The sequence below is a fragment of the Paenibacillus sp. SC116 genome, from assembly GCF_024733555.1.
In the GTDB taxonomy this organism is placed as follows: Bacteria; Bacillota; Bacilli; order Paenibacillales; family Paenibacillaceae; genus Paenibacillus_B.
The window spans coordinates 1433542-1548884 of record NZ_JANIOF010000001.1; the positions used below are offsets into that span (position 1 = coordinate 1433542).

The following is a 115343-nucleotide window of genomic DNA, read 5'->3' on the forward strand; positions in this document are numbered from 1 at the left end:
TTTTAGATTCTGTCTGTGGATTGACTTTAAGTTGACCGACATTCTCCATCCTTGCAGCACCTCCTAGTTGTTGATTACGCATTTATCATATTCGAAATGTAAACGCATTCATAGAATATGAAAGTTAAGGATTTGTTTTGTAATTAAAGTAAGTGGATTTCACTTGAGACTTATATAAATAGCAAAAAAGCAGCCTTTTCGGCTGCCAGATGCGCTATTACTTATAAGATTCTAAATAAACAAATCGTAATCGCTTATTATATTACTCCGTTAAAGGTATCGATGAATACGGCTTGCTTTGTCGGGGAGATAACGATACGTGTACGAAGGCCTGCCAACAAACCCATAGCAAATTTCAACATCAAGAACACCTATCTCATTAAGGAATTGCAAATATTTTCGCATCGAAACTCGTGAAATGCCCACTTCAGCAGCTAACTCCTCTGTCGTAAATGACTTTCCTTTCATTCCATCGACACAGTTGTACACCAATTGCAGCGTATTCTTCGTTAAACCTTTCGGTAGATCAATGCTCTCGGTGTGACCTTTTACATCAGCTGCATGAAACAAGAGTTTGTCCAATTCTTCTTGGCTCATCTGGTTCTGACTTTGCATCAAATTAACTTCTTCACGATACGTATGAAGTGCTGCCTGAAATCTACTAAATTCAAATGGCTTAATTAAGTAATCAACTGCGCCTAATCGCAAAGCCTTCTTCACACTAACGATATCACTTGCTGCCGTAATGACAATGACATCTACCGATTGATCACGCAGTCGGATCGTCTCCAGCAGCTGTAAACCGTTCATTCCTGGCATATAAATATCGAGCAATATCAAATCAATCGGTTCGTTTTGTAGAACATCAAGCGCTTCATCCCCATTTGATACGGAAGTGATATGTTGAAAACCACTCATCTGCTGCAAATAATGTTTATTGAATTCCCTAACCATCGGATCATCTTCCACGATCATTACTTTGATCAACTTTTGTCAACTCTCTCTCTTGCTGGGATAAGGAATCGTAATCGCTATCGAAGTACCTATATTGGAAGTAGACTCTACTTCCAAAGTTCCGCATGCTTGCGCTACACATTGCTGAACAAGATGAAGACCATAACCTCGATCCTCGCCTTTTGTGGAGAAGCAAAGCTCAAATATGTGCGGTCTTATATGCTCAGGAATGCCTAGACCATTATCGATAACTTTCAGGGATAACATCCCCTCATCTTCATAAAAGCTAATACGGACGATTCCACCTTTTCCATTCGATAGCGCTTCCATAGCATTGTCTACCAAATTACCCATGATCGTAATTAATTGATGGGCTGTAGTCGAATGTTCGGATTCTGGAAGGAAACTTGTCTCACTCAGTTGAAGGGTGATGCCAAGTTCACGTGCACGGCTCATCTTGCCTAACAAAAAGCCCGCTATTACTGGCTCACGCACTTGCCTCATAATAAGCCCTATATCTTCTTGATGGCGATTTGCCACTTCACTCACATACTGCTGAAGTCGGTCATATTCCTTCATATGGACGAGCCCAAGAATGACATGCAGTTTATTCATAAATTCATGAGCCTGTGCCCGTAAAGCATCTGCATACATCCTGACACCTGTAAGCCTTTCAGCCAACTGGCTGAGTTCGGTCTTATCTCTGAACGTTGCAATGGCACCTGCTACTTTTCCGTTTACAAAAATAGGAACGCTATTTACCACTAAACTAATGCCTCTTAACTCAATTTCACTATCTGGGACAGCTTGTTTGGTTCGGATCGTCTGCCTGAGAAGACCAGGAATTATCTCATCCGCATATTTGCCTACCATCGCGGTATTTACCCCTGCTTTATCAAACAATCGTCTTGCTTCATCATTCATAAGTGTAACCCTACCGTCTCGCTCCACGGCAACTATACCTTCTCGTATAGACTGAAGCATCGCACTGCGCTGTTCCAACATATGCGCAATCGCCGAAGGTTCTAATCCGAACAAAATGCGTTTAATTTTGCGAGCTAGCAAAATTGCACCGAGTCCACCAGCTACAGCGCCGAATAACAGTCCAAGATAAATGATCCACCTGCTTTTTGTTACCGCATCCTCAACATGCTCCAATGAAATGCCAACGGCTACAGCCCCTACTTGGACTCCCTCTTCTGTCACAATGGGCTTGAAAGCTCGTAAAGACTTACCTAACGTTCCTTCAGCATATGACACATGCTCCTGACCCTGTAAAGCTGGTTTTTCATCTCCGCCAACAAAGGGTTTGCCAATCATCGAAACATCCGGATGCGACTTGCGTATTCCGTTCATGTCCATAATCACGATATATTCCATGCCAGTTTTCTGGCGTACTAAATCCGCATAGTGTTGAATTTGTTCCTCTGGCCTTTTTCCACTTAGCGCTTCTGCCATCATGGGAACGGTTGCAATTGTTCGTGCAACGGATGTCGCCTTTTCTTCAACTAAGTTCGCTGTGTTGTACGCAGTTTGCCGCTCAATAAGAATACCTGTCACAAGAAGGGATATCGCTACCACACTGCAAACCAGCCAAAGAATCGTACCTTGCAAACTGAAGCGCAATCGACTTTGCTGCACTTTGATTCCACCTCTTGGATCAAATTTACGCCAATTATTATATCATAGGTGCAGTACTTGGAAGAAATTTTTATTTATACACGCAAAAAAAGCAATCCAGACGGTTCACTGGATTGCAAACTCACATTATGCGTATCAGACTGCATACACTTCAAAATCCCATAATGAATAACCCCAAGTCGTGCCTCTCTTCCGGCCATTCATTTTTATATATCTGCACTTGATATCCTTAAGGTTATTAAATTCTTCAACCCCACCTGCACCATTATCGTTCGTAATAATGGTTTGCCAAGTGACATTGTCATCAGATACATCAATCGTATAAGATTGAGCATGAGATTCCCAGTTCAATACAACTCGCTGAATTTCCGTTTGCTCTAATAAATCGATGCAAATCCACTCGTTGTCGCTTCCAACAACACTTCCCCATCTCGTCCCCTCTACACCATCATTCACATTTTCTTTTGTGAAAATAGAAGTTTCTTCGGACGAGCAGGTAACAGGCTTGCCAAGCGCACAATTCGTATCTTTGTATCCCGTCTGAATCGTTACACGATCATTACATTGCTCAATGTAACCAGAGAAATTATTAACTTGTATGCGTATTTCCAAACAACTGTCATAAGCAAGATTCGTTATTTCATAAGTATTCAGCAGCGTAGTCCCGTACAGTGTGTCATTAACATATATCTCATAACTATATAAATAATCTTCCTGAATGACCTCAATCCAGTCTAACTTAACCTTATTCAAATCTAGCATTTTGCAAGTTAGTCCAATATCAGTAATTGTTGCACGGGTTTTCACACTTACACCTTCACGATGTTCGCGTTTCTCTCTGTTTTGCACAATCAATTGTTTAATCTTCGATATCGTTTCTATTTCTAATGACTTTAGCAGCAGCAGTTTATCTTCAACTTTATAGTTGTTGATGTTCGCCCCAACCTTCGCCTTCATAAATACTTTTTGAAGACTATCAGCATGCTTAATGATTTCTTCTAGTTGAGCTACAGCTGGATAGTGAATTATTTTTAAGAACTTCGCGAAGAAGTAACGAGAACCTGCAATAACTGCCAGTGCGTTCTCCATTCGATGGTAATAGGTTAACTGGTCATCTTGGTTATCCTTGTGTAGCTGAAACAGCTCATTCATACGATCGTACAATTTTAAATTCTCGTTAACTAGCAAGAAACTGTCTTCGAATTTTCTAATTAAAATCTCAACAATCTCTTCCGTAAAAATATAATCTTCATCATAAAGATAATAGATATACTTGAAGGTCTCTTCCAAATGATTAAAGGCATTTTGGATATGTATTTCTTCATACGAATGTCCCCATATACCAGGAACATCAAAAATAGTAAACGTTCGGTCCTCGTCACTATAAGACTGAAGTCCAATCACATGAACTCCATTTGGCAAATGAGCTAAATGCGGCAAATGATTTTGCGAAGCCCACATATACAGTGTTTTATTGGCTGCAAGCTTTTCTTTCACATACGGATATGCTGACGACATTGTAGGAAAATATCGATGCAATATATATAGCCCGACATATCCTAAATCACCAAGGGTCTTTACGCGCATCGTCCAGCGGTCCAACCCATTAACAATAATATCCTCTAAAATGTCATCCGTATCAACGTACGCATCAAAGAAAAGATAATCCACCGGTATTCCTTTATCAAGCAATTCGGCAAGGTATTGTGCTTTAAAACAATTGATATACCGATACTTATAATAATGCATATGATTTACATTCAAAGAAAACCCTCCTTGAAAATCAAATCGTGGCAAGTTAGAAATACAGTTGGCATGAGGATAATACAACGCTATCATAGATGCAGATAAAATTTGTGAAAAGCAACAGAATGAATCGAATCATGGAGTTGTGATGTGAGGTTAGGATTATATTCTAGTACTTAGTAGTCAAAATTCCAATATATTTGTTGTTATAGTAGCATACACTTCAACTCATAACAATATAATCAGTCCAAAATTAAAGTCTACCCAGATCTAATAAAGCCTTTTCGTATAACTCTCATGCAGCGCCGTTGATATGTCCTGCTCTGTGATTCCTAATGTTTTTGCATGTGCGGATAACATTTTTGCTGGGTTAGGCAGTTGCCCACGATCCAACCATGCTTTTTGATCCCACAGTTGTGACCTTTTAAACGCTTTCGCACAATGCACGAAGCATTCTTCTACAACGACTCCAATACCAAGCAAAGGTGACTTTCCGTTAACCTGCATGAGCGATAATAATGGCTCTTCTTTCGTAATGGAGGCTCTGCCGTTTATTCGCAATGTCTCTTCTAATCCTTGAATTACGAATATAAGCCCTATCTTCGGATTGCTTAGTATGTTTCTCATCGTATCTATTCTCCGATTGCCTGGACGTTCAGGTATGACCATACATTTCTCGTCTAGAATATGAACGAAACCTGGTGCATCCCCTCTAGGGGAAACATCGCAATTCCCATGCTCATCTGAAGAAGATACAAATAAGAGCGGTGAACAAGCTATAAATTTACGGCATTGCTCATCCAAATGATCGATCACTTTATGCCGAACCAATTTACTCGGGTGCCCTATGATTTCTCGTAACTCTTCTTCAGATCGGACGGTATCCCTAAACGTAGTCATATTTACGCCTCCTAGGTTAAAATTCATTATTCCCTAGCAAATACATACAAGACCCGACCTAGATTATCTGTCTCCTCGGCCGGGTCTTTTAAAAGATGAACTATGTATTTCATTATCCTGCAATCTTTCATTCAAATGCATTAAGCTTCGGTCCATGAGGTTCTTACATAACCCAGATTCATACCTATACGCTCCATATTACGATGACTCTGTGATAGGAAAGCACATTGACCGATTGCAAGTCTGCAATCATTACGATTCGCTTCTACTAATCTTGTTCGCAGCATCCTACTGTGCAGTCCGAGGTTTCGATATTCCGGCAATGTTGCTGCAAAGGTCAGCGAAGCCAAATGATTTTTCATATACATCACACTCGCTGCCGCCGGAACCTCATTCACATACGCAATAAAGAACTTCCAACCTAGACGATGATACAATACCTTATTATTTTGAGCCACATACGGAATGCCGTCATCCGACAACCCCGTTCCTCTACAATGAATGGTTGCATACATATCAAACTGCTCTTCTTGAACTTCTCTAATGACGACCCCATCTGGAACCTCTACAATAGGCAACCTAGGTTTTGTATACAAAGAGCAATGGAATCCCGATTGATACAGTCCTACATCTGCTAACTGCCTCAAAAAGTTCTGATCAACCAGAGAAGGTATGATTTCAAACTGAACTTTTCTGTCTCTGCTTCTATAAAAATCAACAATCGGCTCAATATATTCAATATCTGCGCTTGTCAGGCCCTTTACTGTATTAAACGTTGGCCACGGCATCGTTCGACTATAGAAGCATACCGCATTTCCAAAGTGTTGAATCTCAATTCCTTCAGGATTATTAGGTCTGTTCTGAATCGCAATCATACGATCTGACATATAATCTATCTCAGAGTTTTCGATATCATGAATCAATCGTAAAGATGGAACTATAGGATTCATCGGTTTCCTCACTCGCTATTTGGTGTGCACTTCGCTATTGAATATCTTGATCTCCCCCAATGAAGAGCAAGTAATCATGCTTCCCCCTCTCGCATCTTCAATATGAATCGCGACAGGAAGAGGAGCCGCAATGATATCCGACATAAACCATTGTCGTCCTTCCTTAACCAAAATGATTAGACCCTCTTCAGCTCCGACCGCTGTAAATGTATCACTTTGACCCTGCCAAGGATGTTCGCCCAATTCCGTTTTCATCTTTTCCACAACGGCTCCTACATCACGAACAGGAAATCCTACTTCACTTATATTAAAATAGCTGGAAGTGGAGAACTTCTCATTTGACGCGTTAGGAAGATTATGACGCGCAATGCATTCAAGTATATTGCCATCTGGATCGAAAAAATAGAAAGAATGCGCATTCCAATGCTCGAAATGAACAATTGTTTGTCCATCCGCTTGTATCGGAGTAACCGCTTTTTGTAGAAACTCCAGCGATTCATCAATTTGATTTTCAGGAATATTTATTGCGAAGTGATAGGATGAAGGCAGAGTCTCCTCCGTATGGTTGAACTGAAGCGCAGTACTTCCGATTTGTACGCAAAACGAACTCGCTGTTGTTTCTATTAACTCTAACCCAAGGACTTGATGATAAAAATGCTGCATCTCATTCAGGAATTTGCTTTGTGCTTCTACTTTGATGATTTTCATTTCGTCTGCCTCCACATCGAGAAGAAATTCATGATGAATACATTTGCATATGCCGCTCAACGTCTTATCATTATGTACTATTTTATGACTAGCAACAGGATGATCGATTCAATAAATCAAGCTCCTCATTCTGTGTCTGTATCCAGCATGAATTAAGCGACATTCCAGTGCTAACATTACAGATCGACACTAGTGTCTACACTTCAACAATACCTTGAATATCATAAGGATAATCGATATGCTTTTTAATAACTTCAGCCGCTTCTTTAGAGACATACTGCTCAACCATGTATAAGGCAAGATCTATCGCAGTTGCTACCCCTCCTGCGGTAATGACATTTCCATCTTTCACAATTCTTGCGTGAACAACTTCCTCGCAATAAGGCTCCAACAAATCATAAGCATTCGGGTGAGTGGTTGCTTTTTTATTTTCCAAAAATCCAGCTGCCCCAAGCAGTAGCGCGCCTGTGCACACGGATACAATCGTTTCAACCTTCTCCGCCTGCTTCAGCCAATCAATAAATTCTTTATCATATCTAAGTTTACGAGTTCCAATTCCACCAGGAACATACAACAAGTCGTATTGTGACAGGTCTGGCTTTACTTTCGTTACTTTTACCGTAAATCCCAGCTCATCTGTAATTTCTTCCGTTAGCCCGCAAATATCCCAAGTCGTTCCTTGTGTTTTGACAAACATGTTTAAACGATAAATCACATCATAAAATCCGATAAAATCCAAAAACGTAATTCCATTAAAGAGTACAAATCCAATCTTCATTGTTCTGCCTCCTCATTCGTAGGTATTTACTTATAAATAAAGACCAAATGCTGCGAACACTTGGTCTTTACAATATGATTATCTACTATTTTTCCATCGAGCTACCTAATTGATTAAGGACGAAAGTAAATTCACGTACGATTAAAGTTACAGTTATATTTTACCTTTGTTTGCCTTCATGCACAAGCAGATCCTTAATTTAATCATGGTACTATGGAATCGTTTTTCTATAAAAATCTATCATCTGCTCAAAAATAGAAAGCTCGTCCCTACGTACTCCATGCACCGCTTCACTTTGCTTCAATATGTGCCGCACATTGTCCTCAACAGAGTTTGCCTTATAAATACCTACAGATCGTGGCATCATGCTGCTCATGTACTTAAAATAGGTAAGCTGTGGTGTGATTAAGCGCAAATGCTTCTCAAAATTCCGTCGCGATCTTGTACGATCAGAATGTTTACGCTGCCTTAGCTTCTCTTCCTCAATCCAGAGTACAACATAAGCATCAGGAAACGATATTTCTTGATTCGCAATTTTCTCTCGGAAGTAGCTCGCCGTCGCCTCAAGCGTCATGGACTCGAATCCATAAACCCAGTCGTACCATATTTTAAATATATCCCCGTCTAGAATAACATACTCAACTTCCTTGCTCTTCTCTTTCGCCAGCTTCCATCTGTCCACTTGGCGTTCCATCAGCCACATCATGAGGTCTTTTCCTTCTAGCTGCGGTTTATCAAATAGAAATGCCGTTTCTGGCACAACATAGGCATTGTATCGATCGGCAAATGCTTTGCATGTTGTACTTTTTCCCACCGAACTCGCGCCTTCGATACAAATAATGGTCATGAATCTACTCCTTGATTATTATAGAAACTAAAGTCTATTGAAACAGACCATCCCTATTTTTGGCAAGCAGCCTCTTCATAAAACATCATCACTTTTTTGAAATAATGTCGAGTTTATCTCAAGTTACAATTAGTAAACTCTTAATATAAACGAGGCTACTACGCCAGTCTTCAATTGTTGTGATTGTGGTTGCGTGTGGAATTTGCTGTTGAAAGACATTGATGGATAAGAACACGATGAATAGCTGGCATAATATACGAGTCTTTATCATTTCGAGGCTTATTTCTTTTTCCATTCTGCTTAATGCTGAGCCGATCCCCAACTCGGGTCGTAACATTCGATATTATCGGTCACTTTAGGAATAATGGGTTCAGGACGGCTTCAAGTTTATCCACCGCTTGTATGAGAAGGCTCTGGAAGGGTCCGTTTACACGGAGCTGCATGAATCATGTAGTATCCATAACTGATGAAACTAATTGTAAAAATTACAGATTGCGCATTCACAGTACAGTATAATCGACTCAAGCTGCCCTCTTATTCAGATACTGCTTGATATAGTAGCATCTGACCACGGAGTGCATTTTCAATAGTTTGTTGCAGATGTTGGACAAGCGCTTCTGAGTGGTCATTCAAGAAGAAATGTCCACCCTCATAAAGGTGAGCTGCACACGTTCCTTCTGTATACTGCTTCCACCCATTCAACTCTTCAAGAGTAATGTTATCATCGCTTCCCCCAAGGACTGAAAAATCACATGTCAACAGATTTGACTTGGGTTGGAATTGATACGTCTCCACTGCTTTCAAATCCGCCCTAAGCATAGGGACAAATAGGCTCACTAGCTCCGTATCCTGGAACAGTTCTGGCGGTGTGCCCCCTAATTTAATGATTTCCTTCTCGAATTGCTCAGGCAAAAGCTTGTGCAGAGGATTGCTCCGTCCTGGCAGATGTGGCGCTTTTTTTGCCGCCATGCACATATGAAGCGGCATATGCCCTGTACGCTCCAAAATTCGGTGCGCCAATTCGAGGGCAACTAGACAGCCCATACTGTACCCAAAAAACGCAAACGGACCAGAGCCGACTTTTCCCGCGACAGCATGATAGACATCTTCAACCACTTCGTCCATATCGTCACAAAGCGGTTCTCCCGTTCTAAATCCCCTACCTGCAAGTTCGACAGGTACAAGCTCGATTTTTGCAGCATCAATATACTTTTTCCATCGGGCATATATAGCAGAGGATCCTCCTGCGTAAGGTAAACAAAATAATTTAACTGGCTGCACCATTCTACATCCCTCTTCACTCATTTATGAGCGTGACCTGCATCTGTTTCATATCAAGAGAGTCATCGCTAAACCTTTATTTATCTCAGTAACCCTTCTAGCAACTAGACTCAGTTATACGTACTGTTCTTGGAAGGAAAACGACAATTTGCAGCACTCTATTACAGCCTGCTTCAAAATCTCACATCCCGCAGCAAGCTCTTCCATAGGAATAGTCAGCGCTGGCATCAGTTTGATTACAGTATCACGGCGTCCTGCCCTTTCGATAATCAGACCATGCTCGTAACAACGTGTAACAATCGCTTTGGATAGATTCTCATCTGGAATGCCTGATACATCAATACCCCACAACATTCCTAGACCCCTCACTGAAATAAAAGGACTAATTGGTAGGATTTCTTCCTTCAAATATTGTTCTATGTAGCGAGACTTCTGTTCCGTCTCCTGCTCCAATCGAATCAATTCACGGAATTCCAACGCAGCCGTCGCACCGACAAATGCCAGCTGATTACCACGGAATGTGCCATTATGCTGTGCTGGCTTCCATATGTCTAGTTCCGGCTTAATTAGTACCAAAGACATCGGCAATCCATAGCCGCTGATAGATTTCGATAAAACTACAATATCAGGGACAATACCTGCGCGCTCAAAGGAGAAAAATGAACCCGTTCTTCCACAACCTACTTGGATCTCATCGCAGATAAGCAAAATGTCATGGCGGTCGCAAAGCTCCCTAAGCTGGCGGAGCCATTCGCTTGGCGCTACATTTAATCCACCTTCTGCTTGCATCGTTTCGAGAATAATTGCAGCTGGTTTGGATATACCAGAATGGTCATCTGTCAAGATGGTCTCCATGTAGGCTATAGTATCCAATCCATCAATAAAGCCAGTTGGGTACGGCATAAAAGTTACGTCATGCAGCGCTACCCCTCCAGCCTCCCGGTGGTAAAGGTTACTCGTCGCTGACAACCCCCCTAGCGACATGCCATGAAACCCTCCAATAAAGGAGAAAATACCAGAACGATGCTTTACCAATCTAGCTAATTTAAGTGCAGCCTCCACTGCATTCGTCCCTGTAGGACCACAAAATTGGATCTTATAATCCAAATTTCGTGGTTTGAGTATTTTGTCTGAAAACGTCTGTAGAAAAATTTCCTTTGCTGACGTGTACATATCCAACCCATGACTTACACCATCGGACTGGAGGTAGCCAATTAGCTGCTCCTTAATAAATTCGTTGTTATGACCATAATTCAGGGCTCCAGCCCCAGCAAAAAAATCGATAAACTCCCTACCTGACTTCGAATACAATACAGATCCTTTTGCACGCACGAAAACATCCGGAAACGACCTGCAATAGGATCTTACATTGGATTCCAGCATTTCAAACGTATTCATCATAGTAATCTCCTCTCATTTTGAGGATGCAAAACTTCCCTGAGTGAGCGAAATCATTAGGTGCAAATTGGAAGCATTCCCAATATGAACAATATACTCCCGTTAATAAAGTAAGTCCAGAAATATTTAGGAGATTGGGTTTATTTTATAGGTTTGCAATAGCAAGGGATATGAGTAAGCGCGATTCAGTTTTTATTATGAAGATTATGTCGACCATATGAATTTGTCATCTATGACTCTATTTATTTACGTAAACTTATACTTTTTCATACAGGCTAATCTTCCAGCCATTTTCCCATTCTAATCGCTTTACATATTTGTATCCGCTCTCTACGTAATACTGGTTTAATCTATGATTCTCAGCCATACAATCCAGCCTGATTTTCTTTCCCTTATCTCTGATATATTGCTCAGCCCAGCCTAATAATTGACGGCCAATCCCTAAGCCTACATAATCTCTGCCTACCGCAAATTTATGTATATACCCAGATCTCTCATCATCAAGTTCTTCCCACACCCTTGGATCTGACCAACAAATAAATAGCGTCCCAACAATTTCTGCATTCATTCTTGCCAAGAAAAACTCACATCCGTTGTGGAAAAATTCATGCACATGTTCGAGATGAATTTCATCAGGATGCCATTGGTTTATTCCCTTCGATTGGATCCAGCTCGCCGCTCCCTTTAATAACTTCAAGATTTCATGACTTTCCTCAATCGATGCTGGCGATACGTCAATAGAAACACTTTCTCTTACTGGTTTCACTAGTCTCACCTCATATTTTATTGAACCATTGCGATGGACAATATATTGTTTTTCCTTCCGATAGATTAAGCATAGTGAGAATATATCATAGGACTTTCTATCGTTATTCAAATATCGTCTTACCTTCTGTAGCATTCTTTAAAAATATTTCTTTCGGATAAGGGATTGCGATGTTTGGTATTTCGCTTTCATTAAAGAAGGATAACTGCTCTGCCTCGGCATCCTTAGCTTCTAGCTTGCCGCTTATTATGGAACATTGAAATACGATAACTAGATATTCCACTTGATGACCATTGCTATATTGGTATTGATACTTTTCTCCGCCAAATACGCCTATAATTTGAGTTGGTTGTATAGTCAGACCCGTCTCTTCATAAACTTCCCGCGTAATTGCTTGAGCTGGTGTCTCACCGATTTCAATGGCGCCTGCTGGGAGACCCCAAGTTTGTTCATTACCTTTTCGGATAAATAGAATGTGATCCTCTTCATTCCTAACAACAGCCGCTACGGAAGGCATAAACAGGAGTTCAGCTCCTACTTTGTCTCTCAAATTTTGATAATAGGATGACATAGACATTTCGATTAAACCTCTTTTCTAGTCTCATGGGTAGCTACCGTTTTCTTGCTTGAAAAAATAAAAATAACGAAATTCTCAGCCTTCTGCAGCGTACTGAAGTAATCCTCAATCGTACGATGATATTTAATTGCGCTGTATTAGGCTATTTAACAAAGTAGATTCGTGCCAGAAGCTTGAAATTCCGATGATGTTTCCTGATTAGTAAGGTAGTCATGTCGATACCTCATTGTATAATATGAAGATTGTGAGTGTGTATTGAGAATGCTAGAGTGATTGTGTGAAGATTCTAAGAAGTTGGACAGTCCGTCATCATTAAACTAACTAATGAATGTTTGTATCCTTTTGCCGTCGCCTAATCTATTGCTAAACTGGCCATTCGTATATTCATCTATAACTTTGTTCCAAAATAGTTGGGCTGGTCTATTACTTTCCATTTGAAACACTTCCCAACTCCCTTTATGCGAATTAAATACTTGTTTAGCTACCGCTCTTCCAATCCCTGCTTTACGATATTTCTTCATAACAAAAAACTCCGCAATCGTAAAGAAGTTCCTCTCCTCTGATTCGACGAATCTTACTAGGATAAAACCAGCATATTTGCCCTCTTGCTTAATAATGTATGGAAAGCGATGACTCTCGTCCTCCCAGTAGCTGTCCAAATAAGGGTAGGCGCCAAATAATCCATCCTCTTCAACATCACATTTTATAAACTCAGAGAAATCATAAATATAGAGCTGCATTAAATTTTTAAAGACATCCTTGTGTTCAATAGAAGCTCGAATACATTCAACATGCATAAGTAGTTACCACCTTTGCTAGCTTCTTAATACTCCTACTTTTCCTTGCTTTAAGTCCATAAACACAGGCTTTTGTACTTTATTAATGATCCTGATATCGATATCTTCGATTTGCTTACATACAAACTGCAAAGACTCATTGTGTGGGTCTGTGAAAATAAGACTCTCCCCATCTTCAGCAATCATTCCTTGTAAATCAGCTTCTACCTGAAATAGAAACATAACGAACACGACTTCTGTTCCATCTGGATATGTATATTCCATTCGCTCGCCGGTGTATATAGAGTCTAAACTAGAATGCAGCACTTCAAGTCCCGTTTCTTCTCTCACTTCTCGAATCATCGTTTCTTCAATGGTTTCGCCAGGCTCCATCCCGCCACCCGGCAATCCCCAGTCACCGTAATCGGAACGCTTCTGCAGCAGTATTCTTCCTTGGTTATCTCGAATAATGGCTCCGCCTGTTACAATTATGCGTCTAGTCATGATTGTCCGTCCTTTTATATATTGTTTTTATTAAAGGGGATTTTCGTTAGAACCTCTATTCTCATATTCATCTAAACTCAATCCGCTCTTTAATTTCCATTCCTTCCTTCCATTCAGTGAGCAATTTCTCACAATAGCTGCTGCAGCTGATGGAGATGTAAACTCCACATCTTTAGTTAGTTGAAAGAAACTATCACTGCTAGATACTATGAAAAAATCTTCTTGTTCAAGTTGTTTTCTTAATCTCGCATAGTTATGACTAGAAAAACTATTAACAAGATCCTTTCGTATGTAAGAGCCTTTCAGAAGTCTATATGCCCCATCTACCATCACTAGCATTGCTTCTCTTGCCTCTTCACCTTTAATTCCAGGAACATTCAAATAAAAAACGGTTTCCTGATTGCGTTCCTGCTCAATGTCTTCTTTTATTTCAGTAGCTTTCTTTTTAGTAAAATCAATTATGCCTAGATTACTTAAAATAAAAATAATGTTTTCATTAAATTCCTTCATATCATCGCAATCTGAGAGTGGCAATCTTGAACCTGGGGGAGTATTTGCATTGACAGTTTCAATGGTAGTCTGATTTTCCTTGGCAATCTCATACAATTCCCTTTCGAGATATCTTACATGAGACTTTGTTAAATTAGCATCCTTGCTTATAAAAATTACAAAGTCACTCCACCAATCTTTATTTTTAAAGTGGTCGGAAATTCTTTTATTTACTTGATCTGCTTCACCTATATATATTTTCTTTTGAAAAGAATCTTCTATTTCCGAAATCAATACATAGATACCTGGTGCCGATAGTTCTTCAAAACTCTGCAGTGTCTGAACATGTTTTCTTTGCCCGATATAAGCTTTCCCCGTCCAATTGCTTAATTCTGCTGTTTTAAGATTTTTATAATTTTCACCCATTATGTAGAGTTTTATTGATTTTCCTCTCACGAAATTCCCTCCGTTTTATATCTTGTACCAACTTTATAGCTATCATTCACTTTCTTTTATTTTCATTTTAATAACTTGTATCATTCTCAAGCCATCGTTTGGGTACATGCTACGAATAGTGATGTACTAGACCACATCCATACTTAGAAATTCTCTTCAATTATCATACCATCAATAATATGGAATAAACCAACTACACCCCCATCAATATCCACACATCTTAAAAAATGAAAATTATTACCCGGGAAAAGATCATATAAAAAGTCATGATTTAAGCAGCCAGTTATGGAAATGTACAGTAAATGTATTCACATCCATGGCAGCTCTAATAAGGCTCATATATATATGAACACTCAAATGAACCTCTCCCGAATAATCTTATTTAATTTTACTTCTACATCTATCATTTTTTCGTTCTTTCCATAAAGCATTCCTTCAATTAATCACTCAGCAAAATATAGGGTTGATGATTTCAAAGTTTCTTCAAGATACTAAAAAATTTACTGTATCCCTGCTTTACCGTAAGAGTTCTCAATCGCTCGCTTGTAATTATTCCAGTCAAAATAAAACGGCCTCGTACCATAAAAATCAGGACGAAGGCCGCTTAACATAATGTATTTAAATAAACTCCCGTATTACACAACGGGTTGCGGTTCACTATTTAGACCTAGTGTCCGCGCTGTTGAAGTATGAATTTCCTTAATAAGTTCAGGGTTTTGCACAAGTGACACGCCATAAGAAGGAATCATTTCTTTTATTTTAGGCTCCCACTCTTTTATGTGCTGCGGGAAGCACTTTTGCATGACTTCCAACATGACTTGAACAGCCGTAGATGCACCCGGAGAAGCGCCAAGCAGCGCAGCGATCGAACCGTCTGCAGCACTGATCACTTCTGTACCAAACTGAAGCGTACCTTTGCCGCCATCAGTAGTATCTTTAATTACCTGAACACGCTGGCCTGCTATTACTAAATCCCAATCTTCACTTTTCGCGTCAGGGACAAATCCTCGTAAATCAGCCATACGCTGTTCCTTCGATAACATGACTTGCTGGATCAGGTACTTCGTCAATGGAACATTTTTAGCTCCTGCCGCTAGCATCGTTACGAGATTGTGTGGTTTTACGGAAGTTACGAGATCAAAGATAGATCCTGTTTTCAAGAACTTAGGCGAAAAGCCAGCAAACGGTCCAAAGAGCAATGCTTTCTTATTGTCGATGTATCTCGTGTCCAGATGCGGTACAGACATCGGAGGCGCACCAACTGGCGCTTTGCCATATACTTTTGCATGGTGCTGCTCAATAATCTCCGGGTTGTTACACGCCATAAATAGTCCACTTACCGGGAAGCCGCCGATACCTTTACCTTCGGGAACACCAGATTTTTGCAGCAAGTGCAAGCTTCCGCCCCCGCCTCCGATAAAGACGAACTTAGCCGTATGACGTTCCACCGTACCGCTATCGACATTTCGTACTTTCAAGTCCCACAAGCCGTCGCTCGTGCGTTTTATATCATCAACACTTTGCTTATATTCAATATTAACGTTCTTTGTTTTTAAATAATCAAGTAAGAGTCGCGTTAAAGCACCAAAGTTAACATCCGTTCCCGAATCAATCTTTGTTGCTGCTATCGGTTCATTAGATGTACGACCTTTCATAATAAGCGGAATCCATTTTTCCAGTGTTGCCGATTCATCGGAATATTCCATTCCCTGGAACAGGGGATTGTTTGACAGCGCTTCAAATCGATTTTTTAAAAACGCCACATTTTTTTCCCCCATTACTAAACTCATATGAGGCAATGGCATAATAAACTCTTGCGGGTTACGGATTAGATTGCTACTTACAAGATAAGACCAGAACTGCATAGAAACCTGGAACTGCTCATTAATTTTTACAGCTTTGCTAATGTCTACGGTTCCATCCGCTTTCTCGGAAGTGTAGTTAAGCTCGCATAGTGCTGCATGCCCTGTTCCTGCATTGTTCCATTCGTTAGAGCTTTCCTCACCTGCGTTTGCAAGTTTCTCAAAAACTGTAATGTTCCAGTCCGGTGCTAATTCTTTAAGCAATGTCCCCAATGTTGCACTCATGATTCCAGCACCAATTAAAATAACGTCTGTTTTCGTTTGTCTGTTACTCATTGTTTACCGTCCTTACACGCTAATATTTGTAGTTAAGTTGTAGGTTCTCTAGCTGCATGGGCTCTCACTATTATTTATAGAGTAAAATAATTACGATTATAGGCTATGAAAAATCCGGTAAATTGCAGTGATGACATACTGTTACAGTTAGGTAATGAGAAATTGTCAACAAACTCTAGGCATACACAAAAACCAAGGCCTGAACCCAATTTTGCACATGGGTAGTGGCTTTGGTTGGCTGTTTCAAGTGAAAAGCCGCCCTTCAAGTTCCTTAGTTGCGCTGTAATTCTTATTTTGGACATGAAAAATGATTCTCGAAAAATATGGTACCACCAGTCTTGATTCGCGAGCATCCCCAATATGCTACTCATCAACGACTTAAAAAAAGCAATCTTAACATCAAAAATCAACCTGAGCTCATCTGCTCAGGGGGATATGGAATGTCTAGACCCCCTTTTTAAACTATTGATACAAAGAAAGATGGACCCTCCTCAATTTGTTGAGAAATCAGAGAATTTGTCATTCATTGAGGATTACTATTATCATATCATATATATATCCAATTGTTAGTATTGATTTTCACATTATCGTAAAGATTTCTATGATTTTCGTCATTTTTGATACGCTTTTGCATTCATAACAAGTCGATAGGTGTAATCGTCACCTAATTTATACCTTCATAAGCAACTTACATACTTATTCATCCATATGTATTCAGTCCATTATTAAGTACAAAAAAAACGCCTTGTAAGGCGTCAAAGGGTTAACACCCATCTATAATTTCACGAATCTGCTTAATATGCCTTTGTTCATGTATGTACAATGACTTAACCCATTCCAATAGTGATAACTCTTTAAAAGCTGGGTGTATAAAATGTCTTCTACTCAGAACCGATGGATCTTCTAAGGAGTTTAATAATTCATGTAACTTCTGTCTTGAGCTGTTTAGTCTTTCCATGATTTCATGGTTTCCTAAACACTCATCCGTTGGTTTCACCATATCAGGCGCTTCAATTTTTTTACTTCTATCCAGCAGAACTTCGATTGGTTTACTTTCAACATATGAATCCTCATTGCTCTTTAACCCTCTTTTTATTGCTACGACATACAACTCTTCTACCGTAATGAGGTGCTGACCTATCTGACTAATACTCCAACCGGTTGAGTCTTTCCGTTTATGTAACTGCTCTTCCTTCAATCCATTGAATATTTCTAGTAATTCGCCTCTTGTTTCATCCAACTGTTGCATCATGTACTGGAGTTCCATGGACAACTTCCCTTCATATTCCTTAGAATTTTCCTTTCTTAATGGATAGATATTATACTTCATCTGATATGATTACTGCTATTTCTAGTATGAATGTATGAGCTCTACGATTTCCATTTGATTGGTTTCCATAGCCCTATCTAAAGGGCTTCCGTTGTATGATAACATTTTACCTTTAAACTTGACATGCGTTTTAAAATCAACTCCAAGATCTAGTAGCAGCTTAACGATATCCTTGTGTCCTAACCCACAAATCCAAAACAACAGCTCCGACTTGGGTGTTGTTTCTGTTTTATAATTCGCACCGTTCTCTACTAGATACTGAGCAATGCTAAGGTTGTTCCTCCAACAAGCCCATTTAAACGCTGTCGAGAAGAATTGCTTATCAATGCCATTCTCCACTAGTGTTTTCGTCGCTTCGAAATTTCCACCTTCTAAATTCGTTGTAAAGTCTAGAAGAGAACTTTTTTGACCGTCTACTTGATTGATATCAATGCCCTTAGATAATAATAGTTCAATTATCTTTTTATTTCCGTAAGCACATGCATAGTGAATGGGCTTCAAATTGTTTGGACCTTTGGACTGTACGTCTGCTCCTGCTTCAATTAAATAGTTAGATACATCATAGTGATTGTTAGCAACAGAAATGGATAGAGGTGATTGTCGTCCGACATCTTTAATCTCTTTATCTGCCCCCGCTTCAATCAGAAGTTTTACAATATCCAAATTTCCGTTTCTACATGTGATTTGCAAAGGGGTTCCCTGAATGGGATTCGAATAGTCACTAAGTTTCTTATTAAGCATATTTGGCTTTATCTTAGTTAATAGTTGTTTGACCAAATCTATATTTTGGTTATAGCAAGCAGCATGTAAGGTTTCATCAGTTATGACCTTTGACATTAACTTTCCCCCCTTTTACATCGTAAAATATAATTCAACAGCAATAACGATAATGATACGGCTGTTGAATTAAAAACACTATTTTTCAAGCTCACTAACTTCCCCATTACGGTATCCAACTATAACCTGTCTCGTCATGTTGACGAACAATCCGTTATCAACAACACCTGGTATCAAATTAAGCTTGTTATGCAATTCTTGTGGAGCATCAATATGGCTAAAATGACAGTCAACGATGTAATTGCCATTGTCCGTTACAAATGTCTTGTTGTCGACTTTCCTTAACCTCGCTTCACAGCCTAGATCGCGAAGCTTGTTTATCGTCACTTCATGCCCAAATTGAACGATCTCAACAGGCAAAGGGAACGTACCAAGACGCTTTACCACTTTACTTTCATCCACGATAACGATGAACTGCTTACTAGCTGCAGCCACTATCTTCTCTCGTAACAGCGCCCCTCCGCCACCTTTAATCAGATTAAACGCATGATCAACTTCATCCGCTCCATCAATCGTGATATCAATCTCATTTATTTCAGAAAAGGAAACCAACGGAATTCCAAGTTCCCGTGCAAGTTCATCAGACTGAACAGATGTAGCAATTGCTTTAATGCGTAGTCCTTCCTGCACTTTCAATCCTAATTTTTGAATGGCCCAATAGGCGGTTGAGCCAGTGCCCAAGCCAACGATCATATCATCTTGTATGTAATCCACTGCTCGTTCAGCAGCTCTTCGTTTTGCATCCATACGTACACCCACTTTTATTAATTTATCTGTACCCGTTACTTATTGGTTACTCCAAACGGTACATGAACAGAAGGGAATATTCTCGCCACTCCCTCAATATGGCTAACCTGATCGTCAAAGAAGATATGTGGTTTAAATATGCTCAGTACTCGCTTCTTTTCGATTCCCCCAAGGAAAAACGCCTCATCTACTCTAATATCCAGCTTTCTTAGCGTAGTAATGACTCTCTCGTGTGCTGGCGCATTCCTTGCGGTCGCAATTGCAATTCTGATCTTTGGTTTATAGGTTGGATCACTTTGGTTTTTTGCAATCTCTTTCTTTTGCAGGTTCGCTATCTCGGTGAAAAATCGCAACAAGGGACCAGCAGGCAAAGGTTCACCCGCTAGATCTCTTTCGTGGGAATGAAAGTTCTCTAATGCACCGCCTTGGAAAATGGATTCAGCAGAATCATCTGCAATAATGCCATCAAAATCAAACGCCAATCGCAGCTCCGTATCCTCTTCATCATCAACATAATTGGAAGGATAAATACAACCAGCAGGATAACCGCGTTCTACCGCCTCTTTAACATCCTCCGGATTACCAGACAAGAACAAACTAGCATTGAATGCTCCCATATATTCAAACGGATTATTTCCAGCAACAAATACAGCCCTACTAATCGATAATCCATAATGTTCAATAGATTTAAACACTCTTAACCCAGTATCAGGATCATTTCTAGATAACAACACAACCTCTACAAGCTGCTCTTGTGGAGTATTGATGCTTAATAGCCTTTTAATAAGTGGATAAGCAACACCCGTTGCAAACACTTCATTATCATGTTTTCTCTGATATTCCCTGTAAGCATCTTCCCCATTTTCTCTGAACACCCGATCAGACTCCGAAAGATCAAATAAAGCACTGGAAGCTACAGAAATGACAAACTTGCTTTCAATCTCGTATGGCATGTATCTCTATCCTTTCATTGCGCACAATTGCATGTAGTGTTAAAACCATGAAGATAATAAAGCAAAGACAGCAAATAATACCATGATCGTAATAAAGAAATATCCGAATACCCGTAGTGGTCTGGGAAGCGCTGAGAGTATCATTTTTTGCGGTTTACCTATGCCTTCAATACGCTGAGCATCTTCAAAAATTGACGTTGTACTCGAAGCAATGAGTTCCGAGTTATCTTCAGTACGCTGTGTCTCATGAATGTTTCGATCGTCCATGATATCACCTCAAAAGATTTTTACCATTTCACTTATGAAATACGCAGCAGGAACGAGCAGCAGCTGAGCTAAGATCGTTCCCACAAATCTAGAAGCCATTAGCATGACATAGATTCTGCCGATCTGTTCTTTATACTTCTCATCCTGACATGCCTTATCTGTAAGCAGGCCAATTTGCGGATCAATAAAAATAGTAAGCAAAATGGTTGCCATCCCGTTAATTAAGCCGGATGCCTGCGATGCCGAAGTACTCAACTCAGGCACTAAGTGAGCCGCATATAAGGATGCTAATACGCCTACGGAATATATACCTGTAACGAGTATGTTCAATACAATAAATCGTTTGGGTATCCCTAAGTAACGAAAGTTTGAAATGCGAAAAGACGGTTTTCGTACATAATGCTTCGCATTTTTCAACTGCCCAATAGTCACACTCGAAATCATCTTTGGAAGAGAACCTGCAAGTTGCAGTTTCAAGATTACTCTTTCCCAAATACGAGCGAACGTTGGAGAAAGCAATATCGCGAACAGTGTGCCAATAGATGCGGCAATAAGGATAATTCTAAGATATTCTAATACATCAAAAGAAGGTTCGATCTTGGCATAATCAATGAATTTGGCCGTCATCGGTGCTTGAACGAGATTGGCTGTTCTTGAAACTAACAGGATAATACCCGTTAATGATAGTGCGACTGCCAATTTATTGACCCTTATCCCAGCTAATCGCAGCGAATAGGATAGAGTTTCAAACATGTGTATGATCATCGTTAAAATAAATATAATAATTAGACTTTGTATCATTTTTATATCTCCGTGTAAAAAGAATCTAGTATTAGATTTTATAGTATTTAAGTGCTGCAGTTATAAACGAAATGACCCCACCTTAGATACCTCTTATCTTCGGCAGGGTCGTCTGTCGTCGGTTATCCGTATAGCCGCTATCACTATTGTACAATTAAAATATCAGAAGATGTAAGCACAGATTAGAAAATACACTGCAATGCACAGTTACAGTTTTCCTTGCTCAGCTTCCAATATGATTCTGTTTATACTTTTTATGATATTTCTTTCTATGCCTTTTCTTCATTGAACCATCTTCTTAACTGATTAATCTGAGCTTGATGATAGCGGCTGTGGTCTGCTATATGCCATAGGCCCCAGCGAATCGTCGCTTGCTTCTCATTGTCATGTCCAAAAGTGACCACTCTATCTAGATCAGCATCTGTTAAATGCGCACATGCATCTTTCAACATTTCCATTACACCATTATATTGTGAAATGAGCGTGCTCCAAGAAACTCCATCGATTATTGGAATTCTATTATTTTCATCAATCATGGGGCCATATTTCTCTTGTAAAGATTGCGGAAGTGGCTCCCCTTTTATTCTGTAGACCCAGTTGAGATCCACGTACATAAGATGTCTGATTAACTGAGCGGTACTATTAAAAATGTTGTTGAGTCCCTTGTAATCTACTTCTTCTTGCGACATGCCATCCGAGATTAGTTTGAGCCTTTGGCAATTTTCTTTAACAGCGGAATATAACATTCCCACGATAAGCGACATATTGGCTTCGCCTTTTAAATCTTTAAGCATACTACCTCCTCCTCGTTCTGACACATCCGAAGCGCTTCATTATTTCAGTTGAAAATGCAGCTCTGTTTTATAACCAACTCTTTCAAATCCACATTTCACATACATGTCTTTGGCCGTGTCTGAATGGTCCGTAATTAAATAAGCATGCGGCACACTTTGCTCATACGCGCTTTGCAGTAAATATTGAATAACCGCACTTCCATAACCTTTTCTTTGATGCTCTTCTAAAATATCGAAATCTTCTATCTTCGCTAAGTTCTCCAAAGTCATAAGTTCACAATTCCCAACTGCTATACCTGCAGCATAACAAACATATAAATCCAGCGGACTATTCGTCACCTGATAAACTTTGGATTTACGCTCAATTCTTCTTGTCGCGAACTCCAACCCCATAGATTCTTGACATGCTAATATATCTACCTTTTTACCATCTGCAATAATCTCATCCGTAATGGCTTTTTTCACAACAGAGTTCTTGTTTCCATCTATATTTCTAAAACCATCCGTTTTAATGTACATGTAATCATAAATAGAAACCTCAGGTTTGATAGGTAATTTTTCAAGCATTTTTATATCAGCATCAAAGTTCACTTCGATTCTTAAAAAATCCTTGTTTTGTTCTTGGCGTAATTTGATTTCATTTATAATGATTTCCGGTAAATCAGCACGGTTCTCTTTTATAAACGTATAATTATGGGAATACATATCAGGAATTTCATCATCCCAAAATCTAATAAGGTGTTCATCCTCATGATTTTTCGAAAATAATTTGGTGTATGCCATTTCAGCATTTATTAGTTGTGTTTTCATGTCTTGAGTATTTCTCGGTGGCTCAGTTGAATAATGTATATCCTTTTCCAAGTTATCACCTTCCTATCTTCTGATAATGAATGCTACATATTACAATCGGTGCATCTCTTCATTCAGCAGTACCATGTGAATATGGTCTTCCCAAGCACCGTTGATTTTCAAATACTTGCGAGCTATGCCCTCATGTTCAAATCCGAGTTTTTCAACTACTCCAATAGACGCCTTATTTCTAGGCATAATGTTGGCCTCAATTCGATGTAGCTGTAACTCTTGAAAAGCATATTTAATAACGACTCGCAAAGCTTCCGTCATGATTCCTTTCCCTAGCTCTCGCTCATCCAATCTGTAGCCTAAATGACAAGATTGAAAAGCCCCTCTCACAATGTTACTGAGCGCTATCGATCCAATAATCGCTTCATCCTTAAACAACCAAACTTTAAAAAGGCTGCCTTCTTGCATTTTTCTATATTCATCGTGAAGCAGTGATTCGTGATAGGCTATGCTGTAATAATCAGCATTTCGTTCGACTTCCCAGGGTTTCAGAAAGTCTTTATTCCTGATTACAAAATCTAATACTTCTTTAGAACTTATTTCGTCGATGACTTGCAACGATACATGATTTGCAAACCAAATAGGCTTCAACTCAATCCCCCTTAGGAATCATGTAGACTAATAACAATATTAAATTTTATTATCACCATGAACTTTTGTATGTAAAAAAACCCAGCCTTAGATAGTTCTTATCTTTGGACTGGGGCACTTGCCGACAGAGATTATTCCATTATTATACACTTATAAACCAAGAGCCGATAGCCACGCAGCGAAAATACGGTGTTAGGATGTCAGTATCTTCTTACGATTCTTCCTCAGCCCTATACTCTAAAATATCCGCAGGCTGACAGTCTAATGCCTTGCATATTGCCTCAAGCGTTGAAAATCGAATCGCTTTAGCCTTGCCATTTTTCAAGATAGACAGGTTAGCCATCGTTATGCCAACCTTCTCCGAAAGTTCGGTTACGCTCATCTTCCTTTTAGCCAGCATGACATCAATATTGATTATAATGGCCATGTTCATTCACCTCAGACTGTCAAATCATTTTCTAATTTTATATCGATGGCATCTTGTAAGAGCTTTTGAAGAACGGCAGCAAAGACTGCAATCACCGTTGAAGCAAATACAATTACCAGTCCTATTACAATGAGACCTGGAGCATCGTCCACTTCCGCAAAGAGATACAAGATTGGCAAGGCAGCCACAAACAAGATGCTAATTGTAATTGCACTGCATTTTATTTTCTTTAAAGCTAACACAGACCGTTCTGAAAAGGCTATATTCTGGTCAATATAGCTTAGCAGTCTTAATGCCTGAAATAGCGCGAAGAAAAAAGCTGCCGAGGTTGCATATACAACTATTAAAGCAGGATATTGCAAATAAGCCAACTCTTGATAATATGCTGCTGCTTTCATCGTTACCATAGGGAAGAAAACACATAAAGCAGCTATCGGCGCTCCCATAAGAAAAACAGCAATCTTCAAAAAGAGCGTTGAACCTCGTTTCATAAAAACACCTCACTTCATAATTATCCATATTGAATATAAACCAATATTTATCGTTTTGCAATAAATTTTTATTCCTAATGAATACATTATTATCGTTGATGGATGTTTATTCTAGATGAAAATAAAAAAACATTCCTCCGTACAGAGAAATGCTCCCATTTTGATGAAATTTTTCACTACGTACACCTGCTTCATATGTATCTCTTCAGGCTTTTGCATAACCTTTTGTCATTCGCGCATCTACTAATCCTCATTCAACACTTATTGTACTTAGATCATCCCATCCTAATGCCACTTCGATTAATGTTTCTCCCCCGATTGTGATTTCTTTTTGGGCTATATATTGCCCTCCCATTCTCTTATAAAATTCAAGTGATGGATTAGCTTCAAGCACCCAGACCATCATTGAATGATAATGGTCTGATCTTAATTTCTCTACGAGTTTATGAAAAAGTAATTTACCATGTCCGCGTCTCTGGATTTCCTTTAACAAATAAAAAGAATAAATTTCCGCATCATAGTCCAATTCAGCCTCTCTACTCTTTCCACCATCTATAAATCCCATGACCATTCCTTCCATTTCGATTACATAAATGGTTTCATCCTGATGCAGATTCTCAAAAATCCATTCCCACTTCTTCTTCCGTCCTTCAATCGATAAGTTGGATAGAACTTCGTCTGAAATAATTCCTTGATAGGATGCCTTCCAACTATTCACGTGCAACACTGCTAATCCTTCTGCATCCTGAGGAGATGCAATTCTAACATTCATCATTAGATAGGTTCCCCTTCCTCGCATTGTAACTGTGGCCACCAGCATTGAAAAACGAAACATAATCAAACTCATCTAAATACCTTTTCGTACTGAACTTGCTCCTGTAGGTAAGTAACTTACCGTCGAAGTACGTCTCATCATAAAAAGTGAGCGGAAATGAGGATTTGCAGCTAGGCTCAACACCGTTTGTAAGAATGACTTTATTCGCGTACTTAATGTTATCAAATTGTTCTAAGTCATCCTGAGTATAATGGAGAACTCCATCCATAATGATAAAAATATTATGCAAATCTATACGTTTCGTGCGCTCCTCCCACTTTCCTTTTGCCTCCTCAAAGGATGCAAAATGCATAAAGTATAGTTTTACCTCTCCAAACTCATTTCGCAATACGCCAACAGGAAAGTTTTCCTCCGTATTCGTATCTTCAAGCAATTCGGTCTTCAAATATTCTTCTAAATAAGTTACATATTTAATAAATTCGTCATGTTCAAAATACAAATTGATCGTCGGTGAGTTAAAGGGCAATCCTAAATCATGATAGATAATGCCTCCTACACAGTTGTTAGAAATAATGGTAGGCGTTTTGTTAATTAATCTTCCACGCTTTCTACTGCATGCTATCTTTCGAATACGGTTCATGCATTTATTACGTATACCTTGAATAAATCTATGGAATGGTCGCAATAGCATCTATCCAACCTCCTCAAAGGTACAAATACACTTCCAAACTGTCTCCTAGTGATTGTCTTCTACAACACTACTTCATTTAGAAATGAATAATAAAAGACCAAGTGCGCTAACACTTGGTCCGTATAGATGAGTGGGCTAGATAATCCCTTCTTAGATAGTTAATATTCGATTGAGTTATATTTTACCATCATGAAATTTACAGTACAAGCATCCCTATCGTATTTGGCTTTTTTGTTATGTCTTGTAAACTACAAAAGAGCCCTCTCATGCATCAAGAAAAAAATCTACTTTTCTTTTATGGACTGCGCTGTAAAATGGTAAAACGCTTCAGCATCCTCACTGGTATCAAAACCAGCCTGCGCCATCTTGTCATTGCCTCCACCTTTACCGCGATAATCAGCCAGATGCTGCTTAAAGAACGCACCGCAAGCGAATCCGCTCGCTCCACCTTGGGCAAGGAGCACCTTACGATCCGCGGTGGAAAAGAAGAGTACAATAACTTCAGCTTGCTTGGTGAACTTATCCGCTAGGTTCTGCATGTCTTTAACTGATTTATCTGCAAATACATGCTGAATAAGATTACCCTGGCGATCTGCCAACAACTTCTCAGCCAAGTAAGCATCATTTTCGGCCTTCACAGCGTTCAATTCCGCTTGGAGCTGCTTCTGCTCTTGGTCCAATTTTGCAATCCGATCCAGAATCTCATCCTTTGCAACTTTGAATCGGGATGACAAACTGCTGACAATCTCCATTCCAGCATTAAATTCGTTCAACGCGCGATAACCGCATTTAAAATGTAGCCGTATATTCCCCTTCTGCTTCTCTACTTTTAGCAGCTTAATGATGCCGATTTCACCCGTTGCGGAGACATGGGTACCACCACAGGCATTGTATTCAATGCCATCGATTTCAACGATGCGGATATCTTGTGTTACCTTCGGCTGCTTAACTAGTGGCAAGGTAGCGGCCTGCTCCTGATTCACAAAATAATTTGTTATCTTGCGATTCAGGTAAATCTGATCATTTACTTCCAGTTCAAGCATCATTAGCTGATCCTGAGGCAAATCAGGTCGAGCAATATCAATCGCAGCGTAATCCTCACCTAAATGAACACTGAGCGTCTCCGCCTGGCATACTTCCAGACACATAGCTGACAGCAAATGCTGCCCACTATGCTGCTGCATATAATCGAACCTTCTATCCCATTTCAATCGACAGTCTACCTCTTCACCCTCAGGCAGACGTTCGACTTTATGCAAGATCTCTTCTTCCTCATTTACGACATCAAGAACCGAAATATTATCGATCCACCCTAGGTCACAGGTTTGTCCTCCACCATGAGGATAAAAAGCCGTCTCTTCCAATACCAAATAAGTTCCGTCAGCTCGCTCCAATTTGCGTGCAATTCGTGTCCGCCACTCACGGATATAAGCAGATTCATAATATAACTTCTTCGTCATATTCCAGTCCTCACTATTCCTAAATTACATCTACTTTACTATAAATTGCCCCCATTGTTCCACATCTTGTAGTTACGGTACATCTACAATTACTTTCGTATGTGGCAGAACATTCACAGTAACCGTTTGCTCTTCAAAAAAATCAAGCGATATTAGCGAACTATAGTACTGTTTGTAACCAGTACACGAACATGTAATTTCCAACATTTCTAGGGCTATGTTCAAATGCCAGTCATATGTTGTTATTTCTTCTTTTTTTCCAGTACAAACTTACGTTGGATTTCTTCTAAGAAGTGTTGGACCGCTGGTGCCAAGTAGCGATTTTTCATAAACATTAAATAAACGGTACGTTCTAACGCAGGTGAGTCTATCGTTTTTCTGACAATGGATGGATCTCTCGGTTCAACTAAATAATTTTCAGGCATAATGACAATCCCAAGATTTTCTCTAACCAATGTCAAAGCAGTTTCGAAGCGTTCGATTTCAAATTTGATGTTTGGAGATACTTGCTCAAGGGCAAAGGCTCCTAAAATATCTTCCCTCGTCTGGAATCCTTCCATGCTAATAATGAAAGATTCCTTTTCCAACTCTTTTAATGTTATGGATTTCTTTCGGGATAGAGGATGATCCCTATGCAGCACAAGGACTAATTTTTCATGATATAAAGGGATTGATTCAATATCATCTTCATGGATGCACTGATTCGTAATGATGAGATGGGTCTGGTATTTCCGTAATGACTCGACTACGGCCTTTCTGCTCAGCACTTCAAATAGTTTAATATGAATCGAAGGAAAGCGGTCTTGATATTCACGGATCACTTGAGGAACCCACTGTCTTACCGACTCGATCATGCCAATCACGAGTTCCCCACTTCCAGTCAGCTTTACTTCTTTCATCTCTTTTTTCAAAATATTCATTTGAGAAAGCAGTGGAATCGATTTTTGATATAAAACATTGCCAGCGTCCGTCAGTTCGATTTTTCTTGTACTTCGCTCAAATAACGGCGATCCTACCTCATGTTCTAAATTTTTAATCGCATTACTTAGAGAAGGCTGTGATATATGCAGCTTTTGTGCAGCTTTGGAGTAGCTTAGTTGATCGGCAACCGTTACAAAATAATGTAATTGTTTAATATCCAAAATGCTCCTCCCTTCACTATTTATAACTAAAAGCTATTAATTTATTTGTATTATATATTTAAAATTATAAGAATGTCATCATATAATGGACAAAATACGCAGAAAGGGTGGGGACATTGCGAAACCATGTTGAAGCCGAAGTATGGACTGGCAGAACGGATCATACGGAAAGAAGAAGCAGCTTCCGTTATCATCAAATCGTGGAACCAATGGAGTTAAACACACCATGGGAGACCTTCTCTACCAACACTTGCGCCATTATCGGTTTTGAATGCGAGGAAGGCGTTCGGCGCAATCAAGGGAGATTAGGCGCGGCGAATGCTCCGAATGCACTCAGACAAGCGCTCGCAAGCATACCTTGGAGAGCAGCGAAGGGTCATCGCCTTGTCGATGCGGGGAATGTGACTTGTTCCAATAACAAGCTCGAAAAAGCCCAAGAAGCATTGGGCAATGCCATCTCTTACCTCTACTCCAAATCGACTACTCCCATTATTTTAGGAGGAGGACATGAGACGCTGTACGGACATTATTTAGGCGTTCGCAAGCATATTGGACAAGATGCTTCACTCGGAATTATTAACATTGACGCCCATTTCGACTTACGTCCCTACGACAATCAACCTTCATCAGGAACGATGTTCCGACAAATATTAGAGCAAGATCACAACAGCCGCTATTTTGTGCTTGGCATTCAACGTTTCGGAAATACACAGGAACTGTTCGACACAGCGGACGAGCTCGGTGCCTGCTATATACTAGAAGAAGAGATGCATCATGGACAAATGCAAGACATTATTTCATCCTTACATGATTTCATTGCACAACAGGATTATGTCATGCTCACCCTTTGTACCGATGTTATCAATGCGGCATTTGCACCGGGAGTCAGCGCTTCGTCTCCATTCGGATTAACACCGATGGTTGTTAGAGACCTGATCCGTACTGTTGCCACTCATAAGAAAACGCTTTCTTTTGACATTTGCGAGGTGAATCCGACTCTCGACGAGAACGGCAGAACGATAAAGCTAGGTGCATACTTAACAAATGAAGCCATTATCGCATTTATGGGGAGGAACAATGATGACGCTGGCACTTAATCAAGTGAATACGATATTTTTGGCCGTAGCCCTGCTCGTACTAGGAACCTTCTTGGTCAGAAAATCGGGAGTACTGCAAAAATTTTGTATTCCGGCACCCGTTGTCGGTGGACTGCTGTTTGCCACCTTGGCTACGATACTGAAAGCGACAGGTCTATTGGAAATTACATTGGATACATCGCTCCAAAGTCTATTCATGCTCACGTTCTTCACCACAGTAGGATTGGGAGCAAGCTTTCAACTTATTAAATTAGGCGGCAAGCTGCTCGTCATTTACTGGCTTGCTTGCGGATTCCTAGCTTTGGCACAAAACGCGATTGGTGTTTCTCTCGCCTCTTTATTCGGCCTGCATCCGCTAATTGGAATGATGGCAGGAGCCGTATCTATGGAAGGTGGACATGGAGCGGCAACCGCATTTGGACAAACGATTGAAGCTATGGGAATCCCCTCTGCATTGTCCATCGGGATTGCGGCAGCTACCTTTGGCCTTATCGCAGGTGGGCTAGTCGGCGGACCAACCGTAAAATACTTAATAACCAAATACAATCTGAAGCCGACGGAGACAAAGGAAGAAGAAACAAACGTAGAAGAAAAAGTACTGCCGATAACAACAAATAACTTCTTCATCCAAGTACTGATCATTACATTTTGTATGGCGTTAGGGACATATTTGGGAGGATTGTTCACGTCAGCGACAGGCTTTGTCCTTCCCGGATATGTGGGAGCCATGTTCGTCGCCGTTATCGTCCGTAACATTATAGACAAGTTAAACCCAAGTACCATCGACATGAAGAGCATCAACCTGATAAGTGACGTTACTCTTGGCCTATTCCTATCCATGGCGCTCATGAGCATCAAGCTATGGGAAGTGGCCGATCTTGCCCTTCCGATTTTCGCCATCGTGCTGGTACAAGTTATCTTTATCGTACTATTCGGCATTTCCATCTTGTTCAGAATGCTGGGCAAAGACTATGACGCCGCCGTAATGGTTGCCGGATTTACAGGGCATGGCCTTGGTGCCACGCCAAATGCAATGGCAAATATGGCAGCGGTAACGGAACGCTTCGGACCTTCCCGCAAAGCGTACCTGATCGTGCCTATCGTAGGCGCATTTCTTATCGACGTGTTCGCCATGCCTATCATTATTACGACATTGAATTTATTTAAGTAGTATGTTTAATAGAGTTTATTAAACATAGCAAACAAACCTCCAACCACAATGTGGAATTGGAGGTTTGTTTATTTCCGCAAATATCATAACGTTCTTGATTCACGATGCCCAACAAAGTTGGATGTCTCCGCTGATATTATCCTCTGCTAAGACTACTCGCGGATCACGGACGAATACCCGCTACGTGAATGTCGTGTTATGCGACTCGCTTTCCTTTTCGATTACCCCACAATATCACTCCAAAATTCTATTTTTTTTATCTTGCTATAATTAATGTCCTTATGTTCTTTGTCATTAAACTCAACTTTAAAATATTCATCAAGATTCTCACCATAATAAATTATATCTGTTTGATATACGGAAAATATCGGATTTCCCTCTTCATTTGGATGTGAAGAAATATATCTGTGCGAATAGATAGGAATTAATTTGGGCACTTTTTTATACTCTTCGATACATAATTCCTTCGCCTTTTCTATTTCTATTGGCTTGCTCCCCCATAAATCAAACCAAAATTCATTATGTTCAACATCAAATAGCATTCCTTCTAGTGGCCAGTTCAACATTTCTAAAATTCTATTTGTGTTATGCTCTGAGAAATCTCTCCAATTTGGAAACCGTTCACCGACTGGAAGTGCATTATGTAACATTTCACGCAAATCAACTGGAAAAATGATTTTGTAAATATCTTCGATTCGTATTATTTCTTCTGAGGTTAGTCCTGCCTCAAACTTTATTCCGTGTCCTTTGAGTCTTGATATAGTGTTTTTCATATTTCTTTTGATACTCCTTTAAAGCATGTCGTCTGACATTCCTGTATTTAAGACGTCCGACGAAGTCGGATGTGGTCGCTGCTCCAACTTCTCGGCTAAATACTCTTGCGGGCCTTGGGGAAATTGATCGATGCGTGAATATATTGTTATATGACGTTCTTCTCCGAATTACTATAGACATCTCGATGACTTTATGATCCTTGTTAACAGCTCTCTTATATCTTTATTGGCTCTATCTCTTTCAGTTTCCATCCACTCCACCTTTTCTTGCTATATGAGATATAATACTTTTCATTTCTGTTAATTAGTTTTGTTATTATTTTTGGTATCTCTATGTCTTTTTCTATTCCACTTGAGTTTTCAACTAAAATTGATTCATGATTGATTTCTTTTATTCTAACGACTTCTACTGCAGATTTTGTTTCCGATGCCCAAACTATTGCGACAAAAACTACTACACTCCCTAATAATGAAATTAATAGATTCTTCAACGTTTTTCTCCCTATCTCACTGCGATTTTAATTGCTTTACTAAAATCTCATCTGTTACTGCTTCCCGCTTTTAATGACTCAGTACCTATACAAAACTTCACCGTTTAGCTACAGTCGATGCAATTAGAGCGTCGGAGATTTAACTGCACTTGTTATTACTCCACATTTGCAAGAATCTCATATAACGTTTCGTATATTCATGACGCCCAACATAGTCAGATGTGTCCACAGCAACCACTTCTTCGAAGTCACTTCTCGAACCTAGGGCGAATGCCCGACGCGAGAATACTATGTCAGGTATGTGTGCATGTAATACTTACAAAAAGTTTATTGTTCCACTAGGAGTTACTCTAAAACACTCGTTTTCTATATCCAATTCTTCAGTTAATATTACTTCTTTATTAATTTGTTTCGATATATCTTTCATGAACTCTATCAGTGAATCAACTGCATCTTCAGTTTGAATCTGCTCTGGCACAATATCAAATTCAATTTGATCTGCATCGTAGAAATATCCAGATACAGAAATGCCTTTATAATCTATTGAAATGTTAAGTGAATAGTCTTGTCTAAGTTTCATTAATTGATTAATTGCCCTTTCGTTCACGAGTTCTCCGTCTTTCGTGATTTTGTACTGGATATTATTCTTATCAAGATATTCAAATATTGATTCCCAATCTAATTGGCTTGCATGCATTATATAAATATCTCGAAGACTTCCATCTTCATAAAAATATTCTTTAATCATCTTTTGTTTCTTCATTATTAATCTCACTTTCAGCGCATTTCCTATAACGTTCTTGTAATCACGTGTCCTGCGTATGTAGAGTGTGTCCACAGTTCCAAAGCTGCGCCTAGGACCAAGGGCAATTTCCCAATGCGGGAATAGTGCTATGTAATGTCGACGACCTTCTCGAATATCTTAAATCCCCAATATTGATATATAATCATTTTCTTTTAGCTTTTCATTAATCCATGTTTTGAATTCCAATATTAATTCTTTTAAACTTTCGAGATTATCTTCGTATTCCTTTATAAAGTCTTCTTCACTACATTCAAAAAAAAATCCTATATGGGATTTTAATAATTCAATGCTAGGTTGTTTTTCTAATAGAAGATTAACCTCATCTAATCTTGTCAAAATCTTTATCCAGATCTCTTTTGAGATCTCATTAAATGCATAATGATCATATCCTTCAAATTCCTTCTCAATAGATAATTCAAGTAATGAAAAATCTTCTTCAGTGAAAAAATAGACCTGTCATTCCAGCATTCACCTCCCCAGGTAGAACTTCTATGTAACAGCTTCCTTCAAGTTCTTTTATATCTTTTATAATCATCATGGTTTAATTCCCTCATTACATATTCTCGTCGATTTCACCTAGCGCTCTTGTATTCACGACATCTGACTGAGTCGGATATGGCCATTGATACTTCTCCCCTGCTAATCACTTTTCTCGGACCAGGGGTCATCAGACTCCGTGCTTGAATATTAGGTTAGGTGAAGTATGTCCTTCATGAAACTAACAAATTGCTTTCTAAAAATCTTTTATATAAAGTTCTAATAACTTTATATTCAGTTTCTCAAATTGATCAAGCAATTCTTCTTTATTTCTCGAATATTTACTTTGAAGGTGAAATCTAGAACATGTATATAACAACATCCCTACAATATCCTTGTTGACTACTTGTTCTTTTTCAATTTGTTTTTTATAAATATCAAGCTGCTTATGTAGTTTTCCTATTGAATCTAAATCAACAATTGCCTTGCCATCCCCCGCCTGATTCCCACGTATATTTATAACTATTATTTTTAATGTCGCAGCGATTTGTTGTTCAATATCCGTAAATTGATTCTTCAATGTATCACCACTTTTTATGTATTTCTACATATTTTCTTGTATTTACGACGTATGTCGGATGTGTCAGTAGCGCTTTCTTCTAGGACCAAGGGCGAATACCCGATGCGTGAAATAGGATGTCGCTACCTTCTCCAAGCTTCAATCAGAACTATTCTTCTTTCAAATACCAATTAATATAAGTTGATTCAGTACATTGAATATTGTCCCATTTAAATCTGTCTACAATTTCTTTAGGATCAATATCGTTTAATAACAACAATGTAATGAAGGAATCATATACACTCATGAATGCAATTCGATTTGAGTCATCAGTAATGATAACTTCTTTAGTTGCTAACTCACAAAAACTTATTGGTTCAATTGTGGTTAAATCTACATCTCCATCAGTATCGAAGATTGGATCTGAATATTGGACCTTAGAAATTCCAAACGAAAGATATAACTCTATAATATCCTTGATGATGAAATGAGAGATCTTATCTTCATTAGGGAAAAACAAGTCATTATCATAATCAAGTTTCATGAGCAATTTATCTGCCAAATTTCTTCGAGAATATGAAGAGTTTAGTGCAGCGATACACGTCTTCAATGCTAAAGCTAATTCGCAATTATCATTCAGCTCACTTTGACTGACAATATCGCTCCAATTTATCGGTGAACCATGTTCTATTATCTCAGCATCTTCTGGGTATATATGTTCAAATTTATTTATCTTTTTACTTGCTTTCCATCCCATGGGCATTTGTATGAATGGATTTAAAATTATTATTGCTGAATTGAACTTTCCCTGTAGCTGTTCAAGTATTGGCGAACTATCATTGAGCCAGATATAGTTCATCTATTTATAGCTCCTTATCATTCAATGTATTGCAATGATTTCCTATAACGTTATGATATTCAACAAACGCCCCAGCCTAAGAATAAGAGATATCTAAGGCTGGGGCATTTGTTGTCAGGTCCCCCTCCATGACTATACATCTGGACAACTGAGGAGTGATCGCCCTGAAGCGCAAACGCTATGTTATAGAACGTTCATTCCTTACTAGAAATTTCTACATGTAATCATTAATTATGGAACATAATTATAACTCTGAAATTGGACGGGTCTTCTCTATGTACTAATCTCTCCAGCGCCTGCAAAAATTCTTCCCCACTTTCACGATAATCAACAACATCAATGACTAATTCGTTATCCATTGTGTAATCCTCATATTCTATCTTTTGATCCCAATTAAACTTGAAGATTTCATCAAACGTAAACCAAGTACATGTATGAGATTCTCCACATTCAAACTCTTGTCTTATCTGTTCAGAAACATCATTTGGCAACCCTTTGGGATCACTAATATATGGAATACTGATGTAAGTGTTTCTTTGATTAGCCAGTATTGCATGGAGATCATATCCTCCACCCTTATAAACCAAATCACCCCAATCTATATACCACAACGACTCTTTTCTTTCAGGATACAACACTGCATATTCGTTCTTCTTCCAATTATCTATTGAGGTCCAGACTCCATTTTGTTTTAACATATTGTCACTTCGAAAAATCTTCTTCTCGACGTAGCATAGCATTATTGTCCCCATACTATCTCCTTTTAGAGGATTACATGAATTTCCGATAACATTCTTCTATTTGCGACGTCCGATGTAGTCGGATATGTCCACAGCTCTAGCTTCTCTACTGGTTGCTTATGCGGAACGAGGGCGAATGCCCGATGCGTGAATGCCCGATGCGTGAATGGGCTGTTATCAGAAGTACTTGACATGTTGAATTCACTAATCAAGTCTGTATTGTTAATTACTTTTTGTTACTCCACTATCGATATTAATTTAAAATGTTCTACTACGATTATTGTTTCTTCTGTTAAACTTAAACCTTCATTTAGCATAGGCTGCTCCCAGCAAAAATTGTGGTTTTTATAAAACTCTTGTATAGAAGAACAATTCTCGCCCTGAGCAATTCTATCATCAACTAGACCATAAGGAATCTCATAGTTTTCTGTAATCTCTATTGTACATCTATGATTTCCTCTTCCATCGAATACTGCAACTAAATCGCCAATAACAGTTGGCTCTTCTTCTGGATTATCATAGTACCAGATCCTCGGTGTGCAAGTAACTGTTTTCAGCCCTGAAATCACCTCTTTTAAAAGTCCATCATCGTTCTCGTCACTACCCCAAAATATTATCTTTTTCATTTATCTCACCTCATAAGACGAGTTCAATTTTTTACTTAGATTAAAATTAATGACTTTATTTTATTGTGCGTAGTATGAATTAGTTCAAGTATTTCTATAACGTTCTTGTATCTATGAACCCGAAAGGTTTAAGGGAGTATCAACGACCGGGTTTAACGGACTTAGCCTCGCAGGGTTATGAGCTGATTTAGCTTCTTAGCTTTCCTCTTATTGCGAACCAAAGAGAAGCCCGCAACGTAGATAGGGTATTATATGAAGTTACAGCCTTCTTTAAATAAACTCTCAAATTTAATCCTTACTTTTGTTTATTACTTCGTTTGCTTTATTCAATACATCATTCCAGTTATGTTCTTCTGATAAAATAAATTCTTCATTTTCAATTTTTGTTATGAGATCTTCATATTCCTTTTGATTTAATATTATCTGCTCACTATCGATTTCTACATTTACAGGTTGATTCTCTAAAAGTTGAGATATTTGAGTTCGCATCTCAAGGCCAAATGATTTAAAGTTCTGTATTAATTCATTAACAAAGTCATTATAATTACAACTAAATTCTCCACTTTGGCTTTCCCAAATTGGCATACCATTCTCATGTTTATACTCGGCAAACCAATACACATACAATTGATCATTGTTTCTTATTAGAAACAAGTCAGGACCACCTGCAAGGTAACCAAAGTCCAATCTTCTAGAGTTAAGCCAATCACAGCTACTGCGTACACTTCATCATATTGTTCATCAGTTTCATCCCAAGAACATTCTAACCAGCTCTTTAATGCATTTTTAAACATCCCTAGTTTATCAATTGAATTGATTCTTTCAAAAACTTCATTCTGCACTGAATACTTTACATATCCGAGAACATCACAAATATCTCGGAATATGCGAGCAAAATAATAATCCACGTGCAAGTAATTTTCATCAAGATTCCATTCATTAATAATCTGTTTATTGTATTTAGGAAACTCAACTCCAGCAAAATTAAACCAATAATATGAATCAGTTAGAGCAAACCAATGTAACGTTAAGTTGTTTTCATTACTCCAAGGTCTAATTTCATTAATATCTCTCAATTTATAATGAATCAAAAGGCCACTCCCGCTCTTTTTGATCTTGCTTCAATTTCTTTTGACATATTTGTATCTACAACCCGAGAGGCTTAAGGGAGCGAACATGATTGGACCCAATGGAATTAGCTTCGCAGGGTTGTGAGCTGAATTAACTTCTCCGCCTACCACATCTAGCGAACCACGGACAGCCAAAAGACCCGCAGCGTAGATACTTTCTTAGGAAAAGGTCATGCCTTCTTTGAGATACTTAGGCTTCGTCTTTAATTGTTTGTATAGTTATAGGGTTTCCGATAACTCTTATTCCTGTATTAATATCTCTAATATGCCACGATTCTTCGTCACAAGGATCTGATACAAATGTTCTAATAATACCTTCGTCCATCTCTATATGTAAGTCATTTGTTATAGGTTCTATTGTCAATTTATTTATTGCTTTCCCATATAGTTGTTTAAAATGTCCGGCTATTTTTTCGTGTTCTGTTTCATCTTCTGTTTGAGCTGCTCTTGATCCAGTAATTACTTCTACACTATTTCTAAAATGCCATGTCGGTTCTAACCAGATGCTATATCCTTTTTTAAGATTCCCTGGTTTACAATCACAATATATTATCAGGAAATTTCCAGCTAAACGAACAAATCAAGCCGTTCGATTCAGCATCGAGTCTAACAGATTTTGAATCTCCTCTGACATAATCTTATCTCCTTCTTTAATCCATAACGCATACTTTCACCTAACGTTCTCGTATTCACGACGTCCGACGAATATCAGATGTGTCCGGCTGATTACACTTCCTCGACATTACCTTCTGCTGGACCGAGGGCCGAATGGCCCGATGCATGAATATGATGTTAGGCGAAGTTCATCTCCCCCAGAGTTGTCTATCATAAAAATCTAAACAGAGGGACCACCCTGTTAGTTGGAAATTCTTTGTGTATTGTCTTCTTTCGTAGTAATCAATATGTTCATGTGCATGATATCCCGGATGCTGTAGATATAAAATTCTTCCTTCATTTTTTATTGAATTTGCATCATTTGAAATATTTTCAAACACTTCTTGACTACCTATTAAGAATAAGGTTTCATAATTCTCCCTAATATCTAAATAGTCTTTATGTTCACGGTACCAGTACTTCGCTAGATTACTTTTTCTATCGATGTTTTTGTTAAAGTCATATTGTTCTATTTTAAAGTCCTTTGTCTTTCTAATTAGATTTCTAATTTCTTTCCAATCATTTGTTTTAAACTGGATAGAATGATGTAGTAAAACAAGATCATTTCCTTTATCTTCAATTGACCATCTGTCCAACAAATAATAATCAGTTACTTCAGTACTTCTAGTATTAAAATAAACGAGACTGTCTTTCGTTATTGATGACAGTAAAAACATATTTTCAAGTGTATGTAAACTAGTCTCATTGCCTAATATTATTCCACCTTGTGTATTGGTTTTAAGAACATACATATCCTGTACTGGTTCCGCCGTTGTAATTACTTTATAAATTTTCTTGCCAAGAGTTATTTCATACTTTTTTATAGTAATTGTCATTTTACTTTTTACGTCCTTTAGATGAATTTCGCCTAACGTTCTTGTATCTGAGGCCCGAAAGGCTTAAAGGAGCGGAGTGATTGGGTGGCTTCTCCACTTATCCTTGCGGGGTTGTCTGCTGAATCCGCATCCCCGAATATTCTTCATACAGACCAAGGGGCTTGACCCCCGCGCGTAGATACGGTGTTAGATGAAGTTCTACTCTTCTTCGATTATTCTGATAAATTCTTTATATGATCTTTCGAATTTCTTTAATTCTTCTAGTGTTGAATCAATTACATCTTCCTTACTTCCGTAAATTCCTTGAGAGGCTAAATAAAATCGATCGTTTATTATATCAAGTAAGTATAATAATTCTTCATCTTCTCCTATGGCATTTCCTTGTGTGTACAAACTAGATAAAAAAGTAAAAAGTTCATCTTCATTAATATCATTGTTTATATATTTGGTTCTGATGTCATAAAGTATTATTGATAACGGTGTTATAAGTTCAAATTGGTTATATATTTTTTTAAGAATTGAAAGCATTTCCTCAAGGCTTTTATCCCTTGATAAGGATAGTTCGACGAATTCATAGGGTACTTTGAAATTCTCAATACAATTGTCTGCCCACGTAATGACTTGATCTCTATTAATAAATCCGATGGCTAGCCCGAGATAGTAATAGCTAGCGATAGTTGTTATATTATTTTTCTTCATTTGAACTCAACATCCTTAGTAGAACTTCATCTAACGTTCCAGTATTTACTACGTCCGACGGAGTCGGATGTGTCCGGTGCCTCCACTTCCCTGCCCAATGCCTCTCCCGGACCAAGGGCATATGCCGATGCCTGAATGAATTGTTATACGAAGTCTTTGTCCTCTTGAACTGCTACCAAGCTAATCGAATATTTAATGACAATAGAATAACACCAAAACAGGAATTCCTTTTTCGCTTTCCCAAAGCTCAACAAAAAAGCAATATCCATTAGGAAAATCATCTAAATACGCTTCATCGTCAAGGTTTATATTATTTTTGTACTTTGTATTCCAATCAGCCTTAAAATCATTTATCGATAAACACTCTAATTCGCATTTTTGCCCTGTTTGATAGTTACAGATAAATATTTCTTCTACCTCACCATTAAAAATCATTTGTTCAAGTTCCTGTAACGAAGGATAATCAGCGTAAATTTTACTTGAAACTATTAATTCATCGTTATAAATCCGTTTTTTTTCTTTGTCAATGAAAAAACCTTTTCTTATCACACAGATCAATCCTTTTGTTTTTGTTCAAATAAGAATGAATATAAGTAGAAATTCCTTGATATTATGTTTTGTATTTTCATTACTTTGGTAAGCAGAAACTAAGAAAGGTAATTATAAAGGTACTTGGTTGCTACAACTTAATTCGTCTTAAAATTTATACGCTCTCAAAGATTTCATCTAACGTTCTTGTATTCACGACGTCCCACCACCTTAAGCCCAAGGGCGGACGCGATGCGGTTAGGTGGTGTGTCCGGCTGAATCCGTTTTCTGTCCTCAAAACTGCTGCCGGACCGAGGGCGTAGCCCGAAGCATGAATATATTGTTATCGGATGTTTCATTCTTCTAACAAGAACAATCTCATAATTTTATTGTCCAACTTTTCTTCCAAAGACTCCTCTAGGAGTTTACGACTTGGACCAACGCCTATTTCGTCCATGATTTTTTTAATATCATCTCTAAATTGGTCTTCTATAATTGCAGGTGATATGTATCTACTATTAGTTTCGTTGATCTGTATTTCTTTGCCGTTTCTCGTAATTAATATCGCCTCAAACTCATGATTTCCCCAAATATTAATGTAGGCTCCAAACCGGTATCTGAGCGGCTTGAGATAACATAGTAGGCAGCTTCTTTCGCCCTTCGATAGTACGAACTCTACTTAGCCAACGTGCCAAAGGGCGCACCCTAATCCATAGGTATCCTTCCCTATGCCCTACAACATTTAGGTAATCTTTCACATATGTATTCGACATACACTCCCAATATCCCCCTCAATTTCCGTTATAAGAACGCAAAAAAGAGACAACAGAAATTCTCTGTTGTCTCTGATGTTGGAATTCTATTGATTATTATCTATTATCCCCGCTCATCTGGAATGCTCGGTTCTGGCGGGTACACAGGCGGATCAGGATATTTCACACTGTTTGAACTACTGGACGATCCATAAGAGGAACTATAGGAACCTTTCGATGAATCACTGCTCGACGAACTGCTTGATTCAGAACCGTATTCCATTCCCGCAGGCTCAAAGGATTTAATAGATTCCAACTCTTCCTTATAGTCAGCTACATCCCAAGAATAATCCGTTTTACGAGGCGCTGCCGCAGTTCCAACCGCTCCTGCGCCTGCGCCAACACCTGCTGCAAATCCTGCACTCGCTCCGCTTGGCACGACGAATGCTCCATCACGAGCTTGCATATCACCGAAGCCGAAACGTTGCGCTGGGGTACCATAGCCGTTAGCTTGCACCCCTTCTGGGCCATTATCGGATTCCACAGGGTTAGCGCTTCCTTCCACAGCTGATTTCTTCCTATTCTTCGTAACGATAAAGAGATAACTTACAGCTGCCAACACACCCGCAGCAACAGCCATCATGACGCTAACTTCCATCCACGAATCGTTGAACAGCAAATACGTCAAACCATTCGCAATCTTCTCACGCAGCATAGGTACGGATAAGCCAACAGACAAGCTGGCAATAGTCGCGAACCAAATGGCGAAGCCCAGTTTCCCATGAACAGAGAAAAGCAAATGCAAGCAAGCCATTAGCAGCAAAAATGCCGCCCCATGATACATAAACATGCCGAAGTTATCAAACTGGCCCCATCCGAACACTTCAATAAAGTTCAAATATTGAATCTGTTGCGATAACATCGTTTGTTCCACTTGATACCACGCGACATTCAACATCGACATGGCAGCTGCTGCCACGACGTAAGAGAGTATCGCACCAACATAATAAGCACTTGCCGAAATATTTTCACGTTTCGCTTTACGGTACACAACCAACGGAACCAGTATTGGCATGACTACGAGTAATGCCATAATAATATTCCCGTGTGATACTTCTATTTGATTCATCGCGCCATTTGCGACTAGCGTCGTGTTCACAGCAAGGCGAATACCTTCCACTCCGAGCAGAACGAGAAGCACCAAGCACATGCTCCACAGCGATCGGCCGAATATTTTTAAAATTCCATTCATCTTTCGACACCCCATCTTGTCATTATATATCGATAAGACGCCACAATTGACAGCAGCCCTTCAAAATCGTCGAAACTATTGTGTCGCTATAAACCGCACACTATTTACAATGCATATCCGTTCTCTTTACCCACACCACATAAATTACAAGTAGAAGCGCGACATACCCCAAGGTAACAGCATGGATCCATAACATTTCCTGCATCGAAAGCTCCACACTCTGTGTTATCCCCTCAATCGTCTGCTTCACCGGCGGAAGCAGCCACAACAGAAAGTGCAACATATCGGGCAACACTTCGTCAAGCTTGCTATGAGACAAGGATAACGCAAAGACGATAATGATCCCGCTCACCGACATACCTTTGCTAGCAACAAATCGAGATTGGAACAGCTGCGCCACACCACTGGCTATCAATCCAACTTCTAGATGAATGAAAAATGCTAAGAGTCCCATTTGAAAACTTATCGAGTCAGCGAACGCGCCAATCGCAATTGGATACAAGACGGTGATTAAGGCGAGGCCTGCCAGCATTAGCGCTAAAGCTCCCCATTTGCTCAAAAAATAAGTAGACATCTTCTTCGTATGTAATAACGCCAACTGCTCTTGTACACGGTCTTGCGATTCATGAAATGCATAGCTAAACCAACCTGCTATAAATAAAAAGATGACGGCTGTCGCGGCATAGCTGCCGATAATCGGATTGGGCCTTTGCGAATAGAACAACGTAAATGCAAGCACATATACCATCAATGGAGCTACATATCGATTCGTTCGACTGAAAGACAATAGAAAATAACGAATTAATGAGAGGCGCATATAGTTCCCTCCTCATTTTCCGTACATACGACACTAAGCTGCTGCACAGACACAACAGAACCACCTGCTGCTAGTATTAACCGCAGCACATCGTCGCTAGATGACGATGGTACGTTTACGGAAATACAATGAGTTACGCAACCCGCTTTCATATCCGCTTCTTCCTTATACGACTCTAACTCCAACACAGTAACTGCTTCATGAGCATCCAGCACACGCTGCAGCTCCTCACTCACCCGACAACACACAATACGGGTACATGCTGACTCCGCACTCCGTAATTTCATCTTCCGCTCGACCAACACGGAATCCCGCTCATCCACATCTAACAGCTCATCTCCTAAAACCAAGCCCTTATCCAGTGTAATAATGCGCTCAGCCACGCCATCCAGCAGATCGGATTCATGACAGACCATCATCAATGCTGTGCCTTCCCTGTGCATCTCCATAAGCAGCTGCTGCAGCTTCCGCTGTGCATCCACATCCAGCCCCGATAAAGGTTCATCCAACACAAGCAGATCAGGCTTGCGCAGCATCGCTTGAACGAGATTGAGCTTCTGAAGCATCCCTTTTGAAAAGCCATTCATTCGCTGATTGCGATACGACTCCATTCGGAACAACCCGAGAAGCTCTTCCATCCTACCTTGAATGTCACGATCAGACATGCCTTGAATACGTCCCATAGCCAGCAAATATTCATACGGACTCATATTCAACTGCGGGAATCGCTCTGGCACATAGCCGATTGTACGCTGGTATTCCTTTTCCAAATCATCCATCCACTGTATTCGTCCCGAAGTCGGTCTCAACAGGCCGCATATCATGCGCAGCAATGTACTTTTACCAGAACCGTTATCCCCGCGAAATAATATCGATTGCCCACGTGGTACGGTTAGCGTTATACCTTTCAATACATGTGAGCCATCATAATGCTTATGTACGTGATCAATGGTCAGCACAGCTATTCCCCCTTTAGCTGAATGCGATAAACAATACACCCGCCGTAATGAGTACAACCCCGATTCCAGACATCCAATTCAACGTCTCACCAAGGATAATCATCGCCAAAATGATCGAAAACACAACGCTCAACTTATCGATAGGCGCCACTTGTGTTACTTTTCCGTATTTCAACGCGATAAAATAGAACAGCCAAGAAGCTGCTCCTGCAATTCCGCTTAACCCGATATAGAGCAGAGCTTTTCGATTCTCAAGCGCCTCGCCGACCAACTGCCATTTGCCTTGAACAACAATTACCGCGATCATGAATAACGCCATAATGACAGCTCGTATCGTCGTAGCTACATTCGGGTCTACCCCTTGCAAGCCAATCTTGCCGAAGATAGCCACTAAAGCAGCCGTTATCGCGGACAAGAGAGCAAAGATCAACCACATACTCATGCAAACTTCCTCTTTTCATTACCAAAATATACAGATTGATCTATTATACCCCATACCTGTCCACAAGAGTAAGCAACGGAATCCAGAACAAATAAGCAGATAAACCTCATTTTAGTTATGAAACCTTCTTAAATCGTTCATACTACATCTACCTGTTCCAACACATTCCTACAAGGAGGTCCCTCACGTGAATGAAGATTTGCAACCGCAGCACGCGGAAGAGCGTGTTCCGCTTCGTATCGACCGCAGTTGGTTGGAATCGTTCCGCGCACGTATCGATCACAACGGTCCTTGGGACGATTGGACGCTGTTCCAGCTAGCCTATGAAGCCGAGCAAGCACGATTAGTAAAGAGCTTCGATGAGCTGCAGTGTCTCACCCACCTTACGAGTGTAGAGCCTCTTCCTCATCAGCTGGACACCGCGCGTAAGGTACTGCATGAAATGCGAGGCCGTGCCATACTTGCGGATGAAGTAGGTCTAGGCAAAACGATAGAAGCTGGTCTCATACTGAAAGAATATATGGTTCGCAATCTGGTGAAACGAACGCTGATCCTCGTACCCGCTTCACTCGTTCTGCAATGGGTACGTGAACTGAATCATAAGTTCGGCATATCGGCTGTTGCGCAGAAGAAGCCGTATCATTGGCAATCCGAAGTCGTCGTCGCATCCATGGACACCGCGAAGCGCGAACCGCATCGTTCCATTTTGATGGACCATGAGTATGACATGATTATTATTGATGAAGCCCATAAATTAAAAAACCGAAAAACAACCAATTACCAATTCATCATGCAATTGCGCAAAAAGTTCTGTCTGCTGTTAACCGCAACCCCTGTGCAAAATGACATGAATGAGCTGTATAACTTGATTACACTGTTGAAGCCCGGTCAGTTGGGCCGTCATGGTGAATATAGTGCCAATTATGTGGCGGACAAACGCATTCCAAAAAATGAAGGCGGTCTGCAGCAAGAACTATCCAAAGTAATGATTCGCAATCGTCGCGGCGAAGGCGGCGTTCATTTTACAAAGCGTATCGTTAAAAACATCCCGCTTACGCTGTCAGCAGAGGAACAAGCGTTGTATGACGGGGTTACAGCTTTCGTCAAGGAACAATATCAAGCCAACCGCGGAGACTTCGGCAGCATGTTCTCCATGATCACCTTACAGCGAGAAGTATGCTCCAGCCGTGATGCGGTCTTCTTAACTTTAGTCAACCTGTCCAAGAAACTCGCTGAAGACTCTCCCATCCGGAATAAAATATGGGAGCTCGTCGACTTAATCAAAGGCATCAAAGAAAATACAAAAGCCGAAACAGCAATGAATCTAATTCGAGAAATGAATGATAAGGTTATTATCTTTACTGAGTATCGAGCTACGCAAGAATATCTAATGCAATATTTCAGCAATCACGGCTTGCTAGCTGTACCTTATCGCGGTGGCATGAACCGAGGCAAGAAAGACTGGATGATGGATCTGTTCCGCGGCCGCGCACAAGTGATGATTGCTACGGAGGCTGGTGGCGAAGGGATCAACCTTCAATTTTGCCACCATATGATCAACTTCGATTTGCCATGGAATCCAATGCGTGTGGAACAACGGATCGGGCGCGTCCATCGTTTGGGGCAAACGAATGATGTGAAGATTTATAATCTTTCTACACAAGGAACCATTGAGGAACATATCCTCAACTTGCTGCACGAGAAAATTAATATGTTCGAAATGGTTATCGGTAGACTCGATATGATATTAGAACGCTTGGAGGAACAAGGAAGCTTTGAGCGCAATCTATCTCGTATTTTAATGGAAGCAAGCTCAAAAGAAGATATTGAACGAGAAGTTCATTCGTTAGGAGAGTCATTGAACTCGATTCGAGACCAAGTTCATAAGGATAAGACGATCCAAGCACAAGATGAGCGAAGAGCAGCTGTACAATCCTTTCTGAACGATTACAGTACGGAAGCGGAGGCGTAAAAGCGTATGGATACGGAACAAATCTCATCTTATATCATGCGCTACCTTGATGCGATGTCTTGCAACATTATGGAGAAAACGCCTGCTTACGTGACTGTGAAACTGTCTGAGCAAGCAGATCGATTATTGACGAATCGACCTTATTATTGGGGCTTCATTGATCGAACAGGAACAGAAGCAGAGACGATGCGCTACACTTTCGTCTTCGATCCAGCCAATATGCCAGCCGATCCGTTCCGAGCACCCGTCAGTTATGTAACTGCTCCAAGTATCCCATCTAACCCAGCTGCGGCTGGTGACGCGGCCATTCAGCATACATTCGGTGTGGCTCCTGGGTTCAATGGTGGTTCACGCGGCCCTGACCGCATCCCAAGAGAAAATGTGGATTTTGGCTCTAGACGCTTGGCTCAAATTATGGACGTTGCTAAAGAAAGCGGACGTTTCGTTTCCTTATACGAGAGCTTAGACAGCGGATCGGAAATTCTGTTCGCACGTGGTCGTCATTCTGTGGCTTATGAACCATGGATCATGCTCAATGTAAAATTGGAGTTCGCTTGTGATTTGAAACGTGAAGAAGTCCATTCTATTGGCTTTTCTCTTATTAGCGGGACTTTGCATATGAATTTTATGGATAAAGTAATGCAATGCTCCCTTACGCCGAAGCTACCTGCACAAGTCCATACGATGACTTGGCGTTACACACTGGAACAGGCGGTCCAACATATCGAACAGACCCTGACAGAGCATGTACGGAGCAGTGACGAAACATGGGCTGTGGAAGCTAGTGAGCGCCTAGAGGATGAATGGGATCGTTTAGCTGCTTATTATGAGCCACTGTTAAAGGAAGAAGCTGAGATGAAAGCTAAGAAGGCCATAGCAAGTGAAGAAAGCGAAACGGAACAAGATTCTCAGACCGTTATTTTAACAATCGAAGTCGATGAAGCAGCAGATGAACCGGAGCAAGCAGTAGCGGATAAAGAACCGAACCAACTAACGCTTCAGGAGCAATATGACATGCGCCGTAACGAAATTGAATGGCAGTTCCAGCCTCGGATTGAAATGTCGATCATTAACGCCGCGATTATTTATTTACGTTCCAACAAAATAATGACATGATCGTACGACATCATTTGAAGTCCGAATTGACGTTTATTTACGCCTCATCCGTCTATACGCCACACTGCGCCAAAATTAGAACGGCTGTCGGAAGCAGAGCATGTGCTAAACCGACAGCCTTTTTGTCTATTTATTTTTACAATAGTAATCATGAAATGATGTGCATCAAAACGTATCTTTACTCGACAATCGGCTTAAAAAATGTCAGTTCGGGTATAGCTATATTATCAGCGATCATGGAAAAGTGAGGTGCAACCCATGTTTTTTACTTTCAAGTGGACAAGCACGACACGTTTACAACGAATGTTGACGACGGTTATTATGATGACCGTGTTGTCTTGTATGATTTCACAAACCGTTACTTACGCCGCCGTCCCCTCTTCTACTATTACGACAAATGATAATGACGAACTTTTGCTGAAGCAAACCATTCAAACAACGATCAAACAATTGGCGCAGCATGCTCCTTTTACTTTATGGACCCAAGCTTCAACCGACATCCAGCCGTTAGGCGCTGGGACGCATGGATGGCTTGTCCGCGTACTGAATCATAGCAACCAGCCGATAGGTTATCTTATCTTTCATGCCAAAGAACAAGGCGGTTATCAACTGACTGAATATGGTGAAGGCGCTGAGCTGCCTTATGATCATCTTGCACTGAAACAAGCCTTAAAAGAACATGGCATCCAGCAGCAAGCTATCACAGCTATCGAACCGGTATACTACAAACCGTTAATTGCCGCATGGAAAATACAATCGTCCTCATCAACACAGTGGATCGATGCGATTACAGGAGAACTGCTTCCTGAGGGATGGATGCAACAGTTGGATCTAAAGTTGGGCAAGCAAACGAAAATAACTACGGTTTCTGCGGTTAGCAAAACGAAGAAGCGTGTTCCGATTCGTACGGTCAGCACCAAGCGCACAATCTCAATAAACAGTCAGCATTCGGAGATGCCGAAGTGGACAAACTCATTCCCATCTTCATTGAACGCTTTACAGGCTCAAGCAAGCATTCAAGGTCAACCTTTTGACCCTTATGATAATATTTTATGGATGGCCAACAGCACTAGTACACAGCTTCGCGGTGAGCATGCCCTTACTTGGATACAAAGCTGGAATCCTGAAACTTCATCCCAGAACTGGATTTATGTCGTCCGCAAAGAACAACATAAAAAAGCATGGAACATCCCTTACGCGGTTATTGGCAAACAGCAATGGACAGCAGCGGAGCCAGATAGTGGAGGGACGCGTTCAACTTCCGATCCTTCACCAGCTTCCTTATTAGATCTCCCTACTCAGCGATATTGGATTATGGCAGGAGCAGGGGGAGTTGGAGATTCGACTTCTAAACGTTGGCTTGCAGAGGACAATTTACTGGAGCATGGATACATTACTTCTAACAACGGAATTATTGAATAAGAATAATGAGAATTATGAAAAATACAAAAGGCGTACCACTGTTTGGTGGAACGCCTTTGCCTTTTCATTTTGCCAATCGACAAATAATTTTCTACGATGTTCGTTTCATCCATTTCGTAAACAATGTACTAATAGAGCGGTTGGGTAATTTTGCTGGCTGTTCTGCTTTACTTTCCTTAACATGACCCTTCCACATACTGATGCTGAATGGTACAAGACCAAACCAACGTACCATCCAATGCTCTCGTGGACGCTGACGCTGTTCTTTACGGCGCTCTTGACGCTCCATTTGTGGAGTATCTACGTACGTAACGACTTGCTTCGTGATGTATTTAATCAGATCTTCTTTTTTCGCCATCAGATCTCACCTCGAATTGTATGCGATGCTTTCTTTGTCTTTAGTGTGCTCATGACGCCATGAATCTAAACGAAGGAATCCGATTGCAGCACTGGCAACGATCACATAGGATGCATTCCCCTCATTCGTGACAGCCTACAAAATAGGAATGATGGAGGAAATGAGGTTACTTGTGATGTCCATGAAACGAACTTTATTCATTGGAGCGATGTTGCTGCTCGTATTCACCATCAGCTCCAGCAGTTTGCAAGCTCAAGCTGTTCATCTTATTCGAAGCGATGGCTCAGAGCAGATGGAGAATGTCGAACATCATGCTCATCCCGAGAACAACCCAAGCCGCCCTAACACCAAGCATATTTTCCACCCTGGCGCTATTCTCATTGATGCAGGCCACGGTGGAATTGATGGCGGCACTGTACATGGAAATGTACTGGAAAAGGATATTAACCTAGCTATCGCTCGCAAATTGTACTTGCTGCTCCGCAGCAAAGGAATTCCAGCTGTGCTCAACAGAACCGGCGATTATGCACTAAGTGATGATAATCGTTGGTCGGCAACTCGTTCGCGACATCGCAAAGACTTAGCACAGCGGCGCCAACTTGCTAAAGAGCTGCCCGTATCCATGTTTGTTAGCTTACACGTGAACTGGAGCAAGAACAGCCGCACTCGCGGCCCTATCGTGCTTCATTCCGAAGAAGGCCGCAGTGCTCTGCTCGCGTACCTTATTCAACAAAATATGAATCCATCATTCAACACACGTAATGACTGTCAAATTGGCCCGACCTTTTACTTGCTGCGGAAAATGCAACAGCCTGCTGTAATTGTAGAAATGGGGTTTATCAGCAATGATGCCGATCGTACAATGCTCACCCATTCCTCAAGACAGTCTGTTGTAGCCGAACAAATTTGTGATGCAATTATGCATTATTTCACTACTTTCTCTTGAGTAAGGGCGCCTTGCTGCTCCTTAACCAAATCCGAAATACGGACGAAGCGAGCTTGCTGCGTAACGTTCGGAATGGAGTTACGTAGTACAGAAGCTGTTTTGGGGCCAAACACACCGACATGACCAATCGCAATCGTAACGGGCTGTGTATGGGACATTTCAACTAACTTTCTCCATTGTTTGGTAATATGAGCCAACGTATATTGTTGGTCAAAGAAGAGATGGTTGTTCATTACCTTAACCCCCACCTCTTGTCCAACCTCGCCAACAATGGAGCGGAAATTGGTTCGGCTATCTAGGAAGTAAAGACCCTTTTCTTTACACACTTTGAGGACAACGCGCATAATTCGCTTATCAGCAGTCACCTTAGAGCCCATATGATTGTTCATGCCTACTGCATGCGGTACCGCGGCAATGGCTTCACGGACACGCTTTTCAACTTCTGCGTCTGTCATGTTAGCTAAGATTGCGCCTGGACCAAGCCAGCTTGCTTTGCCAGACTTCGGCTCCATTGGCATATGTACAATAACATCATGACCAAGCTTATGCGCCTTCTCTGCATCTTTGACCGAAGTCTGTAAAAAAGGCATTACGGCTACTGTTATCGGCACAGGAAGGTCCAACATATCATCAGTACCCTTCATGTTGTTGCCGAAGTCATCAATGACGATAGCGATTGTCGTCTTAGTCTGCCCGGCTTGAGAAGGAGGATTGGATGAAGCAGCTATCGCAGTTGCTTTACCATTCACAAATACAAGCATCATTACAATTAGGCACAAAAAGATTGAAAATGTTGATCGCTTGGAAATTTTTTTTTGCTTACAACAATCGTCAAACATCTATTCATTCAGCCTCCTGACTACAAATGGAACTGCTGCAAAGGATCGCATAACAAAATCAACAACACCCATTTTGTTATAATATGCGCTTAAAAATCGCATATCATGCTATAACTTCCACTTTGATTCCATTGACAAGGCTTGTCTTCATAACCTAAGATAAATAGTACGCAAAAATTGAAATGCAGGTGAAACTATCATGACGTATCAACCGCTTGTGAAATCAGTTGTACTATCGACACAAACAAAAAACAATGACTCCGAGCTAGTTCAGCTTATCGTAACTTTGCAAGATGCAACACAATTGCGCCTTATTCGTGGTGACGGCATCAAGAGCATTACTCGCTTACTTACAAATCCGTGCCCAATCTGTCGCAAAGACTTCTACTGCAAATGCTTCGATCGTTTCGTAGAAGAAATCGACGGTCAAGTCGAAGAGAAAGACTGGAAATAATATGACCCCTTATACGCTCACCTCATTTTCAATAAGATGAGCGTATAAGGGGTTCTTTCTTTAACAACCTATTCGTTACTTGAACGCAGCGTGCAGCATCGATGCCATCTCTGCCCGAGTAACCTGTTTGATAGGACGGAATGTTCCATCTTGATATCCATTAATAATACCTTTTTTCGATAACTCCATAATGGCTCCATAAGACCACCTTGATGGTGTTACATCGTTGAACGATTTGACCGCTGAATTAGAATTTTTCGGCGAAGATTGCTTGACTAATCTGTTCATCATAACCGCTATTTCTTCCCTCGTGACCGCCCGATTCGGTGCAAAGCTTCCATCTGGCATGCCTGATACAAGACCAGCTGCAGAAGCAATACGAATCGCATCTGCTGCCCAATGCTTAGCAGGTACATCCCAGTATTGCTGCTTCCCTCCACTATTAGCAGGATTAGCGGTTAAGCCACTAGCTCTAACAAGAATAGAAGCCGCCTGTGCACGTGTTAGTGCTGCATTAGGAGCGAAATAATTGGGTCTGAGTCCTGTCATCCAGCCTTTATCTTGCAACATCGAAATCGATTGCTCCGCCCAATGACCTACCGTATCCATGTATGCAGAACCATTTAGCCATGCTCTGTAATTATTCCATAGATCGCCGGAATCTTCATTCAAGCTCCATACACCAGCACCTTTGAGGTCGTACTTGCTAACCAGACCTAGCTTCGCTTTAATCGATTGATTGTTATCATACCAGACTGTATACGTACCAGGTGTCAGCTTTCTATCATGTATGGTTGGCAATGGATCTCCTTTTTTTATCGTAAAGGTAGCCTTAGCTGACTCCGATTTTTTATCATAACTAAATTGACCACCATATTGTTTAACAAGCGAGTCAACACGGCTATGCTGAATCGCATCACCTTTGATGCTGCCGTCTTCATTCCAGTAACGACCGAATGTAGGAATAGCCATCATTAATTTATGTTTCGGAATCTCTTTCAAACCTTCTTGAATGGATTTCTCCACAAAGGAAAAACTAGCTACAGGGCCAGCAGGCCCACCGCGATAACTTTGGTCATATGTCATCATAATCAGGTAATCACACGCTTCAGCAAGTGCCTTATAGTCGTAAGAGCCATGCCATCCCGTCTTCCATCCATGTGGATTAGCAGCAACAGCAACGGACACTTCTTTATTAGCTGGCAGTGCCTTTTTGAGCAAACGCACAAATTCCGTATGAACGTCGCGCTCGGCTGGTGTTAAATTTTCAATATCGACATTCACACCGTCCAGGTTGTATTTCTTCACCGCATCGGCAATTTGCTTAACAAGCTTCTCCTTATTCCTCATCGCTTGTTTCCCAACTTCACGATCCCAATGATTGCTTAAGAATGGAACAACTTTCATCCCACGCCGATGCATTTCAGTAATAAATGAAGGGTCAAGAGCAGGGCTTAGCATTAAAGATCCATCTTTGTTCAAATCAAAATAACTTGGAGAAATCATGTCCAGACTGTCTTGTGTCTGATCAACCGCTTGTACGTATTTGCTTGGAGTACCGAAGTAAATATAAGACATCGAATACTTCGCGGCCAAAGCCGAGAGGGGAAACATGGTGAGTGTTAAAGTGAGTAACAGTAGACCTGCAATACTTCGCTTTATGTAGGGTTTTACTTGCATAAATATGATAACCTCCTAAAATCTTACCTTGCGATCATGCATCTGATAGAGTTTAGGAACAAGTCATAAATATTGGAATCTCAACAATCATTCACTTACTAAAAAAGGCAAACCGTTGGGAGAGATAAGGTTGAAGTAAATTCTTATCTTTTTGTTATTTATTTGGTAATTTGTGAAAATGGATCTTATTCTCAAAGTCTAGTATACTTGATCCTCTTTTATTCAGATCTACTTTCTTATACGGTATAATTGTCCAAACAAAAAACCGCCCCGTAAGGAGCGGCTTCAAGCTTAATTAAGGTGTATAGAAATTTTGAGTATAGAATACTTCCATATCGCCGCCAAATGCTACTCCAACACCTAAGCGCGCGAAGTCTCCAAGTATATTTTCCCGATGTCCTTTTGAATTAATCCAGCCTTCATGAGCAATGATAGCGCTCGTCTGTCCTGCCGCAATATTCTCTGCTGCCGCAGTATAGTTGATGTTATCATCATCCATACGATCAAAAGGTGACTTTCCATCTGGATTTTTATGATCGAAAAAGTCACGCTTAATCATATCTTGACTATGCTTACGTGCTGTGTTGGCAATACTTGCGTCCGATTTAAATGGTTTCTTACCCATTTGAGCACGAAATGCATTAGCTAAGTCTACCAACTGGCGTTCAAAGCTTTGCTGTAATTCTTTGCTTGGTTTACCGTGGAAACTTTTGAATGCCAGCTCTGTCTGCTTGTCTATAACTTGAACAGCCGTTACGATATTTTTACGGTGTTTATCATAAAAGACAGTCGTGTACGTATTATCCACCGCATAGATTGCCGAGTTTGGCACCTGGTTATATCGATAAATCGTATTTCCTTTCTTTATCTCCTTAATCGGCTTCCCGTATAGCTTTTCAACTTGAGTACGTGACGTGCCAACCTTTATCCCCTTCTTGGACGTCCAACCAGTAGAATTGCTATAAAGCCCGACTACCTTCCCGTTACTTACTCCAACCTGCAAATATTTTTTATAATCTTTGTTATATATGTACCATTTGAACCCGTATTCACTTGTATCCTTGCGTGCAGGCTGCCCCAACTTCTTCACAAGCTGTGCTTCTGTCATTCCAATCGATATGCCCTGTAATGTCATTTCACGAGCAATTGTTTTGCCTACAGATTTATTCATACTCTGCTTCACAGCAAGATTGCTAACTGGCATAGCTACTGCTTCTACAGTATTTATTGCAGGAGTACCGCACAGCATAACAGTTCCGGATAATAACGTGAACGCAAGTACCGCTGCTACTTTATTTTTGAATGGCTTAGGCTTTGATTGGCGTGGTTGCTCCATAGATGTATCTCTCCTGTTTGCATGCATGTTGTCATACAACCTCCCTCAGTTGTTTCATTCTACTATACGTGGTTATTACAAAATTGTCATGAGGATGTGTTCCTATTTATTTATATTCAATTATGAATATAAATAAGCCCCCAAGGCAGCTTGTTAAGCTACCTCAAGGACCTTTTTTAATCTTCATGCATGTTAAGGTGCGCTATATCATTTCTTGCTAGTGTAGTTGTTTCTCAGAGGGAATACTCACCTTCATTTTAAGCCGGCTTCGTTTCAGGCTTATCTGCTTCATTTCCTTTTTCGTAGATTGATTATATAAATAATAACAAAAAACCCTTGCTGCGCAAGGGTTTAACATGTGTATGTATGGTGCAGTTAAGAGGACTCGAACCTCCACGCCCTTGCGGGCACTAGAACCTGAATCTAGCGCGTCTGCCAATTCCGCCATAACTGCATATTCTAGAATATATGCTATCGTGTACATGAAGTAGATTCATATACTTTGTTAATAACATCAATCACAAGTAATAATATACCATGCGCAATATATGAAGTCAATCAAACTCTCCCTCTCAGCAGCTCATCTCATCCAACCAGAAAACAACAAAAACTTGCCCTAAATAATGGACAAGTTCCGTGCTTACAGCTATTCATTTTCCACAGCTCGTAAAGCTTCCTGCACTCTTGTTACTCCCTGGGATAACGCATGTCCACCGCCAAGAGCAGCTGCAACCGCCACTGCTTCCAATACCTCTGCATCTGAAGCGCCTTTGTGTCTAGCTTCACGAACATGATATTGCGTGCATACTTCATTGTTGGCAAATAGGCTTATACCTAACGCAATAAGCTCCTTCGTTTTCCTATCTAATGCTCCCTCTTGAAAGCACGCTGCTGTAAAAGAATGATAGGCATTCACGATATCAGGCAATACGCTCTCTAGGTGAGAAATTTCGTTTTTGTATAGTGTCACTTTACTAGTCCCATTAGACATTTGCATCTACTCCTAAAAAATAAGCTAAGGTGAACCCGAAGAAGGGTACGCCTTAGCTTGTCCGTAAACATTTGTCGCTATGCTTGATTAGTCGAATAAATCTCCCAGCACATCGAATACAGTCTTCGGCTTCTTGTGCTTATGCCCATAATGCTTGGAATGCCCATACGAATGTTGTCCATAGTTTTGCTGGCCGTATTTATGCGAATCATATTTGCTTTGCTGTTGATTATTATATTGATTTGGTGGAACTGGAGCATTTCCAGCATTGTAGGACGTATTCGGTTGTACATAGCCGCCGTTAGGCTGCTGATAGTTGGGAGGGTAATTTTGAACATAGGTGTTATACTCATCGCGAAATTCTCGCACGCCGTTCATTAGCTTCTCCAGCTCGCCCCGATCCAACCATACCCCTTTACAATCTGGACATACATCAATCAGAATGCCTTCTTTCTCAACTTCACGCATACGAACATCAGAACATACAGGACATTTCATGGATGTGCCTCCTTAAAGGTAAATACAATCAGCGTAATCTTACACCCTTAATTTACCACAACCTAAAATACCCCCACAAGGCTCGCGCTTATTATGCCTGATGCTCTACGAATAGAGTTCATCATCGAATGCAGCGATATGAATTAATCAAGCTCCTCTAATAAGCCAGGCGGCAGTTGTCTTGGCTCATCCATACGTTGGATGAAATAGCTCCGCTTTAATTTCACAACGCGCCTATTCCGCCTACGTATCATAACCGTTTCGTCATCCCAAGCTACCACATACCCTTTTACATCGTTTATCTCTAAAAAATCTCTTACGACACGAACAAAAGTCCCATCGTTGCGATACTGATTCAGCGTCAATTCATCCATTATAAAAGCTCCTTCTTCTCATTAACCATCAAGATAATTTCCAGGCGAATGCAATTGAATATATATGCTTAAAGGCCTGTCGAGCACATAACGCTCTGCTCCACAGGCCTCTCAAACATGCTTTAGCTATTAATGTCCAACATGTTCCCGTGTATCATTCTTCTCAAACCAGTAATCCAGCACTTTTGCCGACATCACACGTTTATCAACGTATTCCGCTTGCTGTACACTGAACAGATGTCTCCAAGGTACATCTAACTCCTGGCACAACTTCACAATTGTCAGCAGCTCTGACCAAGCCACGTATCGTTTGTACCAAAAAAACTGGGGATGCTCTATCATATAAGGATACAGATCATCGAATTCTGTGTGTTTGCAATCTAATGCTCGTTCGAAATGCACCTTAGCCTCTGACACTTTACCCTGCATAAATGGAACGGTTGTTTCCTGAACCATTTGCTCAGCCCCCTCTCCTGCTTACTTATTATTATATGCCAACAATGCGCAATGAGAAAAGTAAACAATTGCTATTCTTCTGCAACAAAATGGAGAATTATGCGTCTAAAACGATATAGGGTTTATCACATGCAATATACAACAGACCATTTACCCTATATTTGATTCTATTCTTCGATATAGGGTAATATAGGATAGATCCGTCGCGTGGCGGTTAAGGGAGGCAAACATGATGATGCGAAAGTGGCGTCGTACCCTTCTTGTTCTCATGACTTTCTCGCTCATCATTAGCATACTAGCAGGATGTCGAGTTGAACAAGAAAGCAAACATAGTCAAGAAGTGGACAACCATTCAAATAATCCTTCGTCTCAATCTCAATCTAATAACGTTACATCCACAACAACGCCCAAGGACAAGCAACAAGAAGGTGACCCATTCGATCGCAATTCACCTAAGCTTTTAGGATTATCTTTAACCTCCACGGAGAAAGAAATCGCCAAACAATTGGGACAGCCACAAGCACAGTTTATTATGGATGACACACCTAAGATCGAAATATGGGAATATGAAGGATATACAGTTGGATGCATGGAAAACGGGCATATCGCTTTCGTTGAAGTATCTGGCGCAGGGCAGTCAACAGGTATCGAAGGGCTTAAAGTAGGCGACCATCAAGGCACTGCTGAGAAAGTCCTTGGTAAGCCTGATCGAAATACAGGCTACGTATGGAGTTATGCAGGAGACGATGCTTTGTTGCGATTAGATCTCGATCCAAAGACACAGATTATCCAATCCGTTAAATTATTTTCTCATCCCGCTTAATCATTCAAGTAACTCATCTTATTCTGTACTTTATAAGATGTTAATACATTCATTCTATTAGCAACCCTCTCGAACCTCATCAGCGCTCGGGAGGTTTTTTTGCGATCTTTTTAACCGCTGCTTACTAACGCCTCTGTTCCTCCTTGCATAACCGTTCACTAGTCAAGATAGCTATTCTTGTCCCTTTTCAAGTCATGTCCAACTACTTTCTGGCATACATCTAATCATGAGCTTGCTTCGGACAAGTACAACATAGCTCAAGGAGGTCACCCCACTATGAAGTCATTACTTCGGATTATGCAAATCTCATTCACATACATCGGGACCGTAGTCGGTGCTGGGTTTGCAACAGGGCAGGAAATCGTCCAGTTCTTTACGTCCTATGGCAGATTAGCCATGATCACGATATTTATAGCAAGCATCCTATTTGTTTGGCTTGGCACAAAGCTTATGCTCATCGCCAATCGTCTTCAGGCTCAATCCTATGAAGATGTCAATATCGCTTTGTTTGGCCAACGAACAGGAAAGCATATTAGCATGTTTACATTAATCGTACTTATAAGCGTCAATGGAGTTATGTTGGCTGGTGCCGGGTCTATTTTCGTGGAGCATCTAAATATGCACTACCAGACGGGACTGCTCCTCACTATGATTGCCGCCTACTTCGTACTGAATCGAGGAATGAATGCGATCGTGCATTTAAACTCTATCGTTGTACCCACAATGCTTATTTTTACTGCTTTTATATTATGGGATACGATTGAGATGCCAAGCACTTCAAATGCGTTTATGTTAATCAGTGACAAACCTCTCTATGCTGCATGGTCTGCCCCTATTCTCTATAGCGCCTTTAATTTAGCCATGGCTCAAGCCGTTCTCGTACCTCTAGGTGCTTCCATGCGAGATGAAAAAGTCATTCGCTGGGGAGGATGGATAGGCGGCATAATGATAGGGGGCATGCTGTTTGCTGGACACTTCGCATTATCTGCCCACATGCCAGGCATCACGCAATATGATATTCCAATGGGCCATATTGCAGATGGACTCAGCATGTTTATCCAGATCGTATACATCGTGCTTATATTCTCAGAAATATTCACTACTTTTCTCGCCGATGTCTACGGCGTTTCCTTGCAAATTCGCCAGCGCTTCAAGCTGCCTCCTAAGCTCGTTATCGCTGGATTAATGTTATTCTGCTTCATTATGAGCCAGTTCGGATTTAAACCGCTAGTAGCATTTTTATACCCCGTATTCGGCATGTTTAGTATTTTATGGATGTATCTGCTCATCCGAATTAAGCCGGAAACGATCCCTCAAGCGCCACCTGCTGACTTAATGCGGGGGTCAGGTACTTCAATCAAACTACTACGTTCTAAATTCAACCCGTTCAATCGATACTAAACCTTTTATATATAAAAAGCCTGTCAGGACACAAACCCGACAGGCTTACCATATATAATAAATCTCCCAAGCCTGCTCCTCCGCAACTCGTCTTTCGTCCCTTATACAAACATGTTCGAGTGATTAGTTTTAAACTCTATGCTCCAATCAACGATTCTCCGTTAACCACATAATACTTCGATGACCCTTCGCCATCTATCTCTTCTACCCAGCCTTCTTTTACGAATAGTTTCAGGCTCAAATATATCGTAGATAGTGAAACATGCCGGTTCTCCTTATGAAGCGTTGTATAAATATCTACTGCCGTTGTTGGCGACCATGTACGCTTCAGCATTGAAAGTACAATACTTTGCCTTTTCGTCAATGGAATTCCTCCAATCATTGTTAACCTTGATTATGAATCACCTTATCATCTCGTTCAGCCGTAGCCTCAGCCGAAAAAGTTCCAACTACTGCTTTTATGGACTATACTTATAAGCCACACAAACATATTTATTATTAGATGATAATTATTATCATTTTATTCTTACTATAAGATAACACATCCTCATTAACTTATCAATAATAATTCTAATTTAAAAACAAAACTAAAAGGACAAGTCTATTCTTTCAATAGACTTGTCCTGAGACTGATTCTATATGCCGTTTTATCCTTATACGTTCAACACATGAGCATCAGGTACAATATCTAACAGCACGTCCACCATATGAGGATGACAAGTTGTCCAGATTACTTGATGACGAACAAGCAGTTCCGGCAAACAAGCTAATGTCGCACGAAGTCGTGCTTCATCAAAATTCACAAATATATCATCCCACACAAAGGGAAGCGCCGTACGTTCAGACATACCATCTGCCAAAGCAAAACGCATGGCCAAGTATGCCTGCTCCGCAGTTCCCCTACTTAATTGCAAGCTGTCGAACAATTTCCCATCTTCACGCTCAACAGAGATGGATGCACTGCCAAATGGCGTCAGCACTCGCACATATCGCCCTTCCGTCATCCGCTGTAAATAATGGCTCGCCCGTTGAAACACAAGTGGCTGCTTCTCCTCTTCATACCGTTTGCGTGTGCGCCTTATCAACGTCTTCGCAAGGGCATGAACCGCATATCGTTCAGCCTGTGCATCAAGCTTCGCTTCTAGTGAGGCTTGCTCTTGAACAATATGCTCCTTCATAATACGCTGTCTTAAACTATCGATCTCCTGCTGAACCCGGCCAAATTGCCGCTCTACTTCACGCTGCTGCTCTTCATGACGCTGGACTTGCTCCAGAAGCATATCCGCCCTCTGCGCAAGTGCTTGCTTATCATGCTTTACAAGCAGCGCTTCTATCGGGATGAATTCTGCCTCGGTACCACCACGATAGCAAATTGCCTCTACTTGGCGCAATTCGATACGCAATTGCCTATACGCTGCCGCTTGACGTTGAAGAGCAAGAAACTCATCTTCCCCTGACGTCCCGGCCTCATCCCATAATTGCTGGTGCATATGGGATGCTTGAATTCGTTCAACTTGCAGTCCTTCATATTTGAATTCGAGCTCACGGCGCTGTAGTTCAAGCTGACGGAACGCAACAAATGTCTGTTCTTCTTGTTCCATCTGCTCTTGCAAACGGGCAATTGAAGAAAATAGAATCTCCCTTAATTCAATCCATCGCTTACTGTCAAATGGTACAGAAAGAAAGAGCTTAAAGCCGTTGGTGATATCCACACCGTCCACACTCGTTGCATACTCTTCGCCTGCCGCCTGTAATGCTTGATGGGATTGTTCCATAATGCGATTACACTCATCCCAGTAGGATTGAACTTGCTCCCACAATCGACGCTCACGTTCACGCAACCTAAGTGTCTGCTGGTGAAGCTGAATCGCTTGTTCAACGCGCCGCAAATGCTCCTGCACATTTGCAGAACTCCACGATTCTGGCAGCGCGTGCTCTTGAAGCCACGTCTGCCATACTTGATTATGAAGCTCCACGTTGTGAATAGCAGCCTCTACTTCTTGAGCAGATAGGCGGATGCGGCGTTCTGCTTGTTCAACCTCATCGGCAGACAACTGTCGTCTACGTTCCAACCGCAGCCATTCTTCCTGCCACGCCAACACCATTTGCCACGCTGATTGAACAATTATTTCTTTTCGCTCACCATGATGCTGAGCAGAAACAATAGCTAGAACAGGTTTCAAACCTTTCACAATCTCTTCTCTGATGACAGCAATCTGCTGCGCCGTGTCTGCATGTGAGGCATCTGTTTGCACAGACGAACGCTCAGAAAGTTCCTGCTTCTTTTCCCCCAATACGAACAAAGAAATAGAAGCTCCAACGATACCTATAATAAATAGCACGCCCGCTGCTAACCACAACCCGTTAAATCCCAGTACAACAGCTGTACAAGTACCCATCAACATTAAAATAAATGCTGTCATACGATTCGACGACTGGTCCGTCTTACTACTTTTACGGGCAGCTCGACTGCCTCGATAAGAAAGGCTTCCATCATCCTGTGCAGCTTCATGTTGTCCAAAACTTTCGGACGCCATCGAATTCGAATAATGGAGCAACCGCTCTTCTGCATCCTGTAACTGGGCCCATGAGCGCTGTATACGATCGATTTCGCTAACTGCAGGTGACCATCCGCTATTTGCAGCTCCTGCCGACCTATGTCCTTCACATGCCAACTCCGCTTGTTCAAAGCCGCTTGTCAGCTCACTGTATTCCCGCATCTTGCGAGCATGCTCTTGGGAAGCAGTATGCTTATCTCTAAGAACACGTTCAGATTCCAACTGCATACTTTCAACTTCATGTCCCAGTGAATAGGGCCAATCACTCTCATAGAGCTGTTCTGCTGTCCAGTTAGCACCGGATTGTCGTGCCAGCAACTGCAGTTCCGCTTCACAGCTATCTGCCTCCTGTGCTAGTTCACGTGCAGAATCCGCCCAATGCCTTACCGTTTCGACCATGCTGACCAATCGCTTCACTTCAACGGCAGACTGCAGCACTTCTTTGCGTGGAGACAACTTCCTTAACTCCAGCATGTTACTCTGCTTATCCCGTTCTAGCTGCTCTTCACGAAGCTCTAATCGCTCACGCTCACGAACGAATGCATCCCATCGCTCATCCCAAGCTGTATGCCATGATGCGGAAGATTGCAAGTCAGCGAGTTGAGCCTTTATCGAAAGGAAATGAACCCAGTCATCCGAAATATGAAGAGCTCGTTCTGTCCAGCCGTTTTCCTGCTTGCACTGTGTATTTTCATCATGCAAAGCAGATCGCAGCTGTTTCAATTGTTCTTGCTCCTCATAAAGCAATTGCAGCTTCCCTTGCAATCGATCCGCATCCCGCTTCAGTTTATACACACGATCTAAGTTATTCAAAGTGACTGCTATCGGCTGCGTGCGTCCTCGCTGCTTGTACAGATTGTCCAGCTCCTGCTGCAAAGACTGTTCGCTTAATACGACAGAACGACCTGCCTGAAAGCCGCTGTCATACATAAATGCACGCAGCTCATCTCCTTGCAGCGTATGTACAGCGTGCAGCTCATCAAGTGAAATCGCGAAAAGACGACCGAACAATTCAGGATGTACGCCGCCTAACAGTTCCCGTTCCATATCCGATTGGCGCAGCTCATGTATCGCTCCATCATCGCCCAACCTTTGAATGGCGGTGCCCCCGTCTGCCTTATTGCTGGACCGAGTGAGCAGCCATCTATGCTCATGAGCATCAGTTGCTTCCATTCGTCCTGCAAACACTTGCTCACCAGCTAAGCCATATCGATCTGAGGCTCGTTTTGGCCTACCGTAAAGCATCATTTTTATCGCATCTGTTATTGTGCTTTTTCCCGACTCATTTGGGCCCAAAATAACCGTCAAGCCATAAGACGAAAAAGAGTAGGACCTATTGTATAAATGCCCAAGTCGCTCTATATCCACACGTTCAATCCTCATGTCAGCTGCTCCTCTCCCTGCAGCATATCGACCGCCACTATCAATGCTTCTTCCAGCCATTTACGCCGAACTTCGACAGGCTGACTTCCCAACCATTGTTGCAGCTTAAGATTCCCGCCTAAGGTCAGCAATGCTTCCTGTATAAGTTCTTCAACCGCATCATCAGACTCGCATACTATATCCGTCATTCGGATGAGCTCACCTGCAAAGGATTCTGATTCCCTCCAAGCTGCCATGTCAACTACAGCTTGGCTATGTACACGAAGCTGAATGGGCCACACCGCATCAAGCCCTTCTTCTAACCGAAGACGCTCTGCCTCTCTCCACGCCTCTTCCAGCTCGATTGCCAATCTCCCACGCTTCAGTTCTGTATGCAGCTCCGATGAACCAGTCAATGTCAGCCGAACACAGCTCAATCGGTCTGTTCCACGCACTTCCTCTACCAAGGCAAACATAGCTTCCAACAGGTCCTGTTTCGTCTCGATCATTTGTAGGGATAAGCTTTCATCAAACCATCGAACATCGTCCAACGGGTGAAAAACAAGCTCGGTTGCCCCATCCTCTAGTACGTCTACCACGTAAACGCCTTTCGCACCTTTTTCCTTTATGTGCCTACCTTGAATATTACCGGCATATACGATATAAGGCTGTTCCTGTATCACTTCTCGCTTGTGGATATGCCCCAGTGCCCAGTAGTCATAACCTTTTCGAATCAAGTCCCCTCGTGAACATGGAGCATACGGGTCATGTTCAGCACGTCCATCAACCGTTCCATGAAGCATGCCGATACGATACAATCGCTCTGACGATGGCATCACATTTCCATCGTCCATACTGCCAACCACTTGCAATTGATGTTCCTTCGCATGATGCTCTGGCTGTTCAGGATAGTGCATAACGATATTGTCATAGACTGCTTTTTGCCCATAGGACATACCTGTTACGACAGCAACAGGCTTTCCAGATCGATTGTATATCAAATGACAGGAGGGCTTATCTGTACCAAAAACAGTTACCCCAGATGGCCATGACCAAGTATCTTCTTCCGTCAATGGATCGTGATTACCATGTATAATAAACACAGCTATTCCTTTATCGGATAGCCGTTTCATGCCACGCTCTAGCCGCCATACCGCCCTTAACGAACGATGAGTGCTATCATGCAAATCTCCACTTAGCAAAACCGCATCCGCTTCCACTTGGATCGCCAAGTCTACAAGCCGATCCCACGCTCGGAACACACCTTGCTCCAATCGCTCTTGCAGCACATCCGGCAGGGTTTGCAGCCCACGCAAGGGACTATCAAGGTGAAGATCTGCCGCATGGATAAATCGCAGCATTCTGCTCATTGGCAGGCCTCCTTACGAACATACTTTCTCTCTAGTATAACGAATAAGCCGATGCATCGCCATGCATCGGCTTATTTTAAACACAAGCATATTTACCTTGTCGTTCTATCTCTTACCAATCTCTTTTCGATAAACTAACCGCTATTTACTTTCTATATGCAAGATAGATTTGCTTCAGTTCGTGCACAACACGCGATAAGGAATACACCTGCTTCGCCTTAGACCATGCTGTTCTAGCCAATTCATAGCGGAAAAACGAATCCGTTATAATTCGCTCCATAGCATTGGTCAAAGCTCCAACATCATTAGGAGGAACGAGCAAGCCATTTACGCCATCCTCGATTTGTTCTCCAATGCCGCCCACATTGGTCCCCACCAACGCTAACCAGCAAAGGGCAGCTTCTGCAAATACAGAACCAAACGCTTCTGCACGAGACGGCAGAACAAATATATCGGAAAACGGCATGAACTCTTCGGGATGAAGCATGTAGCCGTAAAATATCGTTTCATCGTAAATTTCTAGTTCAACAGCCATCTCTTCCAATTGCTTTCGTATCGGACCGTCTCCGATAATATGAAGAACAAACGGATAACCTCTACGTTTCAACTCTGCACAAGCATGCAGCAGAACATCTATCCCTTTCGCGGGAACTAGACGACATACCGTAATTAACTGTGGAACCTCGTTATCATGGGCAATAGGCTTGAATCTTTTCTCATCAAAGCCATTAGACAGTACTCCAATCTGTTCAGGCTGTTGGACATAAGGTGTCAAATAAGCCTTAAAAGACTCTGACACGGTCATAATCTTATCCGCTTTCGCTTCCAGTTCTTTATAGATCGATGTTAAAAATTGATGTTCACTGCTTCCTGGCTTAATATGCTCATTTAAAATAAGCTCTTGTTCATAACTAGAATGAATCGTCACAATGAGCGGGATATCCGGGAACAGCCGCTTCATTGCTAGAGCAGCGATCGGATGATGCGCATGTATAAGATCATAGGGCTGCTGGATACGCAGCTTGGTCCACCATATATAATCCCGATAGGTTTGTATATATTTCTGAACGACAGGAGAACTTTCATACTTCTCCCAATTAAACGTTTCAAATTCAACACTATCTTGACCTTTACCACGTATGCGTTTAGGCAATGAGAATAGCTCCATTGACCAGTTAGAGGACTGAAATCGCTCCAATAAGTGAGGAATCATGGAGGATACGCCGCCAGGCTGTTCAGGCGGGAAGAACAAAGCTTGCAAAATCTTCATAGGTGCCCCTCCTTTTTCTTCGCATTTCACACACCATCGTTTATAATATATTAGAAGTTAAATAACAGTAAAGTACAATATTAGGAGTGCCCCCATGTACGAGAATGTGAAATTGTTGTTCACAGATAGCGATGTCATCGCGCTAACGAGTATGTGTCACCTATATATCATGCTCATAATGATGCTGATGGCTTTTCGCCTGTATATGAAACAACGTTCAAATGCTTATATATTACTTTTCCTATCCGTTGTCATTATGGCGCTGGATCGCTTAATGATTATTAATGATTCGGCTCTGGACAACCCGACACAGCAAGTGCTCGGCGCAGGAAGATCCGTCTTATTCATGACATCTTTCTTAATGATAAATGTCGCCATCTTACGACTATACAAACGCTTTAATCGCAAGATGCGCATGCGTTTCACGATTTTATTTCTAGGTGTACCGATCACCTCTTACTTATCTTTACTGCTCTCTCCTGATGGCAGCTATATCGAGATTACAGCATGGCCGCTTATTATTTATCAAGTACTCATCGCATTATTATGTTACAGGTGGATCGCACCAAAAATCAACCAACGCACTCGTTACACCTGTGCTATCATTGCCTACCTTGGCGTACTGCTTACTATATTTATTAATGTATTGTGGTACGAAGGGAAGAGTGAGTCACTGCTTATTACGAAGCTGTTTATGATATTAATTTATTTTACAATCGTACTGTTTATATTCTTTGAACGAATTATCGAAAATTTACAAACCACGTACCGCTCTTCCATTACCGATGGATTAACTGGTTTGTACAATCGCCGTTTTATGTATCAGCGAATGAATCATTATACAGCCAAGGGCCAAAAAGTATCCGTTATCTTTTGTGATATTGATAATTTCAAACGCCTCAATGATACGAAAGGCCATCTCGTAGCAGATGAAGTTTTAATAAAAGTTGCCCAAATCATCAGAGATGAAGTAGATGATTTCGGTTTGGCTGGACGATTTGGCGGAGAAGAAATCATTGCATTTGTGCAGCATAAGCAGAAACAGCTTCATCCCGCACATATCGCAGAACAAATTCGATCACGAATCGAAGAAGAAACGGGTTCTACGATAAGCATCGGCTACAGCTCCCTGATTAAAGGGCAAACGATCGAGGAACTCGTACGAGAAGCAGATCAAGCGATGTATCATTCCAAGCAAACTGGAAAAAATCGTGTTACTTGCTATCAAGACATTGAAGGCAGAATTACACCTCTAAGTACATATTAAAGTCATTTTTCATACAATAACTCCGACACCATACATATAACAACGAAAAACCTCCATTTCCACCAATGCAGTGGATCTGGAGGTTTTTCATCTCTTCATTTCTCAGTTACGAGTCTTACATTCGAGCTAACTATTATTGAATTATTGAATATCACGCTTTTTGAACACCAAGATGGAGACAAGAAGCAGCGCTAACATGTACAGTGCATAGATACCGAATGAAAAGCCAAATGTGACACCCTCGATTGGTGGTTCTCCTTTATAATACGGACTCCAATCCAGATGCGGAAACACCGTATACTTGTACCATGGCTTTTCATCAATAAACATACTAAGCATTCCTGCCAACGAATTCAATATAACGGCAATACTAATTGAAAGTCCTAAGCTTCTTGTCAATACAGCTGCTGTGAACGCTACAAAAATATAAAACAATTCATTTGGCAAAGTCAAAAAGAATGGAAGAATGGTTCCCTCCCACAACAAATTAATTCCGCCAACAGAAGAGTCAAATAAGATAAACGCGGCAAGCGCCGTTACAATCAACATAGCGAAATTAACGAACAAGACGACTAAAATAATCGTAACTAACTTAGACATTAAAATCGTTGTTCGGCTAGCAGGTCTAATCAGCAATTGCTTAATCGTTCCATCTTTGAACTCATCTGTAATGATCTGCGATGCAATGACGATGGAGAAAATACCTGTAAACACACTCGTGATTTCAAAAATAACCGAAGTAAATCCAACACTGCCCACTTCACTACTACCCTCTGATTGAAACCATAACTGAAGGCCAATCGCAGCGGCTAGAACAATAAGCAAGAAAATAAGGTAGTATGGCAGCTGTCTCTTGCTCGTTATCTTCATCCATTCATTCCGCACTAATGCTGTAAAGTAACTCATTGAATGTGTCCTCCTTTCGTCATCGACAAGAACTTGTCCTCTAATGTTTCCGCAATAGAGCGAACTTCATAAATCTTGACTTGATGACGAACGAAGAGTTCTACAACTTCAGGTATTTGATCGCGCGTGAGTGTAAGCGTCACTACGTTATTGTCCACTTGTACAGGCTCGTAGGAAGTCCCCTCCAACGCCTGTGTAGCGGCCTCTGCCTGCTCTACATGGAATTGAATAGAGCGCGTCGTCTGCTGTTCTTCTACATGCTTCGTATCAAGAATTTGTTCGCCTACATATTTACCATGTTGGATAACTACTACTCGATCACACATAAGTTCAATCTCAGACAACAAGTGACTAGATACCAAAATAGAAATATTCTCTTCCCTAGCTAGACGCTTCAAATAATCCCGCAGCTCTCGAATTCCAGCAGGATCAAGACCGTTTGTCGGTTCATCCAAAATAAGAATAGATGGCTGGTGCAGCAGCGCTTGTGCAATTCCGAGACGCTGCCTCATGCCTAGAGAATAATTTTGCACCTTTTTATCCAAAACCTGATCCAGCTCTACAAACTTTACGATTTCATCAATACGCGATTGAGAAACTTCTTTTCCGCTCATGCGCGCAAAGTGCAGAAGATTCTGTCTGCCTGTCATAAATTTGTACAACTCTGGATTTTCAACAATCGCCCCAACATGAGCCATCGCCTTAGCCCGATCTTTGACTACATCATGTCCCTCTATGAGAATGGTACCTGAAGTTATACTCATTAAGCCGACCATCATTCGAATGGTAGTTGTCTTTCCGGCACCGTTAGGGCCCAAGAAACCATAAATTTCTCCACGCTTCACCTGGAAGGAGAGCTGATCGATTAGTGTTTTTCCACGAATTTTTTTGGTGATATTTCGCAGTTCCACTACGATATCATTCATCTTTTGTTGACCCCTTTCATCTATATCTGTATCCAATATTCGCGATACGGCTGTTAACACACATGATTAACATCCGCGTAATGAACACTATGTCCTTACGTTTCAATAGCTGCTTAGTTTCGTTACAATATCTTAAGAAACTGGATTCTGTTAGAACATTGCATGCAACCGCCAACGTTCGGTACACTAATACATAGTAGTATTGCACAACAAATGATGGTTCAAGCGAGTACTCGGTACTCAGGTGAGCTTATCTAATAACCATTAAAGCTTGCATAATCATCCTACACAGCCGTCATCTGATTTTAACTAAAAGGAGCAATAACCCGAGTATGACCAACATCAATACCCAACCCACCCTCCCGGAATCCTATAAACAGCAAATGGAAAGTATGCTGGGAGAAGAAACAGAAGCATTTCTGAAAAGCTTTTATGAAGAACGCACCTATGGGCTGCGCATCCATCCACTTAAGTGGGAACAGCATAAAACGACACTAGAGCCTATAATAAACGCCTTTTCCCTACAATCGGTACCATGGTGTGACGAAGGTTATTATTACGACCCCAACACACGTCCGGGCAAACACCCGTACCATGCGGCAGGATTATATTACATTCAAGAACCGTCTGCTATGTCCGCAGTACAGCTGCTCGATCCGCAGCCTGGCGAAATCGTTCTCGATCTAGCTGCTGCACCAGGTGGGAAAACGACGCATATTGCAGGCCGCCTACAAGGTGAAGGATTGCTTATCGCAAATGAAATACACCGAGAGCGTGCCAAAATATTAGCGAGCAACGTGGAACGGATGGGATGTTCGAATGCAATCGTCACCAACTCCGATCCAGATTCATTGGCAGAACGTTTTCCAATGTTCTTTGATCGCATTATGCTGGACGCACCTTGTTCTGGTGAAGGCATGTTCCGCAAAGATACAGACGCAATCCAAGAGTGGTCCCCTGAACACGTGACATTGTGCGCCAATCGACAATGGGACATCATTCAAGCAGCAGTTAACATGCTAAAACCCGGGGGCACGATAGCCTACTCTACTTGTACGTTTAATTATGCGGAAAATGAGCAAACGATTGAACGCTGGCTTGATCGTTATCCAGACTTTACGCTTGTGCAGCAAGAGCGGATATGGCCGCATAAACAGCGCGGAGAAGGCCATTATGTAGCGGTATTGCGTCGTTCTGGCCATCTTGAGGATACAACAGAAAGCTCGACTACTTCAGGTTCCGTTGCTATGACGTCGTACTCATTCGGTGCTACTTCAACTCGCCTAGAAAAGGTGAATAAAGGGAAACACAAGAAATCAACTGGTCGAAAAAACCACCCGTCTTCTTCGAATGCTGAAGCTGTGTATGAACAGTTTGTGCAATGGACTCGTGAGTATATGCCGAATTGGCAAACTCCTATGTCCGGCAAGCCGATTCTGTTTGGCGAAGAACTGTATTGGCTCCCTGCGCCAGCCGATTTCAGTTCTGACCAAAGCAACTGGCTGGAAGGGAAGTTAAATGGACTGCGTGTACCACGTCCAGGCCTGCATCTTGCCCATGTGCTTAAACAGCGTATTGAGCCAGCTCACGCGTTAGCACTATCCTTGCTAGAACCAACAGCTGCATCATCGTCTATTCAGCTGTCAACGGTATCAGACGCAGCAGCGATACTAAAATACTTGAATGGTGAAGCGTTGCTGCTCGATCAAGATGTACAAGCTGACAGCAACGAAGTGGTGAAAGGCTGGACACTTGTCTCCATCGACGGATTGCCAATCAGCTGGGGTAAATCAGCTAATGGTATGATTAAGAACCATTATCCAAAAGGATTACGTGCAAGCTATTTACTTTAGCTTCATGTATATACAACGAACCGGAGCCACATATACAGCTACGGTTCGTTGTATCATCCTTCAACGTATACACTTATGTAATGGACATTTCGTGTATAGTGCCTCTTCTTAATTTTCTCCTACATAAAATAATGCGTCATCGATAATCTCATCACGGAACATCATATTCAGATGAAGTGCTGTAAATGATTGTTCCTTTGCCAACTCATGCACGATCGACTCTCCGATATAATGTCGCTCACGTCCTGTACCTGGAACTCTAAAATCAATAAATCCCGATAACTGTTCACCTTCCGTGTTAATCGTTGCTAAACCTACAGGAAGCGAACCTCCTTGCTCCGTATAAATATCATACAGTAGTGCATCTCCATCATCTCTTGCGAGAATGATCTGGATGCCAAGAGCCTCGCTTGGATGTGGGGGACAGATAGCTAATTCGTGGTAATTGCCGTGATTCCTTCTATCTTGTTGAAACCTTTGATTGGTTGCCGCTAATTTAAGCGTTGAAGAATCTTGCACAACTATCCGATCGTCTGTGTGGCTCTCTTGATATTCATCATCGATGACATATTCATCATCAATTTCATACCCTTCTTGTTCATGGTCCCATTCTTCCTCCCACGATGTCTCAACAGAAGAACTTACAATTCGCGAATACTTCCCATTAATGACTTGCAACTCTCGCTGCTCAGCGTCTAGCGCATCAGACAATCGATCGATATAGCGCTCAACTTCCTGTTCCAATTGCTGCTCTATCTCACTTGAGCTTAGCACATCTTCATCTATAATGAGCGTACTGCACAACCTGCTCCCTTCTCTATACATCACGAGCAACGATGCCGTATATATGCCATCTATGAGGATATCGATGGCTTCTGCCCCTGCGGTTACAAAGTCCGGTCTCATTTCTAAGCGATACATACATAACCTCCTGCTTATTCTGACAATGATTTATCAACATTAGCATGCCTTGCTAAACCGTTAGACATGCGCCCAATTACATAACACCTTAGACAATCGCCCATACCGAGACGTGATATAAGCATATGATACGATATGCCGAATGACGGAAGTTCCGCCGCATCAATATATCTGCACGGAACCCTGTACCCCCTTCGGTAGAGCTAACTACAAGGGTAGAGGAGGAATGAGAAGATGGGCGCAGTAGGAGGACACAATTCGATAGGTATTGTTTTGGTATTGTTCATCTTGTTGGTCATCATCTCTCGTGCTTTAACTTGCTGATGCCGCGAACGATGGCAACACAAAAAAGAGGGGACTGCTCCCCTCCTTTTTTGACGTCCAAATATGAGACTGCTAGGATAAGAAGTATTTTGTCAGTACTGCATGTACTCCATCATCGTTATTCGATAACGTTACTTCATCTGCCGCTGCCTTGACATCGATTGGAGAGTTGTCCATAGCAACGCCAATGCCAGCAAATTGAATCATGGTCATGTCATTATAATAATTGCCGACAGCCATTACATTCTCGTTTGAGATGCCTCGCAGCTGTGTCAATTGCTTCAATGCGTTACCCTTCGTTGCTTCCTTATGCATAATATCGATAAAGAACTCACCAGACCGAATGAATTGAACCTGATGATCCCATAAGCTCAACGCCTGCTCAACACGATCCATATCTTCTTTATAGCCGCTCATCGTTAGCTTCAAGACAGGGCTTAATAGATTGTCCCAACCCGGGAAATTTTTCGGTTCAATTAGAAATTGCTTATACGTATCCAACCAATCTGCAGACAGCAGATCCACTTGGTTCACATAGAGATCAAAGGCTGTATTGATATCATAATGTACCTTTTCTTCATTGCAGTATGTCAAGTAAGGCTCCAGATCCATTTGGCTCAGCTCAAATTGATGAAGCATACTTTTATCTTTAGAAGCTACTGTAGCTGCTCCATTATGAGTGATGACAACACCTTCTAGGCCCAACTTGTCCAAATAAGGCAGCGTACTTACAGGGCTTCTCCCCGTACATAATACGATCTCCACGCCTTGAGCAGCGACTTCGCGAATCGTATTTGCATTTACTTCAGATAAAGAATGATCATCATGGAGCAACGTTCCATCCATATCAAGGGCAATCATTTTAATGTTTTTCATGCTGTGAACCTCCATCTCGCTGTATTAAAACTAAGAAGTAGCTTGCTGCAACGAGGCAAGCTCGTCCTCACGCAGTTCCCGCCATTGACCGATTGGCAGCTCAGAATCGAGCTGTAAAGGGCCCATCGTTAATCGTTTTAAGTATACAACTTGCTTGCCTACTGACTCAAACATGCGCTTTACCTGATGGAATTTACCTTCGGTAATCGTCAGTTCAATGTGGCTAATGACTTCTTCTTCCGTTGGAAGCGAATCCTTGCTCTTAATGACTAGCTGCGCTGGCTTCGTTACATAACCGTCATCCAATGTTACACCGATAGCCATTGCTTCTACATCCTCTTCGGTTACATCCCCTTTGACATGAGCAAAGTATGTCTTAGGCACATGCTTGCGCGGAGCTAGAAGTTCGTGTGCCAACTTGCCATCATTCGTAAGCAAAAGTAATCCTTCTGTATCTTTATCAAGTCTTCCCACAGGGAATGGCTCGAAGCAAAGTAACCCGTCAGGCAACAAATCGATCACCGTTCGCTCACGACGATCTTCTGTCGCGGAAATAACCCCTGGCGGCTTATGCAGCATAATATAGACGTACTCTCGATACTGCACTTTTTCCCCATCAAATTGCACATCGTCTGTATCAGGATCCACTTGCTTGCCGCTGTCTTTAACAGCAGCCCCATTGACCATAATAAGACCCGCCTTAGCCCATCTTTTAATCTCTGTTCGAGAGCCGAAGCCCATATGTCCGAGCAGCTTGTCCAATCTCATTTTTGCCATTAGGTTGTCCACCTCCACACAGCTGGATATTCATTTTTCTTCAACATACCATCCACCCATTTGCCGAAGCCAAGCGGACAATCATAGGCGTAACTACCAATACACACATTTAGCTCATACCTGTTATTCGCTAGCTGCTGCTTGCTCCATACTCCATACGTATCGATATATTCTTGCTCTGGACGGCGTAGGCCTTTCGGTAGTCTTACCATCTGATCTTTGCGGGAATCTGATTGATGAGTCTGTTTCCCTTTGCCCTTTTGCTTGGGACGACTGAAGACATGAGATGGTTTACGAACTGCATCTTCATCTACTGCCAGTTGGTGCAAGCTCACGATAGAACGGGCTGGTCGCTCCCCTTCTCGTTCCAGTACCGCAACATAATGACCCTCGCCGTTTACTCGGTGGGGCCACAGGCGTATCGTTCGGCTCCACTAGCTCAACTGGTGCCATCGCACTCGGCTCCTGAATATAATAGAAACCTGCATAAGGCGATATATGATAGCTCTGCAAAAAAGACTCCCACTCCTCACCAAGTCGATTTTGCATCTGTTCAATAAACAATTGAGGTATCGCCTTCATTTTGTCATCTTTTCAGCTAGCCATTGCATATAGCAATATGCAACATCCCCAACAACACACAACACCTCTAAATAGCATATCACGTCTGGCTATTTTTTTGAAAGGAATGAAGGGTGAACGTTGTCGAAAGTTGTCTTATTCGTAGATCTTTCTATTTTTAATCTTTCATTTTTGTCACATTAGCTAATTTCACGATATTTACGCTCGCAAGCCCGTTCATAAGTTGATATGATGATTTAGTTAATAGAAAGGCATTGGTCATACTCATGACACAACAACAAGATGAACAATACATTAAGACTCAAATAAAGGAGGTAATGCCCCAATGCTACATATCGAACAATTGTCACACTCCTTTCACAATGGAAATGAGATAACCCCAGTTTTGCAGCAGATCGACTTTCAAGTTAAGAAAGGCAGTATGGTCGCACTGCTAGGCAGTTCGGGATCAGGCAAATCCACACTGCTAAATTTAATGGCAGGCCTTATGAAGCCTACGGAAGGAAATATATACATAAACGGGCACGACATCGTAAAGATGAATGAAAATCAACTAGCAGAATTTCGCAGAGAACATATCGGATTTATTTTTCAAGCCTATGAACTCATTCCTAACTTAACCGTTATCGAAAATGTTGAACTCCCATTCGTTTTCCAAGGTATTTCCCCTCGTAAAAGACGCGAGAAAGCCCAACATTTGCTCGAACAAGTCGGTTTGCCTGACAAAGGAAACATGTTCGTCTCCCAACTTTCAGGTGGTCAACAGCAGCGCGTAAGTATCGCACGCTCGCTTATTACAGAACCGTCTGTTATTTTTGCGGACGAGCCTACAGGGAATCTGGATACAAAGACAGAGGATGAAGTTATTTCTATCCTGAAACAACTCAATAAGAAGATGAACACAACCTTCGTTATCGTTACCCACGAACGAGAAGTTGCGGAGCATACAGAACGCGTACTGACCCTTAAAGACGGCCGACTTATCGAAGACGCAGTAACAACCAATGCTCAAGTAACTGGCTCAAGTATGGGAGGCGTACATACATGAGGTTTGGTGATTATATTCGCATTTCTTTTGACCAGCTTCGCAGGCGCAAGGTTGTAACTATTCTATGTGCACTTGGCATTTCAATCGGCTGTGCCGCTATCGTCGTAGCGATGAGTATCGGAGAATCCGCTGCCAAATATTCAGAAATGCAGATGAGCCGCTGGTTCAAACTTGATGAGATTACCGTCTCCGCAAAAAGTGCGGGACAATCTGGTGATCCATCCGCAAAACCTGAAATGGATGAAGGTTCCCTTCTTACTTCACAGAAACTTGAACTCATTCGCACATTCCCGCATGTTCTAGCTGCAGCTCCAATGGAGGAGATTGGCGGGTTCCAAACAAAGCTATCGAACGGAACAAGTTCTTATACGCAAGTGATCGCTACTGATCTGAATAGTTTGCAAGCATTTGGTCATCACATGCGTTTGGGAACTATCTCGGATTTGCCTCAAACTGTAATTGCCAACTTTGGTGCAACATTCGGCTACGTGGATGAAAAAGCAAGAAATGCACTCTACGATAAGCTTCGTCAAAATCCATATGATGATGAAGTATACAAACAGCTTGAAAATTTAGATCGCCTGCCAGCGAACTTGTATCAACAGTCTATTCAATTTGTTCAACATGACCAACAATCGGGCCGGGAAATTCTTTCACCCGCACTTCGTGTGACAGGCGTACTGAAGAAACCAGATAGCCAAACCGATAATATGGCAATGAACCAGAAAGTGATGTATGTATCTTTAGAAACAGCAGAATGGTTGCGCAAACAACCAGGATTTAGACCCATTGAACCGGATTCATCTACGAATATGGTATCTGCAACCGTAGAGCATTATCCATTAGTAACGGTAAAAGTAGATAGCCAAGAAAACATACTGCAAGTTGAAAACAAAATTAAGCAGCTGCGTCTGAATGCGATGAACAATTTAGAGCAAAAAGAACGTCTTGAAAAACAATTTGCTATGGTGCGCACGATCGCACTTGGTATCGGCTTATTCGTTCTATTCATTGCATCCATTTCGATTGTTGTAGCCATGACGATGTCCACCCACCAGCGAAGACGCCAAATCGGAATTATGAAGGTACTCGGTGCTAACTTGAGCCAAATTCGTAATATGTTCATCGTAGAAGCTACGTTAATTGGTCTACTAGGCGGAATTATGGGGGTAATCCTCTCTCATTGGATTATATGGGGAATTAACGGCCTTGTACTAGCAAGCGGCGCTGAAGCTGCCGAGATCTTATTTATCGCGCCTTGGATTATACCTATGGGTATGTTCTTCGCGATTATTACGGGAATACTGGCCGGACTATACCCCGCAATCAACGCGTCCCGTACTGATGCTTTGACAGCAATTCGCCGTGATTAGTATATGTAAATTTAGAAGAGGAGCACTCCCAATATGAAAATAAAAAAAATAATCAAGTGGACGATTATTCTCGGCTTGTTAGGCGGTATTAGCTATGGTCTGTATTCATTTTCTCAGCCTAAAACGATGCCATTAGATTCAGCATCTCAAGAGCTTACCTTCCCCGTTACGCAGGAAACATTAGTGAAAACAATCGCGATAACAGGTAAGTCATCCTATGTCAGTGAAACGATCGTCTACGCACCTTTCAATGGAAAAGTAAACAAATGGAACGTCACGGACGGACAGCAAGTGAAACGCGGTGACACCTTGTTCCAGCTAGATCCAATCGCTATCCAACAAGAGATTGCAAGAGCAGAAACCGAAATAAAAAAACAAAATCTTGAGGAACAGCTATCTAAGTTCAAAGGTGAGTTTGCAACAAACGAACAGGGCTCTCCATTGACGGAAGAAAGCTCTAAGCAGCACTATGTTCAAAAAGAAACGGAGCGTGTACAGAAAGAGATCAATTCCCTTACACGTACGGTTCAACAAAAAGAGATTGCAGAGAAGAAATCCAAAATAGCTCAATCTCATTATATATCCCCCGTATCAGGCATTTTCCTGTATGATGATGCGGCAAAGCTACCGCAGCAAGTACAGGAAAATATGCGTGTAGGCAAAATTGTAGATGTGAATCAACTTCAGCTTGTTACCTATGTCGGAGAGCAAGATATCTTCTCGCTTAAGCCAGGCATGTCCGTAGAAGTGGAGCTAACGGCGCATAAAGATATTAAATTGAATGGTGATGTCGTAAAAGTATCTAAATTCGCTAAAACAGGGGCAGATGGTACGGTTGTATCCCCCGCCCAATTCGAAGTCATTGTAAGCCTAGCGAAAAATCCAAACTTGATTGCAGGCCTTAGCTTAAACGGTAAAGTGGAGATAGAACGCAAGGACAGCACGATTGTTGTACCTACGCTTGCAATTATGAAAGACAACGAAGGCTCATATGTGATGCTCAAAGCTGCTAACGGTACAGTGAAGCGTCAAAACATAACAGTAGGTTTGGAAACGGCAGACAAGACCGAAGTGCTAGAAGGACTGAAGCCTGGAGATCAAGTTACGCTGCAATAATTCATGTTCATTTACCTTCATACAATATGAAACAAACAAAAGCAGTCCTCCCCTAGTAAATGGGTTGGACTGCTTTTGTTATTGTTCATCCAAACTAACAAGCTTCATCAATTCAACATCCGTTATAGGGATGGTTATATCCCTTGGCTCAGCTTGAGCTCCTTCTTCACTAGACACGAGTGCTAGCAACAAAGCTGTCTCGGCTCTTACAACGCCAAGCTCAATGCCCATGCAAAGGTCAGGATATAAAGCTAATTTATGTAAAGCAGCTTCCCATAGTTTAATCGCTCCTGCAACATTATGATGATGCCAATGATGCAGCCCTACTGCCACTTGCAGCAAACCTTGATAAAATGGTTTCCGGCCCTCTTCCAGCCACAGCTCCTCCATCACATCATGGCAAGCATAGTAATCACGTTGTTCATTGAACAGCTTTAGAAATTGGACGAACAATCGATCATAGGACGTTCTCATCCTTCTGATTCGCCGCTCTTTTTCTTACATTCTTTAATTAAAAGACCAAGCTCTTCTTCTAATTGTTTGAAACCCGTTAGATCACGATCCAGCCATAGATTGTTAAATCGGCTTTGGAATGCTATAGCTTCACTAATGCGATGATAGAAGTACAAATCTTGAATTAGTGTCAAACACTTTTGGATGAGTTTCGCATCATCTTCGAAGTTCTTTTGAGCATCCAATATTTCTTGACGTATGCTGGACATCTCATTATCGAGAATAAAAGCAGCTTCCGCAGACTTTTTCAAACGCTCTCGCACTTCATCAGGCAAACTGTCCCGATATTTGTAATTCAATGAATGCTCAATCGTGGCCCAGAAGTTCATCGCCAACGTACGTATCTGAATTTCAGCCAGTACATGCTTATAACCCAACGCTGTCTGTACCGGATATTCTACGATCATATGAAAGCTGCGGTAGCCACTTTCCTTAAAGTTCGTTACGTAATCCTTTTCGTATAGAACAGTCATATCCTTACGATGACGGATCAGCTCTGCCAGCGAATGAATATCTTCTACGAACTGACACATGATACGAATCCCTGCAATATCCTCAATACCACGTTCGATGTCATCCATATCTATCGATAATCGCTTCGCTTTCTCCAAAATACTGGAAATTCGCTTAATGCGTCCCGTAACAAATTCTATCGGAGCATATTCCTCACGCTTCTTCAACTCGCTGCGCATCGTTTTGAATTTAACTTTCAATTCTTCAACAGCTTGTTCATAAGGCAGTAAAAACTTCTTCCAATCTCTTCCGTCCATAACGAACGCCTCCTGTCCGTTCCCATCTTTCATTGTATGCGGTTAGGTATGTTAACGTTGTCTGACTTTGTTATAAGTTATTATTTATGATCTCGGCCAACTGCCTCAGATATGTGTCGGTAGCCATCTCGCTTCAGTAAGGCTTTTAATCCCGTCGTTATCTCACGGCTAATGCCCGGACCGCGATAAATAAGCCCTGTATACACTTCCACTAAGCTTGCACCCGCACATATTTTTGCATATGCATCCTCAGCTGTAAATACACCGCCTGAACCAATTATCGGAATGCGTCCGCCCGTATGGCGGTATACTTTACGAATAATTTCTGTAGAATGCTCAGTCAATGGCTTGCCGCTCAAGCCGCCTGCTTCCATACGATTCGGATGATTCGTCCCTGCCCGTGACAACGTCGTGTTCGTTGCAATAATGCCCGAGACTCCGCTTTGCACTATTGTCTCTGTCATATGGATCAAATCTTCATCAGTTACATCTGGTGCTATTTTAACTAAGATTGCTTTATTTTTCTGATTCTTAGCATTTAGTGTCTGCATTTCTGCTACAACTGCATTCAACAAAGATCGCAGCTCATCACCATGCTGTAAATTACGCAAATTAGGCGTATTCGGAGAACTGATGTTCACCACGAATAAGTCTGCTACATCATAAAGCTTACGTATACATGCCAAATAGTCCTGCTCGGCCTGTTCATTCGGCGTTTCTTTATTTTTGCCAATGTTCACCCATACAGGAATACGTCGTTCCTTAACACTTGTAAGACGGTGCAGCATTTGATCTGCGCCTTCATTATTGAATCCCATGCGATTGATAAGTGCTTCATCTGGAGGGAGTCGGAACATGCGAGGCTGCTCATTGCCTGGCTGACCGACAGGAGTAACGGTTCCTACTTCCATAAATCCTAATCCAATGGAGGAGAAGCCTTCCACAGCGGCGGCATTTTTGTCTAACCCTGCAGCGAGTCCGATTGGCGAATGAAAATGAAAGCCAAACAAATCGGTCGCAAGTGCTGGATCTTCTTTTACCCCATATATCGAACGCATCAGCGGCTTCATACCAGGAACTTTACTAGCTCCTGCAAGCCCTCCGATGACGAGGTGGTGTGCACGTTCTGGATCCATTCGAAAAAATATCGGTTTGCCAATGCTGCGGTATATCAATCGTTCCACTCCGTTCTTCGCTCTTCATTAAAAAACAGCTCTTATATTTTTTATGTTATCTATTCTAACATAAAAACGGGTTTCGGTCTCGAAAATACGCTTAATCTTCTATAAATTCGCGTATATATCCTATCATATTTTACTGATTTTCAACCAAAATGAAAAGAGCCCCAAAATTTTATTATCACTCTAGCCAACTAGATAGTAAGCGATTACAATTAAATTAAGAATACATACGAAAGGTGATGACTTTATGAGCGCGAAGCGAATGCCGCCAATGCGAAAAACAAAACAAGAGGCACAGGTAAACCGCAAAGCAATCTACATTGTTGGGAGTTCATTGCTTTTTCTTACCGTTCTACTAAGCGTGTTTATTTTACTGAAGTAATAAACAACATTTCATAACAAAAAGGTCTGCTCCTTCCACAGAGCAGACCTTACTTTTTTATCTTGGAAAAATTAATCCAACCACTTGTAAATTTTATTCGGATTTTCTTGCCCTGGCGTTAGTGGTACACGGTAACGCTCGTCATCTGCTGGAACAACCGTAACATCAGGCAAATGACCTGATGTAATGGTTACTTTCGTTCCCATCGCGACCATATCGAACAACTCCTCCACGTCTGCATTTGACAAACGGATACAACCAAGCGACTCATCCTGACCAATTGAATCGAGATCATTTGTCCCATGGATGGCGTACTGTGTATTCGACAAAGCCATTCCACGGCTGCCATATGCCCCTGTAGAAGTGCCATTCGGATTAACTACTTTCTCAGATATAACGAATGAACCTTCCGGTGTACGCTCACCGCCTAATCCTACTTTGTAATTGCGCAATATAATGGAACCACTTACGACAGCCAATCGATGTGTCTTTTTATCAATAATAATGCGCAGCGGCTCTTTGAAAGGTTCTGCTTCTCCTGTCACCCACTGCTTGTCCAGTATACGCTTTGTCTTTGGTACATTTTTCACGGGTGTAAGTTTCTTATGTACATCTTTGTATATCCCCGACCATTCTGGATGTATTCCTGAAACCACATTGCGAGGATAGCCTTTCGCTAACTCGCCGACCGATGCTGGTGGCAGCTTCCCTTGTTCCAGCACAGCAGCATGTGTAGACATCGCCATTAAACGCTGTTCAGCAGCACTCGCCCATACAGCAGCTTCCTTCGCTGCTTGCAAACGTTCTGGCTCACAATCGCATTCTGCCACCCCTGGGAAATACGTTTGGCTGCTTCTACTTTCACTTTGTGCTTTACTTTTAACGATAGCCCATACCTGAGGTTGAGTTGTCCAAATACTCCATCGTCCATGCTTTTGCAAGGTAACAAGCGTGGAAGACGTATTCTGTTTCGTTGCCTTAACGACAGCTTGTCTCAATTGGCGATCACTCTGAGCTGAACTCGTCTTTTCCACATAAACAACCGTTCCAAGTCCAGGTGCAGGCAACTTCGTTTCCTTTTCTGATTCTGCATCTTTACCTTCGGATTGTTTATCCGAGGGCTTAGAAGTTGGTGCCATCGCATCTTCACCTGCTAACATAGCTCCAAATAATAAAATAAGAAGAAGAGATGCTAACACTCTCATTCCTTGCTTGATTCGATTACGCTTTCTCATTCGCTTCTGTACGGCTTGCATCATCAACATTTGTTCTTCCTGAAAACGCTCTATTGGCAAGGGCTCATTTTCAAAAGCTTTATATATGTCTCCTGCTTGATTATAACAATAGCTAGCTTTACGCAGCTGACCGTCTTTTTCATATTGCTTTCCAAGTAAATACCATGCCATTCGGTTATCAGGATGAGATTGTACATACTTCTTCATGTAGGCTTCGTCTTGCTCCGTCCATTCATCAAGCCGATCATTCATTATGTCTTCAACTCCCCCTACCTCTATATTTCCTATATCGGCAATTGATGACCAATTCGCCAGTATTCTTCATATGAAAATAGGTATATAGTTAAAAATCCCCGCCGAGGCGAGGATTTGGTTGGTTGGTTGTATTCTCTTTATAATCTCTATATAACTTAGTTGAATGGCGCATCAGCAATCTTGATGGAGTCTGTTGGGCAGCCATCGCAAGCATCTTGCATATCATCAAATAGGTCTTCAGGAATTGCCTTCACACCCATGTTGCCGTCTCCATCATAAATTGTTTCTGCTAGACCTTCATCATCGTAGTCGTATACGTCAGGAGCTGTCGCTCCGCAAGCACCACAAGCGATGCACGTGTCTTTATCAACCCAAGTATATTTTCCCATTGGTAGTTCCCTCCTGGTATTCAAGTCAGATCGTCTTGATTCCTCCGTATTCAATATAATACAAACAAGTCTCAAGTTCAAACGATTTCCATGTTTTTTATAATAATTCTAGATAGCATTTACAGCTAATTTTGTATAAACTATTATGTCCAAAACTGATATCACACTTCTATTTCCAATCCTCACCATCCCGTTTCTCATACTCCCGCAAAAAATCCGTCTGCAAAGAAGTCCCCCTTACACGATGATTACGGATCAGGGCGGAAGGATCATCTCCTAACATTCCCAGCATGACGACTGCATTTTCACCATATTTATTACGCAAGCCGTCTACCGTCTCATTCAGTTTGTCGCGTTTCGGCTGTTGTTCGTAGGCGAATAAATCAAGCTGCACAACCGCCTCTTCCTTAGGAACTAGATTCTGCCCTGTAATTCCCAACAACCGCAATGGCCCGCGACCTTGCCAATGACGCTCATATAGTTTCCACGAAGCTTCCAACAAATGTTGAGCATCATCTGTCGGCGTATCCATCGTTAACGAACGCGTAAACGTCTTCATATCTGGAGTTCGCAATGTTAACTGCACCGTCTGCGCCATCATTTGCTGCTTGCGCATTCGACGAGCCACTTGATCGGCCAAGTTTAACAGCACTCGACGTATATCACCATCTGACTCAATATCTTGCGGCAAAGTAGTCGTATGACCAATAGATTTGCTTGCTTCTCTCTCAGCTCGGACTTCGCCATGATCAACCCCATTCGCCGCTTGCTTCATTCCTATTCCAAGTACGCCGAAATGGTTCTCCAAACGCTGCGCATCTGTCCGGGCAAGCTCTCCAATCGTATGAATGCCAAGGCGGCGCAGCTTCTCTGCTGTTTTGCGACCGATGCCAAACAGCTCTTGGCATGGACGATGCCACAGCTTATCTGGCACATCACGTATTCTCAGAACCGTAATGCCATTCGGCTTTTTCATATCGGATGCCATTTTAGCCAACAATTTATTCGGTGCAACACCGATTGAGCAAGGAATGCCTAATTCCTCACGAATGCGCATCTGCAGCTCTTCAGCAATTTGCAACGGAGTTCCGAACGACTTTGATCCCGTTATATCAAGGTAGCATTCATCAATAGATACGGCTTCAACTAATGGCGTATAGGAACCCGCTATATTTAGAAAAGCACGTGAATATTTACGATATAAATGAAAGTCTGGCTTAATAATCATAAGAGACGGGCATATTTTCTGAGCTTCACGAACACGCATACCTGTGCGAATCCCGTAACGTCTAGCTGCATAGGAACAAGTTACAATAATCCCTTTACGCTGCTCAATGCTGCCCGCTACAGCGGTTGCCTTATTTTGATACGTATCCGGATCCTCAGCTGCATGTACAGAACAGTAGAAAGCGTTCATGTCCAAATGAAGAATGACTTTCCCCTTTGTCGGGTAGTAACGATGTATATCTTCATTGGAAGTGCTCTCGTTCATCTTATACCTTCCTCTCTTTTACAAAAGACTAGGTCCTTTTGTACTCCCAATTGTTCTTTTGAACATTAATCGGGTAACGCAGGAAAATACTGCTATACAAATACAAACGCAATGCTATAATTAGAAAAAAAATAATACCAGATTCATCCTGAAACGATCTGGAGGAGGAACTATCATGAAAAAGTCGATTGCAATATTCGATACGACCTTACGTGACGGTACACAAGGAGAAGGCATTAGTCTATCAGCTGAAGACAAATTTAAGATCGCCAGGCGGCTCGATTCCCTTGGCGTTCATTATATTGAAGGCGGCATTCCGGGCTCCAACAGCAAAGATATCGAATTTTTCAGAAGAATCAAATCCTACTCTTGGAACGCACGCTTTGTCGCATTTGGAAGCACGCGACGCAAAGATTCCATTGCCGATCAAGATGCGAATTTGAATCGTATTATCGAAGCCCAAGTTCCTGCAGCAACACTTGTCGGTAAGGCATGGGATTTCCATGTGCATACCGCATTGCAAACCTCATTAGAGGAAAATTTGGCGATGATTGCCGACTCTATTGCATACTTGAAGCAGCATCAATTAGAAGTGATGCTTGATGCTGAGCATTTCTTCGATGGCTTTAAGCACAACAGCGAATACGCCTTGCAAGTGCTACGTACAGCTGCAAATGCTGGAGCCGATTGGGTTGTTCTTTGTGATACGAATGGCGGGACGCTCCCCCATGAGATTCATCAAATCGTTAGTGCTGCTGTAGAAGGTACTCAAGTGAAGATCGGCATACATACGCATAACGATTGTGAATTAGCAGTCGCGAACAGCTTGGCAGCCGTGCAAGCAGGCGCGCTCCAGGTACAAGGTACAATGAATGGTTATGGAGAGCGCTGCGGAAATGCAAACTTATGTTCGATTATACCAAATCTTCAACTAAAACTCGACTACGACTGTATCGCAAATGATAAGCTTCAACAATTGACGTCTGTTGCGCGTTATATAAGTGAAATCGCTAACGTTCATATGCCTGTTAATCAGCCGTACGTCGGAAATGCCTCCTTCGCACATAAAGGCGGCATACATGTCTCTGCTATTTTAAAAGATTCGCGTACATATGAGCATATCCAGCCAGAGCTAGTCGGCAATAAACAGCGTGTACTCGTATCTGAACTTGCAGGTCAGAGCAACGTATTGTCTAAGGCACAGCAGCTTGGTTACGAATTAGACGCTGGCAAGCCAGCAACGAAAGCCATCATCGACCGAATTAAACAGTTAGAGCATGAAGGCTATCAATTCGAGGGAGCAGATGCATCATTAGAGCTTATGCTGCGACAAGCGATTGGCAATGAACAAGAACCGTTTCAGTTTGAATCATTCAAAATATTAGTAGAGAAATCCAACAATCGACCCGTTGTATCCGAGGCGATCGTGAAAATAAATATTGATAATGAGTCGATTTATATGGCTGCTGAAGGCAACGGCCCAGTCAATGCATTGGACAATGCCCTACGCAAAGCCCTATCACGCCATTATCCTGGCATTGAAGATATGCATCTAACTGATTACAAGGTTCGCGTACTGGATGAAAGCGACACAACCGCCGCCAAGGTCCGTGTACTAATCGAATCCACAGACTTCAAGCATACGTGGAGTACCGTTGGTGTGTCGCAGAACGTAATTGAAGCAAGCTGGGAAGCCCTTGTGGACAGTATCCGTTACGCTCTTTATGGTAAGGAAAAGCAGCATCAAACGAATGAACGTAAGGAAAGTCTCGGCATCGTAAATCACTAAGCCATTACAACGTAAGTCTTAATCCGTATACGAAACTGTAACTGTAACAACTTCCGTTAATCTACAACATACACAGAAATTATAAATGCCCCGGACAATTGTTTCAGTAATGTTCGGGGCATTTTGTATATTCGCTATTTTTCTTTCAACAGCTCTTCAATATCTGCTTCTATCTGGCTAGCAGGTCGAAGTCCAATATAAAGTTTGCGTATGGTGCCGCTTTTGTCTATAAGCAAATTCGTTGGAAATGCCATGCCGTTATAGGCAGCAAACACGCTACCGTCCAAATCCATTAATATAGGGTTAATCAGCCCATATTCATCGACAAATGATTGGGCGTCCTTCCTATTATCTGTGGATGTTACATTCACTGCATACATATCAAGTTGATTTTGATATTTCGCATATATTTTTACGAGGTCAGGAGCTTCCAGCTTGCAAGGACCGCACCATGATGCCCAAAAATTAATGAATACAGGCTTATCTCTTTTCCCGCCTACTCGATACGTTTGCGTACCATCTATGGACTTTAATTCAAATGCTGGCGCTTGATAATTAATAAGCGGAGCCTCTTTTGAGTGACGCAGACCGACAGAAGCCTCTCGATCAAGGCCTGCTGATTTCATATTTATCCAAATACCTGTCGCGCCTAAGAGGAGCACCAAAGCCAGTATGAATGTACTTTTTCTCATCATCCGCTATAACCTCTCTAGATACCGTATTATTAATATTGTACCCTTATTTCACCAATAATACAAAAATACGACCTAGCTCATCTTTTTTATTAATTGATGTTGAAAGCATTCTTTACATTAGAAAGACCTCGCCACATCATGGCAAGGTCTCACTTTTCACCTATGTTCGACATTGCTTACATTTCCCTAGCATCTACAATATTCGCAACATCGACTTCATTGCAGCAGCTGCTCTCATTCGAGTATTCGAGTGGTTATAGTTATGGAACTAGTTTCCATAACGCTGGTACAGAAGTCGGCTCCCAACCTACTAAGGAAGTGTGCGGTTGACGACACTCGTAGGTTGCCCCATTATAGGACACCAACTGACCTACTGTATAAGATGTGTTGGCTGCCCAAGGCGTAGCTGCAGGAGGCTGAGCCGTTGTAGCGGAGACAGAATTGCTGGCTGGCGATTGGTTGCCTGCTCCGTCCACAGCATACACGGTAAAAGTATACGAAGTAGATGCTGCTAATCCCGTAACCGTATAGCTGGTTGTATTGCCTGATACTGTGGCTACAAGATTTGTACCGTTGTATACCTTATATGCCGTAACCGCAACATTATCTGTAGAAGCCGACCACATCAGTGGTACCGAATTAGATGTCGGAGAGCCCATCACATGCAGATTGCTCGGCGCTGAAGGCGGTGTTGTATCTGCGACAGCTGGATTGGTTGTGGCTGGAACAGAAGCGCTAGGCGTAGAAGAGTTGCCTGCTCCATCCACAGCAACGACTGAGAATGTGTAACTTGTATTCGGCGTTAAACCTGTAACTGTATAGCTCGTATTGGAACTAGAAATGCTTGTTACCAGCGAGCTTCCGTTGAGAATCTTGTATTGGCTGACTCCGACATTGTCTGTAGCGGCATTCCATGACAAGGAAACCGAATTGGATGTCTTTCCTGTCACAGCTAACGAGGAAGGAGATGTCGGTGGCGTTGTATCGCTAGATCCCCCGCCGAAATTAGCGTCAATGACATTGTAGAATGCATTCGGAGTATCATGGACAGTCCATACTGCCAAAATAACATGATAACCTGTCCGCTGCGGTACGTTGCAAGTATCCGAATAATTAAAAGGCGGTCGCGCCCCACCAGAGTTAACAGAGCAGAAAGGCGTCAAATCGAATTGAGAACGAGACAGTGGCGCATTCTGGTCCCAATTCGGCTTGGTAATAAAGTACTCCCATTTCGTTGTTGCATGCGCTGCTGTCAATTTCCAGTTAAACGTTACCGTACCACTCGACATATTTACCTTTGTCCAACGCGTCGAAGATTGAGCGTTCAACTGATCAAATCCACCAAGACCAGCACTTGCAAGTTTGCCATCCGCTGGCCCAGCAGCTGGGAACCCTTTTGGCCCTTCCAAACTTTGAGGTTCGTACACAATTGGGCCGCAGTTCGTATTTTGACCCGTTTTGCACAAATAGCCCCTACTAGCAGGTCCTTCGATATAGCCGTGAGCGAAAGCTTTGTCAGACATAAGCAGTACCAAAATTACTGTGAGAATAGCGGTCGTTCCTACCAGTAGCCACTTGGAAAACAACATGTGCTGGTTGAACCTTTGATCCATCATCATCAACAGCCTCCTTTAATTTTTGGACTCGTCTTAGCCATGACTGAAAGCAGGTTAACGATCACCCCTCCTTGTAGAGAAATTTATATAAACGCAAATAAGCGTCTATATCGTAGTTTGTATACCGCTCACGTATCGCAATATGGACTTTTAATAGCAGGGGTTTTATATAACATTTGGAGAAGAGAATTAATTAACAAACTGATAATGGTATGATTTAAAGCACGCTGTTTCAAAAAATATGCGGAATATCTATGTGGATGGTTCTAAATGATAGACACATGATGATAGGAGAACCTCGTAGGTCGATTAAGTGGAAGTGGTATTTCGCTGGGTTATGTTGGATATGAGTACATACTAACACACTCCCCCTCCAAATGACAACGCTTTCTTTTTTGGATTTACTTTTGTTTTTTACTATTAAAATATTAGATAGTTCCCATGTCTTAACTTAAGATGCACCCCACCATTCTATGAAAACTTACAATAGATCGACTATAATGAATAGATATCCTTGTAGAGTAGGAGAACTCCGTAACTTTTATGACAAGTACCCAGAATGTGCAATCGAAACCGATTAACATACAAACGATATCTATTATGCCATCTGCTGTGCAATCCATGCTGGAGCATTTGCGTATAAACTATCCTCATGAAGGATGCGGAATATTGCTCCGCGATAAATACTCAAGTTCGCATGCTTTTCATATTTTCGAACCTATTCCAAATACGGACCAGCATCCACAACACAGCTTTCATCTTGAGCCATCCGTATACATCCCACTGTTATTCCGTTATTCAGAGGCACAGTGGGAACGCATACTCGTACATTCCCATCCTCACACCTCAGCCACAATTAGCCTTGAAGACAAGTTGGGATGGATGGACACGAAAGCATTATGGACAGGATGGCTAATTGTTTCGTTTCAATCTGGAATAGTTAAACCATCGTTTAGCTATTACACACATTTCTAATGAATGCTGGATACTAGTACTGACTTAAATACATGTACATCTCTCTTAATGTCGTTACCCTTCTTTTCTCTGCTTGCTCCATAAAGTTCAGCCACAGTTCCGCAGTTGCTCGCGCATCCCATAGAGCATGATGACGCTGCTCTACTTCGATGCCAACGTGTTGCAGCAGCATATCTAAATCACTAGACCTAAGCTGCGGATAAAGCCAGCGTGCAATCATCATCGTATCCAACATGCGATGGCGCCACGGACTTTTATAATAACGCCACAAAGCTGTACGTAAGAACGCTTTGTCATGCGCACTTGCGTGCGCAATGACGATTCGTTCTCCTACGAAATCCATAAACTTTGTCAGACCTTCTGCTACGGGCATCGCTTGTGAAGCCTCTTCTGAGGTGATCCGCAGTAATCGCTCCGTTGCGGGTGGTATTCGCATGCCCGGATTAACGATTTGATAAAAATTTGCATCTTCCCCTTCTTCCCATTTCTTTCCTTGCAGTCGCCACGCCCCAAAAGATACAATCTCATCTGCATGAGGCTCAAACCCTGTCATCTCCAGATCGATCACAACAACAGGAAGCTCCTTCAATGGAATATCAAGCACATGAAGACGTTGAGCACCTCCGCTAGATTCCAGCTTCAATCGTTCTCTTTGACGAGCCCGCTCGTAAGCTTTTTTAGCTCCTTCTGTCTTCAGGTTTGAAGCGGATAAACCTGTCTTCCACGACTCAACAACTGCATGCACAGAAGGTGCGCGCTCTAGTTCAGCACCTGTGTTTTTAGGTTGTAACCGTTCTAGCCGCTTCCACCAACTCCGACGTTCATCTCCTTCAGCCACGCTCGCACCTCCTATTCAATATTTTTGACCATTTTTCTATACACTGAGAACTTCGGCGCAAGGCCAGCTTCTGCAATTCATGCAATTGATCCGGATCAATCATACCCGTACCATTCCACATGCCGTCTAGAACTTCTGTCCCACACATCCATCTGATTGCCAAAATATCATCCCAGTACGCATATAATTTCCTAATGTTCTGTCGTTCCTCACCATCTGGCCATGTAGACAAAATACCTTCCATACGCTCCTTCGTAGATAATGGATGAGCAACGTCATCCACCATCCATGAAGTTGTTCGAACGAGCTGCACAATAGGTACATATATCCGATATTTCATGTCAACTTGACCCACATAAGGATGTATTCGTTCCTTTATTAATTGTCCAAATGCATTGTGTGCAAGCTTACGGTGCTGCTGATTGCGCACCAATGCTGATAGGGAAGCTGCGGCGAAGTCAGAGGAAACTCCCAGTTGCCTTACATGTTGCCTCCACTCTCCCTCTAAATGCACCTCTCCATACACGGTTCTCATATCAAGTGCAATCGAAAAATATCGAGTATGTTCCCAATCAGCAATGTGAAGCCATTGTTCTACTTTCCTTTTCCAATCATCAAGAGAGCCTCGCCACATTGCTTCACATGCCAGCACTTTGCCGCTGCACGGTGTAAACCCGATCTCCTTTAGCGCATTCACCATACAATTTCCCCAAATATGGAAATACTGATCCACCACGTTGTGCTGTGACTCATGCTCAACAGTCTGCCAGATGAGACCATGATCTTGATCGCTCCAAGGAAGCATCTCCTTGCGCCCCCCACTCCCAAATAAGACAAAAGCATATGGAACTGGAGGCGGACCATAGCCCATATGCATGAGCTGCTTTTCTACATATAAAGCAACCTTCCCAAAAAGCGCATCATAACAAGCAGTTACGATTTGGTACCTTACACCAATAGATAAAGGAGAATTCGGTAAATGTAAAGAAGAATGCGACACTTGCTGCAAGCTGTCTTTTATTTCTGTACTTTCTTCTGTACTTTCCTTATTAAAATGTAATTCAATGCCAGATAGCCATTGCATTCTAAGGTGTTTCCATCCTTTTAACTTTGCGTCAGATAAGTCCTCATACCTATCTATCGCTTGTAAGTCACGCATCCACTGCTCTAGATAGGCAGAACAACTGTTATTTCCTATAGAATGATTCACGCAATCAACTCACCCCTTCACGGCGATCTGATCCTGGAGAAAGCTGTTCATGCTGGTTCAATACTTTCATTTGTTCCGGATAACCGTAAACGCCATGTTCGCTCATGTCCAATCCTACAAGCTCTTCTTCCTCAGATACTCTTAGCCCAATCGTTATTTTTAGCACAAAGAAAATGACAAACGACAAAATAGCAGCGAATGCAAACACACCCAAAATACCTACGGTTTGCACAACCAGCTGATCCCAGCCACCGCCATACAGCAAACCTGCTTTACCAACTCCAACTTTCTCTACTAGCGCTGGAGCTGCGAAGAAACCAGTCGATAATGCACCCCAAATACCAGCCACTCCATGTACAGAAAACGCATATACCGGATCATCAATACCAAGTCGTTCAATCCATTGAGCCGTGAAAAAGGTAATAATACCTGCTACTGCACCTATCACTAAAGCTGCCCATGGCTCTACGAATGCACATGCTCCCGTAATCGCAACAAGCGCTGCCAGCACTCCATTCAACATGCTTGGTATATCAGCCTTACCCCATACAAGCCACGAAATAATCAGCGCAGCAACTGCACCGGCAGCTGCAGCCAGTTGGGTCGTCATTGCGATATATCCGAAAAATCCATTATTAACTGCGCCAAGTGTACTGCCTGGATTAAATCCAAACCACCCTACCCACAGCAGCAATACACCGAGTACAGACAGCACTTGATTGTGGCCAGGAATGATAGTCGGCTTGCCCTCCGCGTTAAATTTTCCAAGACGAGGTTTAAGCATAATCGTTGCAATTAAAGCCGCTGTCGCACCTTGCATATGAACGACTGCCGAACCCGCAAAATCCTGCATGCCTAATGCATGCAACCAACCGCCGCCCCAGACCCAGTGAGCGGCTACAGGGTAAATGAAAATCGTGAAGAGCAAACCGAACCATACATAAACACTTAGCTTTGCGCGTTCTGCAAAACCACCACAGGCAATAGCAAGAGAAATGGCTGCAAATGCAAGTTGGAATAAAAATTTAATCGTGATAGGAACTTGTGAGAAGTCTAAAGAGCTGAACAGCGCTGCCGCTGTCGATTCATTGCCATCGAAGAAGAAACCTGTTGTACCGAAGAAGCCATTCGATTCACCGAAGCCAAATCCGAAACCGAACATCCAAAATGCAATTGCACATATGCCAAATGTTAAAATCGTCTTACCTGCAACATGCCCTGCATTTTTCATACGAGACGATCCTGCCTCCAAAAGGGCGAAGCCAGCTTGCATCATAATAACAAGCACCGCTGCAATTAAGATCCAGACAGCATCTAGAGCTTGGTGTACTTGAGCTGTAGTCACCTCTTCAGCAGCATATGCTAACGATGACATCCCCATAAATAAACTACACATTAATGCCACACTTACTAACAACTTGCCATTAAAAGACCTGAAATAGCTAATCACAACGAAACACTCCTTTTTATGTTATATTTCCTAACACAATAAATGATTAATGATGACATTATAAGCCTGTAAGGTAAGTTTTGACAATCATTTTATTTGAAACCAGATAAACATTGATCTTTTTAACTATTTTAATGTTATATTATCTAACATTAAAATCAAACCAAATGTTTGACTGAACGATTCAAGATGCAGTAAAATAAGAAGAAGAATTGAGGTGAGAACCGATGGGGATAATCAACTGTTGCGTATCGGAGAATTAGCTCGTTTAGCTTCGGTCAATCAACGAACGATTGATTATTATACTTCACTTGGCCTCATCGAGCCTACGAAGCGAACCGATACGAATTATCGTCTCTATGATATGGACACGATAGAACGGATTCAACGAATCATTCAAATGAAACAAGAGAAATATACCCTTGATGAAATCAAGGATTATTTCACACAACTTCAGCATGTTTCGCTTGATGAGCAACTCGTGAAGCGTTTGACTGATTTGCAAGTCCACTTGCAGCAAGTCGAGCGTGAAGCTAAAGAACTTCAACCTATATTAGAGAAGTTGAAGCCAACCCAGGCGAAGTCATTATTCCAGCGCATTGCTCCGCAAAGCGCCGCCTGTATCGATGTGTTGATTGCTCTTGCAGACAAGCAGCACATGCTTTAAAACAGCATAATCAGCCCAGGAGGTAATCATCATGTTCTTTCACCCAATGGATTTTCTAATCCTAATCGCCTTCGGTATTAGCATATGGGCACAATTCCGAGTTAAAGGTACGTTCAATCAATTTGCTAATGTACAAGCTTCCAGTGGATTGACTGGCTATGAAGCAGCAAGACGCTTACTTGATGCACAAGGCTTGTACGATGTTCCCGTCGAACCAGTCAGAGGACATTTATCAGATCATTACGATCCGATCCAAAAAGTTGTACGTCTATCAGAGCCCGTTTACTACGAGCGCTCTATCTCAGCTTTGTCTGTTGCCTGTCACGAAGTTGGTCATGCTATTCAAGATCAAGAATCTTACGCTATGCTAAGATTGCGTCATCGCATGTTCCCGCTCGTGAATATTTCCTCAGGCGTTGCACCATTTTTGCTGATTGGCGGTTTTCTATTTCAAGCGTCTGGACTTATTCTGCTGGGGATTATCTTCTTCTCAGCTGCAGTCGCATTCCAACTCGTAACATTACCAGTAGAGTTCAATGCTAGCAGCCGCGCAAGAGATCTGATGATTTCAGAAGGATTCATTAGAAATGATGAAGAGCAGGGAGTTAGCAAAGTATTGAACGCAGCAGCGTTAACGTATGTAGCAGCAGCCCTAATATCCTTGCTGGAACTAATCAAGTACGTTATGATCTTCCGCAGCCAAGATAATTAACACAACCATCCGATGAACGAGTTACAATGACAAAAGCCCCGTACGCATAAGCGCACGGGGCTTTTTGGGCTACATCTCTATAATGATTTAAGATTGCACATTGAAGTAATCAAGCAAAAAGCGATGGAACGTCTGCGCCACCAACGGCAACTTCTCGTCCTTGCGACGAATAAGCCCGATCGTTCTTGTCACTTGCGGCTTATTAACCTTCACACACACCGGCTGCAACTCAGACGTATGACGCAAAGCCATATCAGGTAACAAACTCACTCCCATACCCGCCGCTACAAGTCCACGAATCGTATCTGTCTCTTCGCCTTCAAAGCCGATTCTTGGCGTGAACCCCGCTTCAATACATGCATCCCACACTATTGGACGAAGCGAATAACCAGGACTAAAGAGAACGAATGTATCATCCTTCAATTGAGCCAAATCAATCTCTTCCTCATTTGCTAGCGCATGATTGGGAGGCAAAATTGCTGAAAGCCTCTCCGTAAGAACGACTTCTCCTGTTACATGCTCCGACGCCTCAGGGAATGGCGAAATAAATGCCAAATCGACCTCTGCCCGTACCAAATCACGAATGAGAGAAGGGTACATCCCTTGTTTAAAACGAAACTTCACATTCGGATGCGTTTTGCGGAAAGCAGCTACAACCGAAGGGATTAAATGAATACCCAAGCTATGCGGAAATCCAATACGAACCTCCCCCAACTCAGGATTAATAAATTCCTGAACTTCCTGTACAGATCGATCCAACTCTTTCAAAATGGCTTCTGCACGCTTCATAAATAACTGCCCAACAGGAGTTAAATGAAGATTTCTTCCCTTCTGCAAAAAAAGCTTAACCCCAAGCTCTTCCTCTAGCTGGTGAATCTGTCTGCTCACCGCAGATTGAGCCACATGCAGCTCCTCCGCTGCTTGTGTGACATGTTCTTTTTGCGCTACTTTGACAAAGTAGTGCAACTGCCTAAGTTCCACAATCCATCAACGCTCCGTTCATCACATTTATACTATCGTATACGCCGCAGCAACCAAAACAGAACGAATCCCGCAGCCAATCCTCCAAAATGAGCATATTGATTAATGCTGTCAATGAGGAAGGTTTGAAGTACGCTAATGACCAAAATAGCACCTAGCGTCTTGCGCGTAGCGAAATCCATGGCTTGTTTGTTGAACAATCCAACAAATAAATAAGCTCCAAACAAACCGTAAATCGCACCTGAAGCCCCCACTGACAATGTGCCCCATTCATTACCCCAGTTACTTACGACATTTCCGACAAATCCACTAGCAATATACAGCACCGCATATGGAATATGTCCCATCGCACGCTCCAAGGGAGGAGCAAATACAAACAACGTAAACATGTTAAACAGAAGATGCTCAAAGTTTGCATGTAGAAACATCGAAGCAAACATGCGCCATGTATCATGTACAAACAAATCCACCTTAAGCATCGCCCCGAAACGGAGCATCGTTTCCAAATTTTCTGTGCCGCCGTTCACGACCACTAAAATATACATAATAATATTCGCTGCAAGCAACAAACTCGTCACTTTGTAAAGCTTCAAATAACTTCGCCAATCCTCATTTCGTTCAAAAATCATTATTACCCTTCCTTCCTTTACCCACCCTTACCTTTCTCAACTGAAGCTCATTTTCATTCCATACGAAGATTGGACACACCCCATCCTTTACGCTTATAATGAAATGGATTTACTATCCCGTTTCACCAATTTGAAGGAGGATCTACATATGACTACAGAACGCACAGGCGTTGCAACACTAAAAGGAAATCCAATCACACTTATCGGACCAGAGCTCAAAGTGGGAGATCAAGCTCCTGACTTCAACCTTAACCGTTCATTAGTTGAATTCGCAAGCCTTAAGGACTTCGAAGGTAAAGTAAAGCTTATCAGCGTTGTTCCATCCATTGACACAGGCGTGTGCGATACACAAACTCGCCGCTTCAATGAAGCAGCAGCTGAACTGGGCGACAACGTAGTTGTTCTAACAGTAAGTGCTGATCTTCCATTTGCGCAAGCTCGTTGGTGCGGAGCTGCTGGTGTGGATAAAGTAGTTATGCTATCCGACTATAAAGAACTTAGCTTCGGTAAAGCATATGGCGTTCTTATCAAAGAATTCCACCTAGATATGCGTTCTATCTTCGTTCTCGACGCATCCAACACCATTCAATATGTTGAATACTTGGCTGAAATGAGCGAGCATCCAAACTACGAGAATGCATTAGAAGCGGTTCGCGGTTTACTGTAAACCATATTTCTATGCTGCTATGTGCAAAAAGCGAGGGAAGAATATACCTACATTCTTCTCTCGCTTTGTTCTATTCAGCCTCTTATTACATAAGAAGACAATTTCTTATCAAACACATCGAATAATTCCATCACAACCCGATAGTTCGACCCTAAGTCCCCCATGCCACCCCGAGAAGCAGAGTACACATCAACAGCAGTCTTCGATGGACCTACAGATATCAGGGAGACGGTAATATCCATAGCTCGTCCAGTCATCGTTCGTTTCTCTAATGTAATTTCCCCTACTGAAGGCACCTCATGCAGCACTTTATAGCCTTGCATTTTCTTTAAGGTAGAAGTAACCTCTGCCCATGTTTTTTCTTTGGAAAGTTGATAATAGTGCGTCTTTAACTTGGGATCTTTTGCTCGGTCACTGCTCGATTCAAAGCTTCGAAACAGACCAGCAAGTGTGCGCTTGAATGACAACAGCGTGTTCCTCCTTTACTCTACTACCCTTTGCTTTATATACTCTCCTCTAGTTTAGCATTGTTGTTCGCTAACTGGAAAGGCTAAATGTCGAAAAGTCTTGCAGTATTCATCGAATCCTACACAAACGAGTGATGGAAAGAACAAAAAAAGCCTCCAAGCGGATTCTCATCCACCTTGAAGGCGTCTTTATATCGGTTATACCCGCAATTGCCGTTCGGCTTTAATGTTTCTGAACCTGCTCTAGCAGGTGGGTGTCCTCACAGACGAATTTGACTACTTACGCAAAAGGAAAGCCTGTCAGCAACGCCTAGATATCGAACTCCCGTGAAACAAACATTGGTTCAAAACAACGAAAACCGTGACGTACATTGCAGGATATAAACTCATTATAGTGAATCCATTAGACAAAAGCAATTCATAATCGGCATAAGTAAACATTTAACACAATCTTTATAAAAACAACCCAACGCTCTCCTACTCGAAACCTAACTCTCTGCAGTTTCTCGTGCCTCCACTGCTTGCTGGAGCTTCTGATACGTAAGATAAAAGTTAAAGAACGATAGATAAGCAATCAACGAGCCTGCTCCAAAGATGATGATTACTGGATACTTTAATCCCATAAACAAGATGGCAACGCTCACAATTCCAGATACAACCACACGAATCGGACGGAAAATCGTCATAAATATGCTATTCTTAATTACCTGCACAGTATTCGCATGGTAATGAGCGATAATCGAGAAGAAGTTAAACAGTGATACAAGCAGCACAACTAACATTGCCAACACCATAATACCAAGTACCTGCATCGATTGCATCTCTGTCATGTATATCGAATAGCCTGCATACATGATAACCGTTAATATCGTATAAAAAATACCGCCAAGCATCGCCTGTTTGTAGTTGGCCTTGTATGAACTAAAAAATGTCTTAAGCAGCTTCGCATCTACATCCCCCATCACCCACTTGCGAGTAACAGAGAACATTGCTGCCGTTGCTGGAAATAGCGTAAATGGAGCTAATATCCCCATTAACCATTTCATCTGTAACACTTCATTCGTAAAATTACTGTTGGCCATGATGAGCATCATTACAAAACAAAAGAAAAAAGGAGCCGAACACAGCAACCATAAAATGTTCGTCACCGAGATTCGCATAATCCATTCACTAATGCGATACAATCCACCCATAATCCCTCTAGTTTCCAACCACAATTCCTCCTCCATGCTGCCTCTATAATGTTAACTATAATACAAAGCCCAACCTTAGACTAGTGCCTAATTTCTCTCGAATGGGTGAATATCCATGCCAAGTGCGATAGCCTGCATAGTATATACAGTGATTCAAAACAAGAGTCTTGAAGGAGGTAATACAATGGGTCAACTCGGATACGGCGGCGGTTATGGTGGATGCGGTGGCGGTTACGGATTCGGTACTGGAATAGGTTGCATTTTGGTACTCTTTATCCTACTCGTCATCATCTCCCGTGCCATCTGCTTCTAAGGAAACGGCGCCCTTCCAACAAGCAAGGAGAGGAACTCCCTCTCCTATGCTTTCACCGGCAGCTGCTTGCGCTTAATCCAGTTCGAGCATAATCTATTGGCGCAATACAAACCATTAACCTACGACACACGTGTATTCCACAGAGTTTGAGTATAGGGCAAATGGCGATCTGCTGCGAGCATTCTCAGATCGCCCTTGTACTCTAGCTTCAATCTCGAACATTTCCGAAAGTCATCAGGGGCAATCCATTCTGCAGCTTGTTCAAACAATTCAATTCCTGCATATGTAAATAACTCCGCAACGAACTGTGAGCAAAAATAAGCTTGATTCCGTTCAATCCGCACTTTAAGCGCAATCCCAAACAACCCCAAAAGATTATACTTGTAGCTAGCTTTTCGATTATCGATATATTGTATTCGCTGGCGTATGATTTCGTACTGCTTTTCACTTACCTCACAGCTGTACAAGGCCCCCAGCGTAGGGCGAAAAGGCGATCTTATTAAATCACCTTCCAGATTTTCCTTCACAAATCCTCCTGCTAGAGGATGCATTTCTCTCGTGCGACCAAAGCTATATATTTCTTGCAGCTCCTCATCCAGTACAATGGAGCAATGATTCAGAGGCTTATCTGTATACCATTTAATACATTGTGACAACCAGGAACCTGTATCGGACAGCAGTACATATACTTTTCTATGCTTAATGTTCATATGGCTAGATCCACCTATCATTCAATTATTTCGCTACTTTCATTTTAGATACACAGATGAATTTCCACTACGAACCAGAGACGTATATAAATCCTCGACTTAAGTTGAGGTATATACCATCAATTGCATAATTTTATAAAAAAAGGGACTTCCCTCAAGCAGCTATTAACCGCTCGAGTGAAAGTCCCTTTTTATAATTCCTATTCTTATTCGCTATCTGTCGAGCGATTGCGGTTACCTTCGAACGGACGGCGCGGACGACGATCTTGACGCTCACCGCCACGATCATTGTACTCACGACGTTGACCGCCATTAGCACTATTACCACTGTTACCACGGTACTCACCGCCGCCACGAGAATCACGGCCACCACGGTATCCACCGCCACCGCCGCCACCTTCACGACGACGATCTCCACCACCAGTGCCACCTTCACGACGACGATCTCCACCACCAGTGCCACCTTCACGGTTACCATAAGAACGGCCACGACCGCCATATGGCGCGGACAATTTACGACCGCTTGTGCGCACATCTGGTTTGCGGCGCTTCGCACGGATTGGATCTTCTGGTGTAAGTTGGATATTAACATCTTTCTTCTCACCTGTCAGAAGCTTGAACGCTGCAGACAGAAGGTGAACAGAATCCGTTTGCTCCAACAATTGAATTGCAATCGCTTTGTACTCTTGCAAATCACCAGCTTGCAATACATCAAGCACACGCTCTGCTACAACGCGTTGCTTCCCTTCGATCGCTTCAGCCAAGCTAGGCACTGGCTTGCGTGCAATACGATGACGCGTTACGCGTTCAATAAAGTGCAAGTGATCAATCTCACGTGGAGTCACGAATGACCAAGCGCTACCTTCTTTACCTGCACGTCCTGTACGACCGATACGGTGTACATAAGACTCTGGGTCTTGCGGAAGGTCAAAGTTAATAACATGTGTAACACCAGATACATCAAGTCCACGAGCAGCAACGTCAGTTGCTACAAGCACATCAATGCTGCCATCACGGAATTTACGCATTACATTGTCACGCTGATTCTGGGACAAGTCACCATGTAATCCATCAGCCGTGTAACCACGCTTCTGCAACGCTTCAGCCAACTCGTCTACGCGACGCTTTGTACGTCCGAATACGATTGCAAGATCCGGAGATTCCATATCCAACAAACGGCTAAGTGCATCGAACTTAGAACGCTCAGGAATTTCCATATAGCACTGGTCAATAAGCGGAGCGCTTACTTGTTTAGGCATTACGGATACATGCTCTGGGTTCTTCAAGAACGTGCTAGCCAACTTCTGAATGTTAGGTGGCATTGTTGCGGAGAACAACATCGTTTGACGCTCATCTGGAACTTGGCTAAGAATGCTAGTGATGTCTTCCATAAAGCCCATATCCAACATTTCATCTGCTTCATCCAACACAACTGTGTTCACATCAGACAGACGAATTGTTTTACGATTAATATGGTCAAGCAAACGACCTGGTGTACCGATAATAATATGTGGGCGTTTTTTCATTGCACGGATCTGACGACCGATATCTTGGCCACCGTAAATCGGCAAAGAACGAACTCCTTTGAAACGGGAAAGCTTGCCGATCTCTTCTGCTACTTGAATAGCTAGCTCACGTGTTGGTGTCATAACAAGCGCAACTACACGCTCATCTTCAACGTCAATTTTAGAAATTAGCGGGATACCGAATGCGGCCGTCTTACCTGTACCTGTTTGAGCTTGTCCAATCATGTCGCTCCCCGTCATCGCTACAGGAATCGCTTTTTCTTGAATTGGTGTTGATTCTTCAAATCCTAACTCTGTAATTGCTTGAAGAACCTTAGGATCTAGACCAAATTCTGCAAATGTCTTCAAAATATTCATGCTCCTTCGTTGTGGACAATCCACAGCCTTATCTGTATTCTTAAGTAGCGTGACTAGGTGACGAATGGCACTTCAGGCCGACCGTCTCATCATATACAATGCGGTGAGGCTTACGCCCTCCAGCCGCGTATGGGTCTGAGGTTAAATCAATCTTTATGCGTACTCAAGAATATCCTATACATTATAGCATAAAGCTAACGATGAATACCAGTAATGTAGTCACGATTTATTATTTTATGAGGTGAGCTCGTCTTGAAACGCATCATGGATTGCATCGTCATCGTACTAGGTGCCGCTTGCATAGCAGTTGGATTTAATCTATTCCTCATTCCCCACCAGCTGTTAAGCGGTGGTGTATCCGGTGTATCGATGATCACAAGCTACTTTACACAATGGAATGTAAGCGTACTTTACTTTGCGCTTAACTTACCACTCATCGTGTGGGGCTGGTTCATAATCGGTCGCCGATTTATTGGCTACAGTTTATTAAGTGTCGTTGCTACAACTTGGTTCATTAGTATCATACCCGAAATTTCAATATCACCTGAGCCTTTGCTCTGTGCAGTATTTGGAGGCACATTTATCGGTATAGGGGCAGGAATTTCGTTACGGGTTGGAGGCTCTTCAGGGGGCTTTGACATTATCGGATCTATTATTAATCGTTATCGAGATGTTCCTATTGGCATGATATCTGCAGTAATGAATGCAATTGTCATATTGACTCACGGCTTATTGACTAACGATTGGGAGCTTGTTCTTTACTCTATGGTATCGATTTATTCGACCGGTAAGGTTATCGACACCCTATACATTAACCATTACAAAGTTACCGTATATATCATCACAAGCAAACAGGAGCAGCTGTTAGAGAAACTGCTGAACTTACCACACGGGATTACAGTCATTAAAACACGTGGCGCCTTCTCTAACATCGAGCGCGACATGCTTATGACAGTTACTACTCGTTATGAGTTGAATGAGCTAAAACGAGCAATAAAGGAAACTGACCCTAAGGCCTTTGTAAACATCGTAGAAACGGTTGGCATTATGGGGAACTTCCGTCGTCCAAAAACATTATAAACAACAAAAAGGAACTGACTAGTCATATGGTAACTGACTAAGAAGTTCCTTTTTTATATCTACTTTTTGAATGTTTGATTATCATTGCTCAATATGGTAATATCTACATCAGCTTACTTTATTCCCCCCCTTAATATCTCTCTTTTATATCACTCTGCTCTACTCTGCTATCTGTATTTTCATTCCCTAAAATGATTCAATTTCAACTTCATTTGCACAAGGAGGAAGATAACAATGGATAACACAACGACAAAAGATTATCTTGATAGTGATCAAGAGGTTTGGGATCAAGAGTATAAAAATAAGGAGTGGGATTATTTAGCGGATATCACGGAATTCGCAAGATATTCCATTGTTTATGGGTATATAAGAAAGTATTTAAGTACAAATTCAAAAGGAATATTAGATATGGGCTGTGGCACGGGTATTTTGTACGACATGTTACTCGACAGCGAGAAAGAGGGCTTTACAGGAGTCGATTTGTCCACAGAAGCCATTAAGATAGCATCACAAAAATCTCCAACGAATACGTTTCAAGTCGGAAATATTTTAGACTATACTCCTCAGAAACAATATGACATCATCGTTTTCAATGAATCACTTCACTACGTAACGAACACAGCAAAAGTTCTTCTTGCCTATTCCAATCACTTAACTTCAAATGGAGTAATCATCTCCTCCTTATATTCACACAAAAACACCAATGACCCTGCATATACCATTATCGAGAATAAAATCGCTGAAATGGAGAATTCCCCTGATTTCGAAGTACTTGATAAAGTCAGCTTGTTCAACCATAAAGCAGAGTTGAAATGGTATCTTCATCTTTTGAAGAGAAAAGATGAAGATGTAAACTAATTTATAAGCAAACAAAAGTAAACCCGTCAGCTACACTGACGGGTTGTTTTTATATCGAATAATATAATAATTACAATTATTGCGAAAGACGACAAGACAAATCATAAAGTTCTTGATTGAATTCTTTCTTCGTGTTAACAACGAGATCGATATCAGTCGCTACACACACACCATTAATAATACCGCAGCCTTTACCGGAATCACCTTCCATTAGACTGCGCACAGCGAAATCACCTAGACGGCTCGCAAGAATACGATCGTTTGCAGTCGGTGTACCTCCACGTTGAATGTGGCCAAGAACCGTTACTCGCGGCTCAATCGTAGGACAACGCTCAACGATGCCGTTTGCAATATCATCGCCTTTGCCCACGCCTTCTGCTACAAGGATAATACTATGGCGCTTACCATTCTCAAAGTTTTGTTTCATGCGGTCTGCTACTTCATCCAAGTTGAATGGCACTTCAGGAAGCAGGATGGATTCCGCACCGCTCGCAACACCAGCATACAATGCGATGTCTCCACAGTGACGACCCATTACTTCAACTACAGAAGAACGCTCGTGAGAGCTCATTGTATCGCGCAGCTTGTTAACTGCATCTACAACGATGCTTACAGCTGTATCAAAGCCAATTGTGTAATCTGTAAAGGAAATGTCGTTATCAATTGTACCTGGAAGACCCATTGTCTTAATGCCAAGCTTGCTTAATTTGTTTGCTCCTTGGTAAGAACCGTCTCCACCGATAACGATTAGGCCGTCGATGCCGAATTCGCGCAAAATATCTGCACCCTTTTGCTGGCCTTCAGCTGTTCTAAACTCTTGGCAGCGAGCAGATTGAAGAATCGTACCACCGCGTTGAATAATGTCACCTACACTGCGGATATCCATTTTACGCAAGTCTTTGTTAAGCAATCCTTGATAACCACGTTGAATTCCATATACCTCTATTCCATGATAAATGGCAGTGCGAACAACAGCGCGTACAGCCGCGTTCATCCCTTGAGAATCTCCACCACTTGTTAAAACAGCGATTCTTTTTACAGCAGACATCATTTCTTCCTCCTCTTATCCTCATTACATATGTTTACGAATCCAGCGGCTATTTATCCAGAAAAATAATCTCATAATTGGACTACCTTTCATTAACCTTTTGGAAACATCTAAAACTTCTCTCTGTTCTGCTACTTTGGGATCTGACAAATACAATGCCAGCAATCCCTCTACAATCATTCGATGAAAACGATTGTCCGGCAGTTGGCTCACTCGCTCACAAGAACGCTCCGCGAAATATCCAATACGCTGGAACATCATTTCGTCACTTTCGTAGTAATGACAGAAATTCAAATCCCCGCCAATTCGATCTTCTTCTTGATCAATGAAATAATCCAACAATATATGAAGACCGCATACATACGGAAAATAAGCAGCACTAACTTCTTGGGCGTCTTGAGTTGTGCAATCTTCGCACGATGCTAATACAAACAATTGGAACATACCTAGTGTGGATCCCGTAGCTGCTGCAAATTCGTTCCAAGAAAGATCAGTATATTGATGTTGATGTATATTCCACCATTCCAACAACGCTGACTCACGCTTGGACCATTCAATATGCTTATATATTTGCAGTTCTGTGTACAGCTTCACGAGTCTAACCAACTCTGGCCTGACATTACTGTATCCAGGAAGCTTATCCACGCATGCTCTGCAACGATTAACAAGTGATACTAAATAACCACCGTCATCGTTATCCTCTCGCTCCGCATAATAATCCGTCAAAGCTCGTTCCGGCTGCACAGCATCCAACATAGACTCATGCAATAACCGGAAATCTTCCGGATCAAGCGAAGTGCTGCGATCACACAGATTATCCAGGTAGTCACTGATCGTTTGAAAAGCAACAATTAAAGGAATAAGTACGTCTCGCGTGTCAGGACACACTGCTGCGTACACAGCCCCACCTTGACAATGAAACTGCTTCGTCCGCAAGCTATCTAACGCTTGTTTGCGTAATTCTTGACTCGGTATTTGCTCAGCTTGGCTTGTCCAATAAGATAGCTCAGAACGCACCTCTGGCAATATGTATTTATATACACGGTACATTAATTGCACAGACCCTTTTGGGGCTGCTGATCTAAGCCTATTACTATCCAAAACAAGCCTCCGATCTCACCTTGTTAGAGTTGTATTCTCATTTTAACCGATACTATTATATTACGAAGTGATTGAATGCACAAACAATATCAGCTACTGGTGCAATTTGGCATCTGCATCTTGCTGCGTCCGGTACCAAATATGAAGGTCATTAATCGCACTAGCAAGCTCAGCTATCTCACTATTTAGTCTACATGAAGCTTCAAAACAATCCTCTTCATAAAGTGCTTGCTGCTTTACCATGATGACACGTTCTAGTGCAAAAATACGATCAGGTATACGGCCACGAATGATTTCCCATTGCATAAGCAGTTTATACTGCTCTTGAGCGCTTAAATGTTCCCATTCGCAAAGCAGCACAGGCGTATGAATTTGTAAACGTTCATCCCAATCGAATCGAAATCGTTTCATACGCACTCCCTTCTCCACCTATCTTTGACTAGATTCGACACTAGTCTACATCATTCTTCTTCTATCTTCTCTATGGTAATGTACCACTTATCGTAAGTGCCTGTAAATGTACCATCATTCGTATTGCTGCCACTGCCTGTCGGCTTCTTTGCAAGCATGATATACTACTAACTAAAATTAGACAGAAAACGATTACCATATTGGATCATTTAAAAATATGGAGGGAGCCTGCATCATGAATCCTGCTTCACCAACACGGGAAATCAACAAGCTGCGTACGTATACGTTTGCTGTGTTTATGATTTCTGCCGTTATTATTTCATATTTACCTTTATATTTAAAATCACTCGGCTATAACGGTGTACAGATCGGACTCCTTTATTCGATAGGTCCGCTTATATCCATTTGTTCAAATTTTATTTGGGGTGTAGCAAGCGATAAGTATCAAACGATAAAAAAAATCATACTCATTCTACTTGCTGTTCAGACCATTATGATCGTCGTTCTAAGCTTTGCATCGTCATATACGACGGTTATGATGCTGCTTGTCGTTTTCTACTTTTTCTACTATCCGGTCTTTCCGTTGACCGATACGCTAACGATTGTAACTACACAATCCCATAACCGCAGCTTTATTGGTGTTAGGGTGTTTGGATCCATTGGTTTTGCTTTCTCAGCACTCGCCTTCGGATACTTGTTAAAATCGATTGGCGCTTCGTATACGTTAGTTGTTATCGGTGCATTAAGTGTTCTGTCCTTCATGCTCTTGTTAGTGGTTGCAGATAAACAAGCATCAATGAAAAAGATGGAGTTCGGAGGTTTGTGGGAAGTCATTAAGCGACCCAATGTGTATCTATTCCTTATCTGTGTGCTGCTTCTTGCGATTGGACATCGGCTCAATGATGCATTTCTTGGTCTTTCTCTCATTTCGCTAGGTGCCGACGAATCGATTGTTGGATGGGCTTGGATGATTTCTGCTGTTAGTGAAATTCCAGTTTTCTTCCTATTAAATGCTTATGGGGAACGAGTTAAAGAACTGCCCTTGTTAGCGATCTCCTGTGTCATGTATATGATTCGTTTTCTTATAGCTGGCTATGTTCAAGATCCGATCTGGCTGATTAGCACACAGGTGATGCATAGTGTAACGTTCGGTATTTTTTATTTTGTCGCAATTCGTTACTTAAATAGAGTTATTCCTGAACAATTCCGTTCAACAGGTATGGCAGTGTACACGATTGTCTGGTCAAGTATTTCTGGTCTGCTTAGTGGTACCATCGGCGGAAAACTTTTAGAAGTGTACGGTAAAGACATCGTCTTCTTCTCGGCAGCGGGCTTTGCTATTATTGCTGCCATCGGCTTTGCACTACTTCATCTATATGTAAAGCGCAATGAAAAATCAACAGCTGCATTGCATTTTTAACGGTTCACTTTATAATAATAGTAGTAGGTATTAGTATTAGGTACTAATTTGGTCCTTATTTTATAGAACACTTGCATTACCTTCCCTTCCAAGTTACGTAAAGCATATTGGATAGGGCCACTACCTTAGCAGAGGGTGAATGAAGTTGAACACATATCAGATTGTAAAAGACACGATTCATGGAAGACGCAGCGTTCGCAATTATGATGAGCGGCCTGTATCGGCAGAGGATATTCAAGAGCTAATCGACTGTGCACGATATGCACCTAGTGATACGAACTCACAGACTTGGGAATTTATTGCGATATTGAATGCAGACATGATACGTACAATTGAGGAGTTAACATGGGAGAAGCTTCACGAAAGGGCTACTCAAGCTGAAGCACAAGGACTTACAAGAGAAGCACGCATGCTGTTAAAGTCATTTGGTCCCTATGCCACTGCTTTCTCAGGAGCTCCTGCGCTATTAATCTGTTTGGCAACACCGTATCAGTCTAAGTTCCGCGAAAAAATCTTCGATCCTATACAGCTTGTTCCTGAATCTGTATGGCATGAAGAAGGAATTAAGAGCAGCTGTTTAGCGGTACAAAATGTAATGCTCGCTGCCCATGCTAAAGGGTTAGCTACTTGCCCGATGACTGGACCTGTATTGCTGGCTGAAGAAGCGATTAAGGAGCTGCTTCATATCGAGACCGATCGGACGATTAATATGGTACTTGCACTCGGCTATGCAAAAGAGAAGCCAGCAAAACTTTCACGCAAAGAAGTTAGCGATATTTTGCGCATCGTCTATTGAATACTTGTTACCTTAGTAACAACGAAAAAGGAGCCCGCTCAGAATGAGCGGGCTCCTTTCACAATGCTAAAGCACATTTTTATAAGGATTCCCTAAGGAATTCGATTATAATTTAATGACATTAGCAGCTTGTGGTCCACGATTTCCATCGGAAATCTCAAATTCCACTGCTTGGCCTTCTTCAAGAGTCTTGAATCCATCTGTTTCGATTGCGGAGTAGTGTACGAACACGTCGTCTCCACCATCAACAGTAAGGAATCCATAGCCTTTTTCTGCGTTGAACCATTTAACGGTACCTTTCAAAGTAAAAACCTCCTCACATCTTCGCCTCAAAGGCGAATATTTACATTATAGTCGGCTGTAACTTAAAAATCAACTTTTTTTCAACTTCACTTCAAAAAAGTCTTGATATTATGGCAAGTTTCATGTATGGAGACAAGCTTTATTTGCTTTGTTTCGACCCCTGCGTTAATATGAACGTAAAGGGTGTTATTGCTTGATACATCAAGGAATAACATAGATTTTGAAACTAGAAAGAGCGAGGTACAACATGGCTAAGAAACATCTGATTTACAAGAAGGACAAATGGAATATGCTTACGGTAGAAGTTCACGGGCGCCAGCTCGTGCTTCGTGAAATATCTGATCAATGGGGAGAAGAATGCCACACGTTCCTCGGTCGTCCAGAGATGATGCAATGGGTTTCTCAACGTTTCCCTAAAGAACAATTCGCTGGAAATGAAGAGGAATGGGATCAGCTAATGGCTGCTTTTAAGGAAGTATAACACTCCCCCATCCTTGTAAGAAGGTACGGTGATTATGGATTCTTCAATTACGCTCGTATTTATCATTACAGCATTCTCATTAGGTGCTGTTATCGTTTGGAAGAAGGATACTATACCGCCGCAGCTGCGCAAATTTATGGCACTTACTACGCTGGTGTTTATTTTATTTGCCTTTTTCCTAATCGTATACAGTTTCATTACGCTTGGTTCAGCCTCATAAGAGGCTGTTCGCATACATATCGTTATTTATCTGGCCTGCTTATGATTTGTATTGGATCAAACAACAAGCTGAAGCATTAATCTTCCTCCCTCTCGGTCATACTAATCCTGAGCCCGAGTCGTCGGATACGGGACTGTAGACGACAGGAGGAATAGGATGAATGGCAATTATCGCACTACCGTTGTAAGCTGTCTCCTTATTGCCATTATACCGCTGACTCTTGGCATTTGCCCGTCAACTGCACGGCCATTTCGCAACAGTCATCCTGTGCAAGCCAGCGTAAGCAACTTCAATACATATAGTGATTTTAGGAGGGTACATATGTCACAATTGACGAAACGTTCGGAAGTACCGCAGGAACACCGTTGGAAGCTTGAAGATTTATTCGGCTCGCAAGCTGAGTGGGATCGTGAGTACACGTTATTGCAACAACTGCTAGCTAAAGCAGAGCAGTTTCACGGTAAACTAAACGAACCAGCTGCACTCAAAGCATGTTTTGAGTTGGAAGATGACATTTCACTCCACGCTGAACGATTATATGTATACGCTAATATGCGTCATCATGAAGATACGGCTGAAGCACAATACCAGGCACTATCCGATAAGGCTAAGAAACTAAGTGTTGAGGTTAGCGAGAAATTATCCTACATCACACCAGAGATTCTTTCTCTGTCTGATGATAAGCTTGATGCATTTATAGCAGACGAACAACTGAAGCTATACCGCTTCACATTACAAGAAATGAAGCGTCAGAAGGCTCATGTTCTTTCCAAACAAGAGGAAGCACTACTCGCACAAGTAGGCAGCTTGTCCAGAGCTCCAGAAACGATCTACAGCATGCTAAACAATGCTGATATGAAATTCCCTAAGATTAAAAACGATAAAGGTGAAGAAGTAGAACTCACGCATGGCAGCTACATTCAGATGCTGGAAAGTCGCAATCGCGACGTACGACGAGCAGCTTTCGAAGCCGTCTACAGCACCTATAGGAAGCAAAGTAACACCATTGCTGCTGCATTAAGCGCAAACGTTACGAAGAACTTATTCTATGCGAAAGCTCGTAAATACCCTTCAACACTGGAAATGTACCTTTACGGTGACAACATTCCAAAAGAAGTGTACACGAATCTAATCGGTACCATGCATAAGCATCTTCCGCTTATGCATCGCTACATGAAGCTTCGTGCGAAGCTGCTCAAGGTCGACAAGCTGCATATGTATGACTTGTTTGCCCCTATCGTGGAGCAGTTCGATATGAACATTCCTTACACAGAAGCTACTTCAATTGTGAAGGAAAGCTTGCATCCGCTAGGCGAAGACTATTTGAATGCCCTTCAAGAAGGATTCGACAACGGCTGGATTGACGTATATGAGAATGAAGGTAAACGCAGCGGAGCTTACAGTTGGGGAGCTTATGGCACACACCCATACGTGCTTTTGAACCATAAAGATAACTTGAACAGCATGTTCACGTTGACGCATGAAATGGGTCATGCACTGCACTCCTACTATTCGGACAACAATTTACCGTATAGGGACGCGCAATATACGATCTTCCTAGCTGAAGTTGCCTCCACTTTGAACGAGGCATTATTAATGGACTTCATGCTGAAGAAGAGCGTTGATCCAAAAGAAAAGATGTACCTGCTTACCTACTATATCGATCAATTCCGTACAACGGTGTTCCGTCAAACGATGTTTGCTGAGTTCGAGTTGATTATTCATGAGCGTGCTGAGAAAGGTGAAGCGCTGACTCCACAGCTATTGAACGAAGTGTACTATGACTTGAATAAGAAATATTACGGTGACGAAATGGTCGTTGATCAAGATATTGAGATTGAATGGGCTAGAATCCCGCATTTCTACACGAGTTTCTATGTGTACAAATACGCAACAGGATTCTCTGCTGCACAAAGCTTCGCGAAGCAAATTCTTGATGAAGGTCAACCAGCAGTTGATCGTTACCTTGGCTTCTTGAAGAGCGGCGGCAGCGACTTCTCCATCAATATTTTGAAGAAAGCTGGCGTTGATATGTCCACTCCTGCTCCTATCGAGGAAGGCATGAGTGTTCTCGAATCTCTTATCGAGCAGATGGAACAGATGGCAAAAGAGCTGTAACCTACTATCTCAATTTTGCTACCTAATCGCATGATCATATAAATAAGTTCACTTGACTCCTTCCCTTGCTATGCATCGGAAGGAGTTGTTATTTGCACAATAAACGTACAGAATGATCACTCGATACATCTCATAATGAGATTGTGATGCCGAATCAGTAAGGATTATACTACAAAGAAGAAGGAGTTGATCGAACATGGCTAACAAAACAACAAAAGAATCCAATTCCAACAACAAAAATAATGACTTGCGCATCCAATGGACCTTATTAGCTGCACTCGTATTTGCACTGCTGACAGCGATTTTTGCCATTGTGAATGTAGAGCCCGTTCAAGTCAATCTGTTATTCGGAACTTTCGATGTGCCTCTCATCCTGCTTATTTTAGGATGTACACTGCTAGGAGCACTGATCGTTGGATCTTACGGAGTATATGCGCAGTATCGTATTCGACGCAAAGTTAAAGAGCTGGAAGCCAAAGTGGCTCAACTTGAAGCAGAGTCTGAGAATGGATATGTGTTTCCTGAACCTACGAATGCGCAACTGCAAGAAATTGAGGATGTTCTTGCGGACAAACGTGATGTAAAAGATTCAAAAAACGAGTAGCCTTTCAAGTGAAAATACCTTTGCAAGAGTAACTTGGGTTCTCACTAAACTGCCTTACATTTCAAATCAAGAGGAGCAATCATTTTATGAGCACACTTTTCGATTCCCCATATGCTGCAATAAAGGACGAAGCACTTGCCATTTCAATCGATGAATCTTACGTGCTTAGCCTATTGATGGAACTGCTTCACACCCCTAGTCCAACAGGCTACACGCACCATATTATGAACCGTATTCACGAAGAAGCACATAAACTCGGATATACAATGGAACGCAATCAGAAAGGTGGCGGCTACATTCGAGTGAAAGGCGCCCAAGACGACAGCACTCAAGTTATCGGCCTTTCTGCTCATGTAGATACGCTTGGTGCTATGGTTCGTTCGATTCATACAGACGGAACCCTGCGTCTTACGCCACTAGGCGGCTACATGATGAGTTCCATCGAAAATGAATATTGTCAGATACATACGCATGCAGGACAAACGTACACAGGTACAATAATGACGAAACAGCCATCTGTTCATGTCTTCGATAAAGCAAGCGAATTGGCTCGTAACGAAGAAAATATAATCGTCCGTATCGATGAAATCGTACATACCAAAGAAGACACAGGGAAGCTGGGCATTCGTACAGGCAACTACGTTTCCTTTGATGCTCGTCCTGTGCATATGCCGAGCGGATTCATCAAGTCAAGACATTTGGATGACAAAGCAAGTGTAGCTGCTCTATTCGGCTTGCTACACAGTATGAAGGTTCATCAATGGAAGCCACAGCACGATATCGTCATCTACATTACCAATTATGAAGAGATCGGACACGGTGCGTCATCATTGCCTAGTGGGATCACAGAGCTAATTGCCGTGGACATGGGAGCAATGGGAGATGATCTAAACTGTAAAGAAACAGATGTATCGATCTGTGCCAAGGACTCATCCGGTCCGTATGATTACTTTATGACTTCTCGACTCGTTCAACTTGCGGAAAGAGAAGGCATTGCTCATGTCGTAGACATTTATCCGCGCTACGGTTCTGATGCATCAGCTGCACTGCGTGGAGGAAACGATATCCGCGCTGCCTTGATCGGTCCTGGCGTGCACGCTTCTCATGCGATGGAACGCACCCATTTGCAAGCCGTAATCAATACGGCGAAGCTGCTTGCCGCTTATATTACGGAGTAGCCGTTAGAGTTTGGAGGGATTCCGAATTCAGGTCAGCCGTTTACGTCAATCATGAGTTCTGGATCGTGTAAAGTGTGTAGTCAATCCTATAAAATAGCCGCATTTGCTTGTCCTTACTGCTCTAACGGTTAGCATAGAGGCTATTCTGCTGATTTCCACTTATATTGAGGTGTAAGGGATGTAGGAGAGCTTATTTGCTAGATTAAGCGTGTAAAGTTGCCATAATAGCTGAAATAAGCTCGTTTACAATCGTTAAAATTCTATTATAGACGATTTCATAAGAATAACGTCAATGGCGCTCGTTAGAAAAAGCCGATCCGATAACAGCAATACAAATACAAATGCATTTGTATTTGTTTTCGTATTTGTATTTTCATTAGTTAAGGTTGCTTTTTTACATAGGTGTAACGATATAGACAGTACAGCACCTTTGCAGATTCCAGCAATCTGTTGTTTTATTGAATAAAAAGGGTTGGAGGAATACGAACATGACAGAACATCCACTTCCACAAGTTTTTCCTAGTAACTTTAACGCCCTTGTTGTTGAAAAAAATGAAGCAGGCGATATACTTCCTGTCGTTCGCTCGATCTCGATGTCTGACCTCCCGGAAGGAAATGTTACGATCAAGGTCGCTTATTCCAGCTTGAATTACAAAGATGCTTTAGCCTGTGTGACAAATGGCGGTATCGTCAAATCCTATCCTTTCATCCCAGGGATCGATGCAGCTGGTACAGTCGTAGCATCCGATGATGAACGATATAAGGTTGGACAATCCGTGCTGCTGACCGGATATGAATTCGGCGTCAGCCACTCTGGTGGACTAAGCGAATATGTCAGAGTGTCAGGTGATTGGCTTGTCCCTTTACCTGCTGGATCTAGCCTTCGTGATGCTATGGCATTCGGCACTGCTGGTCTTACGGCTGCTCTTTCCGTTGAAAGGCTAGTAAATCACGGATTGAAGCCTGAAAATGGACCCATTCTCGTTACGGGAGCGAGCGGCGGAGTTGGTTCGTTAGCCGTCGGCATTCTATCCAAGCTAGGATATGAAGTAGTAGCTGCTACAAGCAAGGCGACCTTCGAACCGATTTTGAAGCAGCTAGGCGCTGCGCAGATTATTTCGCGTGAGCAATTGCTTCCTGAGAAGCAGCGCCCTCTGAATAAGCAGCTCTGGGCAGGAGTCATCGACGTCTGTGGCGGAGATATTTTGGCATCTGCGATTGCTTCTGTAAACTACGGCGGCGCCGTCTCAGCGAGCGGATTAACAGCTGGAACCAACTTGCCAACAACTGTGCTGCCGTTTATTTTACGTGGCGTTACCTTATACGGCATCGATTCTGTGTATGCACCGAATGCGCAAAGAAAAATGCTGTGGAATAGATTGCTTACGGATTGGTCATCCATTGTTCATATAAACGGCTTCGTTCATGAACATAAGCTGCAAGATGTTCCAGCCTTGACGACTAGTATGCTGCAAGGGGCTAGTGAAGGAAGACGCATCATCCGATTAGGAAAATAAGGTTTGATAAGGTTCAAGAAATCCAGTGCTACCATTTCAGATGTTAACCAGAGGCGGAGGATGGAACGACACATGGATAGCTCAATCAAGCAGCCTGCATGGGACTCCGAGCTGAAACGGGCGGTTCAAATGCGTCAGGAGTCCCAGTTAGAAGCTTCCCTGCAATTGTTGTTAAAATTAGCAAGCAACTTTCCTGATGAGGGTATCGTACAGTATCAATGCGCATGGGCACATGATGCACTTGGCAAAGAAATATCTGCCGTCCCATACTATGTACGAGCACTATCATCTGAGCTCACGAACGAGGATCGCCGCGGTGCTTATTTAGGACTGGGCAGCACCTATCGAGCTATTGGTGAGTATGGGAAATCGAAGGCACTACTAGAAGAAGCAATCGCCCGCTTCCCAGATGCACGAGAATTCAAAGTATTTTACGCCTTAACCTTGTACAATCTTGGTCATCATGAAGAGAGTACTTCCTTACTACTCCGGCAGCTAGTGGAGACTACACAAGATGCTGATATTTCGCAATATAATCGTGCCCTGCTCTTCTATGCGGATCATCTAAATGAAGTGTGGACAGATGAGGAATAAATGCAGTCATACCTGATTTCATTCGAGCGATATAGAAGCTATAACGAACATACACAAACAACCCGCATCACTCCTATAAGTGATGCGGGTTGTTTGTTGTGCTGTGCTATTTTCAAATACATATGGTTGGTATCAGCGTAAACACAATGTTAGCATTTCACCTATGCGCCATTTACGAACGTTTTGCCGCTTCAATCTGCTCAGCCAGCTCACTAAGCTCTGTCCAGCGTTCCAGCAGGTCACTTAGTTTCTGCTCAGCCTCCTGCTGCTGCTTCGTCAGTTCTTGCAAACGTACGGAATCACTAAATGCTGCTTCCATGTCTGCGTTATTACGCTCCATTTGTGCCTCTACATCGGCGATCCAGCCTTCAATTTGATTGAATTCCTGCTCTTCCTTATACGACATTTTCAGCTTTGGCTTACGTTCTGACTTCGCCGCCGCTGCTTCTGTCGATGTATGAGCTTGATTCCCTTGCTTATCGCTGGATGCAGACTTCTGCTCGTTAAGCGAGGACAAACCTTGAGCTGCTCTCCACTCCACGTATTCCGTATAGTTACCAACATGATTGCGAATTTCCCCATTTTCAAACGACCATATCCGATCCACGACTCGATCAAGGAAGTAGCGATCATGGGATACGGTAATCACAACACCAGGGAATTC

General features: G+C 42.0%; 123 protein-coding genes, 1 tRNA gene and 1 other RNA gene (2 of these 125 only partly in view). 33 read left to right on the forward strand and 92 right to left on the reverse strand.

Annotated features, from left to right (window positions below):
* The 32 genes from NQ117_RS06250 to NQ117_RS06405 form a co-directional block, all read right to left on the reverse strand.
* On the reverse strand, positions 1-49 hold the start of the coding sequence (locus NQ117_RS06250) for a 2-hydroxycarboxylate transporter family protein (protein ID WP_258277119.1). The gene continues 1292 nt to the left of window position 1, outside the view; the window shows 49 of its 1341 coding nt (coding positions 1-49); it begins with the start codon at positions 47-49; its stop codon lies off the left edge, out of view.
* Positions 50-270: 221 nt separating this feature from the next.
* Positions 271-987 (reverse strand): response regulator, encoded by a 717-nt coding sequence (locus tag NQ117_RS06255; protein WP_258277120.1) that lies wholly within the window; start codon positions 985-987, stop codon positions 271-273.
* A 6-nt stretch (positions 988-993) separates the two neighbouring features.
* Positions 994-2595, reverse strand: a complete 1602-nt coding sequence (gene dcuS, locus NQ117_RS06260) for a DcuS/MalK family sensor histidine kinase (RefSeq protein WP_258277121.1) — start codon at positions 2593-2595, stop codon at positions 994-996.
* A 135-nt stretch (positions 2596-2730) separates the two neighbouring features.
* Positions 2731-4359, reverse strand: a complete 1629-nt coding sequence (locus NQ117_RS06265) for a discoidin domain-containing protein (RefSeq protein WP_258277122.1) — start codon at positions 4357-4359, stop codon at positions 2731-2733.
* A gap of 252 nt (positions 4360-4611) precedes the next feature.
* Positions 4612-5241 carry a pyridoxamine 5'-phosphate oxidase family protein gene (locus tag NQ117_RS06270; protein WP_258277123.1) on the reverse strand — a complete coding sequence of 210 codons (630 nt, stop codon included), beginning with the start codon at positions 5239-5241 and terminating at the stop codon, positions 4612-4614.
* A 140-nt stretch (positions 5242-5381) separates the two neighbouring features.
* Complete coding sequence (locus tag NQ117_RS06275; protein ID WP_258277124.1) at positions 5382-6191, reverse strand: GNAT family N-acetyltransferase; 810 nt, start codon at positions 6189-6191, stop codon at positions 5382-5384.
* A gap of 15 nt (positions 6192-6206) precedes the next feature.
* Positions 6207-6899, reverse strand: coding sequence for a VOC family protein (locus NQ117_RS06280; protein ID WP_258277125.1), 693 nt, complete (start codon positions 6897-6899; stop codon positions 6207-6209).
* 196 nt (positions 6900-7095) lie between these two features.
* Positions 7096-7677 carry a DJ-1/PfpI family protein gene (locus tag NQ117_RS06285; RefSeq protein ID WP_258277126.1) on the reverse strand — a complete coding sequence of 194 codons (582 nt, stop codon included), beginning with the start codon at positions 7675-7677 and terminating at the stop codon, positions 7096-7098.
* Positions 7678-7888: 211 nt separating this feature from the next.
* Positions 7889-8524, reverse strand: a complete 636-nt coding sequence (locus NQ117_RS06290) for an AAA family ATPase (RefSeq protein ID WP_258277127.1) — start codon at positions 8522-8524, stop codon at positions 7889-7891.
* Between the two features lie 534 nt (positions 8525-9058).
* On the reverse strand, positions 9059-9808 hold the full coding sequence (locus NQ117_RS06295; RefSeq protein WP_258277128.1) for a thioesterase II family protein: 750 nt from the start codon (positions 9806-9808) through the stop codon (positions 9059-9061).
* A 111-nt stretch (positions 9809-9919) separates the two neighbouring features.
* Positions 9920-11203 (reverse strand): diaminobutyrate--2-oxoglutarate transaminase, encoded by a 1284-nt coding sequence (ectB, locus tag NQ117_RS06300; RefSeq protein WP_258278182.1) that lies wholly within the window; start codon positions 11201-11203, stop codon positions 9920-9922.
* A 256-nt stretch (positions 11204-11459) separates the two neighbouring features.
* On the reverse strand, positions 11460-11969 hold the full coding sequence (locus tag NQ117_RS06305) for a GNAT family N-acetyltransferase (RefSeq protein WP_258277129.1): 510 nt from the start codon (positions 11967-11969) through the stop codon (positions 11460-11462).
* Between the two features lie 103 nt (positions 11970-12072).
* Positions 12073-12546: an NUDIX domain-containing protein gene (locus tag NQ117_RS06310; protein WP_258277130.1), complete on the reverse strand. Its 474-nt coding sequence runs from the start codon at positions 12544-12546 to the stop codon at positions 12073-12075.
* Positions 12547-12863: 317 nt separating this feature from the next.
* Positions 12864-13343: a GNAT family N-acetyltransferase gene (locus NQ117_RS06315; RefSeq protein WP_258277131.1), complete on the reverse strand. Its 480-nt coding sequence runs from the start codon at positions 13341-13343 to the stop codon at positions 12864-12866.
* A gap of 18 nt (positions 13344-13361) precedes the next feature.
* Positions 13362-13826: an NUDIX domain-containing protein gene (locus NQ117_RS06320; RefSeq protein WP_258277132.1), complete on the reverse strand. Its 465-nt coding sequence runs from the start codon at positions 13824-13826 to the stop codon at positions 13362-13364.
* 30 nt (positions 13827-13856) lie between these two features.
* Positions 13857-14771 (reverse strand): GIY-YIG nuclease family protein, encoded by a 915-nt coding sequence (locus tag NQ117_RS06325; RefSeq protein WP_258277133.1) that lies wholly within the window; start codon positions 14769-14771, stop codon positions 13857-13859.
* 635 nt (positions 14772-15406) lie between these two features.
* Entirely contained in the window at positions 15407-16909 is a 1503-nt protein-coding gene (locus NQ117_RS06330) for a malate:quinone oxidoreductase (protein WP_258277134.1), read from the reverse strand.
* 763 nt (positions 16910-17672) lie between these two features.
* Complete coding sequence (locus NQ117_RS06335; RefSeq protein ID WP_309137852.1) at positions 17673-18239, reverse strand: DinB family protein; 567 nt, start codon at positions 18237-18239, stop codon at positions 17673-17675.
* A 21-nt stretch (positions 18240-18260) separates the two neighbouring features.
* Positions 18261-19076 carry an ankyrin repeat domain-containing protein gene (locus NQ117_RS06340; protein WP_258277135.1) on the reverse strand — a complete coding sequence of 272 codons (816 nt, stop codon included), beginning with the start codon at positions 19074-19076 and terminating at the stop codon, positions 18261-18263.
* A gap of 78 nt (positions 19077-19154) precedes the next feature.
* Positions 19155-19823, reverse strand: a complete 669-nt coding sequence (rpiA, locus tag NQ117_RS06345; protein WP_258277136.1) for a ribose-5-phosphate isomerase RpiA — start codon at positions 19821-19823, stop codon at positions 19155-19157.
* Positions 19824-19858: 35 nt separating this feature from the next.
* On the reverse strand, positions 19859-20776 hold the full coding sequence (locus tag NQ117_RS06350; RefSeq protein ID WP_258277137.1) for a 5'-nucleotidase: 918 nt from the start codon (positions 20774-20776) through the stop codon (positions 19859-19861).
* Positions 20777-20815: 39 nt separating this feature from the next.
* Entirely contained in the window at positions 20816-21043 is a 228-nt protein-coding gene (locus NQ117_RS06355; protein WP_258277138.1) for a hypothetical protein, read from the reverse strand.
* A gap of 9 nt (positions 21044-21052) precedes the next feature.
* Positions 21053-21844, reverse strand: coding sequence for a lipid II flippase Amj family protein (locus NQ117_RS06360; RefSeq protein ID WP_258277139.1), 792 nt, complete (start codon positions 21842-21844; stop codon positions 21053-21055).
* Between the two features lie 269 nt (positions 21845-22113).
* Positions 22114-22638 carry a DinB family protein gene (locus NQ117_RS06365; RefSeq protein WP_258277140.1) on the reverse strand — a complete coding sequence of 175 codons (525 nt, stop codon included), beginning with the start codon at positions 22636-22638 and terminating at the stop codon, positions 22114-22116.
* Positions 22639-22677: 39 nt separating this feature from the next.
* Complete coding sequence (locus NQ117_RS06370; RefSeq protein WP_258277141.1) at positions 22678-23499, reverse strand: GNAT family N-acetyltransferase; 822 nt, start codon at positions 23497-23499, stop codon at positions 22678-22680.
* Between the two features lie 39 nt (positions 23500-23538).
* Positions 23539-24090, reverse strand: a complete 552-nt coding sequence (locus tag NQ117_RS06375; RefSeq protein ID WP_258277142.1) for a GNAT family N-acetyltransferase — start codon at positions 24088-24090, stop codon at positions 23539-23541.
* Between the two features lie 211 nt (positions 24091-24301).
* A complete protein-coding gene (locus NQ117_RS06380) occupies positions 24302-24517 on the reverse strand; it encodes a helix-turn-helix domain-containing protein (RefSeq protein WP_258277143.1) in 216 nt (71 codons plus the stop codon).
* A gap of 11 nt (positions 24518-24528) precedes the next feature.
* Positions 24529-25008: a DUF2975 domain-containing protein gene (locus tag NQ117_RS06385; RefSeq protein WP_258277144.1), complete on the reverse strand. Its 480-nt coding sequence runs from the start codon at positions 25006-25008 to the stop codon at positions 24529-24531.
* Between the two features lie 250 nt (positions 25009-25258).
* Positions 25259-25783 carry a GNAT family N-acetyltransferase gene (locus NQ117_RS06390; protein WP_258277145.1) on the reverse strand — a complete coding sequence of 175 codons (525 nt, stop codon included), beginning with the start codon at positions 25781-25783 and terminating at the stop codon, positions 25259-25261.
* Positions 25770-26474, reverse strand: a complete 705-nt coding sequence (locus tag NQ117_RS06395; protein ID WP_258277146.1) for a DUF1919 domain-containing protein — start codon at positions 26472-26474, stop codon at positions 25770-25772. Before NQ117_RS06395 ends, NQ117_RS06390 begins: the two co-directional genes overlap by 14 nt.
* A gap of 284 nt (positions 26475-26758) precedes the next feature.
* Positions 26759-27934, reverse strand: coding sequence for an alanyl-tRNA editing protein (locus NQ117_RS06400; protein WP_258277147.1), 1176 nt, complete (start codon positions 27932-27934; stop codon positions 26759-26761).
* Positions 27935-28176: 242 nt separating this feature from the next.
* The gene (locus tag NQ117_RS06405) at positions 28177-29076 is read right to left on the reverse strand and encodes a LysR family transcriptional regulator (protein ID WP_258277148.1); all 900 of its coding nucleotides are present in this window, start codon (positions 29074-29076) and stop codon (positions 28177-28179) included.
* 107 nt (positions 29077-29183) lie between these two features.
* On the opposite strand from NQ117_RS06405, the gene hutG reads away from it, so the two are divergent.
* Positions 29184-30173 carry a formimidoylglutamase gene (gene hutG / locus NQ117_RS06410; RefSeq protein WP_375163025.1) on the forward strand — a complete coding sequence of 330 codons (990 nt, stop codon included), beginning with the start codon at positions 29184-29186 and terminating at the stop codon, positions 30171-30173.
* Positions 30157-31344 carry a sodium/glutamate symporter gene (gltS, locus tag NQ117_RS06415; protein ID WP_258278184.1) on the forward strand — a complete coding sequence of 396 codons (1188 nt, stop codon included), beginning with the start codon at positions 30157-30159 and terminating at the stop codon, positions 31342-31344. Before hutG ends, gltS begins: the two co-directional genes overlap by 17 nt.
* A 221-nt stretch (positions 31345-31565) precedes the next feature.
* On the opposite strand, the gene NQ117_RS06420 is transcribed toward gltS, so the two are convergent.
* The 17 genes from NQ117_RS06420 to NQ117_RS06500 form a co-directional block, all read right to left on the reverse strand.
* Positions 31566-32117: an SMI1/KNR4 family protein gene (locus NQ117_RS06420; RefSeq protein ID WP_258277150.1), complete on the reverse strand. Its 552-nt coding sequence runs from the start codon at positions 32115-32117 to the stop codon at positions 31566-31568.
* A gap of 215 nt (positions 32118-32332) precedes the next feature.
* Entirely contained in the window at positions 32333-32608 is a 276-nt protein-coding gene (locus NQ117_RS06425) for a hypothetical protein (protein ID WP_258277151.1), read from the reverse strand.
* A 316-nt stretch (positions 32609-32924) separates the two neighbouring features.
* The gene (locus tag NQ117_RS06430; RefSeq protein ID WP_258277152.1) at positions 32925-33371 is read right to left on the reverse strand and encodes a protein export chaperone secb; all 447 of its coding nucleotides are present in this window, start codon (positions 33369-33371) and stop codon (positions 32925-32927) included.
* Between the two features lie 159 nt (positions 33372-33530).
* Entirely contained in the window at positions 33531-33749 is a 219-nt protein-coding gene (locus NQ117_RS06435) for a hypothetical protein (protein WP_258277153.1), read from the reverse strand.
* A 397-nt stretch (positions 33750-34146) separates the two neighbouring features.
* On the reverse strand, positions 34147-34470 hold the full coding sequence (locus NQ117_RS06440; RefSeq protein WP_258277154.1) for a hypothetical protein: 324 nt from the start codon (positions 34468-34470) through the stop codon (positions 34147-34149).
* A 148-nt stretch (positions 34471-34618) separates the two neighbouring features.
* Positions 34619-35308 carry a DUF2711 domain-containing protein gene (locus tag NQ117_RS06445; RefSeq protein WP_258277155.1) on the reverse strand — a complete coding sequence of 230 codons (690 nt, stop codon included), beginning with the start codon at positions 35306-35308 and terminating at the stop codon, positions 34619-34621.
* 227 nt (positions 35309-35535) lie between these two features.
* A complete protein-coding gene (locus NQ117_RS06450) occupies positions 35536-36006 on the reverse strand; it encodes a hypothetical protein (RefSeq protein WP_258277156.1) in 471 nt (156 codons plus the stop codon).
* Positions 36007-36284: 278 nt separating this feature from the next.
* Entirely contained in the window at positions 36285-36674 is a 390-nt protein-coding gene (locus NQ117_RS06455; protein WP_258277157.1) for an ASCH domain-containing protein, read from the reverse strand.
* Between the two features lie 288 nt (positions 36675-36962).
* Complete coding sequence (locus NQ117_RS06460) at positions 36963-37328, reverse strand: DUF5984 family protein (protein WP_258277158.1); 366 nt, start codon at positions 37326-37328, stop codon at positions 36963-36965.
* Positions 37319-37765, reverse strand: coding sequence for a DUF5984 family protein (locus NQ117_RS06465; RefSeq protein ID WP_258277159.1), 447 nt, complete (start codon positions 37763-37765; stop codon positions 37319-37321). The genes NQ117_RS06460 and NQ117_RS06465 overlap by 10 nt, the downstream gene beginning before the upstream one ends.
* A gap of 842 nt (positions 37766-38607) precedes the next feature.
* The gene (locus NQ117_RS06470; RefSeq protein WP_258277160.1) at positions 38608-39294 is read right to left on the reverse strand and encodes a hypothetical protein; all 687 of its coding nucleotides are present in this window, start codon (positions 39292-39294) and stop codon (positions 38608-38610) included.
* A gap of 198 nt (positions 39295-39492) precedes the next feature.
* Positions 39493-39993, reverse strand: coding sequence for a hypothetical protein (locus NQ117_RS06475; RefSeq protein ID WP_258277161.1), 501 nt, complete (start codon positions 39991-39993; stop codon positions 39493-39495).
* Between the two features lie 192 nt (positions 39994-40185).
* The gene (locus NQ117_RS06480) at positions 40186-40542 is read right to left on the reverse strand and encodes a hypothetical protein (protein WP_258277162.1); all 357 of its coding nucleotides are present in this window, start codon (positions 40540-40542) and stop codon (positions 40186-40188) included.
* 855 nt (positions 40543-41397) lie between these two features.
* A complete protein-coding gene (locus NQ117_RS06485; RefSeq protein ID WP_258277163.1) occupies positions 41398-42525 on the reverse strand; it encodes a hypothetical protein in 1128 nt (375 codons plus the stop codon).
* A gap of 100 nt (positions 42526-42625) precedes the next feature.
* Positions 42626-43342 carry a hypothetical protein gene (locus NQ117_RS06490; RefSeq protein ID WP_258277164.1) on the reverse strand — a complete coding sequence of 239 codons (717 nt, stop codon included), beginning with the start codon at positions 43340-43342 and terminating at the stop codon, positions 42626-42628.
* Positions 43327-44301, reverse strand: coding sequence for an ABC transporter ATP-binding protein (locus tag NQ117_RS06495; RefSeq protein ID WP_258277165.1), 975 nt, complete (start codon positions 44299-44301; stop codon positions 43327-43329). Before NQ117_RS06495 ends, NQ117_RS06490 begins: the two co-directional genes overlap by 16 nt.
* 13 nt (positions 44302-44314) lie before the next feature.
* Positions 44315-44743 (reverse strand): EamA family transporter, encoded by a 429-nt coding sequence (locus NQ117_RS06500; protein ID WP_258277166.1) that lies wholly within the window; start codon positions 44741-44743, stop codon positions 44315-44317.
* A gap of 187 nt (positions 44744-44930) precedes the next feature.
* Between NQ117_RS06500 and NQ117_RS06505 the strand changes: the two genes are divergently transcribed.
* The 3 genes from NQ117_RS06505 (at position 44931) to NQ117_RS06515 (ending at position 49253) form a co-directional block, all read left to right on the forward strand.
* On the forward strand, positions 44931-46715 hold the full coding sequence (locus NQ117_RS06505; protein WP_258277167.1) for a DEAD/DEAH box helicase: 1785 nt from the start codon (positions 44931-44933) through the stop codon (positions 46713-46715).
* Between the two features lie 6 nt (positions 46716-46721).
* Positions 46722-47831: a YqhG family protein gene (locus NQ117_RS06510; protein ID WP_258277168.1), complete on the forward strand. Its 1110-nt coding sequence runs from the start codon at positions 46722-46724 to the stop codon at positions 47829-47831.
* Positions 47832-48089: 258 nt separating this feature from the next.
* Positions 48090-49253 (forward strand): hypothetical protein, encoded by a 1164-nt coding sequence (locus tag NQ117_RS06515; protein WP_258277169.1) that lies wholly within the window; start codon positions 48090-48092, stop codon positions 49251-49253.
* A 91-nt stretch (positions 49254-49344) separates the two neighbouring features.
* Here NQ117_RS06515 and NQ117_RS06520 read toward each other — a convergent pair whose 3' ends face one another.
* Positions 49345-49611, reverse strand: a complete 267-nt coding sequence (locus NQ117_RS06520; RefSeq protein WP_258277170.1) for a YqzE family protein — start codon at positions 49609-49611, stop codon at positions 49345-49347.
* 175 nt (positions 49612-49786) lie between these two features.
* Here NQ117_RS06520 and NQ117_RS06525 point away from each other — a divergent pair, with 175 nt between their 5' ends.
* Positions 49787-50557: an N-acetylmuramoyl-L-alanine amidase family protein gene (locus NQ117_RS06525; RefSeq protein WP_258277171.1), complete on the forward strand. Its 771-nt coding sequence runs from the start codon at positions 49787-49789 to the stop codon at positions 50555-50557.
* On the opposite strand, the gene NQ117_RS06530 is transcribed toward NQ117_RS06525, so the two are convergent.
* A complete protein-coding gene (locus NQ117_RS06530) occupies positions 50536-51396 on the reverse strand; it encodes a divergent polysaccharide deacetylase family protein (RefSeq protein WP_258277172.1) in 861 nt (286 codons plus the stop codon). The genes NQ117_RS06525 and NQ117_RS06530 overlap by 22 nt on opposite strands.
* A gap of 199 nt (positions 51397-51595) precedes the next feature.
* On the opposite strand from NQ117_RS06530, the gene NQ117_RS06535 reads away from it, so the two are divergent.
* Entirely contained in the window at positions 51596-51850 is a 255-nt protein-coding gene (locus NQ117_RS06535) for a hypothetical protein (RefSeq protein WP_258277173.1), read from the forward strand.
* Positions 51851-51925: 75 nt separating this feature from the next.
* On the opposite strand, the gene NQ117_RS06540 is transcribed toward NQ117_RS06535, so the two are convergent.
* The 7 genes from NQ117_RS06540 to NQ117_RS06570 form a co-directional block, all read right to left on the reverse strand.
* Positions 51926-53530 (reverse strand): S-layer homology domain-containing protein, encoded by a 1605-nt coding sequence (locus NQ117_RS06540; protein WP_258277174.1) that lies wholly within the window; start codon positions 53528-53530, stop codon positions 51926-51928.
* A 295-nt stretch (positions 53531-53825) separates the two neighbouring features.
* Entirely contained in the window at positions 53826-54866 is a 1041-nt protein-coding gene (locus NQ117_RS06545; RefSeq protein ID WP_258277175.1) for a CAP domain-containing protein, read from the reverse strand.
* Positions 54867-55233: 367 nt separating this feature from the next.
* Positions 55234-55320 (reverse strand) — tRNA-Leu (locus NQ117_RS06550).
* A 192-nt stretch (positions 55321-55512) separates the two neighbouring features.
* A complete protein-coding gene (locus NQ117_RS06555; RefSeq protein ID WP_375163026.1) occupies positions 55513-55863 on the reverse strand; it encodes a carboxymuconolactone decarboxylase family protein in 351 nt (116 codons plus the stop codon).
* Positions 55864-55944: 81 nt separating this feature from the next.
* The gene (locus NQ117_RS06560; RefSeq protein WP_258277177.1) at positions 55945-56355 is read right to left on the reverse strand and encodes a TFIIB-type zinc ribbon-containing protein; all 411 of its coding nucleotides are present in this window, start codon (positions 56353-56355) and stop codon (positions 55945-55947) included.
* A 143-nt stretch (positions 56356-56498) separates the two neighbouring features.
* Positions 56499-56729: a hypothetical protein gene (locus NQ117_RS06565; protein ID WP_258277178.1), complete on the reverse strand. Its 231-nt coding sequence runs from the start codon at positions 56727-56729 to the stop codon at positions 56499-56501.
* 129 nt (positions 56730-56858) lie between these two features.
* Positions 56859-57185 carry a hypothetical protein gene (locus tag NQ117_RS06570; protein WP_144988237.1) on the reverse strand — a complete coding sequence of 109 codons (327 nt, stop codon included), beginning with the start codon at positions 57183-57185 and terminating at the stop codon, positions 56859-56861.
* Positions 57186-57414: 229 nt separating this feature from the next.
* On the opposite strand from NQ117_RS06570, the gene NQ117_RS06575 reads away from it, so the two are divergent.
* Both NQ117_RS06575 and NQ117_RS06580 read left to right on the forward strand, forming a co-directional pair.
* On the forward strand, positions 57415-58008 hold the full coding sequence (locus tag NQ117_RS06575) for a DNA uptake lipoprotein (RefSeq protein WP_258277179.1): 594 nt from the start codon (positions 57415-57417) through the stop codon (positions 58006-58008).
* A 276-nt stretch (positions 58009-58284) separates the two neighbouring features.
* Positions 58285-59409: a YkvI family membrane protein gene (locus NQ117_RS06580; protein WP_258277180.1), complete on the forward strand. Its 1125-nt coding sequence runs from the start codon at positions 58285-58287 to the stop codon at positions 59407-59409.
* A 136-nt stretch (positions 59410-59545) separates the two neighbouring features.
* Here NQ117_RS06580 and NQ117_RS06585 read toward each other — a convergent pair whose 3' ends face one another.
* The 4 genes from NQ117_RS06585 to NQ117_RS06600 form a co-directional block, all read right to left on the reverse strand.
* Complete coding sequence (locus tag NQ117_RS06585; RefSeq protein ID WP_258277181.1) at positions 59546-59773, reverse strand: transcriptional repressor; 228 nt, start codon at positions 59771-59773, stop codon at positions 59546-59548.
* Positions 59774-60062: 289 nt separating this feature from the next.
* Complete coding sequence (locus NQ117_RS06590; protein ID WP_258277182.1) at positions 60063-63350, reverse strand: AAA family ATPase; 3288 nt, start codon at positions 63348-63350, stop codon at positions 60063-60065.
* Positions 63347-64699 carry a metallophosphoesterase family protein gene (locus NQ117_RS06595; RefSeq protein ID WP_258277183.1) on the reverse strand — a complete coding sequence of 451 codons (1353 nt, stop codon included), beginning with the start codon at positions 64697-64699 and terminating at the stop codon, positions 63347-63349. The genes NQ117_RS06590 and NQ117_RS06595 overlap by 4 nt, the downstream gene beginning before the upstream one ends.
* A gap of 145 nt (positions 64700-64844) precedes the next feature.
* Entirely contained in the window at positions 64845-65969 is a 1125-nt protein-coding gene (locus tag NQ117_RS06600) for a glycosyltransferase family 4 protein (protein ID WP_258277184.1), read from the reverse strand.
* A gap of 94 nt (positions 65970-66063) precedes the next feature.
* Between NQ117_RS06600 and NQ117_RS06605 the strand changes: the two genes are divergently transcribed.
* Entirely contained in the window at positions 66064-67236 is a 1173-nt protein-coding gene (locus NQ117_RS06605; protein WP_258277185.1) for a GGDEF domain-containing protein, read from the forward strand.
* Positions 67237-67377: 141 nt separating this feature from the next.
* Here the strand turns inward: NQ117_RS06605 and NQ117_RS06610 are convergent, their stop codons facing one another.
* Both NQ117_RS06610 and NQ117_RS06615 read right to left on the reverse strand, forming a co-directional pair.
* Positions 67378-68142 (reverse strand): ABC transporter permease, encoded by a 765-nt coding sequence (locus NQ117_RS06610; RefSeq protein ID WP_258277186.1) that lies wholly within the window; start codon positions 68140-68142, stop codon positions 67378-67380.
* Positions 68139-69068, reverse strand: coding sequence for an ABC transporter ATP-binding protein (locus NQ117_RS06615; protein WP_258277187.1), 930 nt, complete (start codon positions 69066-69068; stop codon positions 68139-68141). The genes NQ117_RS06610 and NQ117_RS06615 overlap by 4 nt, the downstream gene beginning before the upstream one ends.
* Positions 69069-69400: 332 nt before the next feature.
* On the opposite strand from NQ117_RS06615, the gene NQ117_RS06620 reads away from it, so the two are divergent.
* Complete coding sequence (locus NQ117_RS06620; protein WP_258277188.1) at positions 69401-70921, forward strand: RsmB/NOP family class I SAM-dependent RNA methyltransferase; 1521 nt, start codon at positions 69401-69403, stop codon at positions 70919-70921.
* Between the two features lie 108 nt (positions 70922-71029).
* Here NQ117_RS06620 and NQ117_RS06625 read toward each other — a convergent pair whose 3' ends face one another.
* Positions 71030-71842 (reverse strand): hypothetical protein, encoded by an 813-nt coding sequence (locus NQ117_RS06625; protein WP_258277189.1) that lies wholly within the window; start codon positions 71840-71842, stop codon positions 71030-71032.
* A gap of 234 nt (positions 71843-72076) precedes the next feature.
* Here NQ117_RS06625 and NQ117_RS06630 point away from each other — a divergent pair, with 234 nt between their 5' ends.
* Entirely contained in the window at positions 72077-72166 is a 90-nt protein-coding gene (locus NQ117_RS06630) for a YjcZ family sporulation protein (protein WP_258277190.1), read from the forward strand.
* A gap of 72 nt (positions 72167-72238) precedes the next feature.
* Here NQ117_RS06630 and NQ117_RS06635 read toward each other — a convergent pair whose 3' ends face one another.
* Genes NQ117_RS06635 through NQ117_RS06650 form a run of 4 tightly spaced genes read right to left on the reverse strand, consistent with a single transcriptional unit; the run spans position 72239 to position 74401 of the window.
* Entirely contained in the window at positions 72239-73042 is an 804-nt protein-coding gene (locus tag NQ117_RS06635; protein ID WP_258277191.1) for a Cof-type HAD-IIB family hydrolase, read from the reverse strand.
* A gap of 30 nt (positions 73043-73072) precedes the next feature.
* Complete coding sequence (locus NQ117_RS06640) at positions 73073-73810, reverse strand: pseudouridine synthase (RefSeq protein ID WP_375163049.1); 738 nt, start codon at positions 73808-73810, stop codon at positions 73073-73075.
* An 8-nt stretch (positions 73811-73818) separates the two neighbouring features.
* Entirely contained in the window at positions 73819-74154 is a 336-nt protein-coding gene (locus tag NQ117_RS06645) for a hypothetical protein (protein WP_258277193.1), read from the reverse strand.
* Positions 74126-74401, reverse strand: coding sequence for a hypothetical protein (locus NQ117_RS06650; RefSeq protein WP_258277194.1), 276 nt, complete (start codon positions 74399-74401; stop codon positions 74126-74128). The genes NQ117_RS06645 and NQ117_RS06650 overlap by 29 nt, the downstream gene beginning before the upstream one ends.
* Before the next feature lie 325 nt (positions 74402-74726).
* On the opposite strand from NQ117_RS06650, the gene NQ117_RS06655 reads away from it, so the two are divergent.
* From NQ117_RS06655 to NQ117_RS06665, 3 genes are read left to right on the forward strand one after another with little or no spacing between them, the layout of a single operon-like run.
* Positions 74727-75449: an ABC transporter ATP-binding protein gene (locus NQ117_RS06655; RefSeq protein WP_258277195.1), complete on the forward strand. Its 723-nt coding sequence runs from the start codon at positions 74727-74729 to the stop codon at positions 75447-75449.
* The gene (locus NQ117_RS06660) at positions 75446-76822 is read left to right on the forward strand and encodes an ABC transporter permease (RefSeq protein WP_258277196.1); all 1377 of its coding nucleotides are present in this window, start codon (positions 75446-75448) and stop codon (positions 76820-76822) included. Before NQ117_RS06655 ends, NQ117_RS06660 begins: the two co-directional genes overlap by 4 nt.
* A gap of 33 nt (positions 76823-76855) precedes the next feature.
* Positions 76856-77938, forward strand: coding sequence for an efflux RND transporter periplasmic adaptor subunit (locus NQ117_RS06665; protein WP_258277197.1), 1083 nt, complete (start codon positions 76856-76858; stop codon positions 77936-77938).
* 78 nt (positions 77939-78016) lie between these two features.
* Here NQ117_RS06665 and NQ117_RS06670 read toward each other — a convergent pair whose 3' ends face one another.
* From NQ117_RS06670 to NQ117_RS06680, 3 genes are all read right to left on the reverse strand, one after another.
* Complete coding sequence (locus tag NQ117_RS06670) at positions 78017-78412, reverse strand: DUF309 domain-containing protein (RefSeq protein ID WP_258277198.1); 396 nt, start codon at positions 78410-78412, stop codon at positions 78017-78019.
* Positions 78409-79221, reverse strand: coding sequence for a GTP diphosphokinase (yjbM, locus tag NQ117_RS06675; RefSeq protein ID WP_258277199.1), 813 nt, complete (start codon positions 79219-79221; stop codon positions 78409-78411). The genes NQ117_RS06670 and yjbM overlap by 4 nt, the downstream gene beginning before the upstream one ends.
* A gap of 80 nt (positions 79222-79301) precedes the next feature.
* Positions 79302-80396 (reverse strand): quinone-dependent dihydroorotate dehydrogenase, encoded by a 1095-nt coding sequence (locus NQ117_RS06680; RefSeq protein WP_258278185.1) that lies wholly within the window; start codon positions 80394-80396, stop codon positions 79302-79304.
* 253 nt (positions 80397-80649) lie between these two features.
* Between NQ117_RS06680 and NQ117_RS06685 the strand changes: the two genes are divergently transcribed.
* Positions 80650-80784, forward strand: a complete 135-nt coding sequence (locus NQ117_RS06685; protein ID WP_258277200.1) for a hypothetical protein — start codon at positions 80650-80652, stop codon at positions 80782-80784.
* Between the two features lie 71 nt (positions 80785-80855).
* Here the strand turns inward: NQ117_RS06685 and NQ117_RS06690 are convergent, their stop codons facing one another.
* The 3 genes from NQ117_RS06690 to NQ117_RS06700 form a co-directional block, all read right to left on the reverse strand.
* Positions 80856-82271: a L,D-transpeptidase gene (locus tag NQ117_RS06690; RefSeq protein ID WP_258277201.1), complete on the reverse strand. Its 1416-nt coding sequence runs from the start codon at positions 82269-82271 to the stop codon at positions 80856-80858.
* 158 nt (positions 82272-82429) lie between these two features.
* On the reverse strand, positions 82430-82663 hold the full coding sequence (locus NQ117_RS06695) for a ferredoxin (protein ID WP_258277202.1): 234 nt from the start codon (positions 82661-82663) through the stop codon (positions 82430-82432).
* Between the two features lie 169 nt (positions 82664-82832).
* Positions 82833-84155, reverse strand: coding sequence for a DNA polymerase IV (locus NQ117_RS06700; protein WP_258277203.1), 1323 nt, complete (start codon positions 84153-84155; stop codon positions 82833-82835).
* A gap of 175 nt (positions 84156-84330) precedes the next feature.
* Here NQ117_RS06700 and cimA point away from each other — a divergent pair, with 175 nt between their 5' ends.
* Positions 84331-85944 carry a citramalate synthase gene (cimA, locus tag NQ117_RS06705; protein WP_258277204.1) on the forward strand — a complete coding sequence of 538 codons (1614 nt, stop codon included), beginning with the start codon at positions 84331-84333 and terminating at the stop codon, positions 85942-85944.
* Positions 85945-86078: 134 nt separating this feature from the next.
* On the opposite strand, the gene NQ117_RS06710 is transcribed toward cimA, so the two are convergent.
* Complete coding sequence (locus NQ117_RS06710; protein ID WP_258277205.1) at positions 86079-86639, reverse strand: TlpA family protein disulfide reductase; 561 nt, start codon at positions 86637-86639, stop codon at positions 86079-86081.
* A gap of 260 nt (positions 86640-86899) precedes the next feature.
* Entirely contained in the window at positions 86900-88252 is a 1353-nt protein-coding gene (locus tag NQ117_RS06715; protein ID WP_258278186.1) for a lytic polysaccharide monooxygenase, read from the reverse strand.
* Between the two features lie 546 nt (positions 88253-88798).
* Here NQ117_RS06715 and NQ117_RS06720 point away from each other — a divergent pair.
* Positions 88799-89230, forward strand: a complete 432-nt coding sequence (locus NQ117_RS06720) for a M67 family metallopeptidase (protein ID WP_258277206.1) — start codon at positions 88799-88801, stop codon at positions 89228-89230.
* Positions 89231-89243: 13 nt separating this feature from the next.
* Here NQ117_RS06720 and NQ117_RS06725 read toward each other — a convergent pair whose 3' ends face one another.
* Genes NQ117_RS06725 through NQ117_RS06735 form a run of 3 tightly spaced genes read right to left on the reverse strand, consistent with a single transcriptional unit; the run spans position 89244 to position 92674 of the window.
* The gene (locus NQ117_RS06725; RefSeq protein ID WP_258277207.1) at positions 89244-90068 is read right to left on the reverse strand and encodes an exonuclease domain-containing protein; all 825 of its coding nucleotides are present in this window, start codon (positions 90066-90068) and stop codon (positions 89244-89246) included.
* On the reverse strand, positions 90061-91278 hold the full coding sequence (locus NQ117_RS06730; RefSeq protein ID WP_258277208.1) for a DUF294 nucleotidyltransferase-like domain-containing protein: 1218 nt from the start codon (positions 91276-91278) through the stop codon (positions 90061-90063). The genes NQ117_RS06725 and NQ117_RS06730 overlap by 8 nt, the downstream gene beginning before the upstream one ends.
* A 4-nt stretch (positions 91279-91282) precedes the next feature.
* Positions 91283-92674 carry an ammonium transporter gene (locus NQ117_RS06735; RefSeq protein ID WP_375163050.1) on the reverse strand — a complete coding sequence of 464 codons (1392 nt, stop codon included), beginning with the start codon at positions 92672-92674 and terminating at the stop codon, positions 91283-91285.
* A gap of 271 nt (positions 92675-92945) precedes the next feature.
* Between NQ117_RS06735 and NQ117_RS06740 the strand changes: the two genes are divergently transcribed.
* Both NQ117_RS06740 and NQ117_RS06745 read left to right on the forward strand, forming a co-directional pair.
* Positions 92946-93395 carry a MerR family transcriptional regulator gene (locus tag NQ117_RS06740; RefSeq protein WP_258277209.1) on the forward strand — a complete coding sequence of 150 codons (450 nt, stop codon included), beginning with the start codon at positions 92946-92948 and terminating at the stop codon, positions 93393-93395.
* Between the two features lie 31 nt (positions 93396-93426).
* The gene (locus NQ117_RS06745; protein WP_258277210.1) at positions 93427-94107 is read left to right on the forward strand and encodes a zinc metallopeptidase; all 681 of its coding nucleotides are present in this window, start codon (positions 93427-93429) and stop codon (positions 94105-94107) included.
* Between the two features lie 87 nt (positions 94108-94194).
* Here the strand turns inward: NQ117_RS06745 and gltC are convergent, their stop codons facing one another.
* Positions 94195-95088, reverse strand: coding sequence for a glutamate biosynthesis transcriptional regulator GltC (gene gltC / locus NQ117_RS06750; protein ID WP_258277211.1), 894 nt, complete (start codon positions 95086-95088; stop codon positions 94195-94197).
* A 32-nt stretch (positions 95089-95120) separates the two neighbouring features.
* Positions 95121-95717 (reverse strand): rhomboid family intramembrane serine protease, encoded by a 597-nt coding sequence (locus NQ117_RS06755; protein ID WP_258277212.1) that lies wholly within the window; start codon positions 95715-95717, stop codon positions 95121-95123.
* A 148-nt stretch (positions 95718-95865) separates the two neighbouring features.
* Here NQ117_RS06755 and tpx point away from each other — a divergent pair, with 148 nt between their 5' ends.
* Positions 95866-96384: a thiol peroxidase gene (gene tpx, locus NQ117_RS06760; RefSeq protein WP_258277213.1), complete on the forward strand. Its 519-nt coding sequence runs from the start codon at positions 95866-95868 to the stop codon at positions 96382-96384.
* A gap of 74 nt (positions 96385-96458) precedes the next feature.
* On the opposite strand, the gene NQ117_RS06765 is transcribed toward tpx, so the two are convergent.
* From NQ117_RS06765 to NQ117_RS06775, 3 genes are all read right to left on the reverse strand, one after another.
* Positions 96459-96851, reverse strand: coding sequence for a DUF1499 domain-containing protein (locus NQ117_RS06765; RefSeq protein WP_028596288.1), 393 nt, complete (start codon positions 96849-96851; stop codon positions 96459-96461).
* A 197-nt stretch (positions 96852-97048) separates the two neighbouring features.
* Positions 97049-97234: non-coding RNA, 6S RNA (gene ssrS / locus NQ117_RS06770), on the reverse strand.
* A 105-nt stretch (positions 97235-97339) separates the two neighbouring features.
* Positions 97340-98062 (reverse strand): YesL family protein, encoded by a 723-nt coding sequence (locus NQ117_RS06775; RefSeq protein WP_258277214.1) that lies wholly within the window; start codon positions 98060-98062, stop codon positions 97340-97342.
* 166 nt (positions 98063-98228) lie between these two features.
* Here NQ117_RS06775 and NQ117_RS06780 point away from each other — a divergent pair, with 166 nt between their 5' ends.
* A complete protein-coding gene (locus tag NQ117_RS06780; protein WP_144988181.1) occupies positions 98229-98357 on the forward strand; it encodes a sporulation protein YjcZ in 129 nt (42 codons plus the stop codon).
* A gap of 119 nt (positions 98358-98476) precedes the next feature.
* Here the strand turns inward: NQ117_RS06780 and NQ117_RS06785 are convergent, their stop codons facing one another.
* Complete coding sequence (locus NQ117_RS06785; protein WP_258277215.1) at positions 98477-99067, reverse strand: C40 family peptidase; 591 nt, start codon at positions 99065-99067, stop codon at positions 98477-98479.
* Between the two features lie 206 nt (positions 99068-99273).
* Positions 99274-100941 carry a degradosome RNA helicase CshA gene (gene cshA / locus NQ117_RS06790; protein ID WP_258277216.1) on the reverse strand — a complete coding sequence of 556 codons (1668 nt, stop codon included), beginning with the start codon at positions 100939-100941 and terminating at the stop codon, positions 99274-99276.
* A gap of 261 nt (positions 100942-101202) precedes the next feature.
* Between cshA and NQ117_RS06795 the strand changes: the two genes are divergently transcribed.
* Entirely contained in the window at positions 101203-102030 is an 828-nt protein-coding gene (locus NQ117_RS06795) for a YitT family protein (protein ID WP_258277217.1), read from the forward strand.
* Positions 102031-102264: 234 nt separating this feature from the next.
* Positions 102265-102888 (forward strand): class I SAM-dependent methyltransferase, encoded by a 624-nt coding sequence (locus NQ117_RS06800; RefSeq protein ID WP_258277218.1) that lies wholly within the window; start codon positions 102265-102267, stop codon positions 102886-102888.
* 76 nt (positions 102889-102964) lie between these two features.
* On the opposite strand, the gene pfkA is transcribed toward NQ117_RS06800, so the two are convergent.
* The 3 genes from pfkA to NQ117_RS06815 all read right to left on the reverse strand — a co-directional run bounded on the left by pfkA (position 102965) and on the right by NQ117_RS06815 (position 105448).
* Complete coding sequence (gene pfkA, locus NQ117_RS06805; RefSeq protein ID WP_258278188.1) at positions 102965-103936, reverse strand: 6-phosphofructokinase; 972 nt, start codon at positions 103934-103936, stop codon at positions 102965-102967.
* Positions 103937-103960: 24 nt separating this feature from the next.
* Entirely contained in the window at positions 103961-104986 is a 1026-nt protein-coding gene (locus NQ117_RS06810; RefSeq protein ID WP_258278189.1) for a tetraprenyl-beta-curcumene synthase family protein, read from the reverse strand.
* 144 nt (positions 104987-105130) lie between these two features.
* Positions 105131-105448, reverse strand: coding sequence for a hypothetical protein (locus tag NQ117_RS06815; RefSeq protein ID WP_258277219.1), 318 nt, complete (start codon positions 105446-105448; stop codon positions 105131-105133).
* 235 nt (positions 105449-105683) lie between these two features.
* Here NQ117_RS06815 and NQ117_RS06820 point away from each other — a divergent pair, with 235 nt between their 5' ends.
* A complete protein-coding gene (locus NQ117_RS06820; protein ID WP_258277220.1) occupies positions 105684-106868 on the forward strand; it encodes an MFS transporter in 1185 nt (394 codons plus the stop codon).
* Positions 106869-107013: 145 nt separating this feature from the next.
* Positions 107014-107664, forward strand: a complete 651-nt coding sequence (locus tag NQ117_RS06825; protein ID WP_258277221.1) for a nitroreductase family protein — start codon at positions 107014-107016, stop codon at positions 107662-107664.
* A gap of 105 nt (positions 107665-107769) precedes the next feature.
* Here NQ117_RS06825 and NQ117_RS06830 read toward each other — a convergent pair whose 3' ends face one another.
* The gene (locus tag NQ117_RS06830) at positions 107770-107967 is read right to left on the reverse strand and encodes a cold shock domain-containing protein (RefSeq protein ID WP_258277222.1); all 198 of its coding nucleotides are present in this window, start codon (positions 107965-107967) and stop codon (positions 107770-107772) included.
* Between the two features lie 247 nt (positions 107968-108214).
* On the opposite strand from NQ117_RS06830, the gene NQ117_RS06835 reads away from it, so the two are divergent.
* The 7 genes from NQ117_RS06835 (at position 108215) to NQ117_RS06865 (ending at position 114679) form a co-directional block, all read left to right on the forward strand.
* Positions 108215-108448, forward strand: a complete 234-nt coding sequence (locus NQ117_RS06835; RefSeq protein WP_144988167.1) for a hypothetical protein — start codon at positions 108215-108217, stop codon at positions 108446-108448.
* Between the two features lie 34 nt (positions 108449-108482).
* Positions 108483-108668 carry a hypothetical protein gene (locus NQ117_RS06840; protein ID WP_258277223.1) on the forward strand — a complete coding sequence of 62 codons (186 nt, stop codon included), beginning with the start codon at positions 108483-108485 and terminating at the stop codon, positions 108666-108668.
* Positions 108669-108989: 321 nt separating this feature from the next.
* The gene (gene pepF, locus NQ117_RS06845; RefSeq protein ID WP_258278190.1) at positions 108990-110786 is read left to right on the forward strand and encodes an oligoendopeptidase F; all 1797 of its coding nucleotides are present in this window, start codon (positions 108990-108992) and stop codon (positions 110784-110786) included.
* Between the two features lie 247 nt (positions 110787-111033).
* Positions 111034-111390: a LapA family protein gene (locus NQ117_RS06850; RefSeq protein ID WP_258278191.1), complete on the forward strand. Its 357-nt coding sequence runs from the start codon at positions 111034-111036 to the stop codon at positions 111388-111390.
* Between the two features lie 86 nt (positions 111391-111476).
* Positions 111477-112568, forward strand: coding sequence for a M42 family metallopeptidase (locus tag NQ117_RS06855; protein ID WP_258277224.1), 1092 nt, complete (start codon positions 111477-111479; stop codon positions 112566-112568).
* 488 nt (positions 112569-113056) lie between these two features.
* Positions 113057-114085 (forward strand): acrylyl-CoA reductase family protein, encoded by a 1029-nt coding sequence (locus NQ117_RS06860; protein WP_258277225.1) that lies wholly within the window; start codon positions 113057-113059, stop codon positions 114083-114085.
* Positions 114086-114157: 72 nt separating this feature from the next.
* Positions 114158-114679, forward strand: coding sequence for a tetratricopeptide repeat protein (locus NQ117_RS06865; RefSeq protein WP_258277226.1), 522 nt, complete (start codon positions 114158-114160; stop codon positions 114677-114679).
* A 172-nt stretch (positions 114680-114851) separates the two neighbouring features.
* Here NQ117_RS06865 and NQ117_RS06870 read toward each other — a convergent pair whose 3' ends face one another.
* A protein-coding gene (locus NQ117_RS06870) for an ABC-F family ATP-binding cassette domain-containing protein (RefSeq protein WP_258277227.1) crosses the window boundary here: on the reverse strand, positions 114852-115343 show its 3' end. The gene runs 1452 nt beyond the window's last position; only the last 492 of its 1944 coding nucleotides appear in the window; its start codon lies beyond the right edge, outside the window — the gene reads right to left on this strand; the stop codon is at positions 114852-114854.

What these genes read in the sequence shown, in the direction of transcription:
- NQ117_RS06600 (WP_258277184.1), bottom strand. Translation starts at nt 65,969, where the DNA reads ATGAAGATTTTGCAAGCTTTGTTCTTCCCGCCTGAACAGCCTGGCGGC.
- NQ117_RS06560 (WP_258277177.1), bottom strand. Translation starts at nt 56,355, where the DNA reads ATGAAATGTCCTGTATGTTCTGATGTTCGTATGCGTGAAGTTGAGAAA.
- NQ117_RS06665 (WP_258277197.1), top strand. Translation starts at nt 76,856, where the DNA reads ATGAAAATAAAAAAAATAATCAAGTGGACGATTATTCTCGGCTTGTTA.
- NQ117_RS06555 (WP_375163026.1), bottom strand. Translation starts at nt 55,863, where the DNA reads ATGCAAATGTCTAATGGGACTAGTAAAGTGACACTATACAAAAACGAA.
- NQ117_RS06380 (WP_258277143.1), bottom strand. Translation starts at nt 24,517, where the DNA reads ATGGCCATTATAATCAATATTGATGTCATGCTGGCTAAAAGGAAGATG.
- NQ117_RS06620 (WP_258277188.1), top strand. Translation starts at nt 69,401, where the DNA reads ATGACCAACATCAATACCCAACCCACCCTCCCGGAATCCTATAAACAG.
- NQ117_RS06635 (WP_258277191.1), bottom strand. Translation starts at nt 73,042, where the DNA reads ATGAAAAACATTAAAATGATTGCCCTTGATATGGATGGAACGTTGCTC.
- NQ117_RS06320 (WP_258277132.1), bottom strand. Translation starts at nt 13,826, where the DNA reads ATGACTAGACGCATAATTGTAACAGGCGGAGCCATTATTCGAGATAAC.
- NQ117_RS06710 (WP_258277205.1), bottom strand. Translation starts at nt 86,639, where the DNA reads ATGATGAGAAAAAGTACATTCATACTGGCTTTGGTGCTCCTCTTAGGC.
- NQ117_RS06430 (WP_258277152.1), bottom strand. Translation starts at nt 33,371, where the DNA reads ATGAAGAAACAAAAGATGATTAAAGAATATTTTTATGAAGATGGAAGT.
- NQ117_RS06715 (WP_258278186.1), bottom strand. Translation starts at nt 88,252, where the DNA reads ATGGATCAAAGGTTCAACCAGCACATGTTGTTTTCCAAGTGGCTACTG.
- NQ117_RS06485 (WP_258277163.1), bottom strand. Translation starts at nt 42,525, where the DNA reads ATGAATGGAATTTTAAAAATATTCGGCCGATCGCTGTGGAGCATGTGC.
- NQ117_RS06840 (WP_258277223.1), top strand. Translation starts at nt 108,483, where the DNA reads ATGGATTCTTCAATTACGCTCGTATTTATCATTACAGCATTCTCATTA.
- NQ117_RS06590 (WP_258277182.1), bottom strand. Translation starts at nt 63,350, where the DNA reads ATGAGGATTGAACGTGTGGATATAGAGCGACTTGGGCATTTATACAAT.
- NQ117_RS06385 (WP_258277144.1), bottom strand. Translation starts at nt 25,008, where the DNA reads ATGAAACGAGGTTCAACGCTCTTTTTGAAGATTGCTGTTTTTCTTATG.
- NQ117_RS06270 (WP_258277123.1), bottom strand. Translation starts at nt 5,241, where the DNA reads ATGACTACGTTTAGGGATACCGTCCGATCTGAAGAAGAGTTACGAGAA.
- NQ117_RS06855 (WP_258277224.1), top strand. Translation starts at nt 111,477, where the DNA reads ATGAGCACACTTTTCGATTCCCCATATGCTGCAATAAAGGACGAAGCA.
- NQ117_RS06475 (WP_258277161.1), bottom strand. Translation starts at nt 39,993, where the DNA reads ATGAAGAAAAATAATATAACAACTATCGCTAGCTATTACTATCTCGGG.
- gltS (WP_258278184.1), top strand. Translation starts at nt 30,157, where the DNA reads ATGACGCTGGCACTTAATCAAGTGAATACGATATTTTTGGCCGTAGCC.
- pepF (WP_258278190.1), top strand. Translation starts at nt 108,990, where the DNA reads ATGTCACAATTGACGAAACGTTCGGAAGTACCGCAGGAACACCGTTGG.
- NQ117_RS06535 (WP_258277173.1), top strand. Translation starts at nt 51,596, where the DNA reads ATGACGTATCAACCGCTTGTGAAATCAGTTGTACTATCGACACAAACA.
- NQ117_RS06685 (WP_258277200.1), top strand. Translation starts at nt 80,650, where the DNA reads ATGAGCGCGAAGCGAATGCCGCCAATGCGAAAAACAAAACAAGAGGCA.
- NQ117_RS06520 (WP_258277170.1), bottom strand. Translation starts at nt 49,611, where the DNA reads ATGGCGAAAAAAGAAGATCTGATTAAATACATCACGAAGCAAGTCGTT.
- NQ117_RS06860 (WP_258277225.1), top strand. Translation starts at nt 113,057, where the DNA reads ATGACAGAACATCCACTTCCACAAGTTTTTCCTAGTAACTTTAACGCC.
- cimA (WP_258277204.1), top strand. Translation starts at nt 84,331, where the DNA reads ATGAAAAAGTCGATTGCAATATTCGATACGACCTTACGTGACGGTACA.
- NQ117_RS06610 (WP_258277186.1), bottom strand. Translation starts at nt 68,142, where the DNA reads ATGAGTTACTTTACAGCATTAGTGCGGAATGAATGGATGAAGATAACG.
- NQ117_RS06400 (WP_258277147.1), bottom strand. Translation starts at nt 27,934, where the DNA reads ATGACGAAGAAGTTATATTATGAATCTGCTTATATCCGTGAGTGGCGG.
- NQ117_RS06525 (WP_258277171.1), top strand. Translation starts at nt 49,787, where the DNA reads ATGTCCATGAAACGAACTTTATTCATTGGAGCGATGTTGCTGCTCGTA.
- NQ117_RS06660 (WP_258277196.1), top strand. Translation starts at nt 75,446, where the DNA reads ATGAGGTTTGGTGATTATATTCGCATTTCTTTTGACCAGCTTCGCAGG.
- rpiA (WP_258277136.1), bottom strand. Translation starts at nt 19,823, where the DNA reads ATGGATGCAAAACGAAGAGCTGCTGAACGAGCAGTGGATTACATACAA.
- NQ117_RS06800 (WP_258277218.1), top strand. Translation starts at nt 102,265, where the DNA reads ATGGATAACACAACGACAAAAGATTATCTTGATAGTGATCAAGAGGTT.
- NQ117_RS06360 (WP_258277139.1), bottom strand. Translation starts at nt 21,844, where the DNA reads ATGATACAAAGTCTAATTATTATATTTATTTTAACGATGATCATACAC.
- NQ117_RS06865 (WP_258277226.1), top strand. Translation starts at nt 114,158, where the DNA reads ATGGATAGCTCAATCAAGCAGCCTGCATGGGACTCCGAGCTGAAACGG.
- NQ117_RS06835 (WP_144988167.1), top strand. Translation starts at nt 108,215, where the DNA reads ATGGCTAAGAAACATCTGATTTACAAGAAGGACAAATGGAATATGCTT.
- NQ117_RS06630 (WP_258277190.1), top strand. Translation starts at nt 72,077, where the DNA reads ATGGGCGCAGTAGGAGGACACAATTCGATAGGTATTGTTTTGGTATTG.
- NQ117_RS06350 (WP_258277137.1), bottom strand. Translation starts at nt 20,776, where the DNA reads ATGCCATACGAGATTGAAAGCAAGTTTGTCATTTCTGTAGCTTCCAGT.
- NQ117_RS06390 (WP_258277145.1), bottom strand. Translation starts at nt 25,783, where the DNA reads ATGATGAATGTTAGAATTGCATCTCCTCAGGATGCAGAAGGATTAGCA.
- NQ117_RS06540 (WP_258277174.1), bottom strand. Translation starts at nt 53,530, where the DNA reads ATGCAAGTAAAACCCTACATAAAGCGAAGTATTGCAGGTCTACTGTTA.
- NQ117_RS06700 (WP_258277203.1), bottom strand. Translation starts at nt 84,155, where the DNA reads ATGAACGAGAGCACTTCCAATGAAGATATACATCGTTACTACCCGACA.
- NQ117_RS06340 (WP_258277135.1), bottom strand. Translation starts at nt 19,076, where the DNA reads ATGTCAAAGGTCATAACTGATGAAACCTTACATGCTGCTTGCTATAAC.
- NQ117_RS06275 (WP_258277124.1), bottom strand. Translation starts at nt 6,191, where the DNA reads ATGAATCCTATAGTTCCATCTTTACGATTGATTCATGATATCGAAAAC.
- NQ117_RS06515 (WP_258277169.1), top strand. Translation starts at nt 48,090, where the DNA reads ATGTTTTTTACTTTCAAGTGGACAAGCACGACACGTTTACAACGAATG.
- NQ117_RS06755 (WP_258277212.1), bottom strand. Translation starts at nt 95,717, where the DNA reads ATGATTTTTGAACGAAATGAGGATTGGCGAAGTTATTTGAAGCTTTAC.
- NQ117_RS06625 (WP_258277189.1), bottom strand. Translation starts at nt 71,842, where the DNA reads ATGTATCGCTTAGAAATGAGACCGGACTTTGTAACCGCAGGGGCAGAA.
- NQ117_RS06295 (WP_258277128.1), bottom strand. Translation starts at nt 9,808, where the DNA reads ATGGTGCAGCCAGTTAAATTATTTTGTTTACCTTACGCAGGAGGATCC.
- NQ117_RS06735 (WP_375163050.1), bottom strand. Translation starts at nt 92,674, where the DNA reads ATGTGTAGTTTATTTATGGGGATGTCATCGTTAGCATATGCTGCTGAA.
- NQ117_RS06280 (WP_258277125.1), bottom strand. Translation starts at nt 6,899, where the DNA reads ATGAAAATCATCAAAGTAGAAGCACAAAGCAAATTCCTGAATGAGATG.
- NQ117_RS06395 (WP_258277146.1), bottom strand. Translation starts at nt 26,474, where the DNA reads ATGCTATTGCGACCATTCCATAGATTTATTCAAGGTATACGTAATAAA.
- NQ117_RS06530 (WP_258277172.1), bottom strand. Translation starts at nt 51,396, where the DNA reads ATGTTTGACGATTGTTGTAAGCAAAAAAAAATTTCCAAGCGATCAACA.
- NQ117_RS06780 (WP_144988181.1), top strand. Translation starts at nt 98,229, where the DNA reads ATGGGTCAACTCGGATACGGCGGCGGTTATGGTGGATGCGGTGGCGGT.
- NQ117_RS06445 (WP_258277155.1), bottom strand. Translation starts at nt 35,308, where the DNA reads ATGAACTATATCTGGCTCAATGATAGTTCGCCAATACTTGAACAGCTA.
- NQ117_RS06490 (WP_258277164.1), bottom strand. Translation starts at nt 43,342, where the DNA reads ATGCGCCTCTCATTAATTCGTTATTTTCTATTGTCTTTCAGTCGAACG.
- NQ117_RS06450 (WP_258277156.1), bottom strand. Translation starts at nt 36,006, where the DNA reads ATGTTAAAACAAAATGGAGTCTGGACCTCAATAGATAATTGGAAGAAG.
- yjbM (WP_258277199.1), bottom strand. Translation starts at nt 79,221, where the DNA reads ATGGACGGAAGAGATTGGAAGAAGTTTTTACTGCCTTATGAACAAGCT.
- NQ117_RS06510 (WP_258277168.1), top strand. Translation starts at nt 46,722, where the DNA reads ATGGATACGGAACAAATCTCATCTTATATCATGCGCTACCTTGATGCG.
- NQ117_RS06365 (WP_258277140.1), bottom strand. Translation starts at nt 22,638, where the DNA reads ATGCTTAAAGATTTAAAAGGCGAAGCCAATATGTCGCTTATCGTGGGA.
- NQ117_RS06570 (WP_144988237.1), bottom strand. Translation starts at nt 57,185, where the DNA reads ATGGTTCAGGAAACAACCGTTCCATTTATGCAGGGTAAAGTGTCAGAG.
- NQ117_RS06615 (WP_258277187.1), bottom strand. Translation starts at nt 69,068, where the DNA reads ATGAATGATATCGTAGTGGAACTGCGAAATATCACCAAAAAAATTCGT.
- NQ117_RS06785 (WP_258277215.1), bottom strand. Translation starts at nt 99,067, where the DNA reads ATGAACATTAAGCATAGAAAAGTATATGTACTGCTGTCCGATACAGGT.
- NQ117_RS06745 (WP_258277210.1), top strand. Translation starts at nt 93,427, where the DNA reads ATGTTCTTTCACCCAATGGATTTTCTAATCCTAATCGCCTTCGGTATT.
- NQ117_RS06640 (WP_375163049.1), bottom strand. Translation starts at nt 73,810, where the DNA reads ATGAGATTGGACAAGCTGCTCGGACATATGGGCTTCGGCTCTCGAACA.
- NQ117_RS06310 (WP_258277130.1), bottom strand. Translation starts at nt 12,546, where the DNA reads ATGTCTATGTCATCCTATTATCAAAATTTGAGAGACAAAGTAGGAGCT.
- NQ117_RS06545 (WP_258277175.1), bottom strand. Translation starts at nt 54,866, where the DNA reads ATGGAGCAACCACGCCAATCAAAGCCTAAGCCATTCAAAAATAAAGTA.
- NQ117_RS06690 (WP_258277201.1), bottom strand. Translation starts at nt 82,271, where the DNA reads ATGAATGATCGGCTTGATGAATGGACGGAGCAAGACGAAGCCTACATG.
- pfkA (WP_258278188.1), bottom strand. Translation starts at nt 103,936, where the DNA reads ATGTCTGCTGTAAAAAGAATCGCTGTTTTAACAAGTGGTGGAGATTCT.
- NQ117_RS06330 (WP_258277134.1), bottom strand. Translation starts at nt 16,909, where the DNA reads ATGAGTAACAGACAAACGAAAACAGACGTTATTTTAATTGGTGCTGGA.
- NQ117_RS06820 (WP_258277220.1), top strand. Translation starts at nt 105,684, where the DNA reads ATGAATCCTGCTTCACCAACACGGGAAATCAACAAGCTGCGTACGTAT.
- NQ117_RS06670 (WP_258277198.1), bottom strand. Translation starts at nt 78,412, where the DNA reads ATGAGAACGTCCTATGATCGATTGTTCGTCCAATTTCTAAAGCTGTTC.
- NQ117_RS06470 (WP_258277160.1), bottom strand. Translation starts at nt 39,294, where the DNA reads ATGACAATTACTATAAAAAAGTATGAAATAACTCTTGGCAAGAAAATT.
- NQ117_RS06655 (WP_258277195.1), top strand. Translation starts at nt 74,727, where the DNA reads ATGCTACATATCGAACAATTGTCACACTCCTTTCACAATGGAAATGAG.
- ectB (WP_258278182.1), bottom strand. Translation starts at nt 11,203, where the DNA reads ATGAATACGTTTGAAATGCTGGAATCCAATGTAAGATCCTATTGCAGG.
- NQ117_RS06285 (WP_258277126.1), bottom strand. Translation starts at nt 7,677, where the DNA reads ATGAAGATTGGATTTGTACTCTTTAATGGAATTACGTTTTTGGATTTT.
- NQ117_RS06815 (WP_258277219.1), bottom strand. Translation starts at nt 105,448, where the DNA reads ATGAAACGATTTCGATTCGATTGGGATGAACGTTTACAAATTCATACG.
- NQ117_RS06500 (WP_258277166.1), bottom strand. Translation starts at nt 44,743, where the DNA reads ATGAGTATGTGGTTGATCTTTGCTCTCTTGTCCGCGATAACGGCTGCT.
- NQ117_RS06335 (WP_309137852.1), bottom strand. Translation starts at nt 18,239, where the DNA reads ATGAAGTATAATATCTATCCATTAAGAAAGGAAAATTCTAAGGAATAT.
- NQ117_RS06605 (WP_258277185.1), top strand. Translation starts at nt 66,064, where the DNA reads ATGTACGAGAATGTGAAATTGTTGTTCACAGATAGCGATGTCATCGCG.
- tpx (WP_258277213.1), top strand. Translation starts at nt 95,866, where the DNA reads ATGACTACAGAACGCACAGGCGTTGCAACACTAAAAGGAAATCCAATC.
- NQ117_RS06580 (WP_258277180.1), top strand. Translation starts at nt 58,285, where the DNA reads ATGAAGTCATTACTTCGGATTATGCAAATCTCATTCACATACATCGGG.
- NQ117_RS06650 (WP_258277194.1), bottom strand. Translation starts at nt 74,401, where the DNA reads ATGAAGGCGATACCTCAATTGTTTATTGAACAGATGCAAAATCGACTT.
- NQ117_RS06420 (WP_258277150.1), bottom strand. Translation starts at nt 32,117, where the DNA reads ATGAAAAACACTATATCAAGACTCAAAGGACACGGAATAAAGTTTGAG.
- NQ117_RS06595 (WP_258277183.1), bottom strand. Translation starts at nt 64,699, where the DNA reads ATGAGCAGAATGCTGCGATTTATCCATGCGGCAGATCTTCACCTTGAT.
- NQ117_RS06290 (WP_258277127.1), bottom strand. Translation starts at nt 8,524, where the DNA reads ATGACCATTATTTGTATCGAAGGCGCGAGTTCGGTGGGAAAAAGTACA.
- NQ117_RS06720 (WP_258277206.1), top strand. Translation starts at nt 88,799, where the DNA reads ATGACAAGTACCCAGAATGTGCAATCGAAACCGATTAACATACAAACG.
- NQ117_RS06455 (WP_258277157.1), bottom strand. Translation starts at nt 36,674, where the DNA reads ATGAAAAAGATAATATTTTGGGGTAGTGACGAGAACGATGATGGACTT.
- NQ117_RS06565 (WP_258277178.1), bottom strand. Translation starts at nt 56,729, where the DNA reads ATGGATGAATTGACGCTGAATCAGTATCGCAACGATGGGACTTTTGTT.
- NQ117_RS06810 (WP_258278189.1), bottom strand. Translation starts at nt 104,986, where the DNA reads ATGTACCGTGTATATAAATACATATTGCCAGAGGTGCGTTCTGAGCTA.
- NQ117_RS06695 (WP_258277202.1), bottom strand. Translation starts at nt 82,663, where the DNA reads ATGGGAAAATATACTTGGGTTGATAAAGACACGTGCATCGCTTGTGGT.
- NQ117_RS06315 (WP_258277131.1), bottom strand. Translation starts at nt 13,343, where the DNA reads ATGCATGTTGAATGTATTCGAGCTTCTATTGAACACAAGGATGTCTTT.
- NQ117_RS06355 (WP_258277138.1), bottom strand. Translation starts at nt 21,043, where the DNA reads ATGGACGATCGAAACATTCATGAGACACAGCGTACTGAAGATAACTCG.
- NQ117_RS06575 (WP_258277179.1), top strand. Translation starts at nt 57,415, where the DNA reads ATGATGATGCGAAAGTGGCGTCGTACCCTTCTTGTTCTCATGACTTTC.